Here is a 111,134-nt window from a genome sequence, read left to right as displayed (position 1 = left end):
AAGGGACTGGCGCCGGAGCTGGTGCGCGGACAGGTGCGCGAGCGCCTGGTCGACGGTTCGCAGCGGCGCTACCAGTCCGGGCTGCGCCGTTCGCTGACGGCCATGCGGTCGGAGCGGTACTTCCGGCTGCTCGACGCGCTCGACGCCATCGTCGTGGACAACACCCAGCCGGCCACGGCCGACGAGGACGCCCAGCCGGTGACGGTCGGCGGCGCCTACCGCCGCGTCCGCAAATCGGTGCGGCGGGCAGAGGCCGCGGAGGCCGCCGGCGCCGAGGACAGCGAGGAGGCCCTGCACCGAATCCGCAAGGGCGCCAAGCGGCTTCGCTACACCGCGGCCGCCATGGGCGAGTCGAAGGTGGCCGACTGCGCCAAGGACATCCAGACGCTGCTGGGCGACCACCAGGACAGCTACGTCAGCCGCGGACATCTGGTCCAGCAGGCCGAGGCCGCCCACGCCGCGGGCGAGGACACCTTCACCTACGGCATCCTGTACCAGCAGGAGGCCGAGGTCGCCGAGTACGCCCGGCTGCAATTGGACGCTTCGCTCAAGGCGCTGGCCCGCGCGATGCGCAAGGTGAAGAAGTAGCGGGGCGGACGAGCTGGCCTGTAAGCCGGATTCTGTTCCCCGCCACCATCGCTGGTGACGGGGCGGCGACCATCCATCTGGGCACACCGTCGCCGGGTGCCTCAAGCGGCCTACCCGCAGGCTCGGGCGAGCAGCCCTCGGGCACCTGCGCAACCGCAACCAGGTTGCGGCCTTCTTGGCCTTGCTTCGGGTGGGGTTTACCTAGCCACTCCGGTCACCCGGAATGCTGGTGCGCTCTTACCGCACCGTTTCACCCTTACCGTCTTCGCACCAGGCTCAGACGGCGGTCTGTTTTCTGTGGCACTGTCCCGCGAGTCACCTCGGATTGCCGTTAGCAATCACCCTGCTCTGTGAAGTCCGGACTTTCCTCGAAACCTTCCGGTCCCGCGGCCGCCCGGCCAACTCGTCCGCGCCGATACCATATCAGCTGGTCAGAGCGCCGCGACCAGCGAGTCCAGCACGACGACCGCGCCGTACACCAGGAGCACCTGCTTCAGCCAGCGCGGCCCGTCCCGATGGGTGCGGGCGACGGCCAGGGCCAGGCCGAACACCACGATCACCGGCACCGTGATCGCCCAGGCCGACCACACCTTCTGCGGTCCGTACACCAGCAGCGCGGCGGCCGGCCCCAGCGACCAGTCACCGGAGGTGGCCAGTGAGTTGCCCATGGCGTCGGTCAGGAGCTGAACCGCCTCGACGCTGCCCCACAGCAGGCACAGGCAGGCGGTCACCAACAGCATCGACTCCGCAGCCAGCCGGAAGTCGAGCCGATGTTTGACCACCTGGTTACCTCCGATCAGTGCGCGCGGCGCAGGACAATCAGATTGTCCCGCAAAACGGCGGGTTCGCCGGTAGGGCCGATTGCCTCGCGTTCCACAGTACCGACGTGCTGCGCCTGCCAGCCTTCGTCAGGCAGATCGAGCTCGGCGACGACCTCGTCCGCGGACTGAAAGTGGTGGTCATGGATGTGTTGGGAGGCCCACGGCGGCGCCTCGCCATGATCGACGATCAGCAGCGTGCCGCCCGGCGCCACGGCCGCTGACGCCTGTTGCAGTATTTGCCGGCGCTCCAGATGGACCGTGGAGTGCAGGAACTGCGCCGACACCAGATCGAAGGTGCCCGCCGGGAAAGTGTGCGACAGGTCGTGGTGCTGAAAGTCGATGCGCTCGGCCACTCCCCTGGCCTCGGCCGCGCTGCGGGCCCGGTCGAGGGCGATGGTGGCGATGTCGACCGCCATGACATGCCAGCCCGCGGTGGCGAGCCAGATCGCGTCGGCGCCCTCGCCGCACCCCAGATCCAGTGCGCGGCCCGGCGTCAGCTGGCCGGCGATCTTCGCGAGGTGGGCGTTGACCCGGCCGCTCCACATCTGCGGTTTCTCGGCGTACCGGCTTTCCCAGTGCTCCTGGGGCGTTTCCGTCGTGGACATCAATCCTCCTGCGTGTCGAAGTGGGGCCAGGGCATGACGGGTAGGCCGAACTGGTCGTGCAGCAGACTCTGCACGATCGCGGCGGCCGCGGCGGAACCGGCGGCGATCGCCGCCGCCACCTGGGGCATCTGCGCGCAGACGTCGCCCGCGGCGAAGACGCCGGGCACCGACGTGCGCTGCATCGGGTCGACCATCACGGCGTCGACGACGACCGGACCGGGCGGGGCGATCCGTACGCCGAGTTGTGTCGCCAGGTCAGTGCGCTGCCGCAACGCGCTGGCCACCAGCACGCCCTCGCGCTTGAGCTCGTCGCCATCGGCGAACATCACGGCGGTCAATGCGCCGTCGCGCGAGGCGAATTCGACGATCTTGCGCACGTCGACCCGCACCCCGGCGTCGGCCAGCGCGCGGTTCTGGTTGTCATCCAGTCCGGAGGGACCGTTCGACACGACGACGATGTCGTCGGTCCAGCCGCGCAGCATCAGCGCCATGTGCACGGCCCGGTCGCCGTCGGCGAGGACGGCCAGCGCCTGGTCGCGCGCTTCCCAGCCGTGGCAGAACGGGCAGTGGAACACCGACCCGCCCCAGTGCTCGTCCAACCCAGGGATGTCGGGCGCGTCGTACTGCATGCCGCCGGCCAGCAGTATCCGCCGGGCGTGGTGCACCGATCCGTCGGCGAGTTCAAGTCGGAACGCGGGGCCGTCCTGTGCCGTAGCACTGGTGACCTGCCCGTCGATGACCTGCACCGACGGGTACTCGGTCAGCTCACGGCGCCCGTCGGCGTACAGGTCGGCCGGCGGCCGTCCATCCTGACCCAGCAGTCCCCCGATGCCGTGCGCCGCGCGGTTGCTCTGCTCACCGGCGTCGATGACCAGGGTGCGTCGTCGTGCGCGTCCCAGCACCAATGCGGCGCTCAGCCCCGCCGCGCCGCCACCGACGATGGCGCATTCCCATTCGTTGTTCATGACACCGACCTTGCCGGGCGATGGCGAAAATGCCAAGCTAATTTGCCATGCAGGCAAACCCTGAGGACGACGACATCGAAGCGCGGGTCCGGCGGCGGCTGCGGGAACTGCGCACGCAACGCGGCATGACGCTGGAAGACGTTGCGCGCGCGGCCGATATCGACGTCTCGACGTTGAGCCGCCTGGAATCCGGCAAGCGCCGATTCGCACTCGACCACCTGCCCCGGCTCGCCGCGGCGCTGTCGATCAGCACCGACGAACTCATGCGCGCACCCGAGGCCGAGGACCCGCGGGTCCGCGGGGCGTCACACAGCCGCGACGGCATCACCTACTGGCCGCTCACCCGGGGCGGACCGGCCGGCGGGCTGCACACCTTCAAGATCCGCGTGAGTACCCGGCGCCGGACGCCACCCGCCGAGCTGCCGGTGCACGACGGCCAGGAGTGGCTCTACGTGTTGTCGGGGAACCTCCGGCTGCTGCTGGGAGATCGCGACTTCACCATCAAACCCGGTGAGGCCGTGGAGTTCTCGACCTGGACGCCGCACTGGTTCGGCACCGTCGACGGTCCGGTCGAGGCGATCGCCATCTTCGGGCCGCACGGCGAGAAGTTGCACGTGCGGAACTGAGCGCACATCCGTGCCCCCTAGTTGGGCGGATACGCCGGCGGCGGGTGCACGCCGCGCAGGATCCACGGGAACCAGTCGAGGCCGTGCTCCAGCTCGTCGCTGCCGTCGTAGTCGGGTCTGGGGTCGAAGCCGTTGTTGGTGCCGCCCTCTTTGTCGTCGCGGCGCGGCGGTTCGGGCAGCTGGCCGTAGACGGCGACGACGACGGTACGGTCCAGACTGTTCTCGGACCACACGCCCATCTGGTTGTTGGCGCAGTTGGCCATGATCTGTTTGATGACGGGGTCGTAGTACCACTGGTTGATCAGCTCGACGCCGCTGATCGCCAGCGCCGGATTGATGGCCACCGTCTGCGCCACCGGGCCGCCACGGTAGCCGGCGTCCGCGGCCCGCGTCTGGGGTGTGGATCCGTCAGAACCGATGTCGCCGTCCAAGTTCCGGTTGGCCATCATGTCTCTGGCCTGGCGTGCGGCGGCCTCCTGCAGCTGCGGGTTGACGGCAATATCGTTGGTGCACCCCGCCTGATGCTGCACGGTGTAGACGTTGGATACGACGGAGTCGTTGAGCCGCTTGTTGTTCGGGATGAGGGTGTTGCCGTTGTCAGCGTGTGCGAACGGCGTGCAGAGCACAGCACTGACGGGCACGACAGCCAACGCGGACAGCACCAGTGGCCGACGTCTCATGTTGGATTCCTTTGCATCAGGGATGAACACCGGGCGGCGACTGGTAGTGCGCCGCGGAGTTTCGCAGCTGCCAGATCTGCGCGGGGCACAGTTCGTTGACGGCCTGCGATATCAGATAGGACGCCTGGTAGTCGTCGTCGGTACCGAAATCGCCTCGTACGTCGCCCATCACCTGAGCGAAGGGCTGACCGGCCGCCACCTTGTCACAGATGCCGTAGCCATAACCCAGCGCCGCATCGGCATTGGGAAAGTTGTAGCCGGGCCGCACGGTCACGCCGATCAGATACGCCGTCGCATCGGCGCGGGCAGTGGGTGCCGACAGCACCGGGAGCACCGCCGCGGCGAGCAACGTGCAAGTCCACCGTCTGGTCACGGGGCTCACATCGGATCGAATTGCGAGATGAGCCAACGACCCTCGACCTTGTCGAGAGTCACGCGGACGCTCGACGCGGTGCTGGTCGGGGCGCTGTCACCGATGATCATCGTCTGATCCACGAACAACATCACCACCGCATGGTTCGGCGATGCCTTGGTCCAGGCCGCCGCCGGCACCGTGGCGACCGCCGAGATCTTCTTCTGCTTGGACCCGGGGATCACCACATCGCGAGTGAGCTTGGTGTAGGAGTCCAGGAAGTTGCCGGTCATGTACTTCTTGGCGGCTTCCAGATCCTTGTCGACGGTCTCGGGCTTGTACGACAGCAAAGCGATGGTGCCGTCGCTGGCGGCTTTGGTGGATTCGGTTTTGGCCGTGTCGGTCTCATGCAGGGACACGTCCTTCCACTGCAGATACCCCGCGGCCCCACCGAGCACGAGGACGAACGCGGGCAACAGGCCGTACACGGCGACGTTGGCCCACGCGACGCGGCGCCGCCCAGGTGCAGGCGCCGCGTCGGTGGTCTCTGCGAGCGACCCGGGCACCGAGTCGTCGATCTCGATGTCGTCGTCGAGCTCGCCAGCCGAAGCTGTTGCTTCAACGGGCTTTTCTGCGGCCTTGTTCTCACCGCGGGACTTGATCAGTTTCACGGCACAAACTCCACGTTCGAGACCTTCATGACATCACCGACTTTCTGCACCGCAAGGCGCATCCGCCACTCGCGTGGTTGTTGATCCGGCGCACCGACATTCGAGGTCTTAACGGCCACCGCCACCAGCACCTGCGCCGAGTCACCCGACTCCGATTCCAGGCCCGCCTCGGTGATCGACCCTGTGGACGTCGACTTCGCTTCCTTGACGACCTTGATGAAAGGTGCTGAGCGCTTGGCGAAGTCGTCGTAGAACTCCCCCGTCGCGCTGTCGAGGATGCGCTGCACGTCGGCGTCGGCGCGCTGCCAGTCGATGGTCGTCAGGTTCAGTGCGCCCTGCCGCGCGGCCTGGACGATCTGACTCTGCCGCTCGTCGACCGCAGTGGCCCGGTGCGTCCGCACCACCAGCCAACCGACCAGGGCACTGAGTGCGACAACCAGGATCAGCCCGAGCACCGCCGCCAGCCGGCGCACCGACTTCGGCTTCGTCGGCTCCTCGACCAACTCGTCGGCGTCGGTGTCATCGGCCTCATCGATGTCCTTGATGTCATCGACGTCGGGATCGAGGACAGCGACCCCGCCGCCCTCGGTCAGCTCCCGGGCTGCGGCGTCATCATGCTCTGCCATGTCTTCTCCTTCGGCGCCGTGTGTGCCAAATCGGCTTGGGTATAGGTCTTTCCGTCAGGGCCGATATACGACCCACTGGCCGGGTCGTACTCGGCCACGGCGACCGGTGGCGGTGGCGGCGCACCGGCAGGCGGGGCCGAGCCCGGCCGCAGCTGCGGCACGTCCTGCCCGGTCCACGTGGCGTTGGGATCGCCCTTCCAGTTGTAGCCGTCGTTGAGCGGCACATACGGTTCGTCGCTCTCGCACTGCTTGACGGTCGCGGCGCGCTTACCGGGCACCGTCTCGCACGGCAGGTTCTTGGCGCCGCGCACGTTGAACATGCCGTCCTGCGGAGTCCGGCAATACAAATCACCCGCCGGAAGTTCGGGGTAGTCCTCCAACGCGGGATTGCGCATCTGCTGCGCCGGCAGGTACCCGGTGGTGCACGGCGGCGGCAGGTTGATGTTCAGGTTGAAGCTCAGGTACGCGCCCTTGTACGCCTGCTTGGTGTCGCGGTTCGCCAACGTAACGCCTTGCGCCGCTTCCGTTGTGCGCGGCAGCAGCACCAGGAGCTGCTCGAGGTTCGGTTGATACGTCACGGCGACCTTGTTGATGGACACCAGGTTCTGCAACAGGATCGGCAGTGTCGGACGCAGCCGGTTGAACAACTGCCCCATCTCCCCGAACGCCGGACCACCCTTGTCCAGCAGGGTGCCCACGGCCTTGTCCTGGGCCTGCAACTCCCCGGTCACCGTGGCGAGGTTCGCCGCCCACGCCTGGATGGCACCCGAGGTGTTGTTCTGCGAGTCGAGCACGGGTTTGACCTGATCGATCAGACTCAGCAGCGGGTCGAGGTTCGCGCGCGCGTCGATGGCCAGCTGGCTACCGCCCTTGACGATGTGTGAGAGCTCGGGCCCCAAACCGCCGACAGCCGTGGCGGATTCGTCGATGACCGTCTTGAGGTTCTCCTTGGGCACGGCCTGCAGGCCCTTGGTCAGCGAGTCGATCACGGTGTTGATGTCCGGCGGCACCGAGGTGTGTGCCAGCGGGATGACGTCACCGTCCCTCAGCGGCCGCGAACCGGTACCACGCGGCGTCAGGGACACGAACTGCTCACCGATCGCCATCTGGCTGTGCACGTCGGCCTGCACGTCGGACGGGATGTCGGTACCCGAATTCAGCGACAGCTCGGCCTGGACCCCGGTCGGGGTCAACCCGACCGACTGCACCCGGCCCACCACGGTGCCGCGGTACGTGACGTTGCCGGTGGCATACAGGCCGCCGGTCTCGGGCAGCTCCATCTTCACCACGTAGCGGCCGATGCCGAACAGCTTGGCGGGCAACTGCATATAGATCAGGCCCATCATCGTGACCGCGATCAGCGCGATGACGGCGAAGATCGCGAGCTGGATTCTCACGCGTCTGTCGAGATGCATTTACGGCCCCTGATCCCAGCGGTACGGAATGGTCAGCGGATTACCCGGGTTGTTCGGGCCGCCCGCGGTGCACGGACTAGGGAACTGGCCGATGGTGCGTCCCCACTGCAGTTCCAGCTCCGTCAGGTCACACTCCCAGCGGGTGCCCGTGAAGAACGCCTGATCGATGCGGCTGAGGGTGAGGTCGACGATCGCGGTGAGGTTCGCGTAGTCACCGCGCTGCCACTTCTCGATGGTGTCACTCGGGAACGGCACCGTCGGGATGAAACTCAGCGCCCGGGTCATCGCGGGCCCGGCATTGGCAAGCTGTTCGAGCGTCGGTCCCAGGGCACGTAATTCCTTGATCACGTTCTCTTTTGACCGGTCCACGGTGTCGGTGGCGAGCGCGGCGAACTTGCTCAACTTGTCGGCCGCCGTGACGAGGTTTTCGCGCTCACCGTTGAGAACGGCCAGCGCTTGCGGGACGGTGTCGATGGCACGGTCGAGGACGGGCTGGCTCGCGGCGAGCTTGCCGACGACGGTGTTGAGGCTCTCCGACGCCGCGATGATGTCGGGCGTCTGGTCCTTGACGTTGGCGGTGAACGTGTCGAGCTGCTTGATGAGGCTGCGCAGGTCCTCCGCGCGCCCGTGGAACGCCGTGCTGAAGGCCTCGGTGATGTCCTGGACGTTGCCGATGCCACCGCCGTTGAGCACCATCGACACCGCGGACAGTGTCTGCTCTACCGAGGGGAAGCTGCCGCTGCTGGCCAGCGGTATGACCGAGCCCTGGTGCAGTTTGCCTTGCGGGCGACCATCTTTGGGCGGTCCGAGCTCGACGTGCAGCGTGCCCAGCAGGCTGGTCAGGCCCAGCTTGATGGTCGAGTTGGCGGGTACGTCCACGTCGCCGTTGAGACGCATGGTGACCAGCGCGTGCCAGCCTTGTCGCTCGATCTTGGTGACTGTGCCGACCGTGACGTCGGAAACTCGGACCCGCGAATTCTCCTGCAGGTTGGTTACATCCGGCATCTGCGCCTGGATTTCGAACGCGCCGGGTCCCCCGCCCTCGGTGCCGGGCAGCGGCAGGCTGTTGGCGCCGCGCCAGTCCGAGCAGCCGGCCGAGGCCAGCAGCGTCAGGGTGGCCACGACGTATCCCACGGCCGAACGCAACCGGGTCATGACCCACCTCCGGCCGGTGGCGTCATCATTCCGGCCAGGCCGGCGTTGGCGTCGGTGGTCACGGTCTGCGCGGCCGCTTGCTGTGCGACCGGAGCTGCCGGCCGCAACGGCGGTACGTAGTCGGGCCGCATCCAATCCTCGCTGTAGGTCACCTCATTGGGCCGCGCCTGGGTACCGACCATCAGGTTCACGCCCAGCGGCAGGAAGTTGTATTGCCGGTTCTTGACGATGGGCGCCAGGTACTGCGCGCACAACTTCGACGACTGATCCGCGCCCAGGCGCGACGCGGCCTGGATCGCACCGCAGATGAAGCTCACCGGATTGGCGAAGTTGTTGGCCGCCAGGATGCCGGTCAGTGAACCGACCGCCGGCTCGTAGATATTGTTGAGATCGGCCAAAGCTGTTGGTGTGACGTGCAATACCTGCTTGATGTCGTCGAGGCTGCCCACGATCGCGGTGCTGACCGACGCCAGCTTGTCCGATGCCGTGCCGACGGCCTCCTTGTTGTCGGCGACGAAGGATCGCGCGTCGTCGGCGACGGCACTCATGTCGTGCAGTGCCTGACCGACCTTGTTGGGGTCGTCGGCGACCAGACCGGTCACCTCGGCCAGGTTGGTGTTCAACCGTTCCAGCAAGCCGGTGCTGTCCTGCAGCGCCGACACCAGGATCGACAGGTTCTTGAACGTCGAGAACAGGTCATTGCTGTGGTCACCGAGGATCGACACCGCTTGCGACAGTCGAATCACCGATTCCCTGATGCTGGCGCCCTGCCCGCGCAGATTGTCGGCCGCGGTGTTGATGAAGCCGCCGAGGGTACTGACCCCGCCCGGCTGGTCGGGTTTGAGCAGATCGGCCACTCGCTGCAGTTGGGTGCGGACCTGGTCCCACTCCACGGGCACCGCCGTGCGATCGAGCGGGATGACGGCGCCGCCGCGCAACGTCGCCCCGCCGCGGTAGGGCGGGATCAGCTGAATTGCCCTGCCGGTCACCAGCTGTGGCGACAGGATGACGGCCTTGGCATCGGCCGGCACCTTGTACTTGTCATCGATCCAGAAGGTGACCTTGACCTTTTCGGGCCCGGGTTCGATCTTCTCGACCTTGCCGACCGGTACCCCCTGGATCAGCACATCGTCGCCGCTGAACAGCTGATTGGTGTTCTGGAAGTAGCCCACCACCTCGTTGCGCGATGCACGCTGGAATGCCTGCACGGCGAAGTAGCCGCCGCCCACGACGAGGGCCAAGACGGCTGCCACGACGAGCAGACGTGTGGACAGCTTGCTCATCACTGTCCTCCTGGCGACGGTGCTTCAACGGGATCCGACACGTGCAGTGGCGGGGTCTTCGGTGGTTCCGGCATGGCGGTCTGTCCGGGTGCGAGCGGCGGTGGTCCGGGTGGCGGCCCGCCCGGCGGCGGGGCCGGTTGCGGTTCGCGAACGGGGTAGCAGCCGGGGCCGGGCAATGGGATTCCCGGTGGGCCGCATGCGGTATCGCCGGGCTTGCCGGTGATGGCGTCCGGAATGGTCATCCGTGGGTCGCCGGCCTGGCCGGTGCGCGGGAACGGCACCGGCAGCGGCGGGGTGCCGGGCTGCCCGGTCTGTGGATCCTGAAGCTGCGACGGCAGTTTCGTGTTCGGGTCGACGCCGAGGTCCGAGAACGCGGCGTCGACGAACGGCTGCACGAACTGACCCGGCAACAGGTTGACGATGTACGCCTTGAAGAACGGGCCCGAACTGACCGCATCACCCAGTGCAAGGGCGTACTGGCTCAGTCCCTTGACGGCCTGCTGCAGCCGCTCCTTGCGATTGTCGAGCATCGCCACGACGCCGTTGAGTTTGTCCAGTGCCGGCCGGAGTTGCGAGCGGTTCTCGGCAATCAGACCCTCAAGTTGCTGCGCGACCGCCGACAGGTTGTGCCACAGCCGGCTCACCGCGGCACTCTGCGAACGCAGTTGCACCAGAAGCGCATTGGTGTTCTTGACCAGGCTCACCACCTGGTCGCTGCGCTTGGCCAGCACCGTCGTCGCCTTGGCGGCGTTGTCCAGCAGGCCGCGCAGTTGCGCGTCGCGATCGTTCAGCGTCTTGGAGAACCGCGCGATGCCGTTCACCGCGTCCCGCAGATCGGGGGCGGTGTTCGCGAATGCCTCCGAGACGGTGGCCAGCGAGTCCGACAGCTGATGGGTGTCCAGGCCGCTGATCGCGTTGGTGACGTCACCGAGGGCGTCCGGCAGCTGGTATGCCGATACGGTCCGCTCGAGCGGGATGGTGCCCTTGAGGTCGCCGTCACCCTTGGGGACGACTTCCAGCATCTTGCTGCCCAAAAGACCCTTGGTCTTGATGGCGGCCTCGGTGCGCTCGCCGAGGTGCACGTCGTCGTCGACGGTGAATTTGATCAGCACGCGCGGGCCGTCGAGGTCGATGCTGGCGACCCGGCCCGCCGGAAACCCCGAGATGTCCACGGGCGCACCGGTATGCAGGCCGCTGGCGTCTTCGAAGTATCCGGAGTACGTGGTGGTTCCACTGACGAACGGAATCTTCTGGAACAGCAGCGCGACAGTGGCGACGATCACCACGGCGCTGACGCCTATCGCGCCCAGGGCGAAATGGCTTCGCTCGGCAAAAGGTTTCATTTCGGCGTGCACCGTCCCGTGGTCTGGCTGGCCACCTTGACGTAAACCGGTTGTCCGCCTTTACCGTTGAGTTTGAGCACCGCGTCGCACAGGTAGAAGCTGAAGAAGTCGCCGTAGATGCCCTGCCGCGACAGCGCTTTGTACTTGTCGGGCAGGGTGTTGAGGAAGTTGTCGAAGTAGTCGTGGTCGGCGAGCACGATTCCGGCGGTCCGGTCCACCTCGTGCACGGTCTTGGCCAGCGGCGGCCGGGCCTCGGTGAGCAGGCCGGCGATCGAGTTGGCCGCCGCATCGGTGTACGCCACCGCGTTCGAGACGTCGGTCTTGCGTTGTTCCAGGCGGTCAACCAGCTCCGACAGTGAGACCACGGCCTTGTCGAGCTTGTCGCTCTTGCCGCCGAAGGTACCGAGAACGGTGTTGAGGTTGGTGACGACCTGCCCGATCAGCTGATCGCGGTCGGCCAGGGTATTGGTGACCACCGCGGCCTGCGCCAGGAACGACCCGATCGACGGGCCCTGCCCTTGCAGCGCCTGCATCAACTGCCCGCTGAGATCGTTGATCTTGTCGGGGCTCAGGGCCGAGAACAGCGGGCGAAAGCCGCCGATGACGGCATCGAGGTCCAGCGCGGGCTGGGTTCGGTCGACGGGGATGGTGTCGCCCGCATTGAGCTTCTTGGTGCCGCCGGCGCCTTCCTCGAGGGCCAGGAACCGGTCGCCGACAACGTTGTCGTACCGGATCACCGCACGGCTGCCTTCGGTCAGTACGACGGAACTGTCTGCGGTGAATTCGACGGTCACCGTCGAATCGCGGTTGATCGACACGTTCTTGACCTGGCCCACCTCCACGCCCGCGATGCGAACGTGGCTGTCCTTCTTCATGTTCGAGACGTTGACGAAGCGGGCGAAATAGGTGTGCCCCTCGTCGAACCGCAGGTCCGCGAACACCGCCCAGAGGGCCACGGTGCCAAGCAGACAGACCGTCAGGAACGCCGACAGGCGCACCAACGTGCCCCTAAGGTTCTCCACGACTGCCCTCCTGTCTCGGTCGTTGGTTGGTCATCACGGTCAGTTCCCGCCTGCCTCGGCCGGCAGCGGCGGTGCCTCGGCCGGCGCCGGTATCGGCTCCGACTGTGGTTGTGCGTCAGCGGGATTGGGCGGCGCCGGTGGCACGCCGGGCCACAGCGGCACCCCGCCGGGGCCGTACAGCGGTGCGCCATAGGGCGGCGCACCGGGGTACGGGATCGGACCGGGAGCCGGCCCGGGCAGGCACTGCCGGATGCTCGGGGCCTGCGGTACCGCGCGGGTGCTCTGGAACCACTGACCCCAGCAGGGGCTGCCGATGCCCGGGTTCGGTCGGATGTCCAGCCCGGTGCCCCAACCGGTGTTGGTGATCAGTTGCCGCACCGGGAAGTTCTTGGCGACGTCGGGCAGCGAGCCACAGCCCGGCTGTCCGCCCGGTCCGCCCTTCGCCCCGTTGATCGGCAGGTTGTCGGGGAACACGTACGGGTTCTTGCCCGGCAGCAGCGTCGCGTCGAGGATCAGTGAGCGACCATCGGCGCCGCCGAACACGCCCCAGGCGCCGGTATCGAGGAACTTCTTGGTGCCCTCCAGCCAGCACGTGTATCCCGGGCTGTACTTGAGCAGCAGACTCGTCGTGGGCTCCAGCCCGTTGATCGCATCGACGAGGTTGTCCCGGTTCGGGCCCAGCAGATCCGTTCCGGCCTCGGAGAATCCGATGACATTCATCAGCAGACTGTCGAGCGCCTTGGCCTTGCCCGTCACGGTGCTGCTCGTGGTGCTGGCGGCGTTGAGGATCTTCACGATGTTGTCCGCGGCCGCCCCGTAGGTGTCGCTGAACTGCTTGAACGACCGCCAGTCGTCACGAATCTTGTCCGAGCGCGAGTTGAGCGCCGTCAGCACCTCGTTGAGATCCGTTGTGGCCTGGCCCATTCGCTCACCCTGGCCGCGGACGCCTTCGGCGACGGCGCTGAGCACCGAGTTCAGTTTCGCGGGATCCACCATGTCGAGCAGGTTGACGATGTTCTCGAAGACGGTGTCGACCTCGGTTGTGGTGTGCAGGGATTTCAGCACCGCACCGGCGGCCAGCCGGGTGCTGCTGGGCGCCTGCGGATACACCAGGTCGACGAACTTGGCGCCGAATGCCGTCGTAACACTCACCTGCGCGGCGACATTGGCGGGGATGTACTTCACCTGGTCCGGGTCGAGCTTGAGTTGCAGGGTCGCCCCCGAGTTGCTCACGTCGATCTGGCTGACGCGGCCCACCAGCACGCCGCGCATCTTGACCTTGGCGTTGTTCTCCAGCACCAGACCCGCACGGTCGGCCATGACCGTCACCGGCACATAGGATTTGGCCGCACCGGTGAAGATGACCACGGTCACCACCATGAACAGCACAACGGCGGCGATCAGGATGAGGGCCCACCACGAGTTCGAGATCCGGCGATCTCCCTTGCGCGCTTCCACTGGCTAACCCGCCATGTTGAAGTTGCCGGACTGGCCGTAGATGGCCAGGGAGATGAACACAATTTCCACGGCGGCGATCACCATGGACAGGCGCACCGCGCGCCCCACCGCCTCGCCGACACCGGCCGGACCGCCGGAGGCGGCGAACCCGAAGTACGTGTGCACCAACATGATCACGACGGTGATGGCAACGCACTGAACGAACGACCAGATCAGATCGGTCGGGTTGAGGAACGTGTTGAAGTAGTGGTCGTACACGCCGGCGCCCTGTCCGTAGACGGTGGTGGTACCCATGCGCGCGGCGAAGAACGCCATCATGACCGCGACGCAGTACAGCGGGATCACCACGACCACGGCCGCCAGCACCCGGGTGGACGCGAGGTAGGTGATGCTGCGGATGCCGATCACTTCGAGGGCGTCGATCTCCTCGTTGATCCGCATGGCGCCGATCTGCGCGGTGGCGCCGGCGCCGATCGTGGCCGACAGCGCCACCGCGGTGGTCGCCGGCACGATCATCCGGACATTGAGAAACGCCGACGCGAACCCGGTGAGGGCCTCGAATCCGACGGACGAGAACTGGTTGTAGCCCTGGATTGCCACGAGGGCACCCGTCGTCATGGTCAGGAAGCCGACGATCGCGACAGTACCGCCGACAACGACGAGCGCACCCGTGCCCAAACCCGTTGCGGCAATGAGCCGAAGCAGCTCCGCACGATAGTTGACGACGGCATCGGGAATCGATCCGATGGCGTGCGAATAGAAGGCGCCCTGCTCACCGATGCGGTTCCAGCGGGCGACCGAACTCTTGGTCAGCTTGTCGAGCCGCGGGAACCTGCGGCTGGGAACGTCGACAGTCATCTCTCCCTCACGACACCGTGTACTGGATCGCGACGGCGGTCACGATGACGTTGATGGCGAACAGCACCATGAAGGTGAAGACCACGGTCTCGTTGACGGCGTTGCCCACCCCCGCGGGGCCGCCGCGCACGGATGTGCCCTTGTAGCAGGCGATCAGGCCGGCAGCCATGCCGAACAACGTCGCCTTGATGAGCGCGACGATGATGTCCCCCGGTCCGGTCAACAGGTTCAGGCCGCCGACGAAGGCGCCCGGTGAGACGTGCTGCACCGTGGTGCAGAACAGGAAGGCGCCAGTCAGACCGACGAGGATCACCGTGGCCGACAATGCCAGCGCCACCGTGGTGGCCGCCAGCACGCGCGGCACCACAAGCGAACGGATGGGGTTGATGCCCATCACGCGCAGCGCGTCGAGTTCCTCGCGGATGGTCCGCGCCCCGAGGTCGGCGCACATCGCCGTTGCGCCGGCCCCGGAAACCACCAGCACCGTGACGATGGGGCCGATCTGGTTCACCGTGCCGATCGCTGCACCGGTGCCGGAGAAGTCGGCGGCGCCGAATTCGGTCAGCAGGATATTGAAGGTGAATGTCAGCAGCACTGCGAAAGGCATGGTGAGCAGCAGCGCCGGCAGGACCGACACGCGCGCGACGAACCATGTTTGCATGACGTATTCGTGCCACGCGAACGGCGGCTGGAACATTTGCACGAAAGTGTCGAACGTCATGGCGAAGAAGCCGCCCAATGAGGTGACGGGCTTGGCCGCCGCGCGCGTAATCGCTACCATTCGTCGCCCGCGCTTTCCAACGCCGAATCCACTGCGCATCGTCGATACAAGATCGCTGCGGCCAACATGGGTGAAGACGCTATCAATGCAGTTCAGACGCCAACCATCTCCAGATGGAGGGATTCGGTCTTGTGATGTGTCCCCCATCGGAGTGATGCATGTGTCTTGCATCACATGTCAGCGTGGCGGAATGCGAAATCCGCCAAAACGCACAAATAAGCCATATCACGTAATTCCAGAAATCGCATCAGAATGGAAAATTCTGAGCACTTGTTAATTCACCACAGCGGCAATTATGGAATAGCCCTGCGGACACTGAAACAATGGCGACTATCGCGCCTGCTCACCGAATCCGGCTTGCGCGTCCATGTAGAGAGTGATGGCTTCCAACCGATTGGCGGCGCCGATCTTGCGCAGGATGCGTTTCACGTGCGTCTTGACGGTTTCCACCGATACGACGAGTTCGTCGGCGATCTCGGCATTCGAGTCGCCGCGCACCATCCTGGCGAACACGTCGCGTTCGCGGTTGGACAACGCCGCCGTGACGGCATCGACCGCCGCGTCCGTCTCGAACACGTCCTCGTCATCGGCGGCATCCAGGCTGACGGCCGTTCTGGCAATGCGGTCGGCTTCCTGCGCCAAGCGGGCCGCGGCTCCGATGATCGATACCCGAAGTTGTTCCACCCGCTCAGAATTCAGCAGCCGCTCGTAGGCGAACGAGTACACCGCGAGCAGCAGTCCCAGCGTGTCGACGTCGCCATCGGCGATGGCGCCCCGCGCACGCGACAGGTGGACCAGCGCCACCACCTTCGACTCGACCACGATGGGCGCGACCAGATAGTCCGCGGCACCCAGAACTTCACGGAAACCTTCGGTGGCCGGCACCTCACCGTCGCCGGCGTGGACGATCCGCCGGAACCTGATGCAGTCCTGCTCGGCGAGAGCGGCGTTGCGCGGCACCGGTTTTCCGGTGCCGTGTGTGCCGTGCGATGTCGTGGGGATGAACTTGTCGGGCGCTATCGACGACAGCACTGCGCTGCTGAACCCGATGGTATGGCACAGTTCGGCGCACACCTGGCGCTCGAGCGCCTGCAACGACGGGGCGGCTTTCAACCGCCGGATGCTGTCGATCACCGACCGCGCTGTGGCACCGGAGTCGTCACCGCTGATCAGTCTCGCTTCGACCTGCGCCTGCAACGACGCCATCAGCAGCCGCTGCGCCACGGCGGGCATGAGCGCGATGCCCTCGCCGTCATCGCCGAACAGCACTTCCTCGGTCGTGGCCGCCGAGTTGGCGATGGCCTGCTCAAGAGTGGTGGCCTTGGCCGATGTCGGCAGGTTGAGCACGCTGCGCAGGTGTCCGTCGATCTGATTGAGCCTGGTCACCATCGCACGCCGCGTCATCGCGACCGTCCGCTCCCCACGCCGGCGTCCATGGCCAGATACATCGCGAGGGCGGCCGCGCGGTTGGTGGTGCCGAACTTCTCGGCGATGCGCTTGAGATGCGACTTGACGGTGCCTTCCGAAATCTGCAGGCACCGCGCGATGTCGCGGTTGGTGGCACCGGTCGCCACGTAGGACATGACTTCCCGCTCCCGCGGGGTCAGCTCGAGTGGTGCGGCGGGAACGCCGGCCGGCTCGGCCACCGCGGCAGAGCCCGCGTCCGAGGCCGGGGCGCCGGCCGGCCCGCGCTGCGTCATGAGTTGATCCATTGTGGCGCAGAGCTTGTCGACCTCGACGCGCTGCTGCGACACCTTCTCTTCGAGAACCGCCCGCTCGTACACCACGGCCAGGCATTCGGCGAACGCCTCGAGCAGATCGAACTGATCCATGACCGTGGTGTCGGGAGCGTCGGGGAAGTCGGCGTGCAGCATCCCGATCACGGCGCCGCCGACCGTGATGGGCGCCGCGAGGTAGTCCTGCCGGGCCGATGCGGTCGGACGGGATACGACGACGCCGTGTCGCCCACGGACCAGGGCGGTCTCCGCCTCGGAGTCCGCGAACCGGACGGGCAGGCCCACCGAAAAGCCGTGGAAGGAAGACGATGTCGCACCACGGCCATGCAGATACCGCGGCAGCCAGTCATCCTCACGGACCGTGGAGACCATGACCCGACTGAATCCGAAGTCCCGGCACAACAGCGTCATCGCGGCCTTGATGGTGTCGCGCGACGAGGTGCCACGCAGCGAATCGACAGCATGGCGAATGGCGGTCAGGCGTCCGGCACCACGGGACACCGCGCGACCGCTCAGCTCACGCCGGAGCCGCTGGACGCCGGCCAGCAGGTCCTCGGTCGCGGTGCCGGCCGCACGCTGACGTTCGAGGCGGCGCCGGAAGCGGTCCAGGTGCCGGTCCAGCTCGCGGTGGGCTCCGGGATCACGATGATTGCGGCCCAGCGAGTGCAGCGGGTCCGCGTCTGTCGTCATCTCGGTGCGCCCGGCGATGAGCGTGGCCATTCACTCCCCTGCCTTGAGGTCAAATCAGGACTGGTCCCAAAATGTTCCGCGGGTGCGCGGCCAGACGGGTCGACACGCGGCAGCTCTGCCCAGCTGCGATCGATGCGCGTTCAACAACCGTTCGGAATGTTGCTACGCAGATTCTGCGCGGGCGACAGCTGTCTAACTATGTCCGCAACCGACGAAAAAACCCGAACCAACCGCCCGGCTATGTCCTGACGCAACAAACCTGGGAACAAGCTGACGGTTCCCCAGCAAACAGCGCCGACTACAGGTATGCGGTCTGATTGACCAGTCGCACGGCGGAACCGCCGTCACCGAAGAACTCGGCGATGCTCAGTGACGCCAGATCCAGGTGCAGGCGGTACAGAATGCCGGGCCCGGCATCGAGCGCCTGGCGCAGGATGGTCTTGATCGGAGTCACGTGCGAGACCACGAGTACCGTTGTCGCGCCGTGCTCGGCGATGATCCGGTTGCGGGCCCGCCGAATCCGGTGGGTCACCGAATCGAAGCTCTCGCCACCGGGTGGCGCCACGCTGGTGTCCCCCAGCCAGCGGCCGTGCAACTCCGGATCCCGTTCGGCCGCTTCGCGGAAGGTCAGCCCTTCCCAGGCACCGAAGTCGGTCTCGATGAGGTCGTCGTCCACGGTGACGTCAAGGCCGAGCGCATTCGCCGCCGCCTTCGCGGTGTCCAGTGCGCGCTGCAGCGGAGAGCTGATGACGGCCGAAATGCCGTCGATACCAGCGACATACGCCGCGGCCGCCGCGGCCTGCTCACGCCCCAATTCGGTGAGCGGAGGGTTGCCCCGGCCCGAGTAACGGCGGTGCACTGATAGCTCGGTCTGCCCGTGGCGCAGCAGCAGGAACCGGGTCGGCGCACCCACGGCGCCGGTCCATCCGGGCGCGGCTGGTTGTGCCGCAGCAGCTTTCGGCGCCGGCTGAGCCACCGACACCGGAGCCGCCACCGGAGCCGCCACCGATGCCGACGCAGCGTCCATGGCCTCGTTGGCCAACCGGTCGGCGTGCGAGTTCTGCGCCCGCGGAATCCACGTGTAGCTCACCCGCCCGAACCGCCGGGCCAGCGCCACCGCCTCGCGGTTCAGCGCGATCAGGTCGGGGTGCTTGACCTGCCAGCGGCCCGACATCTGCTCGACCACCAGCTTCGAATCCATCGACACCGCAACGTCATCGGCGTCGAGAGCGGCCGCGGCCTCCAGCCCCGCGATCAGACCCCGGTACTCGGCGACGTTGTTGGTCGCCACGCCGATGGACGCGCTGCTCTCGGCCAGCACCTCGGCCCGGTCATCCGAAAACACCACGGCGCCATAGCCCGCGGGTCCCGGATTGCCGCGCGACCCACCATCGGCCTCGACCAGAACTCTCACAGACCGGTTTCTCCCGCACGGAAGTCCTTGACCCGCACCAGAATCGCCCCGCACTCGGGGCAACGCAGCACATCGTCGGGCGCGGCCGCCGAAACCCGGGACAGCTCACCACGATCCAGGTCGATGCGGCAGGCGCCACAGCGGCTGCCCTGCAGCAGGCCCGCGCCGGCACCGCCCTGCTTGCGCTGCTTCTCGTACATCTCGGCCAGTTCCGGGGCCACCGAACCCAGCAGCGCCGCGCGGCGGTCGGTCGCCACCTTCCGCGATTCGTCGATGGACACCAGCGCCTGGTCGCGCTCGACCTGCGCCGAGGTCAGATCACCTTGCAGCGCGTCGATGAGAGCCAGTTCCTCGTTCCGCTCGCCCTGCAGCTCTTCGCGACGCTCCATGATCTCCAGCTGCTGCTCCTCGAGAGCGGCCTGCCGGCGCTGCAGCGTCTCGAGCTCGTGCTGCAGTTCGGCCACCTGCTTGGCGCCGACCGAACCACTGTCCATCAGCTTCTGGTCACGGGCCTCACGCTGACGCACGGCGTCGATCTCGGACTCGAACTTGGCGATCTGCGCGTCCAAATCCTCGACAGCGATGCTCAGCGCCGCCAACCGATCGTTGGCCTCGCGGTGCTCTGCCTGCACGGCGTCGAAGCGCTGCTGCTCGACCAGGTGCGTCGACCGGTGCGTCAGGCGGGTCAGCGCGGCGTCCACTTCGGCCACCTCGAGCAACAAACGTTGTTGCGACACTTCAGCTTTCATCTTCACGTCTCTCAGCAGGTTATCTCGACGTTCCAGGGGTCGGTACGGATCTGGCTGACCCGCACCGGCAACGCATCACCGAATTGTGCACGCAAGACCCCGGCGGCCTGCTCGCACCACGGAAATTCACTCGCCCAATGCGCTACATCGACCAGCGCCACGTCCGATGCGCGGCGGTGCTCGTCGGCGGGATGATGGCGCAGATCGGACGTCACGTAGACATCGACTCCCGACCTCGTCACCGCGCCCAGCAGCGAGTCGCCGGCGCCCCCGCAGACCGCGACGCGTGACACCAGGGCGTCCGGATCGCCCGCTGCCCGTACCCCCCACGATGTGGTGGGCAGGCCGCGCGCGACGCGGGACGCGAAGGCCGACAACGGTTCCGGCTCCGGCAACGAGCAGATGCGCCCGATCCCGACGTCCGACGGCAGCGGCGCCAGCGTGAGCACGTCGAACGCCGGTTCCTCATAGGGGTGCGCCGCGCGCATCGCCGTCAGCACCGCCCGCCGCAGCCGGGACGGCGCGATCACCTCGACGCGGTCCTCGGCGACCTGCTCGATGGCGCCGACCATGCCGATGGTCGGTGTCGCGCCCTCGTGCGGCAGGAACTGGCCTACGCCCATGGTCGCCCAGCTGCAGTGCGAGTAGTCGCCGATCTGGCCGCCACCGGCGGCGAACATCGCGTCCCGCACCGCGTCGGCGTTCACGTGCGGCACGAACACGACCCATTTGTCCAGGTCAGCGCGCGCCTCGGCGGGGTCGAGCACACCCTCGACCTGCAGGCCCAGTGCCTCGGCGAGGGCGTCCGACACCCCGGGCGCGGCCGCATCGGCATTGGTGTGCGCGCTGAACAGCGCCGCGCCGCGGCGGATCAGCGAGTGGATCAGGGCGCCCTTGCCGGTGTCGGCGGCCACGGTGTCGACGCCGCGCAGCAGCAGCGGATGGTGCGCCAGCAGCAGTCCGCCCTCGGGCACCGACGCGGCGACGGCCGCGGTGGCGTCGACCGCGACGGTCACCGACTCCACGGCCTCGGACGGGTCACCGCACACCAGGCCCACGGAGTCCCAGCTGTGCGCGAGCGCCGGCGGGTAGGCGCGGTCCAGCGCGGCGATGACGTCACGCAGCGGCACACTCACCAGGGCACCTCCTGTAGGGCTTCGACGAGGACCGGCCATTCCGGGCGGACCGCGGCGCGCAGGTAGCCGCCGGGCAGGCCGACGAACGTGTCGCAGCGGCGCACCGCAATCCCCTTCTCCGCCAGGTGCTTCCGGGCCAGCTCGGCGTCCGGCACCGAGAACAACACGAAGGGTGCGGCACCGTCGGCCACCGCGAAACCCGCCGCCGTCAGACCCGCCGCCATCTCGGCCCGCAGGTCGGCCAACCGGCGCGCCCCGGCCTCGGCCTCGGCGACCGCGGCCGGCGTGCTGCACCCCGTCAACGCCTCCAACTGCAGCGTGCCCAGCGGCCAGTGCGGCCGCTGCGCCGTCAGCCGCGCCAGCACCTCGGGCGCGCCCAGCGCGTAGCCGACCCGCAGCCCGGCCAGCGACCACGTCTTGGTCAGGCTGCGCAGCACCACGACGTCGGGCAGCGACCGCCCGGCCAGCGACTCCGGTTCACCGGGCACCGCGTCGGCGAAGGCCTCGTCGACGACGACGATGCGACCGGGTGCCCGCAGCGCCAGAATCTCGTCGCGGCGGTGCAGGACGCCGGTCGGATTGGTGGGATTGCCCACAACCACGAGGTCCGCGTCCGCCGGCACCGCCGCGCCGGACAGCCGGAACGGCGCGTCCAGCACCACGTGCGCGACGGGCACGCCGGCGGCGTCGAAGACGGCTTGCGGCTCGGTGAACGACGGCGCGATGAGCGCCGCCAGGCTGGGCTGCAGCAACGGGAGCAGCGCAAAACCCTCGGCGCCGCCCGCCAGCAGCGCCACTTCGTCGAGGTCACGGCCGTGCCGGGCCGCCACGGCCGCTTGGGCTGCAGCCACGTCGGCGGAGGCCGGATAACTGCCCAGTTCGGCCAGCCGGGCCGCGAGGCGGTCGGCCAGCCACTGCGGCGGACCGGCGCCGCGGACGTTCACCGCGAAGTCGAGCATGCCGGGCGCCACCGCCTGATCGCCGTGATAGCGCGCCCCGAGTTCCACAGGTAGACCCTAATGCGCGGCGCAGGCGGCCAGACACATCAGGGACAATGACACCGTGACCCCGCAGTTGGTGCTATTCGACCTCGACGGGACGCTGACCGACTCCGCCGAGGGCATCGTCGCCAGCTTCCGTCATGCGCTCGGCGCTGTCGGCGCCGACATCCCCGACGGTGACCTCGTGGAACGGATCGTCGGCCCGCCGATGCACGTGACGCTGGGCTCGCTGGGCCTCGGCGAGAAGGCCGCCGACGCCATCGCCGCCTACCGCGCCGACTACACCACCCGCGGCTGGTCCATGAACCGCATGTTCGACGGCATCGAGGATCTCCTGGCGGACCTGCGGGCCGCGGGAGTGCGCCTGGCCGTCGCGACGTCGAAGGCCGAACCGACCGCCCGGCGCATCGTCGAGCACTTCGGTATCCACGAGCACTTCGAGGTCGTCGCCGGCGCCAGCGTGGACGGCACCCGGTCAGCCAAGGCCGATGTCGTCGCCCATGCCCTCGCCCAGCTGGCCCCGGTACCCGAACAGGTGCTGATGGTCGGCGACCGGTCGCACGACGTGCATGGCGCCGCGCACCACGGCATCGACACCGTCGTCGTCGACTGGGGTTACGGCGCAACCGATTTCGCCGACGATTCGACGGTCCGGCGGGTCGCCACCGTCGCCGAGCTACGGGAGGTGCTGGGTGTCTGACCCCGTGCACGTGACGTTCATCTGTTCGGGCAACATCTGCCGGTCGCCGATGGCCGAGAAGATGTTCGCCCACCAGATCAACGAGCGCGGGCTGGCCGACCTGGTCCGGGTGACCAGCGCCGGCACCGGCGGCTGGCACGCGGGTGACCCGGCCGACAGCCGCGCCGAGCGGGTGCTGCGCGCGCACGGCTACCCCACCGCGCACGCCGCCGCGGCGATCGACGACGACCATCTCGCCGCCGACATGATCGTTCCCATGGGCCGCAACCACACCCGCATCCTGAGCGACCTGGGCGCCGACCCGGACCGGGTCCGGATGATGCGCTCGTTCGACCCGCGTTCGGGCGCCCACGCCCTGGACGTCGAAGACCCGTACTACGGCGGCATCGACGATTTCGAGGAGACCTTCGCGGTCATCGAGGCCGCGCTGCCGGGCCTGCACGACTGGGTCGACAAGCAGCTGGCGGAGCGAGGCGACTGATGCGCCGGCTCGGGTTCCTGCTCCGGCCGCAGTGGCTGGCGCTGTTCGTCGTGGTGATCGCGTTCGCCTACCTGTGCTTCACGGTTCTCGCGCCGTGGCAGCTGGGCAAGAACACCCGCACCTCGCGGGAGAACAACCAGATCGCGTCGTCGCTGAACACCGAACCCGCGCCCCTGATCTCGGTCCTGCCGCACCAGGATTCGTCAGACCCGGACGCGCAGTGGCGGCGGCTGACGGCGACGGGCCACTACCGCCCCGAGGCGCAGGTGCTGGTCCGGCTGCGGACCGATGACGGCGACCCGTCCTATGAGGTGCTCACCCCGTTCGCGGTCGACGGCGGCCCGACGGTGCTGGTCAACCGCGGCTACGTGAAGCAGGGCGACGGTCCGGGCGTGCCACCCTTCGCCGCGCCGCCGCCGGGGACGGTCACGATCACCGGGCGGCTGCGGGACGCCGAGCCGATCATGTCGGGCAAGGAACCGTTCAAGCAGGACGGCATCCAGCAGGTGTACTCGATCAGCCCGACCCAGATTTCGCAGCTGACCGGCGTGCCGCTGACCGCGGAGTACCTACAGCTCGTCGACGGCCAACCGGGCGGTCTCGGGGTCATCGCGCTTCCCCACCTGGATGCCGGCCCGTTCCTGTCGTACGGCATCCAGTGGATCGCGTTCGGCATCGTCGCGCCGATCGGGCTGGGCTACTTCGTGATGGCCGAAATCCGGCAGCGCCGGCTGGAGAAGGCCCAATCCGGCTCGGGCACCGACACTTCCGGCGGGCCCGACCCCGAGGAACCGGCCACGCCACTCACCGCCGAGGAGAAGACCGAGCAGAAGCTCGCCGACCGCTACGGCCGGCGCCGCTGAGCCCGACGGCCACCACCGTCGCCAGCGCCTGCACCCGGCGGGTCAGTCGCACCGCGTGACGCAGATCGGCGGGCACCGGCGCGGGCCCGACGCCCAGGGTCGGCCGCATCTCCAGCCGGTGCGCGTACTGCGTCGCTCCCCCGAGGCGCACGCCCAGCGCCCCGGCGAAGGACGCTTCGGCGACACCGGCATTGGGGCTCGGGTGCTTGTGCGCGTCGGCGCGCCACGCCCGCCACGCCGCGGCGTGCCGGCGCGATGCCGCCATGACGCACAGCCCCGTCACGCGGGCCGGCACGTAGTTGAGGACGTCGTCGAATCGGGCTGCCGCCCAACCGAACCGGGTGTAACGCGGGTTGAGGTGACCGATCATCGCGTCGAGGGTGTTGGCACCGCGGTACACCAGCAGGCCCGGCACCCCGGCGACCGCGCCCCACAGGATCGGTGCCACCTGTGCGTCGGAGGTGTTCTCCGCGACCGATTCCAGCGCGGCCCGGGCCAGCCCGTCGGCGTCCAGCGCCGACGGATCCCGCCCGCACAGAGACGGCAGCAGCTCGCGGGCCGCACCCACATCGTCGCGCTCGAGCCGCGCCGCCATGTCCGCACCGGTCCGGGCCAGCGACGTCCCGCCGAGCACGGTGTAGGTCGCCGCGGCGGTCACCAGCATCTTCGCCACCGGACCCCGCGCGACACGTTCCAGCCCGACGCCCAGCGCGCTCAGCCCGAGCAGCAACGCCGCGGTGTGGCCGGCCCCAGCCAGCCGATTGTCGCTGTACGTACGCCGTTCCAGGACGGCGGCCGCCGTGCCGAACAGCGCTACCGGATGGCCGCGGCGAGGGTCGGCCCAGCACACATCGGCCAGGTAGCCGAGCGCCAGACCGGCCGCCCGCGGGGCGCTTCTGTCAAACACGCCGGGCAGCGTCTCACAGAGGGTTTACTCTCCCATCATGCGGCTGGGTCCACCTCGGCATCCGAAGCGGGTTGTCGACCTCATCAACCCCGCGGCGGCGCTGGCGCCCGCGGCCAACGTGATCATGCAACTGGCCCTGCCCGGGGTGGGTTACGGCGTGCTGGAGAGCCCCGTCGACAGCGGCAACGTCTACAAGCACCCGTTCAAACGCGCCCGCACCACCGGCACCTATCTCGCGGCCGCGGTGTACGGCACCGACGACGACCGTGCCCTGATCCGCCGCGAAGTGGACCGGGTGCACGCGCTGGTGCGGTCGACGGCGTCGAGCCCGGTGAAATACACCGCGTTCGACCCGAAGCTGCAGCTGTGGGTGGCGTCGTGTCTGTACCGCTACTACGTCGATCAGCACGAGTTCCTGTACGGCCCGCTCAGCCCCGCGGCCGCGGACGCCATCTATCAGGACGCCCGCACCCTCGGCACCACGCTGCAGGTGCGCGAGGGGATGTGGCCGGCCGACCGCGTCGCCTTCGACGAGTACTGGAAACGCACGCTCGACGAGCTGCGGATCGACGAGCCCGTCCGCCAACACCTGCACGGCGTGGCGGCGCTGGCGTTCCTGCCCATCCCGCTGCAGCAGCTGGCCGGTCCGTTCAACCTGTTCGCGACGACGGGCTTCCTGCCCGCCGAGTTCCGCACCCACATGAAACTGGCGTGGACACCCACCCAGGAGCGCTGGTTCGACCGGCTGCTGACGGCGCTGCGGCTGGCCGACCGGGTGATCCCGCGCGACGTGTGGCTGCTGGGCTACCAGCTGTACCTGTGGGACATGCGGTCCCGCGCCCGGCGCGGAAAAGCAGTGGTATGAAACAACATTCACGATCAGGAGGCATCCCATGGCGTTCGCAGCTCTGAACCATGTCGCGGTCACCGTCAGCGATATGACGGTCAGCGGCCCCTGGTACCGCAACCTGATCGGCGAGGACCCGGTGCTCGACGAACACACCGACGCCGGCTACCGGCATCTGGTGTGGGCACTGCCCGGCGGCACTCTGTTCGGCATCCACCAGCATGACCGCGCCATCGAACCGGGCCAGTTCAGCGAGTTCCGGGCCGGCCTCGACCACGTCGGCTTCGGCTGCGCCTCCCGGGCCGAGCTCGTCGACTGGGCCGCCAAACTCGAGGCGCTGGGCATCACCCATGGCGGCGTCGTCGACGCGCCCTACGGCTCCGGTCTGAGCTTCCGCGACCCCGACGGCATCGCCTTGGAGTTCTTCGCGCCGCCGGAGTGACTCAGCGGTGCTGGTGCTCGCCACCCCCGCCGCCACACGCCCCGTTCACGGCCGGCCGCACCATGGCGAATGTGGCCTGGAGGGCGCCGTTACCGTCCTTGGTGCCGCGCGCACCCAGACACATCCCGGCGGCGATCGCCTTCGCGTCGGCACTGGAGCTCTTGGTGTAGCGGGTATCGGGCGTCACCGTCACGGTGATCTGCGCGTTGTCGGCGTCGGTGACCACGATCGTGCTGCCGTTCACCGAGGCGACTGTGCCGTTGATGCCGTGTTCGCGCTTTCCGCCCTTCTGACCGCATTGCGCGTTGCCCGCTTGCCCGACGAGGACGTTGGCGGCAGTCACCGCGTTCCCGGTGTCGTTGCCCTTGACCGGGCGGACCGCGACGCACTCGCCGGCCGTGACGTCGGTCAGCTGGCCGGCGGCGAGCTGGGTGATGCGCGTCGAGGACGTGATGTCCACGGTCCCCGGCCCGTCTTTCCCGGTGATCGATACCGTGCCGCCTGAAACTGAGTTGACCAGCCCGGACAGCCGGTCTTTACCGCCCGGACCGCCGGGAGCCGCAGGTGCCGGGCTCGCGGACGACGGCGCTGAACTGGCGGCGGCACTGGAACCGGCCGACGGTGTGTTCGATGATCCGCAGGCCGCCAGGGACAGCGCGGCGAATCCGGCGAGGGTGACGACGCCGTAGCGCCGGGTACGGGATGTAGTGGACATGAGCCCACAGTGAACGGCCCAGCCATGAATCAGCCCAGATCTTGATATGAAGACGCTGGGCGCGACGGTCAGCCGAGGAATGCAGCCAACGCCGCGAGTGTGTCGTCGGGGCGCTCTTCCGCCAGGAAGTGGCCGGCGTCGATGCCGTGACCCCGAACGTCGCCGGCGTACTGCCGCCACACCTCGAGCGGCTCATAGAGCTGGCCGACGACGCCACGCGTACCCCACAGGACCAGCAGCGGGCACTGGACCTTTCGACCCTCGTCGACGGCGTCGTGCACCAGATCGATGCTCGCCGCGGCGCGGTAGTCCTCGCACATGGCATGGATGGCCTCGGGCGTGGCAAAACAGCGCTCGTACTCGGCCATGGCCGCGGGGTCGTAACAGTCCGTGCCGCCGAAGGCGCCGAGAAACGCCTTGAGCAACAGTGCGGCGCTCGGCTCCATCATGAGTTCGGGCAGCGGCGCCGGCTGGATGAAGAAGAACCAGTGGAAGTACGCGGTGGCCAGGGCCCGGTCGGCATGGTCATAGACGTACTTGGTGGGGACGATGTCGAGCAGCGCGGCCCGGGTGACTGCCGCGGGATGGTCGAGCAGCATCCGGTGCGTCACGCGCGCACCGCGATCGTGGGCGACCACGTCGAAGGTGTTGTGCCCCAACTGGTTCATGACCGCGACCTGGTCGGCCGCCATCGTCCGGAAGCTGTAGTCGGCGTGGTCACCGCCGCCGGGTGGTTTCGAGCTGTCGCCGTACCCGCGCAGGTCCGTCGCGACGACGGTGAAGCGCTCGGCCAATCGGGGCGCGAGGTGGTGCCACATCACGTGGGACTGCGGTGCGCCGTGGAGCAGCAACAGCGGCGGGCCCGAGCCGCCGATGACGGCCTGGATTTCGACGCCGTTGACGGCCAACCGCTCGTCGGTGAACCCCGGGAAGAATCCCATCAGTCGAAGACGTCCGGCTGGCTCGCGACGATCTGCTCCCACAGCGGCCGGAACTGGAACCAGGCGACCATGTCGCTGCCGATCTGGCTGTGCACCAGTTTGGCGGTGTCGTGGTCGATGACGGTCGGCGTCCCGGCAGCCATGGCCAGCAGTTGTGCCTGACACGATCGCTCCATCGTGACGAACCACCAGGCGGCCGCCGAGACCGAGGTGCCGACGGTGATCAGTCCGTGGTTGCGCAGGATGGCGGCCTTGTTGCTGCCGATTGCCGCGGCGATGTTCTTGCCCTCTTCTTCCGCGAGAACCACGCCGCGGTAATCGAGATACAGACCGTGGTCTTCGTAGAAGGGGCAGGCGTCCTGAGTGAGGGGCTCGAGCGGGATGCCGAGGGCCGAGAACGACTTGCCGTACAGCGAGTGCGTGTGGGCGGCGGCGACCGCGTCAGGCCGGGCGTTGTGCACCTGCGCGTGGATCGTGAACGCGGCTGCATTGACCGGCCGCGTGCCGTGCACGACGTGGCCCTGATGGTCGACGCAGATGAGGTCGCTGACGCGAATATGGTTGAAACTCATGCCAAACGGGTTGACCCAGAACAGATCCGGGTTTTCCGGGTCGCGGGCGGTCATGTGCCCTGCGACGCCCTCGGAGAATCCCAACTTGCCGAACACCCGGAACGCGATGGCGAGGTCGCGCTTACGCTGCTCGCGTTCCTCCTCGACCGACAGGCCCATGGGCGGCAGGGGTAGATCGCACGGATCAGGCAATGGGCCCAGCGCGCGCTCCAACAGTTCCCGCATCTCGTCGCTGATCGTGCTGACGTCCATCTCCCGGCCTTCCTCTGCGGCTGCCGAGCACAGCATCACACGTCAGGCCGGTTGGGGAAAGAGATGATTTGCTGGCATTCATCTCGGTGAACTCGGCCGGCCGGTGCCGGCCGGCGCCGGGGACACCGACCGACGGACCGGCCGTCGCCAGCGCCGCCTGCACACGCCCGCGAAGGTGTGCGAATCGGTTTATGCGGCAATGCGTTTGGCGAATGCGCGCAAACCGGCACGCAACTGCCGACGCGGGGATATGGTCGAAACGTAGTCATGTGAGCCAGGACGCGGGGGTGCGTTCGTTCCTCAGTACGTGTTGGATGCCGGACCGGCCCTCGCGTCAGTTTGTGGCGTATGCACAACCTGAGGAGCTGTCATGAGCACAGCGGCCGAGCGCGCAGCCCAACTGGGCTTGGTGTCCCGCCTGAAATCGTCCTATCCGGAGCTGCCCGACGCTCCCTACCCCGACATGCTGGACCCCGCCCGCATCCAGGCGTACCTGAAGCCCGTGCACGACGTCGGCGGTGAGCCCGATGCGCCCATGGAGTACGTCAACAAGCAGTACGAACTGTGGGAACACATGACGTACGTCATCTGCGAGGTGCTGGCCTGGCGCGGCATCTGGCTGTCGGAGGAACGCCGCCGCATCGGCAACGTCGACGTCGGCCGCGCAGAGTACCTGGGTCTCCCCTATTACGGCCGCTGGCTGCTGTCGGTCGCCCGGGTCCTGATCGAGAAGCACCACATCAGCCTCGGCGAACTCATGGAGCGGATGGCCGAGGTCAAGGCGCGCTACGAGGGCGGACTCGACGGCAAGACCCTCGAAGCCACGCCCAGATCCGAGGGCGACGGCGCGAACATCAAGCGCAACAAGCACCACATCGAGGCCGTGGGCATCGGGGATCCGCAGATTTACGCCGGCAAGGCCGGGACACCGAAGTTCAAGGTCGGTGACGCTGTGCGAGTGCGCGAACTGCCGGTGATCTTCTACACCCGCACGCCGGAATACGTGCGCGGCGCGACCGGCAAGATCGCCGTACTCGCCTACGAGAGCCCGGCACCGGAGGACGAAACCTGGGACATCCCCGAAGCGCCGCCCGAGTGGTTCTACGTCGTCGAGTTCAACCAGTCCGAGCTGTGGCACGACTACACCGGCACCAAGCAGGACACCTTGCGCACCGAAATCCCCGAACGCTGGCTGGAAGCGGCCACCTAGCTCGAATCACCCTTGCCAGAAAGGATTTGCATGTCTGATCCAGGCTCCGATCACCACCATGATCATGACCACGATCACGCCCGCACCGTGAAACCCATGGTCGACGAGATCACCGACTTCGAGGTCCTCGAGATCGCACTGCGCGAATTGTGCATCGAGAAAGGCATTTTCACCGCCGAGGAGCATCGGCGGTTCACCGAGTTCGCCGAGCAGATCGGCCCGACCCCGGCGGCCCGGCTCGTCGCACGGGCGTGGCTCGATCCCGAGTTCGCCGAACTCGCCGTCAACGATTCACTGGCCGCCAGCAAGGCCGTCGGCGTCGACTGGCTGGAGCCGACCGGCTTCGGCACACCGAGCGATTTCGTGGCGTTCCAGATCCTCGCCGATACCCCGACGGTGCATCACGTCATCGTCTGCGCGCTGTGCTCGTGCTACCCCCGGCCGATTCTGGGGAACTCACCGGAGTGGTACCGCACGCCCAATTACCGGCGGCGCCTGGTGCGTTGGCCCCGTCAGGTGCTGGCCGAGTTCGGGCTCTACCTCCCCGACGACATCGAGGTCCGCGTCGAGGACTCGAACCAGAAGCACCGGTTCATGGTGATGCCGATGCGCCCCGAAGGCACCGATGGGTGGACCGAAGATCAACTGGCCGAGATCATCACGCGTGACTGCCTGATCGGCGTGGCGCTGCCCAAGCCGGGCGTCACCACCAACGCAATCGTGACGACGCGGCCGGCCATGCACCCGGGGACGGCCGGATGAGCGACATCGCCCCGCTGCGGGACATTGTGGAGCGCGACCAGGTCTGGGCACGCATGGCCGCCAAGTGGGGCGTCGAAAACCCCGTTCCCCCATGGAAAACCAGCCTCGACGGTCTATGCGACGCACTCGACCATTCGGCGTGCGATACCGAGGTGCTCAGCTTCAAAGAACGTCGCGACGAGGAGGACGCCCTCTCCGCCACGGTGTATGCGGGCCTGCCGTACCCCGAGAGCCAGTTGGTCTCGCTCGCCCACTCGCTCGTCGCCCGCGGCGTCATCAGTGAAGCCGAGTTGCAGGAGCGGCTCGAGACCGTCCGCGCGCGGCTGGAGGCCGGCTGATCACGACACTTTGATCCGGATGTTCTTGGTCTGACGGAACTCTCGGAGGCCTTCGATTCCGCCCGACCGGCCGATGCCACTGTGTTTGTATCCGCCGTAGGGGCTTTGGGGCTGGATGTCGCTGCGGCTGTTCACCCAGATCGAGCCGGCCTGAAGCTGCCGTGACACGGTGTGGGCGCGCTGCAGATTCGTGGTGTGGACGAAAGCGTTGAGCCCGTACCGGGTGTCGTTGGCCAGAGCCACCGCCTCGGCGTCGTCGCGGAACCGGAGCACCGACACGACAGGCCCGAACGTCTCCTGCTGGGCCAGTGGTGAACGGTTGTCGACGTCCGCGAACACCGTCGGCTCGACGTAGAACCCCGAGGCCAGCTCGCCGCCGATGCGCTTGCCACCCAGCACCAGATCGCCGGACCCTGCGGTGACCGCCGACTCGATGGCCGTGAGGATGCGGTCGACGGCGGCCTGGTTGATCACCGGGCCGAAGAGCACGTCGGAGCGCAGCGGGTCGCCGATCGGTGCCCGCCTGACGGCGGCGAGGAACTTGTCCAGGAAGGCGTCATAGACGTTGTCGTGAACCAGGATTCGGCTGCTACAGGCACAACTCTGACCGGCCTGCATGATCGGCCCCTGATGCGCGGACAGGCTCGCTGCGGCATCCAGATCGGCGTCGTCGAAGATGATGGCGGCAGCGGTGCCCCCGAGTTCGGCGACCACCGGCGTGATGTTCGCCGCGGCAGCGGTCAGCACTCTCCGGGCAGTGGCAGTGCCTCCCGTGAAATGAATCTTGCCCACTCCGGGGTGCCGCACCAGCGCCTCGCCGCCGTCCGCGCCCGCCGGCAGCACATTCACGAGCCCGGCCGGCAAGCCGGCTTCGAGGCACAGCTCGCCGAACCGGAGAGCCGCCAGCGGCGCGAGTTCCGACGGCTTCACGACGACGGCGTTGCCCGCCGCGAGGGCAGGCGCGACCGCCATCCCGATCACCACGAGGGCACCGTTCCACGGCGCGATGACGCCCACGACACCGTACGGTTCGTGCTCCACCAGGTTGAGGTCGAAGCTGCCCGTCACGGGAGTGCTTGCGCCATCGGCTTTGTCGATGTACCCGGCGTAGTACCGGAAGAACCGCTCGGTCAGCACGGACGTAGCGGCCAACGACGTCGGCACACCGTAGTCGTGGGTGTTGATCCGGGCGAACTCGCCGTGGTGCTCGCCGATCAGATCGGCCAGGTCGAACAAGATATCGCGGCGCCGTTCAGGCGGGTACGACATCCACGTCCGCTGAGCCCGCGTGGCCGTCTCCACCGCTCTGTCGACTTCCGCGGCACCAGCGATCTCGACGACGGCGTTCACGCGACCGGTGCCGGGATAGACATGACGGTGCGTCCCGCCGGAGGAGCCTGTGACACGGTCTGCACCGAGAAGCAGGGCACCGCTGGGTAATTCGATGTCGATTCCGATCATGCGGTCCATTCCCAGTCCAGAAGGCGGCTAGGCGTCCTGCTGTGCCTGATGCGCCGCATCCGGGTCCGGCAGTGACTGCACGTCACCGTCGACGCTCGAGGTGATGGTGCCGGTCAGCGACTGCTGGAACGCGTTGATGTTCGCGTCCGCCGTCAGATAGCCGGTGTGGGCCCCGGTGACGGTGATATCGGCCAGGTAGTGGACCGTCGTCTGGCTGGCGTTGTAGTCGGCCGATTCGGTGCCGTTGAGAATCTCACCCAGCTCGTTCACGTAATTGGTGTAGGTGACGGTGCGGACGGTCCGCGTGGCGTCGTTTGCGTCCGGCGCCTCGGTCACCACCGCGGTGCCACCACCGACGCCCGCATAGGTTCCGGTGGCCGGCAGCGGTGTCGTGGCGGCGACGTAACCACTGAGGGCCGGGGCCCACGAATCCGAGCTCGGGGTCGACCGGTCCGCCGCCACCGGGCCGACGCTGGTGGTGTACTTCAGGTTCGCGATGACCAGGCGGGATACCGTCGGATCGGTGACGCTGGACTCCCAGAACGTGACGGCGGTGCCATCGGGATTCCAGCTCGGCATGCTGCGGGCGGTGTATCCGTCGCCGGTGTCGAACAGCGGAATACCGTTCTCCCGGTTGAGCTCATCGCCGACGGCGACGATCCATTCCTGGTTGGAGACGTTGATCGGGTCGGCCCACTCCAGGTACACGGGTGCACCGACGTACACCGGCAGGAAGTTCTGCCGGATGATCCGCGTCATCGGCGTCAGCGCATTCAGCCCGCGCGTGCTGCCGATGGCGATCCACTGCATATTGGGCGAGTAGTCCATGTCCTCGTCGTAGTCGAGATTGGCCGTCACCCTGGTCACCTTGCCGGTGGCGAGGTCGACCTCGATGTCGTCCACATTGCCGGCGTCGAACTGCCCGCCGAGGATCACCACGCCCTTGCCGTCCGGCGTCCACTGTTTGCCTTCACCGGTGGGATAGACCACGCGGGCATCGGTGACCGTGTAGCCGCTATCGGTCCGGGTGAGCGTGCCGACGATCGGCAGGGCCTGCAGCAGGTTGTTGGGCCCGATCACGATGCGCGTGTACAGCACGTGGGTGCCGTCGGGCGACACCCGCATCTCCCGTTGTGGGTCGATGGCGTATCCACCGCCGGCCGGCGTGGTGATCGGAACCAGCTGGGCCCCAGTGATTCCGGTTTCGAGCATGGAGTACCGCGGCGTCTGCCCGGCGACGTTCACCAGCACCAGCACCCGGCCCGAACCGTCGTCGACGGGAACGGGTTTGGCCAGATTGCCGGTCTCACCGACGCTGACGCCGCAGGTGACACATTGCAGCGCGGTCCCGTCGGTCTTGATCTGGTAGATCTCCGAGCGGCCCCCGGACGTCGGCTGGCCCGCGAAGAAGATGGACGTGCCGTCCGCCGAGTACCGCGGATTGGCCGGGCTGGCAATGGTGTTGGGGAGGTTCAGGATCACCCGCTCGACCTCGGGGTTGAGCACCGACACGTCGATACCCGCCTTGGCGCTGTGCGGGCTGAACAGCTTCAGCAGGTTGAACTTTCCGTCGGTCACCGACACCGAGAACGAATCGGTCTGCACCGCCGTGTAATTGATGTCGTTCGGGGTGTAGGTGAAGTTGCCGGTGGCCTGGTCGATGGTCAGGGTGCCGTACTTCGGCCCCTGCGTGACCTTGTAGGTCAGGGCGTCACCCTCTGGGTCGGTGGCGCCGAGATTGCCGGTCACGGTCTGCCCGGTCTGGACCGTGGTGGTCGGGTTGTACGCGATGGTCGGAGCCTGGTTGAACACGTTGCGCCGCACCCACGCCAGCACCGCCCACACCGCGGGGGCGAACGGCTCGGGCGTGTGGGGCACCGGCTTGAGGAACGGATTGAGCAGGTTGGTCACGACACCGTTGAGGAAGCCAACGAAACCTGTTGCCGGAGAAGCCACCTGAGCGGCCACGGCGGCCGGTACCGCGGCGGTGGCCGAAGCGACCGTCGTCGCGGCGACGGACACCGTCTGGTTCGTGGGCGCCGCGGCCGCCGCTGTCACTGCAGTGGTCTTGGCGGTGACATTCATACTGACTGCGGCGGCACTCACTGCCGGCTGCGCGGCGGGCTTCGGGTCGGCGCTGGTGGTCGCGGTGCGTGTCGGCTTGGGCGAGGCCTTGGTGCTCGCACTCGCCTTGGACGCGGACTTACTGCTCGTGCTGGGCTTGGCCGGTCTGGGTTTCTCACTCCTGCCGGTGTGGGCACCGCCGCTGTTGCTGACGACCACGCCCGAGCCCACCTCGGCACTCGACGAAGTCGAGCCCGGTGTCGCGGATGGCCCGGATGCGGACGACGAAACGGTTGATCCCGCGGTCCCCGCCGTGCCGGTGCCGGTGGTTCCCGTCGTCCCCGACGTCGTACCACCGGCGGTACCCGGTGTCCCGCCGGGCGAACTCGAGGACGTCGACGCACCCGATGCGCTCGACGAACTCGACGTGGCGGAACTCGCCGATCCGCCGGCGGTGTCCGCCACGGCCACGCCATGTCCGGTCGCCACCGCGGTGACCAGCCAGGCCGCGACGGCCAGGCCGCCGTAACCGCCGATCTTCGCGCCTCTCTGACACGGATGGCACGCTCGCACCTCGGGTGCGACTGAGGCGAACAGGGGGTTGACACGAGAACTGTTACTGGCCATGGGCTTTGGCTCCGTTGCCGTTGGGTTGATGACTATTCGGTTGTTGGCGATTCTGTTGGTGGCGAAACGGTTTACTTGAGCATGCTTCCGGCGTCGACGGTCATGGGAAGACCTGTCACATAACGGGATTCATCCGACGCCAGGAACAGCACGGCGTTGCTGATGTCGACCGGTTCGACCCAACCCACCGGGAGCACGTGCATCATCTGCGCGACGACCCTCATGTCGTCCGGACCCGGGTTCTCCAGGTCGGGCCGGAACAGCTTCATCGTGCCCTCGTTCATGAACAGCGGGGTGTTCACGTTCGTCGGGTGTACCGAGTTCACGCGGATCGAGTGGTGCCCAAGTTCCACGGCGAAGGTCCGCATCAGCCCGACCACGCCGTGCTTGGCGGCGATGTAGTGGCCCGTGTGCGGATAGGCCTTGAGGCCGCCCACCGAGCTCGTCAGGATGATCGAGCCACCGCCCTGCGAGATCAGATGCGGCACTGCGGCTTTCACCGACTTCCAGACGCCCGACAGGTTGACGTCGATCATGTCGTTCCAGTCTTCTTCGCTGGTGTGGTCCAGCGTCTGGCCGCCATTGCCGATGCCGGCATTGGCGCAGATGATGTCCAGCCGGCCGAGCTGTTCGACGCCGTTGTCGACGGCGGCCTTCACCGCGGCGTAGTCGCGCACGTCGACCTCGGCGGTGACGACGCGCCGGTTCAGCTGCTTGACCAGGTCCGCCGTCTCGGCGAGATCGTCGCGGGTCGCCGGGGCGATCTGCGGGTTGCTGCTGACCGGGCCGCAGATGTCAATGGCGATGATGTCGGCGCCTTCTTCGGCGAGCCGCACGGCGTGACTACGGCCCTGGCCGCGGGCCGCTCCGGTGATGAATGCGACCTTGCCCTCTACCCGTCCCGCCATGAGTCCACCTCGCTGTCTGATTGTCGCCGCCGCCGCAGAACGGGCGGTTCGGCTCATCGACTCAGAAATTTGTCGATCGATCAGGAACCATGGCACGGCCGCACCGCGCTGTCAATGACGAGTTGGGAAGACGCCGGCGACCGTCGCCGAAGTCAGCGAAAGACTGGGCGCGCCGGCCCACCCGACCGAAGGTCAGTCGCGCACGACTTCCGCGGACTTCGTCAGCAGCTCGATCTGCCGGTCGATGAAGTCGCGCAGCTCCTCGTGGCCGCGCGTCACACCCACTGCGGCCTCGTTGCCGACACTGCGCGCGATCTGGGCGACGATCATCGAGATCACCACCGGCGGGTACGCGTTGAGATCCACGCCGCCGGCCCGCAGGACCAGGGTCACCGCCGCGGTTTCGATATCGCGCACCCGCTCCGAGTACGCCTTCAATTCGGCGCCAACGGCCTTGCGGTGGTTGGCCAATGCCATGAATTCGGTGCTGAGAACCGTCTGCCGGGGATCGCTGTTGATGCGCCACAACGCCCGCAGCGGGTCCTCGTCGAGCAGCACCTCGCGCAGCCGTTCCAGTGCCACTTCCCCGCCGGCGCGCAAGGCCTCGACGAACAGGTCGTCCATGGTCGGAAAGTAGTAATAGACCAGCGCCTGCTTGACGCCGGCCAGCGCGGCGACCCGCCGCGAGGTCGCCGCGGCGTACCCCTCGTCGTGCATGATCTGCACCGTCGCCTCGATCAGACGCTGCCGGGCACCGCCGTCATCAGCCTTCGCTTTGCGCCCCTGAGTCATCGACGAGTCCGCCCCGAAATGCTTGACCGGCCGTCGCGGCGCGTGATAGGCATACGGCAGTCTAACATTTTGATCGATCGATCAGGAGTTGCTGTCATGCAGCCCAAGTCCACCGTGACCGACATCGCCGACGTCGACTACTTCACGAACCCCGAGATCGCCCAGGACCCGTACGCCTACTGGGAGCAGCTGCGCCAGCAGGGACCCGTCGTGCGCGAACCGCACTACGGCGTGCTCGCGGTGACGGGGTATCAGGAAGTCCAGGCGGCGTTCAAAGATGTCGATTCGTTCTCGGCGGTCAACGCCATCGGCGGTCCATTCCCGCCGCTGCCGTTCACGCCGGACGGCGACGACATCAGCGAGCTCATCGAGGCACACCGGCACGAGTTCCCGATCTTCGAACACATGGTGGTGATGGACCCGCCCCAGCACGAGAACGCCCGGTCCCTGCTGAGCCGGCTGCTGACACCGCGCCGTCTGCAGGAGAACTCGGACTACCTCTGGAGCCTCGCCGACCGGCAAATGGATGAATTCATCGTCCCCGGCTCCCCAGAAGGCCGGTGCGAGTTCCTCGGTGAGTACGGCAAGCCCTTCGCGACGCTGGCGATAGCGGATCTGCTCGGCGTGCCCGAGGAAGACCGCCCCGAGATCCGGCGCAACCTGGGGGCCGGCAACGCCCCGGGCTCGCGCGTCGGCGCGCTGGACCACGAACCCGTCGGCTCCAATCCCCTTCAGTACCTTGACGATCTGTTCAGTGGGTACATCGCCGACCGGCGCGAGAACCCCCGCGAGGACGTGCTGACCGGGCTGGCCACCGCCACCTACCCCGACGGCTCCGTCCCGCCGCTGCTGGAGGTGGTGCGCCCGGCGACGTTCCTGTTCGCCGCCGGACAGGAGACCGTCACGAAGCTGCTCAGCTCCGCGGTCAAGGTGCTCGGCGACCGGCCGGAGCTCCAGCACCACCTGCGGGAGAACCGCGACCTGATCTCCCCTTTCATCGAGGAAGCACTACGCATCGAGAGCCCCACCAAGGTGGACTTCCGCCTCTGCCGCAAGTCCACCACCCTGGGCGGCGTGCCGATCAAGGCCGGCACGGTGCTGATGCTGTGTCTCGGTGCGGCCAATCGGGATCCCCGAAAATTCGAGAATCCCAACGAGTTCCGCCTCGATCGCAAGAACGTCCGCGAGCACATTGCCTTCGGCCGCGGTATCCACACGTGCGCCGGCGCTCCGCTGGCCCGGGTCGAGGGCCGCGTCACCATCAACCGCCTGCTCGACCGGACACGCGACATCCGGATCAGCGAGGCCAAGCACGGCGCCCCGGGCCACCGCGCCTACGGCTACGAGCCGACGTTCCTGCTGCGCGGCCTCACCGAGTTGCACATCGAGTTCACCGAGGTGCGGCAGTGACGGTGCAGTCGGTCCTGGACGACATCGCGAATCGGCCGGGCAACGGAGACACCATCGCGATCATCAACCCCGCCACCGAGGAGGTGATCGCCGAGTTCCGGGACGGCGGCGCCGAGGCCGTCGACGCCGCCGTGACCCGTGCGCGAGAGAGTTTCACGTCCGGGGTGTGGAGCGGACTGCCGGGCAGCGAGCGGGCCAAAGTGCTGTGGCGGGTGGCCGATCTGATCGACCAGCACGCCGGCGAACTGGCCCAGATCGATTCCCTGAACACCGGAATGCCCTATTTCCAGGCGCACATGATCATGTCGACGTGCGCCGAATCGTTCCGCTACTACGGGGGCTGGTGCACGAAGGTCAACGGCATCGCCCACGACGTGCAGCAGACCGGCGGCATCACCGGCGCGTTCACCACGATGCACGCCTACACGCTCAAGGAGCCATACGGCGTCGTCGGACTGATCTTCCCGTGGAACGGGCCGGTGTTCAACGCGTGCACCAAGCTCGCGCCCGCATTGGCCGCCGGATGCAGCTGTATCGTCAAACCTGCTGAGGAGACCCCGCTTTCGGCCCTGCTGCTGGAGCGGATCCTGGCCGAGGCCGGTGTGCCGGACGGCGTCGTCAACCTCGTCACCGGATACGGCCACACGGTCGGTGCGGCGATCACCGCGCATCCCGGCGTCGACAAGGTGGCCTTCACCGGCTCCACCGAAGTAGGCAAGCAGATCGTGCAGGCCGCCGGCAGCGGCAACCTCAAGCGGGTGGCGCTCGAATTGGGCGGCAAGTCACCGGTTTTGATCTACGACGACGCCGACCTGGATACCGCGATCACGATGGCGGCGATGGGCATCTTCATCCATTCCGGGCAGGGCTGCATCAGCGGATCGCGAATCTTCGCCCAGCGCAGCGTGTACGAGAAGGTGGTCGAGGGCGTCGCCACCATCGCGAACTCGGTCAAGCTTGGCGCCCCGACCGAGGACGACGTCCTGATCGGCCCGATCATCAGCGCCAAACAACTCGACCAGGTGCTGGGCTTCATCGAAGGCGGCCGCCGCGACGGGGTCGAGGTGGTCACCGGAGGAAACCGGCTCGAGCGCAGTGGATTCTTCGTACATCCAACGGTTCTCACCGATGTCGCTCCCACCATCCGGCTGTACCAGCAGGAGATCTTCGGGCCGGTCGTCGCGGTCCTGCCGTTCGATGACGACGACGAGGTCGTGGCCCTCGCCAACAATTCCGAGTACGGACTGGCGGCGACCGCCTGGACCAAGGACATCGGCCGCGCACACCGGCTCGCCAAACGTCTCGACGCCGGCACCGTCACGCTGAACTGCCAGATGGTGTTCGACCATTCGATGCCCTTCGGCGGCTACAAGCAGTCCGGCTGGGGCCACGAATGGGGACGCGACGGGATCGAGAGCTTCCTGAAGACCAAGACGGTTTACGCCCAACTTTGAGTACACGGCAAGGAGTTCAGATGGGATCGTTGGACGGGAAGGTCGCTTTCATCACCGGAGCGGCCCGCGGACAAGGGCGTAGCCACGCCGTACATCTCGCCAGAGAAGGTGCGGGCATCATCGCCGTGGACATCTGCGCCGACATCGCATCGAACGGCTACCCCATGGCCAGCCGTGCCGAACTCGACGAAACCGCGGAACTCGTCGAATCGGTGGGCGGCAAGATCGTCGCCGCGGTCGCCGACGTCCGTGATTTCGCCGGACTCAAGTCAGCGCTGGACACCGGCGTCGAGCAATTCGGCCGCCTCGACATCGTCTGCGCGAACGCCGGTATCGCCACGATGGCGTTCCGTGAACTGACCATCGAAGAAGAACTCGAGATGTGGACCGACGTCATCGACGTCAATCTGACGGGCGCCCTGCACACCGCCAAGGCGGCGATCCCGCACATCGTCGCCGGCGGGCGCGGCGGGTCCATCATCTTCACGAGCTCCACTGCCGGGTTGAAGGGCTTCGGCGGTGCGCAGGCCGGCGGTCTGGGCTATGCGGCATCCAAGCACGGCATCGTCGGGCTGATGCGGACACTGGCCAATGCGCTTGCCCCACAGAGCATCCGGGTGAACAGCGTGCACCCGACGGCCGTCAACACCATGATGGCGGTCAATCCGGCCATGACGGCGTTCCTCGAGAACTATCCCGGTGGCGGCCCGCACCTGCAGAACCCCATGCCGGTCGGGTTGCTCGAACCAGAAGACATCAGCCATGCCGTCGCCTTCCTGGCCTCCGATGCCGCGCAGTACATCACCGGAGTCACGCTTCCGGTCGACGCCGGCTTCTGCAACAAGCTATGAACACTGTCACCGGACGAGTCGCCGGCAAGAAGATCCTGATCACGGGCGCGGCCCGCGGGATGGGCCGAAGCCACGCCGTGCGCCTGGCCGAGGAGGGTGCCGACCTGATCCTCGTGGACATCTGTGAGTCCCTCTCGGTCCTCGAGTATCCGCTGGCCACTCGCGAGGACCTCGAGGAAACCGCCGGCCTCGTCCGGGAATACGGGGGCCGCGCCGCGACGTACGTCGTCGACGTTCGCGATGCCGACGCGTTGCGGGCCGCAGTCGACGACGGCGTCCGACAGCTCGGCGGTCTCGACGGCGCCGTCGCCAATGCCGGTGTGCTCACCGCGGGAACCTGGGACACCACCACGACCGAACAATGGCACGCCGTGGTCGATGTGAACCTGTTCGGCACCTGGAACACGTGCAGAGCCGCGCTGCCCCACCTGATCGACCACGGCGGCAGCCTCGTCAACATCAGCTCTGCTGCCGGCACCAAGGGCACCCCGCTGCACCTGCCCTACACGGCGTCCAAACACGGGATCGTGGGTCTCAGCAAGAGCCTGGCCAATGAGCTTGCCGCGCAGGGTGTTCGCGTGAACACGGTGCATCCCACCGGGGTGCCGACCGGAATGCAGCCGGCCTCCCTGCACGGCCTGATCCGGGAGACGCGGCCTGACCTGGCGCCCCTTTTCGCCAATGCCCTGCCGGTCGTCATGGCCGAGGCCATCGATATCAGCAACGCCGTGCTGTACCTGATGTCCGACGAATCCCGATACGTCACCGGCCTGGAACTCAAAGTCGATGCCGGCGTCACGCTGCGGTGAGCCAGAAGGGACGACCATGACAGGACTCGGTACCGAACGCACCGAACGCGGCAGGTCGGCGTACGCCGATGTCATGACGGTCGCCGCGCCGCCCGGATCCACACCGGTGGACGACCACCTGCTGGATGTCGTCTTCGGCGACGTGTGGCAGCGCCCGGGGCTCACCCGGCGCGAGCGCCGCTTCATCACCCTCCCCTGCGTCGCGGACGCCGATGCCGAGGACCCGTTACGCGCCCATGTGTACGCCGCCCTGAACAGTGGTGACATCACGATCGTCGAGATCCGGGAAACCGTCTTGCATTTCGCCGTGTACGCGGGCTGGCCGAAGGCTTCGCGCTTCAACATGATCGTCGACCAGGAGTGGAATCGAATCCATCAGGAGCGCGGCCTACCGGTCCCCGATCCCGAACCGCTGTTGCCCCTCTCCACGCCCAGCGACCCCGACGAACGGCTGGCCGTCGGCGCGGCGTGCTTCAAGGACATCAACTGCCTGCCGTTCGCGCCCGACCAGGACAACCCGTTCCAAGGCGCCGGCATCCTCAACTTCGTGTTCGGCGAAATGTGGCTGCGACCCGGGTTGGCGAGAAAGGAACGGCGGCTGATCACCGTGGCCTGTGTGGCGTTCCAGGACGCACCGTTCCCGATCGTCAGCCACGTCTACGCCGCCTTGAAGAGCCGCGACGTGTCGTTCGATGAGATGGACGAACTGATAATGCACTTCGCCGCGCACTGCGGATGGCCCAAAGCCGCGCATCTGAGCCAGGTTGTCGCCGAGCAGAAACAGCGCGTCACCCAGGAATGGGCTGCTGAGGCCGGCGCAGCCGGATGATCACACAGCCTGCCGCGGGCCGGAGTCCGCCCAGACTTGATGGCGCTTTCGGCCCACAGCCGGCGCATAGGTGCCACACTGGCGACGTGACGACCAACGATGTCTACGAGCGGCTCGGCGCGCTGGAGCAATTGGTACGACATCTCTATGCGCAGACCGGGATCCCGCTGCCCGATGTGCGGTCGATGGCGCAAACCCAGGTGTCGAACCGCGTGCTCGAACTACTGGCGTCAGGCAACAAGATCGCGGCCGTCAAGGCCTACCGCGATGAGGCCGGGGTCGACCTGCCCACCGCGACGCGGGTCATCGAATCCCTTTAATCCAAGAGAGCTTTCGCCATGCTCGCAGTCATCGCCACGATCCCGGAGAGTGGCGGGCCGACGGCGGCGGTGGCGAGTCCGGGCGGCGACCGGATCTACGTCGGGAACAGCAGTAGTCCGACGGTCTCCGTGATCGCCACCGCGACCAACACCGTGGTCGATGCCATCGGACCCGGCGTCGGCTTGCCGGGCGCGCAGCAATTGGTCGTGCACCCGGACGGCACGCGGCTGTACTGCAACAACTTCGGCGGGCTGTCCGTGATGGACATCAACACCAAATCGGTTGTGGCCGTGGTTCCATCCGGCTGGGCCGGCAACGTGGCCATTCACCCCGACGGCTCGACGATCTACCTCGCGTCGGGCGGGGACATCAACGGCACTGCCGACCCGAAGATCATGTTGATCGACGCCACCACCAATTCTGTGGCCGGAACCATCAAGGTCGATGACGCCTACTATGTGGCCGTCAGCCCCAATGGCGCCCGACTCTATGTGGCGGGCTACGGCGCGGACACGCTAGCTGTCCTCGACACCACCAGCCACAGCGTCGTCAGCACCATCTCCGTCGGCAAGCCGGTCTCCGGACTCGTCGTCAGCCCCGACAACAGTCGCATCTACGTGATGGGCGCGGTTGAGTTCGGCGTCACCACCTGCTCGGTGACCGCGGTGGACGCCGCCACCGGTGCGATCATCGGCGGCGTCACCTTCCCGCTCGGCAAGGAACTCAGCGACATCGCCGTCGCGCCCGACGGCTCGGCGGTCTACGCCACCCAGCAGACGGGCGACGTCAACCGGATCGACACCACCACCATGACCGTGACCGACACGGTCAGCATCGGGAGTTACGCAGGGGCCGTTGCTGTTTCGCCCGACGGATCACGGATCTACGTCACCAACCGACATGCCAACACGGTGTCGGTGATCGCCCAGTTGCACGTCACGCCCGCGGACCTCCACCTGCCGGATCTGGTCGGCAAGCTGATTGGTGGCGCCGCCTCCGGCGGCAACGGCTGGCTGGTCATCGGCGACCACTTCTATCCCATCCCGCCCCGCGAGCCCGCACTACAGGCCGTTGCCCGCGCGCTCGCTCCGCACGTCGGCAAGCCCGTGCAGAACCACGAACTGGGCCAGCGCCTGCGCCGCACCCTGTCGGCCGAACCCGAGGCCCCGAAAATGGCACCCGGCAGCTTCCACCCCGACGAGCACCGCCCGCAGCACTGAGCGCGGCCGGATCCCGGCACGAACATTGCGATTGCCCAGCACCGAGACAATTTTGTCGATACCGTCAATATTGCTTGAGTTCCACTCTCGGTCAGGAGCTTTCACATGCATACACTCACCGCCCGTCTGAGCCTGCCCACCGCCGCCGCTGTCATGGCCGCGGGCGTCATCGTCTCCGCTCCCCCGCCACCAGCATTGAGGGCCCTGCCGGCACCGATCGTCCACAGCGTCCAGGTGCCGCACATCCAGGTACCCGACATCCAGCTGACCGCCACCATCGCCGACATCCTGGAATTCCCCGCGTTCAAGCAGTGGGTCGCCAACCAGATCACCGACTTCGTGACAATCAGCGCGGGCCTGGTCAAAGCAGGCCAGGGCGTCGGGCAGACCATCGCCGCCATCCCGGGACTCGTGACCACCGTCGCGCAGCAGGTTCTGGCCCGCGACTTCGTCGGCGCGCTCGGCACCGTCGAAGCCGGCGTCATCGGCGCGGTGACCGTCATCGGCGGACCGATTCTGGTGTCCATGATCGCGCGCGACCAACGCGTGCTGGCCGTGGACCAGGCGTTGGTGCAAGCAGTCCCGGTAGCGCTGATTGGTCTCGGCACCGGTCTGCTCGGCGGATTCAACGCTTTCGCGACCTCGGCCATCATCGCCACTCAGAACGTCGTGGCGGCGCTACTGCCCATCAACATCGGCAATCTCGTCACAGCCGTCGTCGACGGCGCCAAACTCGTCGTCCAGGGCCTCAAGACCGGCGCCGCCAACGTCATCGACGGAATCGCCTTCGCGCAGAACACCATCGCCAACGCGCTCGCGACCAAGCCCGCGGCAATCGCGGCGGTCGACACGACCACGCCCACGGCGGCAGCCGGCGTCGAGGCCACCGCAATACCGAAGATCACCACCACCAAGGTCAAGCCCACGATCAAGCTTGCGCCGACAGCGGCCAAGCCAACGGTGACCGACCCCAAGGACACCAAAGACCCGACGGATCCCAAGGATTCAACGACACCCGACACCGTCTCGACGACGAAGCACGACACCGACTCCGGTACCAAACCCGACACCAAACCCGACACCACCGGAGCGGCAACCGACACGAACGCCGGCGCTGGAACGTCGGACACCGGCAGTAAGGCCGAGAAGCAGACCGCCCCGAAGAAGCCGAAGTCCAAGTTCGGCAAGAAGACCCAGGGCAAGAAGGCCGCGGCGACGTCGCAGGCCGCCGCCTGACGCCCAGCACATCGGGAGGTAACTCACAGCGGACCTCAGCAACGCGAAATCCGCACTGGTTCAACGATATCCGCGCCTCAAGGTGAACGGCGGGTCGGCCGCCGTTCACCTTGAGTTCGCACACCGTCCCTATCATCCGCCCCTACTGCCGTCGCAGCCGTGGACGCGCCGAGAGCGCGCCCCGGCGCACGAAAGCAACAGGAGCACAAGGTGATCGACACACTGGATATCGCGCTGCGGATCGGCGCCGGCCTGGGCCTCGGCGCAGCGATCGGGCTGGAACGCCAGTGGCGGTCCCGCAACGCCGGGTTGCGCACCACCGCGCTGGTGAGCCTCGGCTCCGCGCTGTTCGTGATCATGGGCGGCTACACCTTCGCAGGCGAACACGCCGACCCAACCCGTGTTGCCGCCCAGGTGGCGTCCGGCATCGGCTTCCTCGGTGCCGGCGTGATCATGCAGCAGGGCGCCACGATCTCGGGGCTCAACACCGCGGCCACCCTGTGGGCCTCCGCCGCCATCGGCGCCCTGGCCGGCGGTGGACTGATGCTGCCCGCGGTGATCGGCAGCTGCGCGGTCATCGCCGCCAACATCTTCCTGCGGCCGGTCGGGCGCACGCTGGACCGTCACCGCCGCCCGGGCGCCGAAGAGTCCTCCGCCGAATACCGGTTCGAGGTGCGGTGCGCGACGAGCGCCGAACTCCACATCCGGAGCCTCATCTTCGACGCCATCTCGCACCCCAACCTGACGGTGCGCTCCATCTCTGCCGTCGACTTACCCGATGACGAAGGAGTCCGCATCACGGCCACCGTCATCGCCGACGAGCGAGACGACCACCGCATCGAAGCGGCCCTCGCCGATGTCATCAAGGCACCTGCCGTCACCGCGGTGCGGTGGAGTGCCGACGACATGAGCCCGGTCGACTAGTAAGCCGCTACCTGGGGAAAGTTGGTGGGCGCGGACGGTATCGAACCGCCGACCGCTGGTGTGTAAAACCAGAGCTCTACCACTGAGCTACGCGCCCCGCCCCGGGCACGCTACACGCCGATGGCGGGTCAGGGAAAATCAGTCCAAGGCCGCCAGGGCGTCGACCCAGACCTGCTGGTCCCGCGCCTCGCCGGGCGATGTGCACTCCGCGAACCGCACGATGCCCTCCCGGTCGACCAGGAATGTGCCCCGGTCCGGGTAGCCCGAAACCTCGTTGAAAACCCCGTACAGCTGGGACACCGCGCCGTGCGGCCAGAAGTCGCACAGGATCGGGAACTCGAAGCCCGATTCCCGCGCCCACACCTTGTGAGTGGCCGGCGGCCCGACCGAGATGGTCAGCGTTTCCACCGAATCATTGCGGTACCGGGCCAGGTTTTCCTGAATCTCGCCGAGCTCCCCCGCACACACCGGGGTGAACGCCAGTGGGAAGAACACCAGCAGCACATTCCGGCCGCGCAGCGCCGACAGCGTCACGGCGCGACCGTGCTGGTCTTTGAGAGTGAAGTCCGGCGCGACGGACCCGACCTCGATCATGACTCAACCCGCGAATGCAACGTGGTGGCGGAAATCAGGCCGCTTTTCCGCCGTGTGGTTGCACTCGCGGCGACAGTGGCCCACAAACAGACAGCGGCCCACAAACAGACGGTGGCCCACGAACATCGCACAGAGCCGGGCACGTCAGACCTACGAGACCGCGGCGCCAGGGCACCGACCACCACTAGTGCCGGCCCGCGGCCTTCGACTTGGGCTGCACCAGGCGGCTGGCGATCCAGTCCCCGAGGTTGGCCGACGAGGTGACGACGAGCCCTGCGGTAGGCGCCGACTCGGCGATCTCGGCAGGCTGGACGTGGCCGTTCTTGCCGGTCTTCGGGGTGGCCACCCAGATCACGCCGTCGTCGGCCAGCGGGGTGATGGCGTCCATCAGACGGTCCACCAGGTCGCCGTCGTCATCGCGCCACCACAGCAGCACGACGTCCACGACTTCGTCCGAATCCTCGTCGAGAAGCTCTCCGCCGCACGCATCTTCGATGTCAGCGCGGATGTCGTCGTCGGTGTCCTCGTCCCAACCCAGCTCCTGGACGATCTGATCTTTGTGAATGCCCAGTCTCTGGGCGTAGTTCGGCGCGTCCGCCGCGGCCACCGGTGTCCTCCTCTAACCTGCTTGTTTGCAGCCCGTGTGTGTGGAACCCAATAGTCGCACGCGACGACGATTCATTCGACGCAAGACACATCTTTGATCGACAAGATCAGCGCACGTGTTACCCGCATGCGGTCTCGGTGGCCGACTTGGCGTTGTTGAACGAGTCGACCGCCGCATTGAAATCGGAGGTCGACGCGTTCGTGCTGATCGCCGTCGCCAGCGCCTGGGCCGCCGCCGACCAGCCGGCGAGCGCCGCCTTGAGGGTGTCGGACTGCACCGTCGTGGCGCTCTTGGTCACCGCGTCCGCGGCGTGGTGCAGTGCGTCGACCGCGGCCTGCAGCTTGGCGGCGTCGGTGCCACCGGCGTTCTCGGCGTCGACGTAGGCGTTGACCGCCTGCATCGCCGGTTTGCCGGTGTCGACGAACGTCTGGCACGCGGCCTCGGTCGCCGCTGCGGAAGCGCTCGACGAACTGGAACTGGCCGACGCTGCCGCGGACAGCGACACCGAGGTGCGGTACGCCGCCGCGCCGGGCTGGTCGACCGTGGAGCTGCCTTCGACGGACTTGCTGCAGCCGACGATCATCATCCCGACCATCGCCAGGGCCCCGGATACCAAAGCGGCTGCGCGAAGCCGCGACACACTAGCCGCGCTGGTCATCATCAGCTGACCGTACAGGGTCGATGCGGCAATCACAGGCATCCGAACGCGTACTCGCCGGTAGCCCACCCCAACGCCTAATCTGCGGAACGATGGGGGGACCATGGGCAGTGCCAAAAGCATCCCCAAAATCGCATACCAAGGAGTGGCAGTTGACCACTGAGTTCGTGCGCCAAGACCTGGCTCAAAACTCCAGTACCTCAGCCGAACCGGACCGGGTTCGGGTGATCCGTGATGGCGTCGCGTCGTATCTTCCCGACATCGACCCGGACGAGACCGCCGAATGGCTGGAATCGTTCGACGACCTGTTGGCTCGGTCCGGGCCCGCACGTGCCCGGTATCTGATGCTTCGGCTGTTGGAGCGCTCGCGGGAGATGCGCGTGTCCATCCCCGCGCTGACGTCCACCGACTACGTCAACACCATCCCCACCGATCTGGAGCCGTGGTTCCCCGGTGACGAAGAGGTCGAGCGCCGCTTCCGCCGCTGGATCCGCTGGAACGCCGCCATCATGGTGCACCGCGCACAGCGGCCGGGAGTCGGTGTGGGCGGCCACATTTCGACGTATGCGTCGTCGGCTTCGCTGTACGAGGTCGGCTTCAACCACTTCTTCCGCGGCAAGAACCACCCGGGCGGTGGCGACCAGATCTTCATCCAGGGCCACGCCTCCCCCGGCATCTACGCCCGCGCCTTCCTCGAGGGCCGCATCGACGAACACCGGCTGGACGGCTTCCGCCAGGAGCACTCGCATGCCGGCCTCGGCGGCGGCCTGCCGTCGTACCCGCACCCCCGCCTGATGCCCGATTTCTGGGAATTCCCCACGGTGTCAATGGGTTTGGGCCCGATGAACGCCATCTACCAGGCCCGCTTCAACCACTACCTGCACGACCGCGGGCTCAAGGACACCAGCGATCAGCACGTGTGGGCCTTCCTCGGCGACGGCGAGATGGACGAGCCCGAGAGCCGCGGCCTGATCCAGGTCGCAGCCAACGAGGCGCTCGACAACCTGACGTTCGTCGTCAACTGCAACCTGCAGCGCCTCGACGGCCCGGTCCGCGGCAACGGCAAGATCATCCAGGAGCTGGAGTCGTTCTTCCGCGGCGCCGGCTGGAACGTCATCAAGGTGGTGTGGGGCCGCGAGTGGGACGCCCTGCTGCACGCCGACAAGGACGGCGCGCTGGTGAACCTGATGAACGTCACGCCCGACGGTGACTACCAGACCTACAAGGCCAACGACGGCGCGTACGTCCGCGACCACTTCTTCGGCCGCGACCCCCGCACCAAGGCGCTGGTCGACCCGATGACCGACCAGGAGATCTGGAACCTCAAGCGCGGCGGCCACGACTACCGCAAGCTGTACGCCGCCTACCGCGCGGCCATGGAGCACAAGGGCCAGCCGACCGTCATCCTCGCCAAGACCATCAAGGGCTACACGCTGGGCAGCCACTTCGAGGGCCGCAACGCGACGCACCAGATGAAGAAGCTGGCGCTCGACGACCTCAAGAAGTTCCGCGACGCGACGCGGGTGCCGATCACCGACGCCCAGCTCGAGGAGAACCCGTACCTGCCGCCCTACTACCACCCGGGCTCCGAGTCGCCGGAAATCCGGTACATGCTCGACCGGCGCCGGGCGCTCGGCGGCTTCCTGCCGGAGCGGCGCACCAAGTCCAAGCCGCTGCAGTTGCCGGGCCGCGACGTCTACAAGTCGCTCAAGAAGGGCTCGGGCAACCAGGCCGTCGCCACCACGATGGCGACGGTGCGAACCTTCAAAGAACTGTTGCGGGACAAGAACATCGGGCCGCGCATCGTCCCGATTATCCCCGACGAGGCCCGCACGTTCGGTATGGACTCGTGGTTCCCGAGCCTGAAGATCTACAACCGCAACGGCCAGCTCTACACCGCCGTGGATGCGGATCTGATGTTGGCGTACAAGGAATCCGAAGTCGGCCAGATTCTGCACGAGGGCATCAACGAGGCCGGGTCGACGGCGTCGTTCACCGCGGTGTCGACGTCGTACGCCACGCACGACCTGCCGATGATCCCCATCTACATCTTCTATTCGATGTTCGGGTTCCAGCGCACCGGCGACGGCTTCTGGGCGGCCGCCGACCAGATGGGCCGCGGCTTCGTGCTGGGCGCGACAGCCGGGCGCACCACGCTCACCGGTGAGGGCCTGCAGCACGCGGACGGTCACTCGCTGCTGCTGGCCTCGACCAACCCCGCGGTGGTGGCCTACGACCCGGCGTTCGCCTACGAGATCGCGTACATCATCGAGAGCGGCCTCGAGCGCATGTACGGCGACAACCCCGAGAACGTCTACTTCTACATCACCATCTACAACGAGCCGTACGTCCAGCCGGCCGAGCCCGAGAACTTCGACCCCGAGGGCGTACTGCGCGGCATGTACCGGTTCCGCGCCGCGACGGAGAAGCGCTCCAGCACGGCGCAGATCCTGGCGTCGGGCGTCTCGATGCCCGACGCGCTGCGGGCGGCCGACATCCTGGCCGCCGACTGGGATGTGGCGGCCGACGTGTGGTCGGTGACGAGCTGGGGTGAGCTGAACCGCGACGGCGTGGCCATCGACCGGCAGGCGCTGCGCCACCCCGACCAGCAGGCCGGCGTCCCGTACGTGACCGCCCAGCTCGCGAAGACCGCGGGCCCCGTGGTCGCGGTGTCCGACTGGATGCGCGCGGTGCCCGAGCAGATCCGGCCGTGGGTGCCGAACACCTACGTCACGCTCGGCACCGACGGGTTCGGCTTCTCCGACACCCGCCCGGCGGCCCGGCGTTACTTCAACACCGACGCCGAGTCGGTGGTGGTGGCGGTGCTGGAGGCCCTGGCCCGCGACGGCGAGATCGACCCGTCGGTGGCCGTCGCGGCGGCCAAGCAGTACCGGATCGACGACGTCTCGGCCGCCGAGGTGTCGTACGCCGACACCGGCAGCGCGTAGTCCGCAGACGCTGAGATGACGGTTTCCGACAGGAACCGTCATCTCGGCGCGACCGGATTGGCAGAAGTCTCCAGAAATCAGGCGTAGCTTTTAGTCATGCCTGACAACACGAACGGCGGTAAGCGGTTCGTTCCGCCCAAGTCGACGCTCGAAGTCCTCGAGAACGTCCCGGACACGGTGCTGCGTCGCCTCAAGCAGTACTCCGGCACCTTGGCGACGCAGGCCGTGCACGCCCTCGAGGAGCGCCTGCCGTTCTTCGCCGAGTTGGAGGCCTCGCAGCGCGCCAGCGTTCACCTGGTGGTGCAGACCGCCGTCGTCAACTTCGTCGAGTGGATGCGCGACCCGAACAGCGACGTCAGCTACACCGCGGAGGCCTTCGAGGTCGTGCCCCAGGATCTGCGGCGCCGCATCGCGCTGCGGCAGTCGGTGGAGATGGTGCGGACCACCATGGAGTTCTTCGAGGAAGTGGTGCCGCTACTGGCCCGCACCGAGGAACAGCTGACGGCGCTGACCGCGGGCATCCTGCGGTACAGCCGCGACCTGGCGTTCGCTGCCGCCAGCGCGTACGCCGATCAGGCCGAGGCCCGCGGCGCCTGGGACACCCGGATGGAGGCCAACGTCGTCGACGCCGTGGTGCGTGGCGACGTCGGCACCAGCCTGCAGTCGCAGGCGGCGGCACTGAACTGGGACGCCACCGCGCCCGCCACCGTCGTGGTGGGCTACCCGCAACCCGACCGCGCCGATCTGGCCAGCGAGGACGTCCACGACGTCGCCAGCCGCAACGGTCGCGTCGCCCTGTCCGACGTCCACGGCACCTGGCTGGTGGCCATCATCTCCGGACAGATCTCGCCCACCGATCGGTTCCTGGGCGAACTGATGGGCGTGTTCGCCGACGCCCCGGTGGTCATCGGCCCGACCGCCGCCACGCTGGCAGCCGCCCATTACAGCGCCACCGAAGCCATCTCCGGAATGAATGCGGTGAGCGGCTGGACGGGTGCACCGCGCCCCGTCGCCGCGCGCGAACTGCTGCCCGAACGCGCCCTGCTCGGGGACCGCACGGCCATCGCGGCCCTGGAACTCGAGGTCGTCCGGCCGCTGGCAGACGCGGGTCCGGCGCTGACAGAGACGCTCGACGCCTACCTCGACGCCGGCGGCGCCATAGAAGCGTGCGCCCGTAAATTGTTCGTTCATCCAAACACCGTCCGGTACCGGCTGCGCCGGATCGCGGACTTCACCGGCCGCGATCCGATGGTGCCCAGGGACGCCTATGTGCTCCGAGTGGCCTCGACAGTGGGTCGATTGAGCCGTACCCCCGCTCAAGCCAACCAGCAAACGGCCTGATCAGCACAGTTACAGCAAACCTACCCGCCGGTAGCTATCGACCCCCGACTGTGATCCACATCGCAGCCAGGTCTCGCCAACGTTGCATAACGTGCGTTTTTGTAGACATTCCACAAAACTTTAAGACCAGGTTCATAATCTCTTACACGACATAAATCCCGCTTCACAGTGTTTTCTTAATCCGTGCCTCAAACACCTGTGCTTGCGCTGCTTGCCCCCGGGCAGGGATCTCAGACGCCCGGCATGCTCACCCCATGGTTGGAGCTGGCCGGTGCGGCTGACCGTCTGGCCACCTGGTCGGAGATCAGCGGTCTCGATCTCGCCCAGCTGGGCACCACGGCGACCGCCGAGGAGATCACCGACACCGCGGTGACCCAGCCGCTGGTCGTCGCGGCCACGCTGCTCGCACACGAAGAGCTGACCAAGCGCGGCCTCCTGGCCGGTGCCACCACGATCGTGGCCGGCCACTCGGTCGGCGAGATCGCCGCCTACGCCATCGCGGGCGTCATCTCCGCCGACGAGGCCATCAAGCTCGCCGCCACCCGCGGCGCCGAGATGGCCAAGGCCTGCGCCCTGGAGCCCACCGGCATGGCCGCGGTGCTCGGTGGCGACGAGGCCGAGGTGCTCGCACGTCTGGAAGCCCTGGAACTGGTCCCGGCCAACCGCAACGCGGCGGGTCAGATCGTCGCGGCCGGTGCCGTCTCGGCGCTGGAGAAGCTGGCCGAGGATCCGCCGGCCAAGGCCCGCGTCCGTGTCCTGGCCACCGCCGGCGCCTTCCACACGCACTTCATGGGCTCGGCGCAGGAGCCGTACGCGGCTGCCGCGGCGACCGTCACCCCCAGCGAGCCGACCACCACGCTGCTGTCCAACGCCGACGGCCAGCCGGTCGCCGACGCCGCGGACGCCATGGCCAAGCTGGTCGCCCAGATGACCCGCCCGGTCCGCTGGGACCTGTGCTCGGAAACGATGCGGAAGCGCTTCAGTGCCGCACAGGAAGGCCAGGAAGTGACCGGCATCATCGAGTTCCCCCCGGCGGGCACCCTCACCGGTATCGCCAAGCGCGAAGTCAAGGGCGTGCCCACCTTCGCCATCAAGACCCCCGCAGATTTGGACGGACTCACCGAGTTCTGACAGGGCTGTAGGCCTGAAAAGCAACCAACCCGAATCAACCGACCCGGCACACCAAATCCGGTGTGCCGACACAACAAAAAGAAGGAGCCATCGTGGCTGCCAGTCAAGAAGAAATCATCGCCGGCCTCGCCGAGATCATCGAAGAGGTCACCGGCATCGAGCCGTCTGAGGTGACCCCCGAGAAGTCCTTCGTCGACGACCTGGACATCGACTCGCTGTCGATGGTCGAGATCGCCGTCCAGACCGAGGACAAGTACGGCGTGAAGATCCCGGACGAGGACCTGGCCGGCCTGCGCACCGTTGGTGACGTCGTCGCCTACATCCAGAAGCTCGAGGAAGAGAACCCCGAGGCTGCTGCCGCGCTGCGCGATAAGTTCAGCAAGTGACCAGGCCTTCCACGGCTAACGGAGGCTTCCCGAACGTCGTGGTGACCGCCGTGGAGGCAACCACGGCGCTCGCTGCTGACATCGAGAGCACGTGGAAGGGCCTCCTGGCAGGCGAAAGCGGCATCCGTGAGTTGACCGACGATTTCGTCACCAAGTGGGACCTTCCGGTGCGTATCGGTGGCCACCTGGTCGACGATCTCGAGGCCGAGCTCACCCGCGTCGAACTGCGCCGTAACTCGTACGTGCAGCGCATGTCGCTCGTGCTGGCGCGACGGTTGTGGAAGAACGCGGGTGCGCCCGAGGTCGATCCCGACCGTTTCGCCGTCGTGATCGGCACGGGTCTCGGTGGCGGCGAGAAGATCGTCGAAACCTACGACGCCATGAACGAGGGCGGCATCCGCAAGGTCAGCCCGCTCGCCGTTCAGATGATCATGCCCAACGGCGCGGCTGCGGTCGCCGGCTTGGAGCTGGGCGCCCGCGCCGGGGTCATCACCCCGGTGTCGGCGTGCTCGTCGGGTTCTGAGGCCATCGCCCACGGCTGGCGTCAGATCGTCATGGGCGACGCGGACTTCGCCGTCGTCGGTGGCGTGGAAGGCGGCATCGAGGCACTGCCCATCGCGGCGTTCTCGATGATGCGCGCCATGTCGACCCGCAACGACGATCCCGCGGGTGCGTCGCGGCCGTTCGACAAGGATCGTGACGGCTTCGTGTTCGGTGAAGCCGGCGCGATGATGATCATCGAGACCGAAGAGCACGCGCTGGCGCGTGGCGCCAAGCCGATCGCCCGCCTGCTGGGTGCCGGTATCACCTCGGACGCGTTCCACATGGTGGCCCCGGCAGACGGCGGCGTGCGCGCCGGTGCCGCGATGAAGCGTGCACTGGAGACCGCGGGGCTGGACGCCAAGGACATCGACCACGTCAATGCCCACGGCACTGCCACCCCGATCGGTGACACCGCCGAGGCCAATGCCATCCGCGTCGCCGGATGTCAGAACGCCGCGGTGTACGCGCCGAAGTCGGCGCTCGGCCACTCCATCGGTGCGGTCGGTGCGCTGGAGTCCGTGTTGACGGTGCTCGCGTTGCGCGACGGGGTCATCCCCCCGACGCTCAACTACGAGACGCCGGATCCCGCCATCGATCTCGATGTTGTTGCGGGCGAGCCTCGTTATGGCGACTACAAGTACGCCATCAACAACTCGTTCGGGTTCGGTGGACACAATGTCGCCCTGGCCTTTGGGCGTTATTAAGTCGAAGGGACATTGAGCAGTAATGGCAGGGGTAACCGCACAGAGGTTGTCAACGGGGAATGGTCTCCCCAATGTGGTCGTCACTGGTGTAGCCATGACGACTGCCCTGGCGACCGATGCCGAAACCACGTGGCAGAAGCTCCTTGACGGGCAGAGCGGGATCCGTCTTCTCGAAGATGACTTCATCGAGAAGTACGACCTTCCCGTCCGTATCGGTGGGCATCTGCACGAGGATTTCGACAGTGAACTGACGCGCGTCGAACTGCGTCGGCTGTCATATCTGCAGAAAATGTCGACGGTCATCGGCCGGCGAGTCTGGGAAAACGCAGGCTCGCCGGACGTTGACCCCCGACGACTGATGGTGTCGATCGGCACCGGCCTCGGCTCGACCGAGGAACTGGTCTTCGCCTACGACGGCATGCGCGAGCGCGGCCTGCGAGCGGTTTCGCCGCTGGTCGTGCAGATGTACATGCCCAACGGGGCGGCGGCCGCTGTCGGACTGGAGCGCAAGGCCAAGGCCGGGGTGTCCACCCTGATCTCGGCCTGCGCGTCCGGGTCCGAAGCCATCGCCAACGCCTGGCGCCAGCTGGTGCTGGGCGAGGCCGACGTCGCCATCACCGGCGGTGTCGAAACCAAGATCGAGGCAGTGCCGATCGCCGGGTTCGCCCAGATGCGCATCGTGCTGTCCAACACCAACGACAACCCGGCCGGTGCCTGCCGCCCGTTCGACCGCGACCGCAACGGCTTCGTGTTCGGCGAGGGTGGCGCCATGCTGGTGCTCGAGACCGAGGAACACGCCAAGGCCCGCGGCGCCAACATTCTGGCCCGCCTGATGGGCGCGAGCGTCACCTCGGACGGCTACCACATCGTGGCGCCGGACCCCAACGGTGAGCAGGCCGGCTACGCCATGACCCGGGCCATCGAACTGGCCGGGCTCGTGCCGTCCGACATCGACCACGTCAACGCGCACGCGACCGGCACCAGCGTCGGTGACGTCGCCGAGGGCGTGGCCATCAACAACGCCATGAAGGGCCACCGGCCGGCGGTGTACGCCCCCAAGTCGGCGCTGGGCCACTCGGTGGGTGCAGTTGGTGCGGTGGAGTCCATCCTCACCGTGCTCGCGCTGCGCGACGGCGTAATTCCGCCCACACTGAACCTGGACAACCTGGATCCGGAGATCGATCTGGATGTGGTCTCCAAGGCTCCGCGGCAGGGCGACTACAAGTACGCGATCAACAACTCGTTCGGGTTCGGCGGACACAACGTCGCACTCGCATTCGGCCGGTACTGAGCGACGAAGCGCATACCGCGAGATCAAGGAGATTAGAGAATGACGACCCTGGCACCTGAGGCGACGGCCGCCGAATCACTTGATCCTCGCGACCCGCTGCTGCGGCTCTCGACCTTCTTCGACCCGGGCAGCGTCAAGCCGCTGCACGAGCGCGACAAGTCGGGCGTCCTGGCCGCCTCCGGCACCGTCAACGGCGTGCACACCATCGCGTTCGCCACCGACGGCACCGTCATGGGTGGTGCCATGGGCGTTGACGGCTGCGCGCACATCGTCCGCGCCTACGACACCGCCATCGACGAGCAGGCCCCCATCGTGGGCATCTGGCACTCCGGTGGCGCCCGCCTCGCCGAGGGTGTGCGCGCGCTGCACGCGGTCGGCCAGGTCTTCGAGGCCATGATCCGGGCCTCGGGCTACATCCCGCAGATTTCGCTGGTAGTCGGCTTCGCCGCCGGTGGTGCCGCCTACGGCCCCGCCCTGACCGACGTCATCGTCATGGCCCCCGAGGGCCGCGTCTTCGTCACCGGCCCGGACGTCGTCCGCAGCGTCACCGGTGAGGACGTCGACATGGTCTCGCTCGGTGGCCCCGACACCCACCACAAGAAGTCCGGCGTGTGCCACATCGTCGCCGACGACGAACTCGACTGCTACGAGCGCGGCCGTCGCCTGGTCGGCCTGTTCAGCCAGCAGGGCCACTTCGACCGCACCAAGGCCGAGGCCGGCGACACCGACATCAAGGCCCTCATGCCCGAGTCGGCGCGTCGCGCGTACGACGTGCACCCGATCGTCGAGGCCCTGCTCGACGAGGGCGTGCCGTTCGAAGAGTTCCAGTCCAAGTGGGCGCCGTCCATCGTGGTCGGCCTGGGCCGCCTCGCCGGTCGCTCCGTCGGCGTCATCGCCAACAACCCGCTGCGTCTGGGCGGCTGCCTGAACTCCGAAAGCGCCGAGAAGGCAGCACGTTTCGTGCGGCTGTGCGACGCCTTCGGCATCCCGCTGATCGTTCTGGTCGACGTCCCCGGCTACCTGCCCGGTGTCGACCAGGAGTGGGGCGGCGTCGTGCGCCGTGGCGCCAAGCTGCTGCACGCGTTCGGTGAGGCCGTCGTCCCCCGCGTCACGCTGGTGACCCGCAAGATCTACGGCGGCGCGTACATCGCCATGAACTCGCGGTCGCTGGGCGCGACGAAGGTGTTCGCCTGGCCGGACGCCGAGGTCGCCGTCATGGGCGCCAAGGCCGCCGTCGGCATCCTGCACAAGCGCAAGCTGGCCGCCGTCGAGGACGCCGCCGAGCGTGAGGCCCTGCACGAGGAACTGGCCCTCGAGCACGAGAAGATCGCCGGTGGCGTCGACTCGGCCATCGAGATCGGCGTCGTCGACGAGAAGATCGACCCGGCCCACACCCGGTCCAAGATCACCCAGGCCCTCGCCGAGGCCCCGGCCCGCCGCGGTCGCCACAAGAACATCGCGCTGTAATCACGCGACAAACCACAAAACTGCCCCTCTCCTTAGGACGAGGGGCAGTTTTGTTTGTCCGCGATGAATTTCGCCAACCCCGGAGGTCAACACGCACATGACGCAACTGGTGAAAGTGCAGAACTTCAACGTCTCGGCGGACGGCTTCGGTGCCGGTGTCGGGCAGAGTTTCGAGCGGCCCTTCGGCCACGCCGACCCGGGCACCATGTTCGCCTGGGCCGGCGCCACCGCCAGCTGGCCCAACCGCACCGATCCGGGCGGCACCCGCGGCCTTGACGACCACCTCGTGCGCGACTTCCACCACAACATCGGCGCCGAGATCATGGGCGCGGGCAAGTTCAGCCCCTACCGCGGGCCGGCGCGGCTCGACTGGCAGGGCTGGTGGGGCGACGAACCGCCGTTCCACACCCCGGTTTTCGTGATGACGCACCACCTGCGGCCGTCGTTCACGTTGTCGGACACCACATTCCACTTCGTCGACGCGACCCCCGCCGAGGTGCTGGAACTGGCCCGAGAGGCCGCGCAGGGCAAGGACATTCGCATCGGCGGCGGGGCCACGACGGTCCGGGAGTTCCTCGACGCCGACCTGATCGACACCCTGCACATCGTGGTGTCCCCCACCGTGACGCTCGGCGAGGGCTCACGACTCTGGGAGTCCCCCGACGAGCTGCTCGACCGGTACCACTGCGACGTGGTGCCCAGCTCCAGCGGCGTCATCCACCACTTGTTCTGGCGCCGCTGAGCTTTCGGCCACTACCGCGTGGTGTAGCCGCCGTTGGCGAAGATGGTCTGGCCGGTGATCCAGTGGCCCTCGTCGGTGAGGAACACGACCAGCGGGGCGATGTCCTCGATGAGGGTCAGCCGGCCGCCCATCGCCTGCGACTTGTGGAACGCCACGCGCTCCGGGGTCTCCTGGCCGTAGAAGAACGGCGTGTCCATGGGCCCCGGACCCACGTTGTTGACGTTGATCCCGCGCGCCGCGAACTCTTTCGCGGCGGCGCGGGTGAAGTGCTCGACGGGGCTCTTGGCGCCGGCGTAGGTGCTGTAACCGTCGGTGAACGCCGCCAGCAGCGCCGTCACGATGGTGATCACCGATCCGCCGTCGTTGAGCCGGCGGCCCGCCTGCTGCAGGAAGAAGTACGCGGCCTTGGCGTTGATGTCGAACATCGAATCGTATTCGGCCTCAGTGGTTTCCACGATCGGCTTCCGCAGCACCTTGCCGACGGTGTTGATCGCGATGTCGACACCGCCGAACGCCTCGACAGCCGCGTCGAACAGCTTCTCCACGTTGCCGGGAACGGTCAGGTCGCCCTGAACCTTGATGGCCTTGGCGCCGGCGGACTCGATGGCGGCAACGGTCTGATCGGCGTCGGCCTCGGTGGCCGCGCTGTTGTAGTGCACCGCGACGTTGACGCCGCGGGCACCGAGGGTGGTGCTGATCAGGCCGCCCAGGTTCTTGGCTCCGGCGGCGACGACTGCTGTTTTACCTTCGAGATTGCTCATGTGGCCCACGCTAGCCACGGCGGACCACAATTAGAAACGAAACTTTTCTACCTATCCACAAGCAATGGTTGTAGTTAGGGTGGTCGGCATGACCAGGCCGTATCCCGATCTGCGCCGGCTGCAGCACTTCCTCGCGGTCGCCGACGCGGGCGGCTTCACCCGCGCCGCCGACCAGCTGCACCTGAGCCAGCAGGCGCTCAGCAGCTCGATCCGCCAGCTCGAAAAAGAGCTGGGCGCAACGCTTTTCGACCGGGACGGCCGCCGGGTCACCTTGACGCCGGCAGGCCGGCAGCTGCACAGCGATGCGCGCACCCTCCTGGCCGCCGCCCACACCGTCACCGACCACGTGCAGCGCGCGGCCAGCGCCGCACGGGAGAACTACGTCGTCGGCCACACGCCGGCGCTCGAGAGCGTCGAGGTGTACGCACTGCTGGAGCCGGTGATCGACGCCTACCACGACGTGTCCTTCACGTTCCGCCAGATGTTTCCGGATCAGCTGTCCCCCGCGCTGCTCGACGGCTCGATCCAGCTCGCCCTGCGCCGCGGCGTGGTGCCGGACCGCGACCTCGCCACCGCGGTGCTGGGCTATCACGCGGTGCGCGTGGCGGTGCTGAGTTCGCACCCCTTGGCGGGGCGCGACGCCGTCGACCTCACCGACCTGACCGACGAACGCATCGCACTCTGGGCACCGCCCGGCGCGTCGTACTACAGCGACCTGCTGCTCGGCGCCTGCCGCCGCGCCGGATTCGAGCCGGACTATGTCGTGAGTCGCGTACAGGGCGCGGCCACCGTGGCCGCGCCGTTGACGACGGGCGCGGTGGCGTTCGTCACGCATCCGGTGGGGCCGGTGCTGGACGGGCGGGTCACGGTCGTCGACCTCCAGCCGCCGCTGCTGCTGCCGGTGCAGGCCATGTGGCAGCGGCACACGCGCTCGCCGATCCGTGACCTGCTGCTCGCCCAGCAGGCGTAGTCAGGCGCGCGCCAGCAGCGCCTCGTCGGCAAGGTCGTCCAACTCCTTGCCCTTGGTCTCTGGCCCGAACAGATAACCGATCACGGTCAGGAGCCAGATGGCGGACAGCGCCAGATAGGGCGTCTGCACGCCGTAATGACCGATGGCCCAGCCGACGACGGTCGGCGCGGCGATCGACACGATGCGGCCGCCACCGACGGCGACACCAAAGCCGGTGCCGCGCAGCACGGTTGGGAACAGCTCGGAGATGTACGCGTCCCCGACGCCCCAGAGCCAGCCGAGGGTGGCGATGGAGATGGCACCGTAGACCTGGTATTCGGCAAGCGAATCCGACGTGGCCGCCAAGATCGCCGAACCGGCCTCGATGACGGCGCCCAGGATCGCCGAGGGCCGGCGGCCGAAGCGGTCGGCCAACGCGGTGCCGATGAAGACGAAGACGACCTGCAGCAGGAAGAACACCAGGGCGTAGCGAATCGCATCGGTGGTGGACGCGTGGAATCTCTTGACGATGTAGGTGGTCAGGAACAGCGTCGAGCCCCAGTAGCCGACCGCATTGGCGGTGTAGATCAGCCAGCCCACGACCAGCCGCCGCCGTACGCCAGGTAGCTGCCACAGCTTCGCTCGCGGAATGCCGTCGCGCTTCCGTGTCTCGTTGACCTCGGTGTAGCGCGGTGATTCCGTGATGCCCTGGCGGACAAGGAACAGGATGATGGCCGGGACGATCGCCACGATGAACGACGCCTGCCAGCCGAACCGCGGCACCAGCACCAGCGCGACGGCGGCCGCGAGGACGTAACCGAGCGAGAACAACGAGAAGATCACGCCGCCCACCCCGATCGCGCGGGTCTTGGTCGGCCACACCTCGGCGGTATAGGGGGCGCCCACCGCCAGCTCGCCGGCACCGCCCACACCGGTGAGGAAGCGCAGGCCGGTGAACGCGGCCAGATTGGTGGTGATGCCCGCCAGTGCCGTGGTGATGCCGTAGAGCAGGATCGACGCACCGAGCGTGGTCTTGCGGCCCCACCGGTCGGCGGCGATACCGAAACCGATGGTGCCGATGGTGTAGCCGACCAGGAAGATCGACCCGATGTACCCGGCCTGGGCCTCGGTGATCTGCAGGGTCTTCTTGATCTCGGGCAGGACCAGGCCGTAGATGTTCACGGCGTAGGAGTCGAAGCCGTACCCCAGCCCCGCCGTCACCGCCACAAACAACGCCGGTTTGAACGGCTGCGACTTCCGCGGGGGCGAATCGACCTGTGTCTCTTCCAGATTCGCGGACATCTGTCGACGGTATCGGGCACCGGACGGCGTCCGAAGATTCAGAATCGCCCGGATCGCAAGTGGTTCAGATCTGCCCGTGATTGGGCGGCGCGACACCGGAGAGCTCCCACGCGCCGATGTGGTGGTACTTCCAGTCGACGGGGTCGTGCACGCTGTGGGTCCGCGCATTGCGCCAGTGCCGGTCGAGGTCGTGGCGGCGGTCGGTGCCGCTCGCGCCGGTCAACGCGAACAGCTGACTGGCGACGTCGACGGCCACGTCACTGGCGAAGGCCTTGGCCTGCGCAACCGCAATCGAGCCGTGCGCGGCGGCGTCGGGATCGGCGACATCGAGCCCGATGTCTTCGAGTTCGCCTGCGGCCCAACGTAACAGCTGGGTCGACGCGCGCGTCCGGGTGGCGAGCTGACCGAACCGCAGCAGGATGTGCGGATCGTCGCTCGCGGCCTTGGCGCCGCCGTAGCGCACCGCCTCGAAGAACGGCCGGCTGCGGGTGCGGACGAACTCGGCGGCATCGGCCAGGGCACCCTCGGCGATGCCGGCTTCGATGGCGGTGTGCACCAGCTGCGCGCGGGCACCGAGCAGTTGCGGCTTCTCGAATGCCGACCAGTAGGGCACCACCAGATCGCTGTCGACGGCGACGCCGTCGAGCGTGGTGGTGCCACTCACGGTCGAGCGCTGCCCCATGGCGGCCCAGTCCTCGTCGATCGACACCCCGGGGGCGTCACGTTCGACGAAGGCCAGCACGAGACGGTCGGCGGGATCGAGCGCGCTGACCGCCAGCCACCGCGACGTGATGGCACCGGTGCAGTAGTACTTGGTGCCGTCGAGTCGCCACCGCGCACCGTCCTTGACCAGGCGCGTCTTGAGGTCCTGGGCATGGTGACCGCCGCGCTCGGCGAGCACCGGGGCGATGCGCGCGCCGTCGACGACAGCCGGCAGGATTCGGGCCCGCTGCAGTGGTGTGCCGAGCAGGCGCAGGATGTCCACCGCCAGGTAGTGACCCTGCGGCGTCTGCGCCAGCGCGGGATCCGCGGCCGCGACGATCCTGATGACCTCGGCCAGCGTACGCGGCCCGAGCCCGTCTCCCCCGTCGTCGATCGGCACCGTGACGGCCGGCAGGCCCAGCTTGTCGAACTCGGCCACTTCGGCGCGGGGTACCGCACCGGCCCGATCACGTTCTGCCGCACCGGGCTTCACCGATGCCGCGAACTCTTCCGCGACGGCGACGACTTCGGCGTGGCTCCGGGGAGCCCGGGTGCGGGCCATGTCTCAGGAGTGCCGATCAGCGAGCAGGCCGCGCTCCGCCAGGATCGGGATGACGCCCTCGCCGAAGCTGAAGGCCTCTTCCAGATGCGGATACCCGGACAGGATGAACTCGTCGAGGCCCAGCTCGTGGTACTCGGCGATGCGGTCGGCGACCTGCTCATGACTGCCGACCAGTGCGGTGCCGGCGCCACCACGGACCAGACCGATACCGGCCCACAGGTTGGGCGAGACCTCCAGGTTGTCGGTCCGACCGCCGTGGAGGGCCGACATCCGGCGTTGCCCCTCGGACTGCGAGCTGCGCTGCACCTGCTGGGCGCGCTTGATGCTCTCGGGATCGAGGCCCGCGAGCAGTTTGTCGGCCTGCGCCCACGCCTCCTCTTCCGTGGGGCGGCTGATGACGTGCAGCCGAATCCCGAACCGCAGTTCCCCGGCAGCGCGCCGCGCTCGGCCCAGGTTCTTGACCTGGTGACGCACGGCGTCGAGCTTCTCGGCGACCTGAGCGGGCGGCTCACCCCAGGTCAGATACACGTCGGCGTGTTCGGCGGCCACTTCCAGCGCTTCGGCCGACGAGCCGCCCAGGTAGATGTCCGGCCAGGTCTCGGCCGGGATGATCGTCGCGTTCTCCACGGACAGGTGCTTGCCGGTGAAGGTGACCGGCTCGCCGGACCACAGCTGCCGGAAGATCGTGAGGAACTCGGCGGCCCGCTCGTAGCGCTCCGACTTGCCGAGGTAGTCGCCGAAGCGGCGCTGCTCGATGTCATCACCACCGGTGACGACGTTGAGCAGCAATCGGTTTCGCGAGATGCGCTGGTAGGTGGCGGCGGCCTGGGCGACCAGGGTCGGCGCCTGCAGCCCCGGCCGGAAGGCCACGAGGTACTTGAAGTGTTCGGTCCGCTGGGTCAGCGCTGCCGTGAACACCCAGGCGTCCTCACACCAGCTGCTGGTGGGGGTCAGCGCGCCGGTGAACCCGAGTTTCTCCGCGGCGCCGGCCACCAGGCTGAGGTAGTCGAGGTCGGGAGCCCGATCCGCGCCGAAGGCGTCGGCCCGGCTGCCTGCGCCACCGACCGCGTTGCCGAGACTCAGGTCGGTGCGCGAGTCACCGTTGGTCGGCAGGAACCAGTGCAATGTGATTGCCATCGGTCTACCGCGAGAACTCGACGCGACTGCCGTTGCGAGTGGTCGTGGTCAGAACAGGCATTTCTCAACTCCCGGGAACGTGATGCCACCACAAGAGAAGAGCAGTGGCGAATGCAGACTTCTCTCCGGAATCTAGAGCCAAGCGCCGTCACCGGGAACTGCCGTTGACTCCGATCCCGGTGCCGCGACAGGCGTGACCACCGGACGTGGCTGCGATTCCGTCAGAATCATGCTGATTCCAACACGGGTCTTGGAGCTAGATGAACTCCTGTGCCACCTCGGCGACGCGGTCGCGGTCGGCGTCGACGAGCCCGATCCGGGTCCGGCGGTCCAGGATGTCGTCGGCGGTCAGCGCGCCTTCGTGCGTGACGGCGTATTCGAATTCGGCGCGGGTGACGTCGATGCCGTCGGCCACCGGCTCGGTGGGACGCTCACACGTGGCGGCGGCGAACACGTTCGGCGCCTCGGCGCCGTAGCGCGCCACGAGCGACTCCGGCAGCGCCGCAAGACGATCCACTGACACCGGGTTCTCCGGAGCGCCGACCAGCGGCAGATTCCGGGTCCGGCACTCCCCCGCGCCGAGCCCGCGCAGCGACATCGCCCGATTCAGCACATCCTCGGCCATGTACCGGTATTCGGTGAGCTTGCCACCGATGACGCTGAGCACACCGCTGCCGGACACGACGACGGCGTGATCGCGCGACACGTCGGCGGTGTTGCCCTCGCCGGTATCGATCAATGGCCGCAGCCCCGCGTAGGCACCCAGGACGTCGTCCGGCCCCAGGCTCGTCGCCAGCGCGGTGTTGACGGTGTCGAGCAGGAACGTGATCTCGGCCGGAGTCGGTTGCGGCACATCCGGAATGGGGCCGGGCGCGTCCTCGTCGGTGAGGCCGAGGTAGACGCGGCCGAGCTGTTCGGGCATGGCGAAGACGAACCGGTTGAGCTCGCCCGGGATCGGAACCGTCAGCGCCGCAGTCGGATTGCCGAACGCCGCGGCGTCGAACACCAGGTGGGTGCCGCGGCTGGGCCGCAGCTTGATCGCGCCGTCGAGCTCACCGGCCCACACGCCGGCGGCGTTGATCACCGCGCGCGCCGTCAGATCGAAAGTTTCCCCGGTGAGTTGGTCGGTCAGCCGCACCGAGGTGCCGGTGGCGTCGGACGCCGCCACCCGGGTCAGGATGCGGGCGCCATGCTGGGCGGCGGTGCGCGCCACCGCGGTGACCAGACGGGCGTCGTCGATCAGTTGGCCATCGTAGGCGAGCAACGCGCCGTCGAGTCCGTCGCGGCGCACCGCGGGCACCAACTCCGCCGCGCGGGCCGCGTCGACCCGTCCCGACCGCGGCAGGATCGACGCCGATGTGCCGGCCAGCCGGCGCAGGCCGTCGCCGGCGATGAATCCGGTACGCACCAAAGCCCTTGAGGCCCGGTTAATCTCGGACAGCAGCGGCACGAGTTGCGGCATGGCGTGCACGAGGTGCGGGGCGTTGCGGCTCATCAGGATGCCGCGCTCGATGGCGCTGCGCCGGGCGATGCCCACGTTTCCGGTGGCCAGGTAGCGCAGGCCGCCGTGCACGAGTTTGGAACTCCACCGGCTGGTGCCGAACGCCAGGTCGTGCTTCTCGACGAGCACCGTCGACAGTCCGCGGGTCGCGGCGTCCAGCGCGATGCCCACGCCGGTGATGCCGCCGCCGATGACGACGACGTCGACGGTCTCGCCGTCCGCCAGCGCCGTCAGCTCGGCTGTGCGGCGGGCGGCGTTGAGGGCACTGCTGCTCATGGTTTCAGGTATCCGTTCAGGGAGTGCGCGAGTTCGATGTCCAGCGCGGCAACGTCGAGGACAGGCGCGACCATCTGCGCCGACTGGATGGCGGACTGGACGATCAGCAGGCACATGGCGGCGAGTTGCCTGGGGTCGCCGGGGCGGACGCTGCCGTCGGCCTGCGCCGTGGCGAGCGCGCCGGCCAGCACTTCCAGCAGGATCTGCTGGCTGGTGCCCATGCGCTGCGAGATGTAGACCATCGCCAGCGCGGGTGCGCTGCTCAGGACGGACATGATGACTTCGTCGGCGCGCAGCCGCTCCGCCATGCCGACCATGCGTTTGACGATCGCCTCGCGGTCGTCGCCAGTGACGGCAACCTCATTGAGCGCGTTGGTGATTCGTGCCGTCAGCAGCGCCGCGAGGATCGCCTGCGTGTCCGGCCAGCGCCGGTACACCGTCGGCCGGCTGACGCCGGCACGACGTGCGATCTCGGCCAACGTCACGCGATCCACGCCGAAGGCGATCACGCAATCAGCCGCAGCGTCGATGATTCGGGCATCCAGAGAATCCCGAGCTTCATCGTTACTGATTGACATCATGTGTAATACTGTAACGCATGACCGCGACACGTGACCACCTCGAACCGCCGATGAAGTGGAACGCCTGGGGTGACCCCGCTGCAGCCAAGCCCCTGTCCGACGGCATCCGCGGCCTGCTCACCGCGGCCCTCGGCATCGACGCGACCCCGGCCGACGAACTGGAAGCCGACCAGGTCACGTTGCGGCCCTCCGCTCTGGCCGATGCCGACCGCGTCGCGCTGGCGGGCATCGTCGGCGACGAGTTCTGCCGCACCGACGATCACGACCGCCTGCTGCGGGCCGGCGGCAAGTCGACGCTGGACCTGTTGCGCCGCAAGGACACCGGCGAGCAGGATGCGCCGGACGCGATCCTGTTGCCGGGCAACGAAGAACAGATCGCGGCCATCCTGAGCTACTGCACCGACCACCGCATCGCGGTCGTCCCATTCGGCGGCGGCACCAGCGTCGTCGGCGGACTCGACCCGATCCGGGGCGGTTTCAGCGCTGTCGTGTCGCTCGATCTGCGCCGCCTGGACCGCCTGGTGTCCATCGACAAGGAATCCGGCGAGGCCGAGCTGGAAGCCGGCGTCACCGGCCCGCGGGCCGAGGAACTGCTTGGCGCGGAAGGATTTTCGCTGGGCCACTTCCCCCAGAGCTTCGAGTTCGCCACCATCGGCGGGTTCGCCGCGACGCGCTCGTCAGGCCAGAACTCGGCGGGCTACAGCCGGTTCGACGACATGGTGCGCGGCCTGACCGTCGTCACCCCGGCCGGTGTGCTGGACCTCGGCAGGGCCCCGGCCTCGGCGGCCGGCCCCGACCTGCGTCAGCTGATCGTCGGCTCCGAGGGCACGTTCGGCGTCATCACCCGCGTCCGGGTCCGCGTGCACCCGGTGCCCGAGACCACCCGCTACGAGGCCTGGTCGTTCCCCGACTTCGCCACCGGCGCAGCGGCTTTGCGCGCCGTGGTCCAGAACGGCACCGGCCCGACGGTCATCCGCCTGTCCGACGAGGTCGAGACCGGCATCAACCTGGCCACCACCGAGAGCATCGGCGAGCAGACCATCACCGGCGGTTGCCTGGCCATCACCTTGTTCGAAGGCACTGCAGCACACACCGAAAGTCGCCACGAGGAAACCCGCGCGCTATTGGCCGCCCAGGGCGGCACCTCGCTCGGTGAGGCCCCGGCCCGCGCCTGGCAGCACGGGCGGTTCGGTGCGCCGTACCTGCGTGACTCGCTGCTGTCGGCCGGCGCCCTGTGCGAGACCCTGGAGACCGCGACGACGTGGTCCAACGTGCCGGCGCTGAAGGCCGCGGTCACCGAGGCACTGACGACGTCGCTGCAGGAAAGCGGCACACCGGCTTTGGTGATGTGCCACATCTCGCACGTCTACCCCACCGGCGCCTCGTTGTACTTCACGGTGGTCGCCGGCCAGCGCGGCAACCCCATCGAGCAGTGGCGCGCGGCGAAAACCGCTGCGTCCGAGGCGATGGTGCGCTGCGGTGCCACCATCACCCACCACCACGCCGTCGGTGCCGACCACAAGCCGTGGATGACCGCCGAGGTCGGTGACCTGGGTGTCGAGGTCCTGCGCGCGGTGAAGAATGTGCTCGACCCCGGTGGAATCCTCAACCCGGGCAAGCTGATCCCGTGACAGGCACGCTCCAGCGAGTCACTCTGCTGACCAACCCCGCCTCCGGCCAGGGGCGGGGATCCGCGGCGGCCCAGCGCGCTGTCGTGCGACTGCAACGTCGCGGCGTCGACGTGGTCGAGCTGATCGGATCCGACGCTGCCCATGCTCGGCAGCTGCTCGACGAAGCACTCGACCACGGCACCGACGCGGTGGTGGTGGCCGGTGGCGACGGCATCATTTCCCTTGCACTGCAAGCACTTGCGCAGGGCGATGTGCCGCTGGGCATCATTCCCGCCGGCACTGGCAACGACCACGCGCGCGAATTCGGGATTCCGCGTGAGGACCCGGAAGCCGCCGCGGACATCATCGCGACAGGCCGTACCCGCACCATCGACCTGGGGCGGATCGATGGAGCCGACGGCACCGTCCGCTGGTTCGGCACGGTGATGTCGGCGGGATTCGACTCGCTGGTCACCGATCGCGCCAACCGGATGACGTGGCCGCGCGGCCGGATGCGCTACAACGCCGCGATGCTGGTGGAATTGTCACAGCTGCGGATGCATACGGCCCGGGTCAGTTTCGACGGCGGTCCCGAGCAGGAAATTCCCGTGACGCTGGCAACTTTCGGCAACGGCAAGAGCTACGGCGGCGGCATGCTGATCTGCCCGGGCGCCGACCTGAGCGACGGTCTGCTCGACGTCACGATGGCGGCTTCGGCTTCACGGACCAAGTTGATCCGGCTGTTCCCGACAGTGTTCAAGGGCACCCATGTCCACCTTGACGAGGTGACCACGCGGCGGGCCCGCACCGTGACCATCGACGTGCCGGGCATCAACGCCTATGCCGACGGCGAATACGTGTGCCCGCTGCCGGTGACGGTGTCCGCGGTGCCGAACGCGTTGCGGGTCCTGGTTCCGTAGCCTGACGGCGAGTCAGTCCTGCGTAGCCGCAAGCAGCGCAAGCAGATTCATCACCCGGGTGAGTGATCCGGTGACCGGACGGGCCGGCAGCGACGGATCGATTGCACGCTGAATTCCGAGCCCGATGCCGGCGCTGAGGAAAAAGTTGCCGATGTCGTCGAAGCTGTCGATCACCCCGGCGGCGACGAGTTGCTCCTCGGTCAATCCCAAGTCGGCCGCGAGCGACCGCAGTACCTCGACGACCTTCTGAGCGATGTCATTGCGCAGCGTTGCGATTATCTCGCTCAACTCGGCATCGTTGCGCGACAGCACCACGAATTCGAGTTCGAGCATGGTCCAGCCCACGTCGCCGGCCGTGCGTTCCAGCCAGCCGTTCACCGCTTCGACGCGACTCGGGATATCGGCATCCGACATCGCCAACTCGGACATCTCGGCGAACTTCTCGCGGTGGATGGCCTCCAGCACCTCCCGGCACAGCATCGGCTTGCTGCCGAAGTTCGAATACACCGCGCCCTTGCTGTAGCCGGCGTCGTCGGCGATGTCCTCGAGGCTCGTGGACGCGTAGCCGTGCTTGAGAAACCGGGCCTTCGCCGCGTCGAGCAGCTCGGCACGCGTCTGTTCCTGACGCTGCACCCTGGTCAATCGCGGCATGCGTTGATATTAATCGTTTGCGATACCGGGAGTACTAGCTTTACCGGAAGAATTCGGATACCGTGGGTATTCGAACGGGCCAGGAAGGCCCCTACCAGCAGATTCGAGGCTATCGATGCAGCTAGCACGACGCGCAATGTCACTCGACGGCGCCACAGTCATCATCACCGGCGGCGCCAGGGGCATCGGCGCCAAGACCGCCGAACTGTTCTCACAGCACGGCGCAAACGTGTGGATCGGCGACGTCGACGCCGACATCGCCGAGCAGACGGCCCGCAAAATCCCCCGCTGTCGCAGCGGACATCTCGACGTCACCCGGCGCGACTCCTGGGTCAAATTCGTCGGCCAGGTGCTCAAAGAGTCCGGTCGCATCGACGTCCTCATCAACAACGCCGGCGTCATGCCCCTCGGTGCCTTCGAGACCGAGGCCGAGGCCACGACCGACCTGATCCTCGACGTCAACGTCCGGGGCGTCCTGAACGGCATGCGAGCCGTCATCCCACTGATGATCACGCGTGGTAGCGGCCACGTCGTGAACGTGGCCTCGATGGCCGGCATGATCCCCGTCCCGGGCATGGTCACCTACAACGCCAGCAAGTTCGCCGCGGTTGGCGCATCACTGGCGGCGCGCACCGAATACGCCGGCACGGGCGTCACGGTGTGCGCGGTGCTTCCCTCGGCAGTACGCACCGAACTCTCCTCCGGCGTCCAACTCGGCGGCGGCATGCCGACAGTCGACCCCGAAGATGTCGCACAAGCCATCCTGAAGACATTGCGCACCAAGGCCGCCCGCACCTCGGTACCCGAATGGGTGGCGCCCGGCTGGGCACTGATCGACGCACTGGTCCCCGAGTTCATCCAGCGCGCGGGACGCTCGCTCATCGACGACCGCCGCGCCCTGACCGCCCTGGACCCGGTCGGCCGTTCGGCCTACCTGGACCGGATCGAGCGGCAGTCGAAAGACCATGACGCCGAGTCGAACTCGGAACCGCGACGATGAAGCGAGCACTGACCCTCGGCTGCGGCGGCACCATCGGCGGCGCGTGGATCGTCGCGGCCCTGCACGCCCTCCAGGAGCAGACCGGTTGGGACCCGCGCGAAGCCTCGGTGTTGCAGGGCACCTCGGCGGGCGCCGAAATCGTCACGATGCTCGGCGGCGGCGCTTCCGTCGACGACCTGGTGGCGATGCACCGCGGCACCAGCACCGACGAACGTCTGCGCCGGCATATCGAGGCGACGCCGCCGAGCCTGCCGCCGCTGCCGGCACCCCGCCTGCTCAACCCCCGTCTGCTGTGGACACAGCAGGGTCTTGCCGCGGCAACCGGTATCGCACCGACCGGCCGCGGCGACACGTCGTGGTTGCAACAGTTGGCGTCCGGTTTCGCCAACCAGTCCGGCTGGGTTGACCATCCGGGCACCCGCATGGTGGCATTCGACTACCAGCGCGGCGAACGGGTGGCGTTCGGATCCCCCGGCGCACCGAAAGCCACGGCAGGCGAAGCACTCCGTGCCTCGTGGGCCGTTCCTGGCTGGATGCCGCCGGTGCGCATCGGCAACCGCCAGTTCGTCGACGGCGGCGCCGCGTCCACCGCGTCGGTCGACCTCATCAGCCCTGACGACGCCGACCTCATCTACGTCATCACCCCGATGGCCTCCGAAAGCGGCGTGCGCGCACCGGGTTTGGGCGGCATCCTCGAACACCGATTGCTCCGCCGCCCGATGTCCACGGTGCTGGATGCCGAGATCGCCACCGCGCGCGACCGCGGCATCGAGGTCGTCGTGATCCAACCGGACGCCGACGATCTGGCCGGCCTGGGTGCCAACTTCATGCTGCGCGGCAAGCGGCGCGCGGCGTTCGAATCCGCCATGACCACCGCACCGAACACGGTGCGTCGAGCCTGGGAGTCCTGATGAGCACACGTGATCCGCGCATCGTCATCATCGGCGCCGGCGTCGCCGGGATCGCCTCCGCATACACCTTCCAGCAGGCCGGTTTCACCAACTTCACCATCCTGGAGAAGGGTTCGGACGTCGGCGGGGTGTGGCACTGGAACCGCTACCCCGGGCTGACGTGTGATGTGCCGTCGCACATCTACCAGTTCGCCTTCGCCCCCAAGCCCGACTGGAGCCATATCTGGGCCGGTGGCCAGGAGATTCAGGAGTATCACCGCGACGTCGTCGAGCGCTTCGGGCTCGACAAGCACCTGCGCCTCAACACCGAGGTCACGGCGCTGCACTACAACCAGGACGAACACACCTGGACCGTCACGACCCAGAACGAGACGCTGACAGCCGATTTCGTCATCTGTGCCACGGGCGTGCTGCACCACCCCTTCACGCCGGACATCCCCGGCATGGACGCCTTCGAAGGCACCGTCGTGCACACCGCCCGGTGGGATCCCGAACTCGAGACCGCGGGCAAGCGCATCGCCGTGATCGGCACCGGGTCGACCGGCGTGCAGGTGGTTTCGGCGTTGCAGCCCACCGCCGGCAGGCTGCTGCACTTCGCGCGGTCGCCGCAGTGGATGCTGTGGGCACCGATGAAGTTGCCGCAGCTGGGTGCCGTCACCGCGCTGCTGCGCGCCATGCCGCAGCTGTATCAGGCTGTCGCCGAACGCATTCCACTGTGGGGTTCGAGCGTTCTCGTCGACATCGTGACCAAGCCGACGTGGCGTCGCAAGCTGGTGCAGCAGTACGCCCGACTGAGCCTGCGGGCCCAGGTCCGCGACCCGAAGTTGCGTGCCGAGCTGACGCCCGACTACCAGCCGCTGTGCAAACGGCAGGTGTTGTCGGGCACGTACTACCAGGCGATCAAGGCCCCCAACGCCCAACTGATCACCGATCGCATCGCGGAGTTCACGCCCACCGGCATCCGCACCACGGAGGGCGAGCACCACAGGATCGATATCGCCGTGCTGGCCACCGGTTTTCAGGCGCACAACTACATGCGTCCGATGCAGGTGGTGGGGCGCGACGGCGTCACCCTGGACGACGCCTGGGTCAAAGGCCCGCGCGCCTACCGGATGACCGCGATCCCCGGCTTTCCGAATCTGTTCACCGTGCTGGGCCCGAACTCACCCACGGGGTCCATCTCGCTGCAGTACACTGCGGAACTCACCGCGCGGTACATCGTGAAGTGGCTCAAGCGTTTCGAGCGTGGCGAGATCAACGAGGTCGAGGTGACCGAGGCGGCCACCGACGAATTCAACGCCGCCGCCGTCGAGGCCATGGAGCCGACGGTGTGGAACACCGGCTGCAACTCCTGGTACTTCAGCGAAGGCGGCACCATCGATCTGTGGCCGTTCGACGTCGGCACCATCACCCGCATGCTGAGCGAGCCGGAACCGGAGCACTACCGGGTCAGCTAGCCGCGAATGGATCCGGCGCGTAGAACTCAATCGACCGCGAAGGTGCACGTGGATCGCGAATCTCGCCGGTTCGGCGAGCTGTGTGCACGCTCGCGTCGATGCGACAGCCGCGTGGACCGGTCGAACTAGCCGACGCCCCGGTTCAGCCAGCTGACTTCGCCGACCTCGGCGCCGCCGCCGCGATACGGCTCGAGAGCCTCGTCCCAGGCGGTGCCGAGCACGGTGTCGAGTTCAGCGGCGAGCATGTCGGCGCCGCCCTCCATCAGCGCGCGCAGCCGCTGCTCGCCTACCATGGTGTCGCCGTTGGCGCTCATCGATCCGCTCCACAGGCCCAGCGTCGGGGTGTGGCACCAGCGGTGGCCGTCGACGCCGGTGCTCGGATCCTCGGTCACTTCGAAGCGAAGCACCGACCACGAGCGCAAAGCGCTGGCGAGTTGAGCTCCGGTGCCGACGGGCCCCATCCAGTTGGTGATGGCGCGCAGCTGACCGGGCATGGCGGGTTGGGGCGTCCACTTGAGGTTCGCCCGCGCCGACAGAGTCGACGAAAGTGCCCACTCCACATGCGGGCATACCGCCGCGGGAGAGGCATGGATATACACCACGCCCGTCGTCGCGTCGGCGAGTTGGTTCGACGCACGCATCATCTGCTCCTTCAGCTACACGAGGGACGTCTTCCCCAACGACCTGGTGTTGCTGAAATGTTGCAGTTGTTTAGTGCGTGTCTATTGTGCCGCCTGAGACCCCTGTTGCGCTAGTCTGTCGCGCAATCTCTCAGGACGGCCACAGAATCGCACCGCGATCAGGGGCGTTGCCGACTCGGTGTCGACGATCCCGGCAATTGCCGAACAGACGCCAACACCCGCGCGGCGCACCAGCGCGCCATCTATCTTCTAAGCCGTGACTGCCCTGGACCGGTTCTTCGAGATCTCCGCACGCGGCTCGACCGTCGCTGCTGAACTGCGCGGCGGCGCGGTGACCTTCATCGCGATGGCGTACATCATCGTGCTGAACCCCATCATCCTGTCGAGCACGGCAGACATCGCCGGGCACAAGCTCCCGTTCGGCCAGGTTTCGGCGGTGACATCACTGGCGGCCGGCGCCATGACGATCCTGTTCGGCGTCGTCGCGCGCCTGCCCTTCGCGTTCGCCGCCGGCCTCGGCATCAACTCGTTCCTGGCCAGCTCCGTGGTCGGCGTCCTGACGTGGCCGGAAGCCATGGGGCTGGTGGTCATCGAAGGCCTCATCATCGTCGCGATGGCCGTCACCGGCCTGCGGCGCATGATCTTCGATGCCGTGCCCATGCCGCTGAAACTGGCCATCACCGCCGGCATCGGGCTGTTCATCATGTTCATCGGCCTGGTCAACGCCGGCTTCGTCGCGTCGACCGGGCATCCGTCGCCGCCGCTGGGCCTGGGCGCCGGCGGCACCGGCTCGGTCCGCGCCATCCCGACGCTGGTCTTCGTGTTCACCCTGCTGACCTCAGGTGTGCTGGTGGCCCGCAAGGTGCGCGGCGGCATCCTCATCGGCCTCATCTCGGGCACCGTGCTGGCCGCCATCATCGAGGCGATCTGGCACCTCGGCTCGGCGACGGAAAAGCCCGGCGGCTGGAGCCTGTCCGTCCCGACGCTGTCCGGTTCGCCGTTCGCGGTGCCCAACCTGTCCCTGATCGGTCACGTGGACTTCGGCAGCTTCGGCCGGATCGGCGCCATCGCCGCGCTCATGCTGGTGTTCACGCTGCTGTTCACCAACTTCTTCGACGCCATGGGCACCATGACGGGCCTGTCCCGGCAGGCCGGTCTGTCCGACGAACACGGCAACTTCCCGCGCCTGCAGTCCGCGCTGGTGATCGAGGGCACCGGCGCCGTGGTCGGCGGCGCGGTGTCGGCATCGTCGAACACGGTGTTCGTCGAATCGGGCACCGGCATCGGCGAAGGTGCCCGCACCGGTCTGGCCAGCCTGGTGACCGGTGGATTGTTCCTGGCCGCAATGTTCTTGACGCCGCTGACGGAGATCGTGCCCACCGAGGTCGCGGCCGCCGCACTGGTCATCGTCGGCACCCTGATGGTCTCGGTGCTCCGCGAGATCGACTTCTCCGACTTCTCGGTGGCCCTGCCGGTCGTGCTGACCGTGGCCGTCATGCCGCTGTCCTACTCGATCGCCAACGGCATCGGCGTCGGCTTCATCGCGTGGGCGGTGCTGCGTGCGGCGTCGGGCCGCATCAGGGAGATCAGCCCGCTGCTGTGGGTCGTCGCCGCCGGGTTCCTGCTGTTCTTCGCGCGCGGCTGGATCGACAGCATGATCGGGGTCGTCCGCTAGGCGAACTCGCGCAGAACCGCGGCGGACACGTCCGGCCAGACGGCGTGCGTCCAGTCGCCGAAATCGCGGTCCGTCAGCACGACGAGCGCCAGGTCCACTTCGGGATCCACCCAGAGGAACGTCCCCGACTGACCGAAGTGGCCGAACGTCCGGCCCGAGTTGCCCGCCGCCGTCCAGTGCGGATGCTTGCCGTCCCGAATCTCGAAACCCAGACCCCAGTCGTTCGGGCGCTGCGATCCGAATCCCGGCAGCACCCCGTCGAGACCCGGGAAATGTACCGAGATCGCGTCGGCATGCATGGGCGTCGACACCAGGGCGGGACGCAGCAGGTCACCGGCGAATGCCGCCAGGTCGGCCACCGTGGACCAGGCGCCGTAGCCGGCGGTTTCGGCCGCGCCCGGCAGGTCGGAATCGCTCATCCCCAGCGGCTCGAAAACCGCTTCCCGCAGGTACTGCGCGAACTCGATGCCGGACTCGTGCTGCAGCACCTGGGCCAGCACGGCGAACCCGACATTCGAGTAGATGCGGCGCGTGCCGGGCGCGGCGATGGCGTCGGGTGTCTGCATCGCGAGACCCGAGGTGTGTGCCAGCAGGTGGCGCACCGTGGACCCGGGCGGGCCGGCCGGGGTGTCCAACTCGACGACGCCCTCTTCGATCGCGATCTGCGCGGCGCGGGCCACCAGAGGCTTGGTCACCGACGCCAGCCGGAACGCGCGGTCGACGGGTCCGTGCGTGGCGAGCACACCGGCGGGCGACACCACCGCCGCCGCGGCGTTCGGTACCGGCCAGGAATCCAGCAGCTCGAGAGCGGTCACGTCATCGACCCTGTCACACATCGCAGCGCCGATGGGCGGGGGCCGAGCCGCCGTTGACCAGACATTTGTATGGACACCATTCCAACACTTCCCGGAGGCATTAGGTTATAGCCATGAGTCAGACAGTGCGTGGTGTGATTTCCCGGGCCAAGAAGCAGCCCATCGAGCTCGTCGACATCGTCATCCCCGATCCCGGACCCGGTGAGGTCGTCGTCGACATCATCGCCTGCGGGGTGTGCCACACCGACCTCACCTACCGCGAGGGCGGCATCAACGACGAATATCCCTTCCTGCTCGGCCACGAGGCCGCCGGCACCGTCGAGTCGGTCGGAGAGGGCGTCACCCACGTCGCCCCCGGCGACTTCGTCATCCTCAACTGGCGCGCCGTGTGCGGCGAGTGCCGCGCCTGCAAGCGCGGCCGCCCGCATCTGTGCTTCGACACCTTCAACGCCACCCAGAAGATGACGCTGACCGACGGCACCGAGCTGACCCCCGCCCTGGGCATCGGCGCCTTCGCCGACAAGACCCTCGTGCACGAACGCCAGTGCACCAAGGTCGATTCCGAGGCCGACCCCGCCGTCGCCGGACTGCTGGGCTGCGGCGTGATGGCCGGCATCGGCGCCGCCATCAACACCGGCGGCGTCACGCGTGACGACACCGTCGCGGTCATCGGCTGCGGCGGCGTGGGCGACGCCGCCATCGCCGGCGCCGCCCTGGTCGGCGCCAAGCGCATCATCGCCGTCGACACCGACAACAAGAAGTTGCACTGGGCCCGCGAGTTCGGCGCCACCCACACCATCAACGCCCGCGACCTCGACGCCGTCGAGACCATCCAGGACCTGACCGACGGCTTCGGCGCCGACGTCGTGATCGACGCCGTCGGCCGGCCCGAGACCTGGAAGCAGGCGTTCTACGCCCGCGACCTCGCCGGAACCGTTGTCCTGGTGGGTGTTCCGACACCCGACATGACCCTCGAGATGCCGCTGATCGACTTCTTCTCCCATGGCGGGTCACTGAAGTCATCCTGGTACGGCGACTGCCTGCCCGAACGCGACTTCCCCACCCTCATCAGCCTGTACCTGCAGGGCCGGCTCCCGCTGGAGAAGTTCGTCACCGAGCGCATCGGGCTCGACCAGATCGAGGACGCCTTCCACAAGATGCACAGCGGCGAGGTGCTGCGCTCCGTGGTGGTCCTCAAGTGAGCGCCATCCAGCGCGTCGTCACCAGCGGCACCTTCAGCCTGGACGGCGGCACCTGGGACGTCGACAACAACATCTGGCTCGTCGGCGACGACACGGACGTCATCGTGTTCGACGCCGCCCACACCGCCGCACCCATCATCGAGGCGGTGAACGGCCGCAACGTCGTCGCCGTCGTCTGCACCCACGGCCACAACGACCACATCACCGTCGCCCCGGAACTGTCCGCGGCCCTCGACGCCCCGGTGCTGCTGCACCCGGCCGACGAGATGCTGTGGCGGGATGTCCACCCGGACAACCCTTTTCACACCGTGGACGACGACCAGGTGCTCAGCGTCGGCGGCCTGGACATCAAGGCCATCCACACCCCCGGGCACTCCCCCGGCTCGGTGTGCTGGCACATCCCCGAACTGGGCGCGGTGATCTCGGGCGACACCCTGTTCCACGGCGGCCCCGGCGCGACCGGCCGCTCGTACTCGGACTTCCCGACCATCCTGGCGTCGATCGCTGAAGGGTTGGGGAAGCTTCCTTCGGACACTGTCGTCTACACCGGCCACGGCGACACGACGACCATCGGCGGCGAGCTGGTCCACTACGACGAATGGGTGGCGCGCGGGCACTGAGCTGCCAATCAGGCACCGGCCACTGATTCAGAGCGCGCCACACAGCTCGCGGCGCTACCGTGAGACATGCCCGAGTCAAGCGTGGTGGTGCAGCCCGACCCGATCGGGAGCGCGCGCCTGCAGACCGTCGGACTCCGCACGGCCACAAAGCTTTTCGAACAGGCCGCCGCCGAGGTGCCGCTCCCGGCGGCGCCGCGGCCGGTGGTGATCGCCGAGTACGGCTCGGGCAATGCGCATAACGGACTGCTCCCCATCGGGGCGGGCATCGCCGCGCTCCGCAAACGCATCCGGCCCGAGCACCCCATCGCGGTGACGCACACCGACATCCCCGACAACGATTTCAGCGCCCTGTTCCGCACCTTGCGCGACGACGCGTTCAGCTATCTGCGAACCGATCGGGCGACTTTCGCCTCGGCGGTGGGCCGGTCGTATCTGAGCCAGATCCTGCCGTCGGAAGGCGTGCACCTGGGCTGGTCGGCGTGGGCCATCCACTGGCTCAGCCGCATGCCGTCCGACATCCCCGATCACATCCAGCCGTCCTACAGCGCCGATGCGCAGGTGCGCGCCGCGTACGCGCGGCAGGCGGCGCACGACTGGCATGAGTTCATCGCGTTCCGCGGCCGCGAGTTGAGTCCGGGCGGCCGCCTCGTGGTCATGACCATGGGCCAGCACGACGACGGACGGCTCGGACTCGAGCCGCTTTTCGACGGACTGATGCACGCGCTGTCCGACCTGCAGGACCGACGGCTCGTCACCGCCGAGGAGGTGCGGCGCATGCGGCTGCCGATCGTGGGCCGCAGTGAAGCCGACTTCCGCTCACCGTTCGCCCCTTCGGGTCGCTTCGAGCGCCTGCGGATCACCCATCTGGTGGTCGCCGACGAACCGGACCGCTTCTGGCAGCGATACCAGACCGACGGTGACGCAACGGCTTTCGCCAAGAGCTGGGTCGGTTTCACCAGGGCGGCGGTGTTCGACACCCTGCTGGAAGCGCTGGAGCCGGCCGACCCGGCGCGCCGATGTCAGCTCGCCGATGCCCTGGACGCCGCACTGGTGGAGCTACTGTCCGCCGCACCCCGCCCGATGCCGATTCCGGTGGCGCACATCGTCGTCGAGAAACAGCAGCGCGAAAGTTAGACGAACACGTCCAGGATCAGGACCATGGCCAGACCGGACACCGAGAGCACGGTCTCCATGATCGACCAGGTCTTGATGGTCTGGCCGACGCTGAGCTTGAAGTACTCCTTGACCAACCAGAAGCCGGCGTCGTTCACGTGCGAGAAGAACAGCGAGCCGGCGCCCACGGCGAGCACCACCAGAGACAGTTCGCCGGTGCCCATCCCATGCACCAGACCCAGCACCAGCGACGACGCCGTGATGGTGGCGACTGTGGCCGACCCGGTGGCCAGCCGGATCAGGACCGCGAGCACCCAGGCCAGCACGAGCACCGAGATGTGCACGCCTTCGGCCCAGCGCGCCAGCATGGTGCCGATGCCGGTGTCGACCAGCACCTGCTTGAAGCCACCGCCGGCGGCGACGATCAGGAAGATGCCCGCGACCGGGGGCAGGCTCGACTCGATGCACTTGGTGATCGCGGTGCGGTCCATGCCGGCGCCGCGACCGAGGGTGACGGTGCCGACCACGACGGCGATGAGCAGCGCGACCAGCGGAGTGCCCACGGCGTCGAAGATCCGGCGGAACCACTGCGTCTTGTCGTCGATGAAGATGTCGACGAGGGCCTTGCCCAGCATCAGCGCGACGGGCAGCAACACCGAGAACAGCGTGACGCCGAAGCGGGGCCGTTTTCCATGTGCCCGAAGGGCTTCCGGATCGGTGGTGAAGGTGTCCGGTGCCGCGACGACGACCCACTTGCCGGCCAGGCGGCCGAACAGCGGGCCCGCGACGACGATCGTCGGGACCGCGACGAGCACGCCGAGGCCGAGCGTGACCCCGAGGTCGGCATTGAGCAGTCCGACGGCGGTCAGCGGCCCGGGGTGCGGTGGCACGAAGCCGTGCATGGCCGACAGGCCGGCCAGTGCCGGGATGCCGATGGTGATGAGCGACTGCTGCGAGCGCCGGGCCACCAGATAGATGACGGGCATCAGCAGCACGAGCCCGATCTCGAAGAACATCGGCAGCCCGATGATCGCGCCGACCAGCGCCATCGCCCACGGCAGGGCTCGGGGCGAGGCGGCACCCACGATGGTGTCGACGATCTCGTCGGCGCCACCGGAGTCCGCGAGCAGCTTGGCGAACATCGCGCCGAGCGCGATCAGGATGCCCACGCCGGCCGCCGTCGCGCCGAACCCGTCGGAGAACGATTTGAGAACCGCGGCGAGGTTCTCTCCGGCCGTCAGCCCCACCGTCAGGCCACCGAAGATCAGCGACAGGAACGGGTGCAGCTTGAGCAGCGTGATGAGCACGACGATGACGCTGATGCCGGCCACGAAGGCCAGGATCAGCTGAGTGGCCGAGGAGACCGGTTCGATGAGTTTGGGTGCGTCGGCGAGGACGGTGACGGCGGTGCGCATCAGATCTTCTCCCCGTCGCTCCGCTCGCCCCGTCGGTTCTCCCCTTGGGTGCGCGAAATGTATTCGTCGACAATCGAATCGATGCTCTGCCCGACGTCGATCACGATGCCGGCCTCATCGGCTTGCAGGGGTTCGAGGGTCTCGAACTGTGAGGCGAGCAGCGACGCCGGCATGAAGTGGCCGGGGCGGCTGGCCTGCCGGGCGCCGATGACCTCGGGGGTGCCGAACAGGTGCAGAAACCGGGTCTCCGGGCAGTGGCTGCGCAGCTGCACGCGGTACTTGTATTTCAGCGCCGAACAGCTCATCACGCCGCCGGTGCCGCAGTGCTCCCCGAGCCATCGGCCGATGGTCTCGAGCCAGGGCCGGCGATCGTCGTCGTTCAGCGGGTGACCGGCCTTCATCTTGGCGATGTTGGCGGCGGGATGGAAGTCGTCCGCATCGGCGAACGGCACGCGGAGCCGCTGCGCGAGCGCCGCGCCGACGGTGGACTTACCGGATCCTGAAACGCCCATGACGACGATGGGTGATGGCATGTTCTGCACCCGCCCCTTGTTGTGGTTTGACTCACACAGCGTGACTCAAAAGTCATACTTTTTCAAGAGGCCACAGAAAAACATCGGTTCTAAGTCAGATCTCCGGAGTTATGACAGGATGTTATGCGTGTCCACCCCGTCAAACGTCGGCGCTCTCCACGACAACGTGCTGAGCGCGCTGGGGGCCGCGGTGGTCTCCGGTAGGTACGCCCCCGGCGAGGTGATCACGCTCGAAGGAGTGAGCGCGGAACACGGGGTCTCCCGCAGCGTCGTCCGGGAAGCGATCCGGGTCCTCGAATCGATGGGCATGGTCGCCTCCCGCCGCCGGGTCGGCATCACGATTCAGCCGGCGGCCAACTGGAATGTGTTCGACCCCAGGCTGATTCGCTGGCGACTCGAGTCCGGCGACCGGGCCGCCCAACTGGTGTCGTTGTCGGAGTTGCGGCGCGGATTCGAACCCGTCGCGGCCGCCCTGGCTGCCGAGCGTGCCGACCCGCACCAGTGCCGGATCATGGCCGCCGCCGTGTCGGACATGGCGGTACACGGGCGCGACGGCAATCTCGAGGCATACCTGCTGGCGGACAAGATCTTCCACCAGACGTTGCTGGAGGCCAGCGGCAACGAGATGTTCCGCGCGCTCACCGCGGTGGTGTCGGAGGTCCTGGCGGGGCGCACCCACCACGGCATGATGCCCGACTCCCCCAACCCGGCGGCCATCGCGCTGCACGACGAGGTGGCCCGCGCCGTGCGGATGCGCGATCAGGCCGGCGCCGAACGCGCGATGCGCGCCATCATCGACGAGGCCGCCGCCGCGGTCGCCGAGGAGCAGGGCTCGGCCTGACCGGCCCGGCCGTCAGCGGCAGCGCTTGAGGCCGTCGTTGGGGTCACAGAACAACGGGAACTGCTGCACCGGAATCGGCAGCGGCTTCTGGAATTCCAGCCGGAACGACTTCTTCGTCATGGCCGCCTGCACGCCGCACTGTTCGTTGTTGGTGGTGGTCCGGGTACCGGTCCAGTTGGTGTCCTCCCACTCGTAGGTCTCTACGAGCTTCGACTTGGTGCCGTCCGGGCACGTGAAACCCTGGAGGTCGGTCTGGGTGAACATCCAATGTCCCTCACCGCCGGTCTGGCGGGCATCGCCGCCCAGCGTGCCGCCGTACTGGTCGGAGCCGACGTGCACGAGGCAGCCCACCGGCAGTTCCAGGTTGTTGCGCAGATCGCCGACGGTCGGGGCGCAGACGGGCCAGATGGTCCACACGCTCATCGGCGTGCCCTCTTGGATGTAGGTGTAGATGCCTTCGGGCAGCCGGATGTTGTCGGCCTGCGCCGGCGCTGCCGTGCCGAAGAGTGCGCCCGCTGCGACGAAGCCAAAACTCGAAACCATAGCGAGAACACGTTTCATTTTCACCGCCCGAGTATCGCAAATGACTTGCCCACGGCGTGAGAAAGTCACCGTATGAGTTCACTCAGCGGGAAGGTCGCGTTGATCACCGGGGCCTCGGCCGGCCTGGGCGCGGCCACGGTCAAGGTTTTCGCAGAACGCGGCGCATCGGTCTTCGGTATCGCGCGGGACGCCGAGCGGATGGCGACGGTGTTCGCCGACGCCTACGGCGACGAGTCCGGCGGCGCGTTCGCCGCGGTGGACATCAGCACGGCCGACGCCTGCCGGCAGGCGGTCGAGGACTGCATCGCGAAATTCGGGCGGCTGGACGTGCTGGTGAACGTCGCGGGATTCCACGTCATGCGGCACACCCTGTCGATGACCGATGACGACTGGGACCGCGACCTCGCGGTGAACCTGAACGGCCCGTTCTACCTGACCCGGGCGGCGCTGCCGCAGTTGCTGGAAAACGGCGGCAACATCGTCAACGTCTCGTCGATCGCCGGCGTCGAGGGCGAGATCTACTCGGCGGGCTACTGCGCTGCCAAGCACGGGCTGATCGGTCTCACGCGGGCACTGGCCGTCGAGTACACGAAGGAAAAGCTCCGGGTCAACGCGGTGTGCCCGGGCGGCATGCTCACCGCACAGGTCACCGAGTTCGCGGCGCCCGAGAACGCCGACTGGGACCTGATCATGCGGATCGCCGCGCCGCGTGGCTTCATGGAGCCGCGTGACGTCGCGAACGTCATCGCGTTCCTGGCAAGCGACGACGCCGCCGCGATCCACGGCTCGGTGTACCGCGTCGACAACGGCAAGGGCCCGGCCTGACCGGCCGGGATCGAGTCCGGCGACTAGTGCGCGAGCGCGACCAGCAGGTCGTGCTTCTCGGGGCAGTACGTGTCGAAAGCCGCGTTGAGGAACTGGTACACCTGCTGCTCCGAGCTGCTGTTGCGGGGCAGGTTCTTCTTCAGGAACGCCGCCGAGTCGGTGGCGCTGTGGTCGACGTTGTTGTCGAGCCGCTGGCAGGTGATCTTGCCGATCCAGGCGTTGTAGTCCTTGGGGCCGTAGATCCCGTAGGTGTGCAGCTGGTTGGCGAAATCGGTGTCGGGGTCGGCCTGCGCGGGAGCCGCCATGGTGACGGCAGCCGCCACGGCACCCGCAACTGCGACCAGAGTGCGTGCCTTCATGTGACGGAGTCTATTCGTGCTGGTTGCCATGTGCCCCTGCTCCCTGAACAGTCGTCGCCGCCTGTTCAATCCCATTGAACTGCTGCGTATTTGGTTCGATCTGCTGCGCGTTACCGGCTACGGTGATACGAGCCACCCGCAGCGTAGGTTTCCCATGATTAACTTAACTGGTCTAATCTAACACTTAAATGACCTAATCTGTCGGGGTCAGGGTACGGGAAGCGGGGAACAGCGAGTGCAGTCGACCATGGTGTCCGCAGCGTGATCGGCAATGCGCTCAAGAAGGCGTGGATCCCGTTGCTCATCCTCGCCGTGGCCCTCGTCGCCGGCTTCACCGTGCAGCGCGTGCGCACCTACTTCGGCCAGAACCCCGTCATCGTCACCCCACGCAACTTCGCCGACGATGCCAAACCGTTCAAACCCAAGGTCGTCACCTACGAGATCACCGGCACCGGCAGCTACGCCGACATCAACTACCTCGACCTGGACGCCAAGCCCCAGCGCATCGACCACGCGCCCCTGCCCTGGAAGCTCACCCTGTCCACCACCGCACCGGCAGCATCGCCGAACATCGTCGCCCAGGGCGACGGTGACTCCATCACCTGCACCGTCCACGTCGACGACGAACTCAAAGACACCCGCACCTCCACCGGCGTGCACGCCCAGACCTTCTGCCTGGTGAAATCCGCATGACACAGCCAACCGACGAAGACACCGTCATCTTCCCGAAGGCCGAGCAGCCGCCGCACCGGCCGCTGATCGCCCGCCTGATCCGCACCTTCGCGATCCCGGTCATCCTCTTCTGGATCGGCGTCATCGTCTTCCTCGGCAGCGCGGTTCCGTCGCTCGACGAGGTCGGCAAGATGCGCTCGGTCTCCATGTCGCCGGACCAGGCCGCGTCGGTCATCGCGACGAAGCGCGTCGGCGAGGTGTTCCAGGAGTTCAAGTCGAACAGCTCGGTCATGGTCGTGCTGGAAGGCGATCAGCCGCTCGGCGCAGAGGCACATGCCTACTACGACGAGATGATCAAGAAGCTCCAGGCCGACACCACGCATGTCGAGCACATCCAGGACTTCTGGAGCGACCCGCTCACCGCCGCCGGCTCCCAGAGCAATGACGGCAAGGCCTCATACGTCCAGGTCTACCTGCGCGGTAACCAGGGCGAGGCGCTGGCCAACGAGTCCGTTCAGGCCGCGCAGGACATCATCAAGAGCATCAAGACGCCGCCCGGCCTGAAGGTCTACGTGACCGGACCCGCGGCACTGGCGGCGGACCAGCACATCGCCGGTGACCGCAGCGTCAAGATGATCGAGGGCGTCACGTTCCTCGTCATCATCGTCACCCTGCTGCTGGTGTACCGGTCGTTCATCACCGTGCTGCTGACGTTGCTGATGGTGGTCCTCGAGCTGTCCGCGGCACAGGGCGTCGTCGCGGCGCTGGGCTTCTACGACATCATCGGTCTGTCGACCTTCGCCACCAACCTGCTGGTCACACTGGCCATCGCGGCGGCCACCGACTACGCCATCTTCCTGATCGGCCGGTATCAGGAGGCGCGCGGCGCGGGCGAATCCCGCGAAGACGCCTACTACACGATGTTCGAGGGCACCGCCCACGTCGTGCTCGGCTCCGGCCTGACCGTCGCCGGCGCCACGTTCTGTCTTCACTTCACCCGCATGCCGTACTTCGTGTCGCTCGGCGTCCCGCTGGCCATCGGCATGATCACCGTGGTGTTCGCCGCCCTGACCCTGGGCCCGGCCGTGATCTCGCTCGCCAGCCGGTTCCGCAAGACTCTCGAGCCCAAGCGCGCCATGCGCGTGCGCGGCTGGCGCAAGCTCGGCGCCGTCGTGGTCCGGTGGCCGGCTCCCATCCTGGTCGGCACCATCGCGCTGTCCCTGGTCGGCCTTCTGACGCTGCCGGGTTACGAGCCCGCCTACAACGACCGCCTGTACCTGCCCGCCGACATCCCCGCCAACGAGGGCTATGCGGCGGCGGACCGGCACTTCTCGCCGGCCCGGATGAACCCCGAGTTGATGCTCATCGAGAGCGACCACGATCTGCGAAACTCCGCCGACTTCCTGGTGATCGACAAGATCGCCAAGGCCATCTTCAAGGTGCCCGGCGTCTCGCGCTCGCAGACGATCACGCGCCCCGAGGGCAAGCCGATCGAGCACACCTCGATCCCGTTCCTGATGAGCATGAGCGGCACCTCTCAGAAGATGAACGAGAAGTACGCGCAGGACTCGATGGCCAACATGCTCAAGCAGGCCAACGACATGCAGATCAACATCGACACGATGAAGAAGATGCAGGGCATCACCACCCAGATGGCGGCCACCACGCACAGCATGGTCGCCAAGATGGTGAACATGACCCTGGACGTGGCCGACCTGCGCGACCACATCTCGGACTTCGACGACTTCTTCCGGCCGATCCGCAACTATCTGTACTGGGAACCGCACTGCTACGACATCCCGGTCTGCTGGACCATGCGCTCGGTCTTCGACACCCTCGACGGCATCGACACCATGACCGACGACATCCAGAACCTGATGCCGGACATGCTGAAGCTCGACAAGCTGATGCCTCAGATGGTCGCGTTGATGCCCGAGATGATCTCGACGATGACCAACATGAAGCAGTACATGCTGACCATGTACCAGACCCAGAAGGGTCTGCAGGATCAGATGCAGGCGCAGCAGGACAACGCGAGCGCCATGGGCGAGGCGTTCGACAACTCCCGCAACGACGACTCGTTCTACCTGCCGCCCGAGGTCTTCGACAACGCCGAATTCAAGCGCGGCATGAAGAACTTCATCTCGCCCGACGGCAAAGCCGTGCGGCTGATCATCTCGCATGAGGGCGAACCGATGAGTGCCGAAGGCATCTCGCACATCGACGCGATCAAGAACGCCGCCAAGGAGGCCATCAAGGGCACTCCCCTGGAGGGCTCCAGGATCTATCTAGGCGGCACCGCGGCGACCTTCAAGGATCTGCAGGAGGGTGCCGACTACGACCTGCTGATCGCCGGAATCTCCGCGCTCGCACTGATTTTCGTCATCATGCTGATCATCACGCGATCCGTGGTGGCCGCGGCGGTCATCGTGGGCACCGTGGTGCTCTCACTCGGCGCATCATTCGGTCTGTCGGTTCTGCTGTGGCAGCACCTGATCGGGCTCAACCTGCACTGGATGGTCATCGCGATGGCGGTCATCATCCTGCTGGCCGTCGGCGCGGACTACAACCTGCTGCTCGTCGCCCGGTTCAAGGAAGAGATCCACGCCGGCCTCAACACCGGCATCATCCGGTCGATGGGCGGCACCGGTTCCGTGGTCACCTCGGCCGGCCTGGTCTTCGCCTTCACCATGATGTCCATGGCGGTCAGTGAGCTGCACGTGGTCGGTCAGGTGGGAACAACCATCGGTCTGGGTCTGTTGTTCGACACGTTGATCATCCGATCTCTGATGACACCGGCCATCGCCGCCCTGATGGGCAAGTGGTTCTGGTGGCCGCAGCGGGTGCGTCAGCGTCCGGTGCCAGAGCCGTGGCCCCAGCCCAAGCCGACCGGCGAACTGCAATCAGCCTCCAGCAGCACAGGTATCTAGGAAACAGGAGTAATGACTATGGTCCAGATCAAGCGTGGCCTGAAGCGCGCCGGTACCGCGGTCGCAGCCCTGGGCGCGGTCGCGACGACGCTCGCCGGACCGGCAGCCGCCGATGCCACCGACGACTACCCGATCCCCCACCGCATCATCATCACGACCTGTGATGCCGAGCAGTACCTGGCCGCCGCCCGCGACACCAGCCCGGTCTACTACTCGCGGTACATGATCGACATGCACAACCGCCCGGCCGACATCCAGCAGATGGCCCAGGACCGCATCCACTGGTTCTTCTCGCTCGACCCGGTCGGCCGCCGCCAGTACTCCGAGGACACCGCCACCAACGTCTACTACGAGCAGGTGGCCACGCACTGGGGCAACTGGGCCAAGATCTTCTTCAACAACAAGGGCGTCGTCGCCAAGGCCACCGACGTCTGCCAGAACTACCCCAAGGGCGACCTGAGCGTCTGGAACTGGGTCCAGGCACCGTAGTCTCCTAGCGATTTGTGCACGATTTTCCGCGCGGACCGCGGATTTTCGTGCACAAATCACTGGGTGTGCAGGGCCGTGACCAGGTCCCGTACGTCCTCGGGCCGCTGTTCGTAACCCGGGAAATAGCAACAGATTTCGTCGACGTGTCCGCCGAAGCGGCGGCCGATCTCGGCGGCGCATTCCTCCGGGGTGCCGACGATGCCGATGGTGCGCACCATGTCGTCACTGATCAAGGCGCGCATGCCCGCGAAGTCACCGACCTTGGACATCGCGTTGAGTTGGGGCTGCAGGTCCGCCCACCCCTCGGTCTCGAGCACCGGCAGGTAGGCGGGCGTGGAGCCGTAGAACGCGATCAGCGTGGCGACGCCGTTGATCGCCGCGGTCAGATCTACCTCGGTCCGTGCCACCGCCACCATGGCCTGCGCGATGATCTGCAGATCGCCGGGCGCGCGCCCGGCGATCTGCAAGCCCTCCCCCACTGCCGTCAGGGTCCGGTCGGCGAAATGCCGCGCGCTGTGGAACGGCATCACCAGCAGCCCGTCGGCGACCTGCGCGGCGGTGCGGGTCATGATCGGCCCCAGCGCCCCCATGAGCACCGCCGGCGGACCGAAGGGGTTGGGCCCGGGGTTGAAGTTCGGCGGCATCAAGGTGTGGGTGAAGTGCTTGCCGCGAAAATTCAACGGCGCCTTGCCTTCCCAGCAGTCGAAGATCGCCTTGATCGCGGTGACGGTCTCGGCCATCTTCTCGGCGGGTTTGGCCCACTGTGCGCCGTAACGCTTTTCGATGTGCACCTTGATCTGTGAGCCCAGGCCCAGCCGGAACCTGCCACCGCTGTACACCTGCAGGTCGTAGGCGGCGTGCGCGAGATGCAGCGGGCTGCGCGGGCCGGCGATCGCGACGTTGGTCATCAGGTCCACGTTCGCCGCGCCGGCCGCCGCGACGAGCGGCAGGAAGACATCGTGCGGGCCTTCGAAGGTGAACACCCCGTCGGCACCGAGACCCGCCAGCTCGCGGGCGTGGTCGGCCGCCCGCTGCGGTGCTCCGTCGATCTGCAGTTGTACCCGCATGACTACCGCGGTCCGTATAACGCTGCCATCCAAATGTTGTACAGCACCTCGACGACGACATCGGGATCCGGGTGCGGCTCGGCCGAAAACGACTGTGTCAGATAGCGTTCGTCCATCCACACCAAGGCCCGCGCGGTTTCCACCGCATCGAGGCCGGCCTTGATCTTCCCGTCCGCCTGGTCGTCGGCGATGCGCTTGGCGGTGGCGTCGATGAACTGCTGAATCAGTTGTGCGTATGCGGCCTCGACCTTCTCGTCGGAGCCCGCCGCATCCGACAGCGCACGCAAGACGCGCCCGTGCTGCGAGTAGACCTCGGTCAGGCCCCGGAATGCCGACCGGGCATCGTTGACGAGATCGGTTCCCACGAGCCACCGGTCGACCATTTCTCCGATCTCCATCCCGAGATGCTCGACGACGCGCAGCGCCAGGTCGTGGCGGTCGCGGAAGTGCACGTAGAACGCCGGCCGCTTGAGCCCGGTCCGGCTCATCACGGCGTCGACCGTCATCTCGCGAAAGGGCCGCTCCCGCAAGAACTCCTCCGCGGCGACGAGGATCTCGCGTTCAGACTCTTTGGGGTCGTGCTTCGGACGTCTGCTCATCGTGTCCCTAGTTCATCACAACCGCTCGATTGTGTTTGTCCAGTGCGCGGTAGGCGTAGTAGTAGACGATCAACTGCAGCCCCCACGTCGTCAACGCCGCGGTGTAGAAGATCGTCCGGTTCGGATCATCACCGGGGACGTCATAGAAGTCGTACGTCGCGGCGATGACGGCTCCCATCGCCGTGACGGCGCCGACGAGAACCGCATGTTTGCGCTCCCCCACGCGCCACAGCCGGGCCGCGAAATAGACGAGGAAGATGCTCGTGAGGACGTTGACCGTGACCAGGAACACCGCGCCGGCCAACCCGATGTGGTGGGTGACGGGCGACGCCGTCCGCAGCGCGTAGAACGTCAGGCCGAGACCGACCGCACCGGCGAGCGCGAAGACACCGATGTCGACGGCGCGCGACGGCTTGTAGCCGTGGGTCACCGCCATCAACCCCAACACGAGGATCAAGGTGATGCCGACCGACCGGGAGAACGCGTCGAAGAAGATCGCGACGTGGAAACTCGGGCTGTCCTGGCTCAGCCGCAGCACCGCGTAGAGCAGGAAGTTGACCCCGGAGGTCGCGACGATGATCCATTCGAGGCCGAGCAGGTAGTTCCCATGGCGCCGGATGAACTTCCACCCGTAAGTGAACCCGGCGAAGATCATGAGCAGGTCCGCGAGGACGAACAGCGCGCCGATGACGTCCATGGCTACACCCGGGCCAGACGGTCGAGAACCCGGTCGCCGAACCAGCCGAGGGTCAGCGCCGGCTGGCTGACGAAGCTGGGCCAGAATCGGCCCTCGTGCCAGATGGCCGCGAGGTCGTCCGGCACGGGTGCGCCGGACAGCCTGTCGGCGAGCATGCTGCCGACATACTGTGCCTGGGCGAAGCCATGTCCGTTGCACGCCAACGAATACAGGACATTGGGCGCCGCTTCTCCGGCGACCGGCAGCCACGTGGAGCTCATGCCGATCCAGCCACCCCACGCCCGCCCAGGCGCAACATCACTCAGTCCGGGGAAGCGTTCCCGGAAGCCGCGCACGAGGTCGTCGACGACGGGCGCCGACGGCGTCCGTGCGCGCAGCGGGCCGTTGGTGGTCTCCAGCCGGCGCGTGCCGAAAACGATGGTTTTCCTGGGGGTTACGCGGTAGCTCTCCAGGATCATGTGGGCGGTCACCAGGGGTGCACGACTCGTCCAGCCGATCGCATCCAGCCGTTCCGGTGCGACCGGCTCGGTCTCCACCAGCGAGGTCCACACCGGCGACACCAGCCGCCGCGGCGTGACGGCGAGGTCCTTGCCGTAGGCGTTGGCGGTGAGCAGCGCCTGCTTGGCGCGGACGCGACCACCTGCGGTCCGGACCGTCACCCCGGCCGGACCCGCATCGACGTCCTGCACGGCCGTATGCTCGAAAACCCTTGCCCCCGAGCGCAAGACGGCGTCACGGAGACCGAGCACGTACTTGCCCGGGTTCAGGGTGCCGCCGATGCCCTCGCGCATGCCGCCGAGGAACCCGTCCGGCAACCCCGCCGCGGGTCCTTCGACGAATTCGGCCGACGATCCGGCCTCCGCCATGATCTTCGCGTTGCGGCGGGCCTTGCGCAATTGCCCCTTCGACACGGCGGCCTGCACGATGCCGACCTTCTCGAAGTCGCAGTCGATGCCCCGGCGCGCAATGGCTTCCTCGGTGAATTCGACTGCGCATTCGGCGAATTGGAACAGCGCGCGGACCTTTTCCCGCCGGAACAGCAGCGCCAGGAGCGCCGGGTCAGCGGCGATCGAGTTGGTGACATAGCCGGCGTTGCGCGAACTGGCGCCCCAGCCGCAGGTCTGTGCCTCGATCAGCACGACGTCGGCACCGGACTCGGCGAGCCGCAGGGCTGCCGTCATCCCGCCGACGCCGCCCCCGACGACCGCGACATCACATGTCACCTCGCCGGCGAGCGCGGGTTCGCCGACCGGTACCTCGGCCCAACCGGTTTCCGTCAACAGGTTCATGCCGAGACCGCCTTCCGGGAGGTCACCGCGGTGCTCGGCGTGACCACTGCCTCGACCACCTGGTGCAGCGGCGCCCGGCCGGTCGCCGCCAGCGCGCGGTAGAACGTCTCCGGGTCCGCCCAGTCCTCTGGCGCCAGGACACCCGACCGTTCACCCAACCGATCGAGTGCCAACAGCATGAACGCCGCGGTGGCCGATCCGGTGAGCGACGCCATGGTGGTCCACGGCGTGCCCGGCCCACTCACGGGCGCCCGCCGCACGGAAACCACCGGCTGCCCATCGCGGGTGCCGGTCACCCGCACGTAGTTGGTGCCCCGGAACGGCGGGTGCTTCTTGGCCGCCGATGTCGCCATGAACTTCAGCACCTCGACGGCCCCGATCTCGCCGCGACGGATGGTGCCCCAGAGCCCGGACAGCGCGTGCCGCCACACCTTGACCGAGCCGGTCTTGTCGGTCAGCAGGTCGTTGACGAAGTCGATGGCCTCGTCCATGGTGATCTTGTTGTCCTGTACGGCAACTGCGACGCCGCGCATGATGCCGTTCGTGGGTGGCGGGTCGAGCGCGCCCAGCACGCGAACCCGGTCGGCGCCCGGCCAGCGCCGCGGCAACGTCACCGCTTCCGGATGCGCGCACTCGTAGAACCGGTAGGCATCGCCGAGTGAGTTGCCGACGTCGAAGACGTCGTTCTCGATGAACGTCTGATGCTGCACGGCGCGGCCGCCTTCCCAGGTCCAGCACGGCCCGGCGAAGCCCCGGATCGCGTGGTCGAGCACCGCGCGGCCATACGGCACCGGTCCTTCGTCGCCGGTGACCCAGCAGATGTCAATGCGCTCAACAACATCCATGTCGCGAGCGGCGTCCGCCGTCATCACGTTGGTGTATCCGGGTGAGGCCCCGCAACAGATCAGGATCGGCACGCCCGCGGCCTTCGCCTTGGCGTCGAGTGCCAGCGCCGCGCGGGTGCTCGCCTCGTCGTCGTCGAGATCCAGGTAGGGCACCTTCTTCTCGATGCAGGCGGCCATCACCGGCTCGGCGGTGCGGTTGTACGGCCCCGCGCCGAGGACGACGAGGTCGGCACCCTCGATGGCCCGGCGCAACGCGCCGCCGTCGAAGAGGTCGAACGAGCCGACCGTCGCGGTGCCGGGCAGCTTCGCCGCGAAGTCGTGCAGGAGTTCGGGCCGGATGTCGTAGAGCTCGAGCGCCCAGCCGCCGTCGCCGGCCGCCGTGGCGAAACGTTCGATGGCGACGCGGCACATCTCGCCGGCTGCACCGATGAAGACAATTCGCTTTGTCGTGGTCATGGCACCAGCTTGCGCCCATAATTACGCGTTGTCAATGACACGATGTAATTGAAGGGGGCACATGCCGGCCGCCGGTTCCGCGGCCCTGACCAGGTGGCGGAACCGGCGTCGAAAATCACCCTGTTGTCAGGGTCGCGAGCACCGCAACGGCGCCGCCTAGCTGCGCCCGACGTAGCTCAGGATCGCCGCGGCCACGTCGGCCGGACGGTCGACCTGCAGGAAATGCCCTGCCCCGTCGATGGTTCGGACCACCGAACCGGCCGGCAGCGCGGTCAGCAGCTGCTCGGTGTAGCCCACCTGCATGGCGCCGTCGTCCGTACCGTGCAGGTACAGGATCGGCGCGCACGGCAGCTCCCGCAGATAGCGTTCGAACTCGGCGTACGGCCCACCGACACTGCCCGGCCGCACCAGCGCCCGGTAGTAGCCGACGGCGGCCGCACGGTGCTCGGGTGTCGGCAGCGCCGCGAGCGTCGTCGCGACATCCGCGGCGACGTCGGTGCCGGCCGGCGACCAGTCGCGCCAGAGTCGCGGGATGACCCGGTGCAGCGTGCGTTCCGGCAGGCAGGGGAGCTGAAAGTACATGATGTACCAACTCATTCGGAGTTGGACCAGGCCCATCCGGGCGGTGCGGGCCGGGCTGAACTTGGCCTGGCTCATTGCCGCCAGCGGCGGGACGGACATCGAGACCACCGCAGCGAACGGCGAATCCTGATACGCGGCAACGGCATTGGCGGCGAAGGCGCCCCAGTCATGCCCCACCAGCACCGCGTCGGGCCCGCCGCCCAACGCGTCGTAGAGGTCGAGCACGTCGGACACCAGCGCGCCGACGTGGTAGTTGCCGTCGGCGGGCACGCCACTCGGGGCGTAGCCGCGCATGAAGGGTGCCACAACCCGGTAGCCCGCCTCGGCGAGCAGCGGGGCGACCCGGCGCCAGCCATGTGCGCTGTCCGGAAAACCGTGCAGGCACAACATCAATCGTCCGTCAGCCGGCCCCCACGCCAGCGCCCGCATGCGCAGTCGCGGCAGCGTGAGGTCCAGGGTCTCCTGATTGGCCATCATCACTACGGGGTCAGCGTGACCTTGATGCAATCCGCGGTCCGGGCCGCAACCGCGGCATAGGCCTTCGGCGCGTCATCGAGCGACATGGCGTGAGTGAAGATGCCGTCGACGTCGAGCCGGCCCGACTGCAGCAGCGGGATCAACGCCGGCCAGGTCTGCTGGACCGGCGCAGTGGTCATGCGCAGCGTGATGCTGCGGATGAGTGACAGGGTCGCGGGGAACGGGAACGGGTTGAGGTCGTGCACGCCGACGACGGACACCGTGCCGCCGGCGCGCACGGTGGCCAGCGCCGCGTTCATGGTGGTGTCGTTGCCGACAGCGTCGATGACCGCGGCTGCTCCCCTGCCGCCCGTCGCTTCGTGGACGGCGCCGATCTGCTCCGGCGTGATCGCGGTGGCGCCACTGAGCGCGGCCATCTCGCGGCGCCCCTCGACCGGGTCGACGGCGAACACCTGACCCGCACCCTGCGCGATGGCGCAGCGCACCGCACACAGGCCGACCGCACCCAGACCGAAGACAACAACGGTGCCGCCGGGCGGGATGTCGGCGCGCTGCGCCGCGGCCCAGCCGGTGGCCAGGTTGTCGGTCAGCAGCAGCGCGGCCTCGGTGCTGAGATCGCTTGGCAGCCGGTGTAACTGGAAGTCGGCGGACGGCACCGCGAGCAGTTCTGCCTGCGCGCCACCGAGCACCCCGGAGCCGAAGATCAGCGGGCCCGATACACAGGTGATCGGGTCTTTGGTGTCGCAGCCGACGCAGTGGCCGCAACCCGCCACCGACGAGATCAGCACCGGGTCACCGACTTTGACGGTGCGCACCTCCGGACCCACCTCGACGACCGTGCCGATGGCCTCGTGACCGAGCGCCAGCGGCGTGGCCAACGGGTAGTCGCCTTCGTAGAAATGCAGGTCCGATCCGCAGATGGCCGCCGTGGTGATCTGGACGACGGCGCCGTCGGGCCCAGGCAGCGCCGGGTCGGGCACGGTGTCGACGTAGACATTCCCGGGGGCGTCGATCGATACGGTTCTCAACTGTCCACCTCTGCTGATCCGGCGTTCCGTAACGCTGTTACAGAGTCACCTTACGGAGTCCGGACTCGGCTGTGTCGAGAACCCTCGGCAAGCCCGCGCCACGCCTACCATCGAGACATGGAAGCGAGCACGCGGCGGCTGAGTGCCGCCGTGTGGGACCTCGCGATTCCGGCGCATCGGCAGCCGGGGCTGGCCATGGCCGGTTTCCGCGGCCGGGCACCGTCGCAACTCGCGCTGCAGCTCGTGCCCTACCCCGCGGTGACGGTGTTCATCGAGTTCGGCGACGGTGTACTCGTCGACGCCACAGGCGCACGCCGGACCGGCGGCGGGGTCGTCGGCCTGACGCCCGGCACCGTGGTCGCTGTCGGCCACAACGTCGACTGCCTCCAGATCCGGCTGTCGCCGACACTCGCCCACACGGTGTTCGGCGACTGCGACCCCACCGGGGTGCTGCCCCTCGACGCGGTCTGGGGCCGTGCCGCCGAGCGCCTGTGCGAGCGGCTGCACACGGCATCGTCGTGGGACGAGCGGTTCGCCATCGCCACAACGGAATTGGCGCACCGGCGCGAAACCGGGCCCGCCGCGGACCCCGAGGTCGCCGCGGCGTGGCACGCGATGGTGCGCAGCCGTGGACAAGTCCGGATCGAGCACGTCGCCGACGAGATCGGCTGGAGTCGCAAGCGACTGTGGCATCGGTTCGGCACGCAGATCGGCCTGCCACCCAAGCGGGCCGCACAACTGATCCGGTTCGACGACGCCGCGCACCGCCTTGCGACCGGCGCCGCGCCCGCCGAGGTGGCCGGTGCCTGCGGCTATGCCGACCAATCGCATCTGCACCGCGACGCCCGGTTGTTCGCGGGGTTGACGCCGGCGGGTGTCGCCGAGGCGCCGTGGCTCGACGTCGATCCCGTGGCGTGGCGGTAGTCCGCGGGAACATTCCTCCAAGACACCGCCCCACCGGGCCGCCATCGTGGTGGCATGGACCCCGAGCTGCAGCCCTTCCTGTCGCTGTTCCCGAAAGCCGAGTTGGACGACCCGGTGGCCGCCCGCCGGCGGCTCGCCGAACTGTCCGCCGCCGTGCCCGCTCCCGACACCGCCGGCCTGCAGATCAGCGACCGTAGCGTTCCCGGCCGCCCCGACGTTCCGGTACGGCTGTACCAACCCGCGGAACCGGTCGGCGCGATCCTGTGGCTGCGGGGCGGCGGATTCGTCATGGGTGATCTCGACACCGAGCACCCCTGGGCCGCGCGCATCGCCCAGGCCACCAACGTCGTCGTGGTGTCCGTCGGCTACCGCTGCGCACCCGAAAACCCTTATCCCGCAGCGCTGGACGACGTCTACGAGGCACTGACCTGGCTGGCGGCGAATGCGTCACAGCTCGGTGTCGAGCCGGGCCGCATCGCCGTCGGTGGTCATGCGGCGGGCGCCAACCTGGCCGCCGCGGCCGCGCTGCGGGCACGTGACGAGGGTGGCCCCCGGATCGCTTTTCAACTGCTGAACCAGCCACCGCTCGACGACCGTCAGCGCAGCTGGTCGGCCCGCACCTTCACCGACACCGTCTTCATGACGCGCGCCAAGGTCGCCGCCAGCTGGCGGCACTATCTCGGCGGCCGACCCGCGACGGCCTACGCGGCACCGGCCCGGGCCGAGGATCTGTCCGGGCTGCCGCCCACGTACCTCGCCACCGCGGAGTTCGACCCCAACCGCGACGAAGCGCTCGAATTCGGGATCCGGCTGCTGCAGGCCGGCGTGTCCGTCGAACTGCACCAGTGGCCCGGCACGTTCCACGGATCTCAGGTGATCCTCGGTGCCGACGTCTCGGTTCGTCTGCTCGCCGAGATCAGCGGTGCGTTGCGCCGCGGGTTGACCGCCGGCTCGGCGGACCTGCGGGCGGTGCCGGCATGACCACCGCCGTCGATCTGTTCGCCTCGTTCGTCCATCTCTACGACGACGGCCGCATCGAACCGGCCGAGCGCACGTTCGGCTCCGGCGAGCCAGGGTGGCACGTCATGACATTCCACGCGGAGACCGACGCCGAGGTGCATGCGGACTATTGGGAAATCCACACGGAGGCAGACGAACTCGTCGTCTGCCTCGCCGGGGAGATTCGGCTGTTCCTAAGGGCTGCCGACGACGGTCCAGGTGTCACCCTGACGACGGGACACGCGCTGGTCGTGCCGAGTGGGACGTGGCACCGCATCGCGTTGTCACGTCCCAGCGACATCATGTCGATCACGTTTCCCCGCGGCAGCCGGCTCGAGCAGCGCGACTGACCGCGGGGACAACGTCAGACCACCTCGCGGCGACGGCGCCCGATGTAGACGGCCAGGCCGACCGCACCGAGGCTCAGCACGCCGCAGGTCACCGCGGCGATGGTCAGCGCCTTGTTCGGGTTCTCCAGCCCCTTCTGGTCGTTGACCAGTTGCAGGTTGTAGTCACCGGGCAGCGGCGCCTCACGCGGCTCGTCGAGGCCCGGGAACTGCTGCGTCCGGTGCACCTCGAATTGCCGTTCGCCACTGGGGCTCTGGGTCCACTGACCCCAGGCCGGGGTGACACCGTCGAGCAGCACGCGGCGTTCGCCGTACTGCACGTCGTCACCGGCGTCGACGATGCGCTGCACCCGGAACGGCTGGTAGACCGCATCCGAATAGCGAACCTGGACAGGCACATTCGCGTAGCTCAGCACCGGCGGAGGCGGCGGGGGCAGCGGCACGCCGACACCCGGGTAGTAGCCGCCACCGAAGAAGCTGCCGACTGCCACGTTGACGGCGGTGTTGACGGCGTTCACCACGACTGCGGTGAAGCTGTACGCCGCGAGGTCGGCGACCTCCATGACGATGCGCTGTAGCGGCGGGATGTACACGATGCGCGGCGCGTTCCGGTAGACGTACACCACCCGCACGGGGTCGCGGTACGGGTTGAACAGCACCGGACGGTAGTAGTCGTCGTACTGCACCCAGTCCGGCCGCCACTGCCGCACGCGGTTGTCCCAGTCCCGGCCCATGGGCCGGTCGTCGCGACGGTCCCAGTCCCGCCGGTTGTCACGAAGGTTCCAGTCGGCGCGGCTGTCGAACTGGAAGTTGGCGACGTTGACGACCTTGGCGAGATCGGCCACGTCGTGCACCGGGGCCGGCGCAGGCAGTTTCACGTCGACTGCTGCGGCGGCCTTTGCGGTGGCGATGTCCTCGACCGGAGCGGTCAGCGTCTCGGGCTTGAGCAGCTCGATCGGCTTCACGTCGCGGACTTCGCGGGCCGCGGCGGTCGACGGCGACGCCGACTTCGACGAACCTGCCGTCACCGTGGCCGACGCGGAGGCCGAGGCTTCGACCCGTCCCGGCCCGGCCTCGACGCGCTCACCGAGCTGGCCCTCCACACCGGCGACCGGCTTGCCTTCTGCCACAGTGCGATCCGTGGGCGCCGTCGACTTGTCCGGATCGACAGCACCGGCCGGCGCCGGACGCTCGGCGAGCGCGGTGGTCGGGCCCTGCGTCACCGAGGTGGCGGACGGCGCCGACTTGTCGGGCTCGGCGACGGCGGTCGATGGCCGCGCCGGCGTGGTCGGGTCGACAGGCGCTTCCTGCGCCTTGGTGACCTTGGTGGTCGGCGCGGGAGCCTCGGTGTGCGACGGCGGGGCCGCGACGACAGGCGTCTCGACCGGCGGGGTCGTGGTCGCCGGAGCCTGTGGCGTCTTCTCCGGTGCCTTCTCGGGAGCCTTGTTCTCCGGGACCTTGTTCTCCGGAGCGGCGATCACCGGCGCCACCGGGGTGACGGGCGCCGCGGGCGGATCGGCCGGCGGCTTGGCCTGAACGGCGGGAACGTCGGCAGGAACAGGCCGGCTCGGCGCCTCTGCCTCTACCGGCTGCTCGCGCTGCTTGCGTCCCCGCTGGCCGCCGTCCTGCCCGTAGCCGCCACCGGAACCGGAGCCGTCCTGCGCAGCGGACGAATCCTGCCGCGGCGGCTTCGGCACCAGCGTGGTGGTGCTCGAGCTGTCTGAATCACTGCTCGGTTTGGCGGACACCGGCGCCGCGCCCACGGTGAGCGCGGTCAACGTCGTCACCACACCAGTGGCGACGACTCCCACGAGCCGGCTCTGCCGGCGTGCCTGGCCAAAATTTTTGTTATCGGTTTTATCGGTTCGAGTACCCATCGCGCATCGACTCCCTGCTGTGTCGCAACGTCTCACCGAGTCCATCTACTTAGACGGGCTCGGCGTTACATTCGACGTCTACTTGCCCGGGTTTGTTCCGGCCGCGATCGTCGCGGCCGGGCCGGCGGGCGGTGCGGGGGTCGTCGATCCCGCCGGGAACCCGGTCACCGGCACACCGGGAGTGCCGACGCGTCCCGCCAGCCACGGCAGGCTGGTCTGGAACGCCGTCACCGCGAACGGCCAGTCGTGCTTGCCCGGCTGCGCCACGACGGCGCAGTCGATGCCCAGCTGACGCCCCTGGGCACACAGCGTCTTCCCGGCCTCGGTCTGGTCGCCCGGGTTGCCGGCGCCGTCGCGGCCGCCGAGGCCGATGGCATCGGGGTGTGCCTTGGCGCCCTTCCACTGCGTCGGGGCATCCGACGAGATGGCGAACCAGCCCGAAACACCTTGATAAGGACCGTGTTTGGCCATCACCGTGCGCGGATCGAACGCCGCCCACTGAGCTTCACTGCCGCCGTAGAGCCGGGCGATGGTCTGCTCCTTGGTACCCGCGTTGGGTCCCATGTCCCCGGCGATGTCCACGAACGTGCCGAACTGCTCGGGGTGCATCACCGAGAGGTCCACCGCGCAGGTGCCGCCCATGGACCAGCCCACGACGCCCCAGTTGGCGGGTGTGGCGCTGACGCCGAACGTCGATTCCATATAGGGCGGGACGTCCTTGGTGAGGTGGTCGGCGACGTTGCCGCGCGGGCCGTTGACGCACTCGGTGTCGTTGTTGAACGAACCGCCCGCGTCCACGAAGACGAACACCGGCGCGTTGCCGCCGTGGGTCGCGGCGAAGTTGTCGAAGAGGCTGGCGACGTTGCCGATGCGCAGCCAGTCCGCCGGGGTGTTGAACTCGCCGGCGACCATCATCACAGCCGGCAGCGGCGGGGTGTTGCGCGCGAACCATGCCGGCGGCAGGTAGACGATCTCGGTGCGGTGTTTGAAGCCCGATGCGGTGTCCGGGATGTCCACCTCGACCACCGCGCCGTGCGACGGGACGACACCGGCGGCCTTCATCGAGGTGACGCTGGACATCTCGGTCTCGTCGGTCAACGGGCCGGCGGTGAGCTCGCCCCACGCGGTCTGCACCGTCGGGAAGTAGCCGACCCAGTCGTTGAGGGCAACGCCGGTACTGAGCACACACAGCGGCACGGCGAGGACCGCGACGCCGCGGCGCCACCACGGGGTGCCGCGCCAGCCGAGTATCAGCACGCCCAGCGCCAGGCCCGACAGGCCCACCCAGATCCACAGGGCCGGCGGCGCCGGGTTCCCCGCCAGGCCTTGCGATGTGGTGAACCAGTTCGCCCATGCGGCGGCCGCGATGCCGAGAATGGCGCAGACCGGCAGCCACAGGTAGCGCCACCGCCGGCCCCGCCAGCCGATGGCGACGAGCAGCACGATCGCGGCGATCACCTGGATGGTCACCGGCAGCCAGCCGTAGAGCAGGGACAGTCCGTGGTGATTGGGGGCGACAACGGGCGGAAGAGTCGGGGCGGCGGGGCCGCCGGAGGCGTCGGCAAGGAGCGTCGTCGTCACAGAATTCGATGATGGTGGCGGTAGCTGTGCGCCGGCTGTGCTGACCGCATGAGGCTCGTGAGCTTCGGGCTAGCCGATCCCCACGCCGAAATACAGCTCGGGCACGACGCCCGGAAAGAGGTCGCGCGGGTTGGCGCCGCCGGCCTGTCCCGGAATGCCGACGCAGACGTCCTCCTCGACGCCGTCGACGTGCCGGCTCTGGCAGGTGGCCGGCTGGTCGGCGGTCGCGGTCGGCGCCGTGAGGAATCCGGCACAGAGAGCCGCCGACAGTCCGGCGGCCAGCCGCGCTGTCTTGTTCATCGCGTTCATTGCACTCGTCATTGCTCGGGCATTCGTCGCCATGCCGGTTTCCGCCTTGTGACCAGTTTGCGCCCGGCCGATTCGGGACGCCAGGACCATTCCGAACGAATGCCAGACGGTCCAATTCACTCTAGTAACAGCAGTCACAGCTGTCACATAGGAAACTCTAATGTGGATTAGTAACTCAGATCACTTCAATAACAATTGCATCACTGAGCGCGATTGAATCACTAATAACAAAAGAATCACAGGCCCCAGTAGTGCCTATAACCACACGGTAAACACTACTCACGTAACAACTCACTGACCTGCAGCGACACGCCCAGTAACAACAGTCAGCGCCGTCGCTTCTGCATCAGAAATATGCAGAAACACTAAAATTACTCGAAGAATAACAATTACCCCATTAGCACAGCTGATTATCAGGTTTAACGTCTGTATAGACAGCACCATGCGTCAATTGCGAACCATTTTTGCGAGCGGAATCAGGCCGTTCGCACAACAGGATCGAGGTGGGTATGAGCGGGCACCTATTTGTTCGTGCGGTCGCCATCTCCGGCGTCCTCGCGATCTCCCAACTGTCGTTGGCGATCTCCGAGGCAAACGCCGAACCCAACTGGGACGCCATCGCCCAGTGCGAATCGGGGGGCAACTGGTCGGCCAATACCGGCAACGGCTACTACGGCGGGCTCCAATTCAGCCCCGGCACCTGGACCGCCAACGGCGGCACCGGCTCACCGGCGGCGGCCAGCCGCGGAGAACAGATCCGCGTGGCCCGAAATGTCATGAAGACACAGGGAATCGGCGCATGGCCGGTATGCGGTAGCGCGGCTGGACAGGCTCAAGCGCCCAACGTGTGCCGCACTCTCGTGCAGTTCATCCCGCTGTCGAACCTGCCGTTCCTGTGCCGGACGCTGCTCAGCGTCTTCCGCTGACGGCCAGGAGAACTACCTGCTGGTCAGCATCGCGAGTTCCTGCTCGGTGACCAAGCGCTCCATCTCGGCCCGGTAGGCCTGGTCGTCGGACGGACGACGGGTGACGGCGGCGGTGACCTGCGCGACGATGCGTTCCACCTTGCGAGCTGTAGACATCATTGGACGCTCCCAACCACGAACTGAATGGCCTGACTGCCCTCCGGCCACTCTGATCACACTGGTCTACACGCGTCACATTTTGGATACGGCTGCATCACATGTCGCGCACGTTGGCGTGCCGTGCGCGTGTCGCGCGCAATCGTCGTGAGACCGTGCCGCGCTCCGCGACACGACGCCCGTCAGGCGGCGTCGGCGCGCAGTGCCGCCAACAGCGCCGGGGCCGCCTCATCGAAGAAGCTGTCCTGGGAATCTCCGCCGATCTGCACGAGTGCGATATCGGTGAAGCCGGCGTCCCGGTAGGCGCTGACGGCCTCAACGACGGCGTCGATGTCCGGGCCACAGGGAATCTGCTCTGCCACGTCCTCCGGTCGCACGAACCGCGTCGCGGCATCAAAAGCCTTGGGGTTGGGCAATTCCGCGTTCGTCGGCCAGCCACCGCCGAACCACCGGAACTGTTCGTGCGCACGCGCCACTGCCTTGTCGCGATCGCGGTCCCAGCAGATCGGCAACTGCGCCACCGCGCGTCCCGTCGTCTCCAGGCCCTGCACCCGACGCTCATGGATCCACTGGTCGACGATCGGTTTGTCAGGTGACACGTCGATCATGAAGTCGGCGAAGTCAGCCAGCCGCCCGACCGCCTTCTCCCCTGTCATCGAGATGCCGATCGGGACGGGATCGGCAGGCAGATCCCACAGTCGCGCGGAGTCGACCTGGAAGTACTCACCCTTGTGGTTGACGACCGCGCCGTCGAGGAGCTGGCGGATGATCTTGGTCGCCTCGCACAGCATGTCGAGGCGGCGCTCGTAGGCCGGCCAGCCCTGACCCGCCACGTGTTCGTTGAGGTTCTCGCCGGTGCCCAGCCCGAGGAGGAACCGGCCGTCCGCCAGAATCTGTGCCGTCGCCGCCTGTTGTGCGACGACAGTCGGGTGGTACCGCATCGTCGGACACGTGACGTAGGAACAGAGCTCCACCCGGCTGGTCGCATGCGCAACGGCACCGAGCACCACCCAGGCGTTCGGCGCATGCCCCTGCGAGACCAACCACGGCGAGTAGTGGTCACTGCAAACTTCGAAGTCGAAGCCCACTTCCTCGGCCCGAACAGCATGTCTGACAAGCTCTTTCGGGCCGCATTGTTCAGTCATCAAGGTGTAGCCGAATGAAGTCATACGCGCGCCCCTCCGATGTAGCGCCAACTACTGATCCTGCTGGTTCGCGCGCTCCCGCGCCTCTGCCGCCTTTGCGGCCGCCCGGGCGGATTCCGCCTCGGCTTCCCGCTTCGCCGCGTCGCGCTGCGCCTCGCCCTTGTCCTGCTGCGCCTGGCCCTCACGGAACAGGTCGTCGCGGCCGATCAGCGCACCGAGCAACGTCTTCACCTTGCCTTTGATGCCTTCGACGAGACCTTTGGCAGCTTCTTCCGGACCGCTCTTACCCATGAGCTCCTCTTTCCGGTCGTGGTTTCGCGACGGCCGAGCCATCCAGCCGCCACTGGATGGGTTCCCCGACCGTCGGATGCGAAACATGGGCTCGCGTGGCTGCACAACATGGCCCACGCCGGGCCGTGGAGAAGTCTCAGTCCCCCAGCGACGCCAGATAACGGATGCCGCCGATACCCGGCAGGAAGAAATAACCGCCGCCCTTCAACGTGGTGAAGGCCGGAAGTCCCTTGTGCACCTTGCGAATCGGCCGTTTCGGGACCGTGAAGTCGAGCGTGCCGTCCTGCGTACCGCAGATCGGGTCATGCTCGTTGCCGAGTTCGTGGAACGCCTTGTCGTTGATCCAGACGTTCTGCGCAAACTCGAACTGGCGCACCAGATCCGCGCAGATGATGAAGGCCGCGATACCGCGGTCGACACCGTCGTCCGGTGCTCCGTCGGGCAGTGCCGGGCCGTACGTCGCGCCGCGCCGGATCATCCGGCGGCGATTCATGTAGTGCGCGGTATCGCGCGGATTGAGCCGCCGTGCGTGCGCCCCCAACGGACACGCGTAACCGAACGGATCCTCTTCCTTGTAGTTGAAGTCGTTGTTGCGCATCGGATCCGCGCCCAACTCGGGGTCGTCCTTGTCCGGAGCCAGCACCAGCGGGGCGCCGCTGCGCCACCGGCCCATGAACTTGGCGGCCAGCAGCTCTTCACCTTCCGGGCTGTCCGCGTTCTGGCGCAGGTACTCGCGAAAGACGGCGACGTGCTCCTCGAGCCTGCGGTACGCCATGTAGCTGCCGTTGCGCGAAAGCACCTCGGGCTGAGGCAGATCCACCACCGGCCCGTTCTCGTCGTCGTACCCGAGAATGAACTCCCCGGGCGCCAACGGGTCGCCCGAGCCTGGCGTCGGCTCCTCCCCCGACCCCTTCATGACCGGTTGCGACAACCGGTCCCGGAATCCGAAGTGGTCGTGGGCGTAGTTGAACGGCGGCGTGGCATTGAGATCCAGATACGACAGGCTGCGCACGCCGTCGGTCCGCGCGAGTAGGTCGTCATGCGCCGCGATGGACTTCGCATTCTGTTCGTCCGTGCGGGAGAACAGGATTGCGATGGCGTGCAGGTCATCACCGGCCAACCCGCCGACCCAGTGCTCCGGTGCCGCGGGCCCGACGTCACCCAGGATGGCGGCCCGCGATGCCATACCCTCCCGAAACGCATCGGGGAACGTCGCCAATAACTCCTCGGGCACGCCCAACGCGCGCAGGCCATTCCAGGTGAACGCCAACGTGACCCAACGATCGGACTCGTCCATCGTCGCCTTGGCGTCGGTCGCGGACTGCACCTTGTCCTGCATCTCTGCCAGCCATGCCCGGCCACCTTCAGGGGTGTCGAACGTCAGGAACTCGTAGCGCCCGGTGAGCGCAGGGGTCCGGGTCAGCAGGATGTGCTGAATGTCGTCGAATTCCAGGTTGGGAGTGTCCGTCACGGTGTGCGCTGCCCCTTCGCCCAAGCCCATGCCGCGACTCGCCAGCCGTCCGGAAGCCGGCGCAGCGCCACGGTGAACACCGCTCCCGTCTGGGTCACGGGGACGCCGTTGAGGTCGAACGTCATGGTCGCCGGGGCCACCACGTACGCACTGTCGCCGGAAGTCTCGTCGTGCAGCGGGTCGCCGAGGGTGACCCGGTAGTTCGCGGCTCCGAGATGAGCCCCTTCGGCGACGACATCGCGATACCAGTCCGTCGCCGCGGCCGGACCCACCCACAGGTGCGGAGCCATGCCATCGAGGATTGCCCCATCGGGAGCGAAGGCAGCCGACATCGCATCCGGATCGTTTGCGTTGAACGCATCGATATACGCATGGACCGCACCCAACGGGGTGTCGCTCATTGCATCTGGTCGAGCATCGTCGAGAACGCCGCCTTGAGGCGCAACGCCTTCTTGATCTCGTCTGCCGTCACGTAGGGATACTCGCCGTACTCCAGGAAGCTCGGCTGCTGGTGGTCCCGGACGAATTTGATGAACGCCTCGGTGTTGGTCTTCCAATCCTCGGGGAAGCCTTCGAGATTGGTGAACACCGTCGTGATGCCGGTCGCGCTGAACAATGCCACCGCGTCCTCGGTGTACTTGTCGAAATCGGTGTCGAAGATGCCCATGTACTGAAAGTGCAGACCCGAGCCCACGTCGAAGAGGTTCCAGCGCAGGTAGTGCAAGCGCAGCGGCGCCAACGCGTCCGGGCTCGCCTTGATGGTCTCCTCGATGGTCTTGCCGTACGCCCTGACCGTTTCCTCGCGGCCCTCTTTCACCTTCGCGATGATTGAGAAGCCGTAGCAGGCCGGCGTCTTCGGGAACACCGGGCCGTAGCGGCCCCGCACCTCCTCGAAGTAGCCCTCCTTGGGGATCGCCATGGCCGCCGGTTTGGTCCAATCCTGGCTGTTCTCGCTCATATTGACCCCTTCGTCACGCATACTCGACGGGACGGACGGTACCACCGCCGCCATGCTTCGCGCGGCGATTGTGGCCCGGTCGCTCAGCAAACCGCACCAAGGATTAACACAGCCTAAACAACGCAATAATCGCGCAACCGCTTCTTGAGCGGCAACGCCCAATTATGCTCAGCCGACACCGGTTCCGCGCACCGGCACCGTGCCGACCACCGCGAGCCAGCCGTTCGAAGGAAGAAGACCATGCGACTGAAGCAGCGCTCCCTGAGTCTGGGTCTGGCGCTCACGTTTGTGCCCATCGGCCTCAGTGCGGCAGCGCCGGCCTCGGCCGACTGCACCGGCGCCGGATACGCCACCGTGTGCGCACAGGGTGACGTTCGTGGCGGCGGCCCCACGCCGCCCAGCGCGGCCTACCCGTCGTACTGCGCTGATCCCTGGTATTGCGACGACGGCTGGGGCGTGGACGTCATCGTGCCCCTGCCCCCGCGCCCGCCGCTGCGCCCCGGCGGCGGTGGCGGTATCGGTCCGCGTCGCTGATCCCTTTATTTCGACAACCTCGAGGAGCAACCAAACATGAGAATCCGCAACATCATCGGTGCCGGCCTGATCGCCGGTGCGACGTTCATCGGCACAGCCACGACCGCCATTGCCGACCCGCCGGACTGCACTGCCGGCGACCTCGCGAACGTGATGTCCGGCGTGAACGCCGCAACCGCGTCGTACCTGTTCACGCACCCCGATGTGAATGCGTTCTTCACGGGTCTCAAGGGCAAGACTCGGGATCAGATGCGGACCGATATCACCGCGTACATGGATGCGAACCCGCAGGTGAAGACCGACATCGAGGGTATCCGCCAGCCTGCGGCCGACTTCCGCGCGCGCTGCAACGCCCCGATGCCGGACGGTCCGCTGAACTGACGGCGGGGGCCGGAGAGGAGTGAAACCGATGAGCTCTCGCATGAGGGTGGCCGGCGGCGCGGTTGCGGTCAGCGCGGCGGTGATCGTGACGATCACCGGATGCAGCAAGGATTCTGCGCCACCCGCCGCGTCGAAGTCGGCGACGTCGTCGAGCGCCGCCACGTCGACGACCGCCTCCACTCCGGCCCAGCCCGTCGACTACTCGGCGCTGCTGATCAAGGCGACCGACCTCGTCGCACCCGAGGAATTCATCGCAACCCCGCCCGTACCGGACCCGGGCGGTAAACCCGGTGTCGCAACGTCGTTCGGCAACGCCGACCGCACCCACGTCGTCGGCGACACCATCCTGATCCTGCCGGACCCCGCCGCCGCCACCGCGGCGCTCGAGGCAGCCAAAGCCACGCTCGGGGGCAGCGTGGTCGGCGGTACCCCCACGCCGATCGAGGTTGGTAGCGGCGGCATTTCGGTGTCGGGGAACTCGCCAGACGACTCCAAATCGGTGACCGTCGTGCTGTTCACCGAAGGCCGCGCGTTCGTTACCCTCGAATTCGACGGACCCAAGGACGCCACCCCGCCGTCCGACTTCGTGCTCGACGTCGGCCAGAAACAGGCCCTGGCCATCAAGAACGGACTGCACGGCTGACGGTCGCCCGCTCCCGCCCGTAGGCGCGGCATCGACCTCACGCTGAGGCAAGCGGTTCAGAGCCCACTCGGATACGTCTCCGGAGTTTCCCCTTCGTGCCAGACGCTGGTCGGCTCGAGCGGTTCCAGCGCCCGGGTCCGGTCGATATGGATCATCGCGTCGTACTGATCGGCGGCACGCACGTGGTAGTAGTGGCTCTGCCGTTCCGTCTCGGGGCGGTAGATGACGCCGATGGCGCGGCTCAGGCGCGCCACCGAAAGCGGTTCGGCGGCTTGGCGAGTGAGCAGGGGCGATACGAAGAATGACATGCCACCCACTGCATGCAAGAGCTCCTCGACACTGCCGCTGAGTGCAGGCCGGACCGCCTTGCGTTGGGCGACGCCACCCCACTTGCTCGCCGCGGTCACGGTGCCCGCATAGGTGCTGAAGCCGATCAACCGGCATTCACGGCCATACCGTTCCCGGACCAACTGGCCGAGCGTGAGCTGTCCATCACGACCCACCTCCGTCGCGCGCGCATCACCCACGTGCGAATTATGCGCCCAGACAACGATTTTTGAGTCTTTGGCGCCGTCGCGGTCCAGGTGGTCCAGCAACGCGCTCAACGTGCGGGCCATGTGTTCGTCGCGCAGATTCCATGACGAAACCCGGCCACCGAACATCGTGCGGTAATACTCTTCGGCGTCACGAACGGCCTGCGCGTTCTGTTCGGCGTAGAACGCCTCGTCCTCACCGAGCAGGCCGTCCTGATTGGCGATATCCGCCGCGTTGCGCTGCATATCCAAGAGCTGTTCGATCGCCTGGCGTTCACACGTCCTCCCCGCGCCGAAGGCCGCGGCATAGCCGTATTCCTGACCGTCTTCGGCCGACGCGACATGGTCGAAGCAGGCGTAGCGCTCGCGGGCCCTCCCCGCGGCTCGCGGATCAACCTTGTCGAGGTACGCGATGACCTCACTCATGGAGCGGTGCATGCTGTAGAGGTCCAAGCCGTAGAAACCGGCCGGCCTGCCGCTGCGATCGGCGAATTCGGTATTGCAGCGGCGCAGCCAGTCGACGAAATCCCGGACCACGACGTTGCGCCACATCCAGGCCGGAAATCGTTCGAACCCACTCAGCGCCTGATCCGCGGACCGATCATCACCGAGTCCACGAACGAACCTGTTCACCCGGTAGGAGTCCGGCCAATCCGCCTCGGCCGCAACGGCGCAGAACCCCTTCTGCCGGATGAGCCACCGCGTGATCGCGGCACGTGCGGCGTAGAACTCATGCGTTCCGTGTGACGCCTCCCCGATGAGGACGATTCGTGCATCACCGATCAGCTGTTCCAGCGCGTCCACCGGCGGTACCCCGTCGGGCGCCTCGATCGCGACGGAGCGGATGACGTGCGCTGAGGCGTGCCTGCCCAGGGTTCGCAGTGACATCGATCGACTCCTCTCATCGACCGGCATTCCCCGCTTTCAGATGCGTAAACGGCAGCCCCGATTCTCGGAGGCCCGACGCATGACTCAGACCCTGCTGGTGACCTCGGTCAGGGCCCGATCCAGCATGTTGAGCGCCCGCACCGACGCCCGCACCGGGCCTGGCCGCATCTCCGGTAGACCGACATCGAATACGGCTGCGTCGCTTCGCTTCTCAGCTCCGACGTCCTCGCCGGCGATCAGTCTCCGCACCCGCGCTATCGCTTCATCGGCGCGTGCGGCGGCCTGATGCAACGCGTCGTCGGCGCCATCGGGAGGCAGCCCGGCATGCGACGCGGTCACCCCGGCACGCGCCAGGGCATGCGCCGAACGGTTCGCGACCTGCAACCCGCGCATCAGGCGCCGCACCCCGTGCCGCAGTTCCGATACCGGGCCCATCTGAAGCGGTTTGCCGGCAGTGATGGCTGCCTTCAACGAGTTGTCCATCCGGCGGGTGTCGACAACCAGATCGCCGGCATCGCCGGCGGTCAGTACCGCCGTCACCGCGGTGTCGATCACCCGCTCCATCTGATCGAGGTAATCGGTGACCTTTTCGGCGAACGTGGCGCGGGTCTTGGTGGAGAAGACGAAGTACGCGGACGCGATACCCACCAGGCTTCCCACTGCCGTTTCCGCGATGCGCACCTCGAGCACCTGGGCACTGAAATTGCCGAGGAGGCCATACAACATCGCCAGCAGGACCGTCACGAAGAAGGTCAGCCAGAAGTAGGCGACGGTTGCCAGGTAGAACGCGAAGAACACGCAGACCACGAGGACGACGATCTGCAGCGCCGGATTCCGCCCGATCTCCGCGGCGAGCAGCACGCCCGCCACCACCCCAGCGATGGTGCCGACGATGCGATGACCGGCACGCGAAAGGATCTCGCCGCGCGTCGAGACGCCCGTGAACACCAAGAAGGCAGTCAGCACCGCCCAATATCCGCGATCGGGCGAGATCAGATTGCCCAGAACCGTTGCGGCACTGGTCGCCACCGCGACCTGAATCGCGGCCTTGGTGCTGGGATTCAGTCCCTGCGGCGTGTCATGGTCGTCGTCGCCGTCGGTTTCGGCGGCGGCGATATCTTCATCGCTGATGCCGCGGGCGTTGGTGGTGATGTGGTGAATTGCCAAGTGCGCCTGCATCGCCCGGTACGCCGTGACGGTCGCGACGCCCGCCGAGGTCGAAAGGTCGGCATTGTCCGCCGCTGCGGCACCCGTCCGCCGGGCCTGCCGCAATTGTTCGTCGGTGGGGTTGTTGTCCAGGCAGATTCGCAGCGCCGCGACCGCATCAACCAGGCCGTCGGGCCACGGCTCGTCCTGGTCCAGCCACCACAGGAACGACGCCGCCTGCTCCAGCATGATCTGCGCCTCGAAAACCCGCAGCGCCAGGTCCTTACTGGTGACGCTCAGTGATTTGGCGGCCTCATGCCGATCGAGCCAGTCGTCGATGAGCAGCGCCGTCTCACCGAGCTGGTCGAGTTGGTGCCGGGCGACCTCGACGCTCACCTCGCCGCGCCGGGTGGCGACATCCAGTGTCGAGAGCGACGCGGCGCGCAGCGCAGACAGGAGGCGACGTGCCTCGACACGTGGCCGTTCGGGAAACAGCAGCACGTGCACCAACAGTGACGACACGATGCCCACCGCAACGGCCACTGCCAACACCGGAATCTGATGCACCGGGGTCCGCAGGAACATGACGAAGAAGTACGAGATGAAGGCGACCATCCCGAGCGCGTTTCCGCGCGGCCCGTACCGCCGCACCCACACCGCGGCGAAGAGCACAGCGATGAAGCCGACGTCGACGATCTTCCCGTGGGGCACCAGGAATGCGGCCAAGGCCATGGCGCCGATCGCCGGGAAGAACAGCAGCAGCGTCGTGATGTTGCGGCTGCGCTGGTCTCGGTCCTTCACGGCGGCCGAGGCCTGCATCGCCACCACCGCGCCCAGCATCGCGACCGTCACCGGCTGGCCGGCCGCACGGGTGAACACCAGCATCGCGCCGATCGCTAGCAGCAGCGAGAAGGTGGTCGCCGCCGCGCTGCGCAACCGGATGCGTCCGGGGTCGGCAGCGCTGAGGACACTCGCTCTCCGCACCACCGCCGCCACCCGCACAGGCCAATTCTGCGGCATCAGCCTGTGTGGCATGTCCAGCTCGGTGGACGTCGCGGTTCTGGCTTCGCAGCGTTGCCAACCGGCGTAAGTTACCGTCGTGGCACGTCGCAAAGGTGGGCTGACCAGCAGGTTGATCAGCGCTGCCATCGCATCGCGGCTAAGTCGCGATGAAGAAGTCGGCGGGATGACGCTGCCGAACGTGCGGCTGTGGCTCGGCGGCGAACGCAATCAGCCACTTGGCGATTCGGTGGTTCTGCAAGTGCGCTCGGCCGGCCTGCCCTGCGACGTCATCGCCACCGGCGAGATCGACGTCCCCCGCCGGATGCGCCAACCCCGGACACTGCATCTGCGGCCCGCCATGCTGAACCTGCCGCCCTTGCGCAAAGCCACGCTTGCTGTCGAGATTCCTCCGGTCGCGCAGCGCAAGGCCGCTCGCGCACTGAAACGAGGCGAACCCATCATCGCCGTGATCGAAGTCGAAGCGACGGACAGTAGGGGCAGTTCGGCGCGGGTCACGCGGCGGGTGTCGTTGAGTCCACCGGCGCAGCGGCTTTGAGTAGGGGCTGTCGGACTTCGGTTGATGGGTGACGGATCTGTTTCGGTTGATCCTTGACACTCGTGTTGGTGGTCAGGCCTGTTCGCGGGTGCGGCAGGCCTTCTTGTTTCG

At 67.5% G+C, this 111,134-nt stretch carries 113 protein-coding genes, 1 tRNA gene, 1 other RNA gene and 1 pseudogene (1 of these 116 running past the window's edge); 51 read left to right on the top strand and 65 right to left on the bottom strand.

Annotated elements, in window-relative coordinates; genetic code table 11:
* On the top strand, positions 1 to 588 hold the final stretch of the coding sequence (locus tag ACJH6H_RS13000) for a CHAD domain-containing protein (RefSeq protein WP_406775011.1). Its footprint begins 918 nt before the window's first position; the window shows 588 of its 1,506 coding nt (coding positions 919-1,506); its start codon lies off the left edge, out of view; it ends in the stop codon at positions 586 to 588.
* A 5-nt stretch (positions 589 to 593) separates the two neighbouring features.
* Here the strand turns inward: ACJH6H_RS13000 and rnpB are convergent.
* The 4 genes from rnpB to ACJH6H_RS12980 form a co-directional block, all read right to left on the bottom strand.
* An RNA gene (gene rnpB / locus ACJH6H_RS12995) (RNase P RNA component class A) lies at positions 594 to 994 on the bottom strand.
* A gap of 25 nt (positions 995 to 1,019) precedes the next feature.
* Positions 1,020 to 1,370 (bottom strand): hypothetical protein, encoded by a 351-nt coding sequence (locus ACJH6H_RS12990; protein WP_406775010.1) that lies wholly within the window; start codon positions 1,368 to 1,370, stop codon positions 1,020 to 1,022.
* A 14-nt stretch (positions 1,371 to 1,384) separates the two neighbouring features.
* On the bottom strand, positions 1,385 to 2,014 hold the full coding sequence (locus ACJH6H_RS12985) for a class I SAM-dependent methyltransferase (protein ID WP_406775009.1): 630 nt from the start codon (positions 2,012 to 2,014) through the stop codon (positions 1,385 to 1,387).
* Positions 2,014 to 2,979, bottom strand: a complete 966-nt coding sequence (locus ACJH6H_RS12980) for an NAD(P)/FAD-dependent oxidoreductase (protein ID WP_406775008.1) — start codon at positions 2,977 to 2,979, stop codon at positions 2,014 to 2,016. Before ACJH6H_RS12980 ends, ACJH6H_RS12985 begins: the two co-directional genes overlap by 1 nt.
* A gap of 47 nt (positions 2,980 to 3,026) precedes the next feature.
* Between ACJH6H_RS12980 and ACJH6H_RS12975 the strand changes: the two genes are divergently transcribed.
* Positions 3,027 to 3,605, top strand: a complete 579-nt coding sequence (locus tag ACJH6H_RS12975; protein ID WP_406775007.1) for a helix-turn-helix domain-containing protein — start codon at positions 3,027 to 3,029, stop codon at positions 3,603 to 3,605.
* A 17-nt stretch (positions 3,606 to 3,622) separates the two neighbouring features.
* Here the strand turns inward: ACJH6H_RS12975 and ACJH6H_RS12970 are convergent, their stop codons facing one another.
* The 18 genes from ACJH6H_RS12970 to cobC form a co-directional block, all read right to left on the bottom strand.
* Positions 3,623 to 4,285 (bottom strand): CAP domain-containing protein, encoded by a 663-nt coding sequence (locus ACJH6H_RS12970; protein ID WP_406775006.1) that lies wholly within the window; start codon positions 4,283 to 4,285, stop codon positions 3,623 to 3,625.
* Between the two features lie 16 nt (positions 4,286 to 4,301).
* Positions 4,302 to 4,667 carry a DUF732 domain-containing protein gene (locus tag ACJH6H_RS12965; protein WP_406775005.1) on the bottom strand — a complete coding sequence of 122 codons (366 nt, stop codon included), beginning with the start codon at positions 4,665 to 4,667 and terminating at the stop codon, positions 4,302 to 4,304.
* Positions 4,664 to 5,308 (bottom strand): hypothetical protein, encoded by a 645-nt coding sequence (locus tag ACJH6H_RS12960; protein ID WP_406775004.1) that lies wholly within the window; start codon positions 5,306 to 5,308, stop codon positions 4,664 to 4,666. Before ACJH6H_RS12960 ends, ACJH6H_RS12965 begins: the two co-directional genes overlap by 4 nt.
* Positions 5,305 to 5,934, bottom strand: a complete 630-nt coding sequence (locus ACJH6H_RS12955) for a mammalian cell entry protein (RefSeq protein WP_406775003.1) — start codon at positions 5,932 to 5,934, stop codon at positions 5,305 to 5,307. Before ACJH6H_RS12955 ends, ACJH6H_RS12960 begins: the two co-directional genes overlap by 4 nt.
* On the bottom strand, positions 5,898 to 7,349 hold the full coding sequence (locus ACJH6H_RS12950) for an MCE family protein (RefSeq protein WP_406775002.1): 1,452 nt from the start codon (positions 7,347 to 7,349) through the stop codon (positions 5,898 to 5,900). The genes ACJH6H_RS12955 and ACJH6H_RS12950 overlap by 37 nt, the downstream gene beginning before the upstream one ends.
* Positions 7,350 to 8,504 carry an MCE family protein gene (locus ACJH6H_RS12945; protein ID WP_406775001.1) on the bottom strand — a complete coding sequence of 385 codons (1,155 nt, stop codon included), beginning with the start codon at positions 8,502 to 8,504 and terminating at the stop codon, positions 7,350 to 7,352. It lies immediately after the preceding gene.
* Positions 8,501 to 9,787: an MCE family protein gene (locus tag ACJH6H_RS12940; RefSeq protein ID WP_406775000.1), complete on the bottom strand. Its 1,287-nt coding sequence runs from the start codon at positions 9,785 to 9,787 to the stop codon at positions 8,501 to 8,503. The genes ACJH6H_RS12945 and ACJH6H_RS12940 overlap by 4 nt, the downstream gene beginning before the upstream one ends.
* Positions 9,787 to 11,130, bottom strand: a complete 1,344-nt coding sequence (locus tag ACJH6H_RS12935; protein WP_406774999.1) for an MCE family protein — start codon at positions 11,128 to 11,130, stop codon at positions 9,787 to 9,789. Before ACJH6H_RS12935 ends, ACJH6H_RS12940 begins: the two co-directional genes overlap by 1 nt.
* Positions 11,127 to 12,152, bottom strand: coding sequence for an MCE family protein (locus tag ACJH6H_RS12930; protein ID WP_406774998.1), 1,026 nt, complete (start codon positions 12,150 to 12,152; stop codon positions 11,127 to 11,129). Before ACJH6H_RS12930 ends, ACJH6H_RS12935 begins: the two co-directional genes overlap by 4 nt.
* Positions 12,153 to 12,191: 39 nt before the next feature.
* The gene (locus tag ACJH6H_RS12925) at positions 12,192 to 13,610 is read right to left on the bottom strand and encodes an MCE family protein (RefSeq protein WP_406774997.1); all 1,419 of its coding nucleotides are present in this window, start codon (positions 13,608 to 13,610) and stop codon (positions 12,192 to 12,194) included.
* A 3-nt stretch (positions 13,611 to 13,613) separates the two neighbouring features.
* A complete protein-coding gene (locus ACJH6H_RS12920) occupies positions 13,614 to 14,468 on the bottom strand; it encodes an ABC transporter permease (protein WP_406774996.1) in 855 nt (284 codons plus the stop codon).
* 7 nt (positions 14,469 to 14,475) lie between these two features.
* On the bottom strand, positions 14,476 to 15,249 hold the full coding sequence (locus ACJH6H_RS12915) for an MlaE family ABC transporter permease (protein WP_406774995.1): 774 nt from the start codon (positions 15,247 to 15,249) through the stop codon (positions 14,476 to 14,478).
* Positions 15,250 to 15,579: 330 nt separating this feature from the next.
* Positions 15,580 to 16,653 (bottom strand): response regulator transcription factor, encoded by a 1,074-nt coding sequence (locus ACJH6H_RS12910; protein WP_406774994.1) that lies wholly within the window; start codon positions 16,651 to 16,653, stop codon positions 15,580 to 15,582.
* A complete protein-coding gene (locus ACJH6H_RS12905) occupies positions 16,650 to 17,705 on the bottom strand; it encodes a LuxR C-terminal-related transcriptional regulator (RefSeq protein WP_406774993.1) in 1,056 nt (351 codons plus the stop codon). Before ACJH6H_RS12905 ends, ACJH6H_RS12910 begins: the two co-directional genes overlap by 4 nt.
* Before the next feature lie 268 nt (positions 17,706 to 17,973).
* A complete protein-coding gene (locus tag ACJH6H_RS12900; protein ID WP_406774992.1) occupies positions 17,974 to 19,089 on the bottom strand; it encodes a bifunctional RNase H/acid phosphatase in 1,116 nt (371 codons plus the stop codon).
* Complete coding sequence (locus ACJH6H_RS12895) at positions 19,086 to 19,838, bottom strand: zinc ribbon domain-containing protein (RefSeq protein WP_406775020.1); 753 nt, start codon at positions 19,836 to 19,838, stop codon at positions 19,086 to 19,088. Before ACJH6H_RS12895 ends, ACJH6H_RS12900 begins: the two co-directional genes overlap by 4 nt.
* A gap of 11 nt (positions 19,839 to 19,849) precedes the next feature.
* Positions 19,850 to 20,974, bottom strand: coding sequence for a Nif3-like dinuclear metal center hexameric protein (locus ACJH6H_RS12890; RefSeq protein ID WP_212812136.1), 1,125 nt, complete (start codon positions 20,972 to 20,974; stop codon positions 19,850 to 19,852).
* Complete coding sequence (gene cobC, locus ACJH6H_RS12885) at positions 20,971 to 21,981, bottom strand: Rv2231c family pyridoxal phosphate-dependent protein CobC (RefSeq protein ID WP_212812137.1); 1,011 nt, start codon at positions 21,979 to 21,981, stop codon at positions 20,971 to 20,973. Before cobC ends, ACJH6H_RS12890 begins: the two co-directional genes overlap by 4 nt.
* Before the next feature lie 55 nt (positions 21,982 to 22,036).
* Between cobC and ACJH6H_RS12880 the strand changes: the two genes are divergently transcribed.
* The 3 genes from ACJH6H_RS12880 to ACJH6H_RS12870 are packed head-to-tail and all read left to right on the top strand — an operon-like array spanning position 22,037 to position 24,019.
* A complete protein-coding gene (locus ACJH6H_RS12880; protein WP_212812138.1) occupies positions 22,037 to 22,675 on the top strand; it encodes an HAD-IA family hydrolase in 639 nt (212 codons plus the stop codon).
* Positions 22,668 to 23,156: a low molecular weight protein-tyrosine-phosphatase gene (locus ACJH6H_RS12875; protein WP_212812139.1), complete on the top strand. Its 489-nt coding sequence runs from the start codon at positions 22,668 to 22,670 to the stop codon at positions 23,154 to 23,156. The genes ACJH6H_RS12880 and ACJH6H_RS12875 overlap by 8 nt, the downstream gene beginning before the upstream one ends.
* Positions 23,156 to 24,019: an SURF1 family protein gene (locus tag ACJH6H_RS12870; RefSeq protein ID WP_406774991.1), complete on the top strand. Its 864-nt coding sequence runs from the start codon at positions 23,156 to 23,158 to the stop codon at positions 24,017 to 24,019. The genes ACJH6H_RS12875 and ACJH6H_RS12870 overlap by 1 nt, the downstream gene beginning before the upstream one ends.
* On the opposite strand, the gene ACJH6H_RS12865 is transcribed toward ACJH6H_RS12870, so the two are convergent.
* Positions 23,961 to 24,926: a cobalamin biosynthesis protein gene (locus ACJH6H_RS12865; RefSeq protein WP_406774990.1), complete on the bottom strand. Its 966-nt coding sequence runs from the start codon at positions 24,924 to 24,926 to the stop codon at positions 23,961 to 23,963. The two genes, ACJH6H_RS12870 and ACJH6H_RS12865, sit on opposite strands and share 59 nt — an antisense overlap.
* A 37-nt stretch (positions 24,927 to 24,963) precedes the next feature.
* On the opposite strand from ACJH6H_RS12865, the gene ACJH6H_RS12860 reads away from it, so the two are divergent.
* Positions 24,964 to 25,791 (top strand): oxygenase MpaB family protein, encoded by an 828-nt coding sequence (locus ACJH6H_RS12860; protein ID WP_406774989.1) that lies wholly within the window; start codon positions 24,964 to 24,966, stop codon positions 25,789 to 25,791.
* A gap of 28 nt (positions 25,792 to 25,819) precedes the next feature.
* Positions 25,820 to 26,215 (top strand): VOC family protein, encoded by a 396-nt coding sequence (locus tag ACJH6H_RS12855; RefSeq protein WP_138248555.1) that lies wholly within the window; start codon positions 25,820 to 25,822, stop codon positions 26,213 to 26,215.
* Between the two features lies 1 nt (position 26,216).
* Here ACJH6H_RS12855 and ACJH6H_RS12850 read toward each other — a convergent pair whose 3' ends face one another.
* From ACJH6H_RS12850 to ACJH6H_RS12840, 3 genes are all read right to left on the bottom strand, one after another.
* Positions 26,217 to 26,930, bottom strand: a complete 714-nt coding sequence (locus ACJH6H_RS12850; protein WP_212812144.1) for a DUF5666 domain-containing protein — start codon at positions 26,928 to 26,930, stop codon at positions 26,217 to 26,219.
* A gap of 68 nt (positions 26,931 to 26,998) precedes the next feature.
* Entirely contained in the window at positions 26,999 to 27,871 is an 873-nt protein-coding gene (locus ACJH6H_RS12845; RefSeq protein ID WP_212812145.1) for an alpha/beta fold hydrolase, read from the bottom strand.
* Complete coding sequence (locus tag ACJH6H_RS12840; RefSeq protein WP_371824563.1) at positions 27,871 to 28,668, bottom strand: class II aldolase/adducin family protein; 798 nt, start codon at positions 28,666 to 28,668, stop codon at positions 27,871 to 27,873. The genes ACJH6H_RS12845 and ACJH6H_RS12840 overlap by 1 nt, the downstream gene beginning before the upstream one ends.
* A 397-nt stretch (positions 28,669 to 29,065) precedes the next feature.
* Here ACJH6H_RS12840 and ACJH6H_RS12835 point away from each other — a divergent pair, with 397 nt between their 5' ends.
* From ACJH6H_RS12835 to ACJH6H_RS12825, 3 genes are read left to right on the top strand one after another with little or no spacing between them, the layout of a single operon-like run.
* On the top strand, positions 29,066 to 29,905 hold the full coding sequence (locus ACJH6H_RS12835; RefSeq protein WP_406774988.1) for an SH3-like domain-containing protein: 840 nt from the start codon (positions 29,066 to 29,068) through the stop codon (positions 29,903 to 29,905).
* Between the two features lie 30 nt (positions 29,906 to 29,935).
* Positions 29,936 to 30,667 carry a thiocyanate hydrolase subunit gamma gene (gene scnC, locus ACJH6H_RS12830; protein WP_406774987.1) on the top strand — a complete coding sequence of 244 codons (732 nt, stop codon included), beginning with the start codon at positions 29,936 to 29,938 and terminating at the stop codon, positions 30,665 to 30,667.
* The gene (locus tag ACJH6H_RS12825; protein WP_406774986.1) at positions 30,664 to 31,005 is read left to right on the top strand and encodes a thiocyanate hydrolase; all 342 of its coding nucleotides are present in this window, start codon (positions 30,664 to 30,666) and stop codon (positions 31,003 to 31,005) included. The genes scnC and ACJH6H_RS12825 overlap by 4 nt, the downstream gene beginning before the upstream one ends.
* Here ACJH6H_RS12825 and ACJH6H_RS12820 read toward each other — a convergent pair whose 3' ends face one another.
* Both ACJH6H_RS12820 and ACJH6H_RS12815 read right to left on the bottom strand, forming a co-directional pair.
* Positions 31,006 to 32,466, bottom strand: coding sequence for an aldehyde dehydrogenase family protein (locus ACJH6H_RS12820; protein ID WP_406774985.1), 1,461 nt, complete (start codon positions 32,464 to 32,466; stop codon positions 31,006 to 31,008). It lies immediately after the preceding gene.
* 27 nt (positions 32,467 to 32,493) lie between these two features.
* Positions 32,494 to 34,551: an Ig-like domain-containing protein gene (locus tag ACJH6H_RS12815; protein ID WP_406774984.1), complete on the bottom strand. Its 2,058-nt coding sequence runs from the start codon at positions 34,549 to 34,551 to the stop codon at positions 32,494 to 32,496.
* On the opposite strand from ACJH6H_RS12815, the gene ACJH6H_RS12810 reads away from it, so the two are divergent.
* Positions 34,541 to 35,059, top strand: coding sequence for a hypothetical protein (locus ACJH6H_RS12810; protein ID WP_212812151.1), 519 nt, complete (start codon positions 34,541 to 34,543; stop codon positions 35,057 to 35,059). The genes ACJH6H_RS12815 and ACJH6H_RS12810 overlap by 11 nt on opposite strands.
* Positions 35,060 to 35,228: 169 nt before the next feature.
* On the opposite strand, the gene ACJH6H_RS12805 is transcribed toward ACJH6H_RS12810, so the two are convergent.
* A complete protein-coding gene (locus ACJH6H_RS12805; protein ID WP_212812152.1) occupies positions 35,229 to 36,065 on the bottom strand; it encodes a mycofactocin-coupled SDR family oxidoreductase in 837 nt (278 codons plus the stop codon).
* Positions 36,066 to 36,257: 192 nt separating this feature from the next.
* Positions 36,258 to 36,857, bottom strand: a complete 600-nt coding sequence (locus ACJH6H_RS12800; RefSeq protein WP_244872607.1) for a TetR/AcrR family transcriptional regulator — start codon at positions 36,855 to 36,857, stop codon at positions 36,258 to 36,260.
* Positions 36,858 to 36,971: 114 nt separating this feature from the next.
* Here ACJH6H_RS12800 and ACJH6H_RS12795 point away from each other — a divergent pair, with 114 nt between their 5' ends.
* From ACJH6H_RS12795 to ACJH6H_RS12755, 9 genes are all read left to right on the top strand, one after another.
* The gene (locus ACJH6H_RS12795; RefSeq protein WP_212814882.1) at positions 36,972 to 38,267 is read left to right on the top strand and encodes a cytochrome P450; all 1,296 of its coding nucleotides are present in this window, start codon (positions 36,972 to 36,974) and stop codon (positions 38,265 to 38,267) included.
* A complete protein-coding gene (locus ACJH6H_RS12790) occupies positions 38,264 to 39,721 on the top strand; it encodes an aldehyde dehydrogenase (RefSeq protein ID WP_212812153.1) in 1,458 nt (485 codons plus the stop codon). The genes ACJH6H_RS12795 and ACJH6H_RS12790 overlap by 4 nt, the downstream gene beginning before the upstream one ends.
* 20 nt (positions 39,722 to 39,741) lie before the next feature.
* Positions 39,742 to 40,572: a mycofactocin-coupled SDR family oxidoreductase gene (locus tag ACJH6H_RS12785; protein ID WP_406774983.1), complete on the top strand. Its 831-nt coding sequence runs from the start codon at positions 39,742 to 39,744 to the stop codon at positions 40,570 to 40,572.
* Complete coding sequence (locus ACJH6H_RS12780; RefSeq protein ID WP_212812155.1) at positions 40,569 to 41,381, top strand: mycofactocin-coupled SDR family oxidoreductase; 813 nt, start codon at positions 40,569 to 40,571, stop codon at positions 41,379 to 41,381. The genes ACJH6H_RS12785 and ACJH6H_RS12780 overlap by 4 nt, the downstream gene beginning before the upstream one ends.
* A 16-nt stretch (positions 41,382 to 41,397) precedes the next feature.
* Entirely contained in the window at positions 41,398 to 42,210 is an 813-nt protein-coding gene (locus ACJH6H_RS12775; protein WP_406774982.1) for a carboxymuconolactone decarboxylase family protein, read from the top strand.
* A gap of 86 nt (positions 42,211 to 42,296) precedes the next feature.
* Positions 42,297 to 42,530 (top strand): hypothetical protein, encoded by a 234-nt coding sequence (locus tag ACJH6H_RS12770; protein WP_406774981.1) that lies wholly within the window; start codon positions 42,297 to 42,299, stop codon positions 42,528 to 42,530.
* 18 nt (positions 42,531 to 42,548) lie between these two features.
* Positions 42,549 to 43,751, top strand: a complete 1,203-nt coding sequence (locus ACJH6H_RS12765) for a YncE family protein (RefSeq protein WP_406774980.1) — start codon at positions 42,549 to 42,551, stop codon at positions 43,749 to 43,751.
* 105 nt (positions 43,752 to 43,856) lie between these two features.
* A complete protein-coding gene (locus ACJH6H_RS12760) occupies positions 43,857 to 44,987 on the top strand; it encodes a hypothetical protein (RefSeq protein ID WP_406774979.1) in 1,131 nt (376 codons plus the stop codon).
* A 213-nt stretch (positions 44,988 to 45,200) separates the two neighbouring features.
* A complete protein-coding gene (locus ACJH6H_RS12755) occupies positions 45,201 to 45,911 on the top strand; it encodes an MgtC/SapB family protein (RefSeq protein ID WP_029105869.1) in 711 nt (236 codons plus the stop codon).
* 22 nt (positions 45,912 to 45,933) lie between these two features.
* On the opposite strand, the gene ACJH6H_RS12750 is transcribed toward ACJH6H_RS12755, so the two are convergent.
* The 4 genes from ACJH6H_RS12750 to ACJH6H_RS12735 form a co-directional block, all read right to left on the bottom strand.
* Positions 45,934 to 46,008: transfer RNA gene (locus tag ACJH6H_RS12750), tRNA-Val, on the bottom strand.
* 41 nt (positions 46,009 to 46,049) lie between these two features.
* Positions 46,050 to 46,505 (bottom strand): peroxiredoxin, encoded by a 456-nt coding sequence (locus ACJH6H_RS12745; protein WP_212812160.1) that lies wholly within the window; start codon positions 46,503 to 46,505, stop codon positions 46,050 to 46,052.
* A 184-nt stretch (positions 46,506 to 46,689) separates the two neighbouring features.
* Positions 46,690 to 47,112 (bottom strand): DUF3052 domain-containing protein, encoded by a 423-nt coding sequence (locus tag ACJH6H_RS12740; protein WP_064979978.1) that lies wholly within the window; start codon positions 47,110 to 47,112, stop codon positions 46,690 to 46,692.
* 118 nt (positions 47,113 to 47,230) lie between these two features.
* A complete protein-coding gene (locus ACJH6H_RS12735; RefSeq protein ID WP_212812161.1) occupies positions 47,231 to 47,770 on the bottom strand; it encodes a hypothetical protein in 540 nt (179 codons plus the stop codon).
* A gap of 152 nt (positions 47,771 to 47,922) precedes the next feature.
* Here ACJH6H_RS12735 and aceE point away from each other — a divergent pair, with 152 nt between their 5' ends.
* The 8 genes from aceE (at position 47,923) to ACJH6H_RS12695 (ending at position 58,323) form a co-directional block, all read left to right on the top strand.
* Positions 47,923 to 50,718 carry a pyruvate dehydrogenase (acetyl-transferring), homodimeric type gene (gene aceE / locus ACJH6H_RS12730; protein WP_212812162.1) on the top strand — a complete coding sequence of 932 codons (2,796 nt, stop codon included), beginning with the start codon at positions 47,923 to 47,925 and terminating at the stop codon, positions 50,716 to 50,718.
* Between the two features lie 96 nt (positions 50,719 to 50,814).
* The gene (locus ACJH6H_RS12725) at positions 50,815 to 52,059 is read left to right on the top strand and encodes a CdaR family transcriptional regulator (RefSeq protein ID WP_212812163.1); all 1,245 of its coding nucleotides are present in this window, start codon (positions 50,815 to 50,817) and stop codon (positions 52,057 to 52,059) included.
* Positions 52,060 to 52,257: 198 nt separating this feature from the next.
* Complete coding sequence (locus tag ACJH6H_RS12720) at positions 52,258 to 53,190, top strand: ACP S-malonyltransferase (protein ID WP_212814883.1); 933 nt, start codon at positions 52,258 to 52,260, stop codon at positions 53,188 to 53,190.
* 92 nt (positions 53,191 to 53,282) lie between these two features.
* On the top strand, positions 53,283 to 53,576 hold the full coding sequence (gene acpM, locus ACJH6H_RS12715) for a meromycolate extension acyl carrier protein AcpM (protein ID WP_061006272.1): 294 nt from the start codon (positions 53,283 to 53,285) through the stop codon (positions 53,574 to 53,576).
* A complete protein-coding gene (kasA, locus tag ACJH6H_RS12710; RefSeq protein WP_212812164.1) occupies positions 53,573 to 54,823 on the top strand; it encodes a 3-oxoacyl-ACP synthase KasA in 1,251 nt (416 codons plus the stop codon). The genes acpM and kasA overlap by 4 nt, the downstream gene beginning before the upstream one ends.
* Positions 54,824 to 54,845: 22 nt before the next feature.
* Complete coding sequence (kasB, locus tag ACJH6H_RS12705; protein WP_212812165.1) at positions 54,846 to 56,114, top strand: 3-oxoacyl-ACP synthase KasB; 1,269 nt, start codon at positions 54,846 to 54,848, stop codon at positions 56,112 to 56,114.
* A gap of 39 nt (positions 56,115 to 56,153) precedes the next feature.
* The gene (locus tag ACJH6H_RS12700) at positions 56,154 to 57,581 is read left to right on the top strand and encodes an acyl-CoA carboxylase subunit beta (RefSeq protein WP_212812166.1); all 1,428 of its coding nucleotides are present in this window, start codon (positions 56,154 to 56,156) and stop codon (positions 57,579 to 57,581) included.
* Positions 57,582 to 57,678: 97 nt separating this feature from the next.
* Positions 57,679 to 58,323, top strand: coding sequence for a dihydrofolate reductase family protein (locus ACJH6H_RS12695; RefSeq protein WP_212812167.1), 645 nt, complete (start codon positions 57,679 to 57,681; stop codon positions 58,321 to 58,323).
* An 11-nt stretch (positions 58,324 to 58,334) separates the two neighbouring features.
* Here ACJH6H_RS12695 and ACJH6H_RS12690 read toward each other — a convergent pair whose 3' ends face one another.
* Positions 58,335 to 59,084, bottom strand: a complete 750-nt coding sequence (locus tag ACJH6H_RS12690; RefSeq protein ID WP_212812168.1) for an SDR family oxidoreductase — start codon at positions 59,082 to 59,084, stop codon at positions 58,335 to 58,337.
* Positions 59,085 to 59,172: 88 nt separating this feature from the next.
* Between ACJH6H_RS12690 and ACJH6H_RS12685 the strand changes: the two genes are divergently transcribed.
* Positions 59,173 to 60,054 (top strand): LysR family transcriptional regulator, encoded by an 882-nt coding sequence (locus ACJH6H_RS12685; protein WP_212812169.1) that lies wholly within the window; start codon positions 59,173 to 59,175, stop codon positions 60,052 to 60,054.
* Here ACJH6H_RS12685 and ACJH6H_RS12680 read toward each other — a convergent pair whose 3' ends face one another.
* The 5 genes from ACJH6H_RS12680 to ACJH6H_RS12660 all read right to left on the bottom strand — a co-directional run bounded on the left by ACJH6H_RS12680 (position 60,055) and on the right by ACJH6H_RS12660 (position 66,094).
* Positions 60,055 to 61,335, bottom strand: coding sequence for an MFS transporter (locus ACJH6H_RS12680; protein WP_212812170.1), 1,281 nt, complete (start codon positions 61,333 to 61,335; stop codon positions 60,055 to 60,057).
* A 64-nt stretch (positions 61,336 to 61,399) separates the two neighbouring features.
* Positions 61,400 to 62,599, bottom strand: coding sequence for an acyl-CoA dehydrogenase family protein (locus ACJH6H_RS12675; RefSeq protein WP_212812171.1), 1,200 nt, complete (start codon positions 62,597 to 62,599; stop codon positions 61,400 to 61,402).
* 3 nt (positions 62,600 to 62,602) lie between these two features.
* Positions 62,603 to 63,736: an LLM class flavin-dependent oxidoreductase gene (locus ACJH6H_RS12670; protein WP_212812172.1), complete on the bottom strand. Its 1,134-nt coding sequence runs from the start codon at positions 63,734 to 63,736 to the stop codon at positions 62,603 to 62,605.
* Between the two features lie 256 nt (positions 63,737 to 63,992).
* Positions 63,993 to 65,513, bottom strand: a complete 1,521-nt coding sequence (locus tag ACJH6H_RS12665) for a glycerol-3-phosphate dehydrogenase/oxidase (protein ID WP_212812173.1) — start codon at positions 65,511 to 65,513, stop codon at positions 63,993 to 63,995.
* Positions 65,510 to 66,094 (bottom strand): TetR/AcrR family transcriptional regulator, encoded by a 585-nt coding sequence (locus ACJH6H_RS12660; protein WP_212812174.1) that lies wholly within the window; start codon positions 66,092 to 66,094, stop codon positions 65,510 to 65,512. Before ACJH6H_RS12660 ends, ACJH6H_RS12665 begins: the two co-directional genes overlap by 4 nt.
* A 50-nt stretch (positions 66,095 to 66,144) precedes the next feature.
* Here ACJH6H_RS12660 and ACJH6H_RS12655 point away from each other — a divergent pair, with 50 nt between their 5' ends.
* The gene (locus tag ACJH6H_RS12655; protein ID WP_406775019.1) at positions 66,145 to 67,725 is read left to right on the top strand and encodes an FAD-binding oxidoreductase; all 1,581 of its coding nucleotides are present in this window, start codon (positions 66,145 to 66,147) and stop codon (positions 67,723 to 67,725) included.
* A complete protein-coding gene (locus ACJH6H_RS12650) occupies positions 67,722 to 68,624 on the top strand; it encodes a diacylglycerol kinase (RefSeq protein ID WP_406774978.1) in 903 nt (300 codons plus the stop codon). The genes ACJH6H_RS12655 and ACJH6H_RS12650 overlap by 4 nt, the downstream gene beginning before the upstream one ends.
* 12 nt (positions 68,625 to 68,636) lie before the next feature.
* On the opposite strand, the gene ACJH6H_RS12645 is transcribed toward ACJH6H_RS12650, so the two are convergent.
* On the bottom strand, positions 68,637 to 69,275 hold the full coding sequence (locus ACJH6H_RS12645; protein WP_406774977.1) for a TetR/AcrR family transcriptional regulator: 639 nt from the start codon (positions 69,273 to 69,275) through the stop codon (positions 68,637 to 68,639).
* Positions 69,276 to 69,411: 136 nt separating this feature from the next.
* On the opposite strand from ACJH6H_RS12645, the gene ACJH6H_RS12640 reads away from it, so the two are divergent.
* The 3 genes from ACJH6H_RS12640 to ACJH6H_RS12630 are packed head-to-tail and all read left to right on the top strand — an operon-like array spanning position 69,412 to position 72,643.
* Positions 69,412 to 70,275, top strand: coding sequence for an SDR family oxidoreductase (locus ACJH6H_RS12640; protein ID WP_406774976.1), 864 nt, complete (start codon positions 69,412 to 69,414; stop codon positions 70,273 to 70,275).
* Entirely contained in the window at positions 70,272 to 71,186 is a 915-nt protein-coding gene (locus ACJH6H_RS12635) for a patatin-like phospholipase family protein (protein ID WP_406774975.1), read from the top strand. The genes ACJH6H_RS12640 and ACJH6H_RS12635 overlap by 4 nt, the downstream gene beginning before the upstream one ends.
* Positions 71,186 to 72,643, top strand: a complete 1,458-nt coding sequence (locus ACJH6H_RS12630) for a flavin-containing monooxygenase (RefSeq protein WP_406774974.1) — start codon at positions 71,186 to 71,188, stop codon at positions 72,641 to 72,643. Before ACJH6H_RS12635 ends, ACJH6H_RS12630 begins: the two co-directional genes overlap by 1 nt.
* A 125-nt stretch (positions 72,644 to 72,768) precedes the next feature.
* On the opposite strand, the gene ACJH6H_RS12625 is transcribed toward ACJH6H_RS12630, so the two are convergent.
* Entirely contained in the window at positions 72,769 to 73,284 is a 516-nt protein-coding gene (locus tag ACJH6H_RS12625) for a DUF3145 domain-containing protein (protein WP_318985257.1), read from the bottom strand.
* 256 nt (positions 73,285 to 73,540) lie between these two features.
* Between ACJH6H_RS12625 and ACJH6H_RS12620 the strand changes: the two genes are divergently transcribed.
* On the top strand, positions 73,541 to 74,959 hold the full coding sequence (locus tag ACJH6H_RS12620) for an NCS2 family permease (RefSeq protein WP_406774973.1): 1,419 nt from the start codon (positions 73,541 to 73,543) through the stop codon (positions 74,957 to 74,959).
* Here the strand turns inward: ACJH6H_RS12620 and ACJH6H_RS12615 are convergent.
* A complete protein-coding gene (locus ACJH6H_RS12615) occupies positions 74,956 to 75,774 on the bottom strand; it encodes a serine hydrolase domain-containing protein (protein WP_406774972.1) in 819 nt (272 codons plus the stop codon). The genes ACJH6H_RS12620 and ACJH6H_RS12615 overlap by 4 nt on opposite strands.
* A 113-nt stretch (positions 75,775 to 75,887) precedes the next feature.
* On the opposite strand from ACJH6H_RS12615, the gene ACJH6H_RS12610 reads away from it, so the two are divergent.
* The 3 genes from ACJH6H_RS12610 to ACJH6H_RS12600 all read left to right on the top strand — a co-directional run bounded on the left by ACJH6H_RS12610 (position 75,888) and on the right by ACJH6H_RS12600 (position 78,730).
* On the top strand, positions 75,888 to 76,976 hold the full coding sequence (locus ACJH6H_RS12610; RefSeq protein WP_053853984.1) for an S-(hydroxymethyl)mycothiol dehydrogenase: 1,089 nt from the start codon (positions 75,888 to 75,890) through the stop codon (positions 76,974 to 76,976).
* Positions 76,973 to 77,596, top strand: a complete 624-nt coding sequence (locus ACJH6H_RS12605; RefSeq protein ID WP_406774971.1) for an MBL fold metallo-hydrolase — start codon at positions 76,973 to 76,975, stop codon at positions 77,594 to 77,596. Before ACJH6H_RS12610 ends, ACJH6H_RS12605 begins: the two co-directional genes overlap by 4 nt.
* A 66-nt stretch (positions 77,597 to 77,662) precedes the next feature.
* A complete protein-coding gene (locus tag ACJH6H_RS12600) occupies positions 77,663 to 78,730 on the top strand; it encodes an SAM-dependent methyltransferase (RefSeq protein ID WP_406774970.1) in 1,068 nt (355 codons plus the stop codon).
* Here ACJH6H_RS12600 and ACJH6H_RS12595 read toward each other — a convergent pair.
* Together ACJH6H_RS12595 and ACJH6H_RS12590 are read right to left on the bottom strand one after the other, a co-directional pair.
* Positions 78,727 to 80,124 carry a GntP family permease gene (locus ACJH6H_RS12595; protein WP_406774969.1) on the bottom strand — a complete coding sequence of 466 codons (1,398 nt, stop codon included), beginning with the start codon at positions 80,122 to 80,124 and terminating at the stop codon, positions 78,727 to 78,729. The two genes, ACJH6H_RS12600 and ACJH6H_RS12595, sit on opposite strands and share 4 nt — an antisense overlap.
* Entirely contained in the window at positions 80,124 to 80,657 is a 534-nt protein-coding gene (locus tag ACJH6H_RS12590; RefSeq protein ID WP_212812187.1) for a gluconokinase, read from the bottom strand. The genes ACJH6H_RS12595 and ACJH6H_RS12590 overlap by 1 nt, the downstream gene beginning before the upstream one ends.
* Positions 80,658 to 80,784: 127 nt before the next feature.
* On the opposite strand from ACJH6H_RS12590, the gene ACJH6H_RS12585 reads away from it, so the two are divergent.
* A complete protein-coding gene (locus tag ACJH6H_RS12585) occupies positions 80,785 to 81,498 on the top strand; it encodes a FadR/GntR family transcriptional regulator (protein ID WP_371824531.1) in 714 nt (237 codons plus the stop codon).
* Positions 81,499 to 81,510: 12 nt separating this feature from the next.
* Here ACJH6H_RS12585 and ACJH6H_RS12580 read toward each other — a convergent pair whose 3' ends face one another.
* Positions 81,511 to 82,041, bottom strand: coding sequence for a hypothetical protein (locus ACJH6H_RS12580; protein WP_212812189.1), 531 nt, complete (start codon positions 82,039 to 82,041; stop codon positions 81,511 to 81,513).
* Positions 82,042 to 82,113: 72 nt separating this feature from the next.
* Between ACJH6H_RS12580 and ACJH6H_RS12575 the strand changes: the two genes are divergently transcribed.
* Positions 82,114 to 82,866: an SDR family NAD(P)-dependent oxidoreductase gene (locus ACJH6H_RS12575; RefSeq protein ID WP_406774968.1), complete on the top strand. Its 753-nt coding sequence runs from the start codon at positions 82,114 to 82,116 to the stop codon at positions 82,864 to 82,866.
* 23 nt (positions 82,867 to 82,889) lie between these two features.
* Here ACJH6H_RS12575 and ACJH6H_RS12570 read toward each other — a convergent pair whose 3' ends face one another.
* Complete coding sequence (locus tag ACJH6H_RS12570; protein WP_053853988.1) at positions 82,890 to 83,225, bottom strand: DUF732 domain-containing protein; 336 nt, start codon at positions 83,223 to 83,225, stop codon at positions 82,890 to 82,892.
* 261 nt (positions 83,226 to 83,486) lie between these two features.
* Here ACJH6H_RS12570 and ACJH6H_RS12565 point away from each other — a divergent pair, with 261 nt between their 5' ends.
* The 3 genes from ACJH6H_RS12565 to ACJH6H_RS12555 are packed head-to-tail and all read left to right on the top strand — an operon-like array spanning position 83,487 to position 87,316.
* Positions 83,487 to 83,918, top strand: coding sequence for an MmpS family transport accessory protein (locus tag ACJH6H_RS12565; protein WP_133425868.1), 432 nt, complete (start codon positions 83,487 to 83,489; stop codon positions 83,916 to 83,918).
* The gene (locus ACJH6H_RS12560) at positions 83,915 to 86,827 is read left to right on the top strand and encodes an RND family transporter (protein WP_212812190.1); all 2,913 of its coding nucleotides are present in this window, start codon (positions 83,915 to 83,917) and stop codon (positions 86,825 to 86,827) included. The genes ACJH6H_RS12565 and ACJH6H_RS12560 overlap by 4 nt, the downstream gene beginning before the upstream one ends.
* An 18-nt stretch (positions 86,828 to 86,845) precedes the next feature.
* Positions 86,846 to 87,316: a DUF5078 domain-containing protein gene (locus ACJH6H_RS12555; RefSeq protein WP_020104387.1), complete on the top strand. Its 471-nt coding sequence runs from the start codon at positions 86,846 to 86,848 to the stop codon at positions 87,314 to 87,316.
* A 56-nt stretch (positions 87,317 to 87,372) separates the two neighbouring features.
* Here the strand turns inward: ACJH6H_RS12555 and ACJH6H_RS12550 are convergent, their stop codons facing one another.
* The 7 genes from ACJH6H_RS12550 to ACJH6H_RS12520 all read right to left on the bottom strand — a co-directional run bounded on the left by ACJH6H_RS12550 (position 87,373) and on the right by ACJH6H_RS12520 (position 94,356).
* Positions 87,373 to 88,383: a TIGR03617 family F420-dependent LLM class oxidoreductase gene (locus ACJH6H_RS12550; RefSeq protein WP_212812191.1), complete on the bottom strand. Its 1,011-nt coding sequence runs from the start codon at positions 88,381 to 88,383 to the stop codon at positions 87,373 to 87,375.
* Positions 88,384 to 88,385: 2 nt separating this feature from the next.
* Positions 88,386 to 88,982 (bottom strand): TetR/AcrR family transcriptional regulator, encoded by a 597-nt coding sequence (locus ACJH6H_RS12545; RefSeq protein ID WP_212812192.1) that lies wholly within the window; start codon positions 88,980 to 88,982, stop codon positions 88,386 to 88,388.
* A 7-nt stretch (positions 88,983 to 88,989) separates the two neighbouring features.
* Positions 88,990 to 89,679 (bottom strand): transporter, encoded by a 690-nt coding sequence (locus ACJH6H_RS12540; protein WP_212812193.1) that lies wholly within the window; start codon positions 89,677 to 89,679, stop codon positions 88,990 to 88,992.
* A 2-nt stretch (positions 89,680 to 89,681) separates the two neighbouring features.
* Positions 89,682 to 90,968, bottom strand: coding sequence for an FAD-binding oxidoreductase (locus ACJH6H_RS12535; RefSeq protein WP_212812194.1), 1,287 nt, complete (start codon positions 90,966 to 90,968; stop codon positions 89,682 to 89,684).
* Complete coding sequence (locus ACJH6H_RS12530) at positions 90,965 to 92,269, bottom strand: saccharopine dehydrogenase family protein (protein ID WP_212812195.1); 1,305 nt, start codon at positions 92,267 to 92,269, stop codon at positions 90,965 to 90,967. Before ACJH6H_RS12530 ends, ACJH6H_RS12535 begins: the two co-directional genes overlap by 4 nt.
* Positions 92,270 to 92,425: 156 nt before the next feature.
* Positions 92,426 to 93,325: an alpha/beta fold hydrolase gene (locus ACJH6H_RS12525; protein ID WP_212814884.1), complete on the bottom strand. Its 900-nt coding sequence runs from the start codon at positions 93,323 to 93,325 to the stop codon at positions 92,426 to 92,428.
* Positions 93,326 to 93,330: 5 nt separating this feature from the next.
* A complete protein-coding gene (locus ACJH6H_RS12520) occupies positions 93,331 to 94,356 on the bottom strand; it encodes a zinc-binding dehydrogenase (protein WP_212812196.1) in 1,026 nt (341 codons plus the stop codon).
* A 117-nt stretch (positions 94,357 to 94,473) separates the two neighbouring features.
* Here ACJH6H_RS12520 and ACJH6H_RS12515 point away from each other — a divergent pair, with 117 nt between their 5' ends.
* The 3 genes from ACJH6H_RS12515 to ACJH6H_RS12505 are packed head-to-tail and all read left to right on the top strand — an operon-like array spanning position 94,474 to position 96,629.
* Positions 94,474 to 95,280: an AraC family transcriptional regulator gene (locus tag ACJH6H_RS12515; protein ID WP_212812197.1), complete on the top strand. Its 807-nt coding sequence runs from the start codon at positions 94,474 to 94,476 to the stop codon at positions 95,278 to 95,280.
* Positions 95,281 to 95,334: 54 nt separating this feature from the next.
* Complete coding sequence (locus tag ACJH6H_RS12510; RefSeq protein ID WP_212812198.1) at positions 95,335 to 96,261, top strand: alpha/beta hydrolase; 927 nt, start codon at positions 95,335 to 95,337, stop codon at positions 96,259 to 96,261.
* On the top strand, positions 96,258 to 96,629 hold the full coding sequence (locus ACJH6H_RS12505) for a cupin domain-containing protein (protein ID WP_212812199.1): 372 nt from the start codon (positions 96,258 to 96,260) through the stop codon (positions 96,627 to 96,629). Before ACJH6H_RS12510 ends, ACJH6H_RS12505 begins: the two co-directional genes overlap by 4 nt.
* A gap of 14 nt (positions 96,630 to 96,643) precedes the next feature.
* Here the strand turns inward: ACJH6H_RS12505 and ACJH6H_RS12500 are convergent, their stop codons facing one another.
* The 3 genes from ACJH6H_RS12500 to ACJH6H_RS12490 form a co-directional block, all read right to left on the bottom strand.
* A complete protein-coding gene (locus ACJH6H_RS12500) occupies positions 96,644 to 98,437 on the bottom strand; it encodes a hypothetical protein (RefSeq protein WP_212812200.1) in 1,794 nt (597 codons plus the stop codon).
* Between the two features lie 144 nt (positions 98,438 to 98,581).
* Positions 98,582 to 100,084, bottom strand: coding sequence for an alpha/beta hydrolase family protein (locus tag ACJH6H_RS12495; RefSeq protein WP_212812201.1), 1,503 nt, complete (start codon positions 100,082 to 100,084; stop codon positions 98,582 to 98,584).
* A 69-nt stretch (positions 100,085 to 100,153) separates the two neighbouring features.
* A complete protein-coding gene (locus ACJH6H_RS12490; RefSeq protein ID WP_212812202.1) occupies positions 100,154 to 100,384 on the bottom strand; it encodes a hypothetical protein in 231 nt (76 codons plus the stop codon).
* 518 nt (positions 100,385 to 100,902) lie between these two features.
* Here ACJH6H_RS12490 and ACJH6H_RS12485 point away from each other — a divergent pair.
* Positions 100,903 to 101,319 (top strand): transglycosylase family protein, encoded by a 417-nt coding sequence (locus ACJH6H_RS12485; RefSeq protein WP_020104397.1) that lies wholly within the window; start codon positions 100,903 to 100,905, stop codon positions 101,317 to 101,319.
* 12 nt (positions 101,320 to 101,331) lie between these two features.
* Here ACJH6H_RS12485 and ACJH6H_RS12480 read toward each other — a convergent pair whose 3' ends face one another.
* The 6 genes from ACJH6H_RS12480 to ACJH6H_RS12455 form a co-directional block, all read right to left on the bottom strand.
* A complete protein-coding gene (locus ACJH6H_RS12480; protein WP_212812203.1) occupies positions 101,332 to 101,478 on the bottom strand; it encodes a hypothetical protein in 147 nt (48 codons plus the stop codon).
* Between the two features lie 179 nt (positions 101,479 to 101,657).
* Positions 101,658 to 102,644, bottom strand: coding sequence for a TIGR03557 family F420-dependent LLM class oxidoreductase (locus ACJH6H_RS12475; protein WP_212812204.1), 987 nt, complete (start codon positions 102,642 to 102,644; stop codon positions 101,658 to 101,660).
* A 27-nt stretch (positions 102,645 to 102,671) separates the two neighbouring features.
* Entirely contained in the window at positions 102,672 to 102,911 is a 240-nt protein-coding gene (locus tag ACJH6H_RS12470) for a CsbD family protein (RefSeq protein ID WP_318985278.1), read from the bottom strand.
* Between the two features lie 136 nt (positions 102,912 to 103,047).
* Positions 103,048 to 104,412, bottom strand: a complete 1,365-nt coding sequence (locus tag ACJH6H_RS12465) for a Dyp-type peroxidase (RefSeq protein WP_406774967.1) — start codon at positions 104,410 to 104,412, stop codon at positions 103,048 to 103,050.
* Positions 104,379 to 104,783 carry a YybH family protein gene (locus tag ACJH6H_RS12460; RefSeq protein WP_406774966.1) on the bottom strand — a complete coding sequence of 135 codons (405 nt, stop codon included), beginning with the start codon at positions 104,781 to 104,783 and terminating at the stop codon, positions 104,379 to 104,381. The genes ACJH6H_RS12465 and ACJH6H_RS12460 overlap by 34 nt, the downstream gene beginning before the upstream one ends.
* Positions 104,780 to 105,340 (bottom strand): hypothetical protein, encoded by a 561-nt coding sequence (locus ACJH6H_RS12455; protein WP_212812208.1) that lies wholly within the window; start codon positions 105,338 to 105,340, stop codon positions 104,780 to 104,782. The genes ACJH6H_RS12460 and ACJH6H_RS12455 overlap by 4 nt, the downstream gene beginning before the upstream one ends.
* Before the next feature lie 240 nt (positions 105,341 to 105,580).
* On the opposite strand from ACJH6H_RS12455, the gene ACJH6H_RS12450 reads away from it, so the two are divergent.
* The 3 genes from ACJH6H_RS12450 to ACJH6H_RS12440 are packed head-to-tail and all read left to right on the top strand — an operon-like array spanning position 105,581 to position 106,898.
* Positions 105,581 to 105,874 carry a hypothetical protein gene (locus ACJH6H_RS12450; RefSeq protein ID WP_064860199.1) on the top strand — a complete coding sequence of 98 codons (294 nt, stop codon included), beginning with the start codon at positions 105,581 to 105,583 and terminating at the stop codon, positions 105,872 to 105,874.
* A 36-nt stretch (positions 105,875 to 105,910) separates the two neighbouring features.
* Positions 105,911 to 106,255, top strand: a complete 345-nt coding sequence (locus tag ACJH6H_RS12445) for a heme-binding protein (protein WP_212812209.1) — start codon at positions 105,911 to 105,913, stop codon at positions 106,253 to 106,255.
* Positions 106,256 to 106,283: 28 nt separating this feature from the next.
* Positions 106,284 to 106,898, top strand: coding sequence for a hypothetical protein (locus ACJH6H_RS12440; RefSeq protein ID WP_244872610.1), 615 nt, complete (start codon positions 106,284 to 106,286; stop codon positions 106,896 to 106,898).
* Between the two features lie 56 nt (positions 106,899 to 106,954).
* Here the strand turns inward: ACJH6H_RS12440 and ACJH6H_RS12435 are convergent.
* Together ACJH6H_RS12435 and ACJH6H_RS12430 are read right to left on the bottom strand one after the other, a co-directional pair.
* Positions 106,955 to 108,286: pseudogene (locus ACJH6H_RS12435) on the bottom strand (erythromycin esterase family protein); the annotation flags it as partial.
* A gap of 117 nt (positions 108,287 to 108,403) precedes the next feature.
* Positions 108,404 to 110,485: an FUSC family protein gene (locus tag ACJH6H_RS12430; RefSeq protein WP_406775018.1), complete on the bottom strand. Its 2,082-nt coding sequence runs from the start codon at positions 110,483 to 110,485 to the stop codon at positions 108,404 to 108,406.
* A 166-nt stretch (positions 110,486 to 110,651) separates the two neighbouring features.
* Here ACJH6H_RS12430 and ACJH6H_RS12425 point away from each other — a divergent pair, with 166 nt between their 5' ends.
* Positions 110,652 to 111,023 carry a hypothetical protein gene (locus ACJH6H_RS12425; RefSeq protein WP_406774965.1) on the top strand — a complete coding sequence of 124 codons (372 nt, stop codon included), beginning with the start codon at positions 110,652 to 110,654 and terminating at the stop codon, positions 111,021 to 111,023.
* The last annotated feature ends 111 nt before the right edge of the window (positions 111,024 to 111,134 follow it).

Origin of the sequence: Mycobacterium sp. SMC-21, assembly GCF_045310825.1 — a bacterium.
Classification (GTDB): Bacteria; Actinomycetota; Actinomycetes; order Mycobacteriales; family Mycobacteriaceae; genus Mycobacterium.
The sequence above is the reverse complement of the archived record's forward strand: the minus strand, read 5'-3'. Positions and strand labels throughout refer to the sequence as shown.

What these genes read in the sequence shown, in the direction of transcription:
- ACJH6H_RS12745 (WP_212812160.1), bottom strand. Translation starts at nt 46,505, where the DNA reads ATGATCGAGGTCGGGTCCGTCGCGCCGGACTTCACTCTCAAAGACCAG.
- ACJH6H_RS12775 (WP_406774982.1), top strand. Translation starts at nt 41,398, where the DNA reads ATGACAGGACTCGGTACCGAACGCACCGAACGCGGCAGGTCGGCGTAC.
- ACJH6H_RS12680 (WP_212812170.1), bottom strand. Translation starts at nt 61,335, where the DNA reads ATGTCCGCGAATCTGGAAGAGACACAGGTCGATTCGCCCCCGCGGAAG.
- ACJH6H_RS12845 (WP_212812145.1), bottom strand. Translation starts at nt 27,871, where the DNA reads ATGGGATTCTTCCCGGGGTTCACCGACGAGCGGTTGGCCGTCAACGGC.
- ACJH6H_RS12590 (WP_212812187.1), bottom strand. Translation starts at nt 80,657, where the DNA reads ATGCCATCACCCATCGTCGTCATGGGCGTTTCAGGATCCGGTAAGTCC.
- ACJH6H_RS12700 (WP_212812166.1), top strand. Translation starts at nt 56,154, where the DNA reads ATGACGACCCTGGCACCTGAGGCGACGGCCGCCGAATCACTTGATCCT.
- ACJH6H_RS12670 (WP_212812172.1), bottom strand. Translation starts at nt 63,736, where the DNA reads ATGGCAATCACATTGCACTGGTTCCTGCCGACCAACGGTGACTCGCGC.
- ACJH6H_RS12970 (WP_406775006.1), bottom strand. Translation starts at nt 4,285, where the DNA reads ATGAGACGTCGGCCACTGGTGCTGTCCGCGTTGGCTGTCGTGCCCGTC.
- ACJH6H_RS12535 (WP_212812194.1), bottom strand. Translation starts at nt 90,968, where the DNA reads ATGAACCTGTTGACGGAAACCGGTTGGGCCGAGGTACCGGTCGGCGAA.
- ACJH6H_RS12840 (WP_371824563.1), bottom strand. Translation starts at nt 28,668, where the DNA reads ATGCGGGAACTGTTGGAGCGCGCGCTGGGCCCATTGCCTGATCCGTGC.
- ACJH6H_RS12805 (WP_212812152.1), bottom strand. Translation starts at nt 36,065, where the DNA reads ATGGCGGGACGGGTAGAGGGCAAGGTCGCATTCATCACCGGAGCGGCC.
- ACJH6H_RS12765 (WP_406774980.1), top strand. Translation starts at nt 42,549, where the DNA reads ATGCTCGCAGTCATCGCCACGATCCCGGAGAGTGGCGGGCCGACGGCG.
- ACJH6H_RS12695 (WP_212812167.1), top strand. Translation starts at nt 57,679, where the DNA reads ATGACGCAACTGGTGAAAGTGCAGAACTTCAACGTCTCGGCGGACGGC.
- ACJH6H_RS12430 (WP_406775018.1), bottom strand. Translation starts at nt 110,485, where the DNA reads ATGCCGCAGAATTGGCCTGTGCGGGTGGCGGCGGTGGTGCGGAGAGCG.
- ACJH6H_RS12935 (WP_406774999.1), bottom strand. Translation starts at nt 11,130, where the DNA reads ATGAAACCTTTTGCCGAGCGAAGCCATTTCGCCCTGGGCGCGATAGGC.
- ACJH6H_RS12980 (WP_406775008.1), bottom strand. Translation starts at nt 2,979, where the DNA reads ATGAACAACGAATGGGAATGCGCCATCGTCGGTGGCGGCGCGGCGGGG.
- ACJH6H_RS12480 (WP_212812203.1), bottom strand. Translation starts at nt 101,478, where the DNA reads ATGATGTCTACAGCTCGCAAGGTGGAACGCATCGTCGCGCAGGTCACC.
- ACJH6H_RS12560 (WP_212812190.1), top strand. Translation starts at nt 83,915, where the DNA reads ATGACACAGCCAACCGACGAAGACACCGTCATCTTCCCGAAGGCCGAG.
- ACJH6H_RS12920 (WP_406774996.1), bottom strand. Translation starts at nt 14,468, where the DNA reads ATGACTGTCGACGTTCCCAGCCGCAGGTTCCCGCGGCTCGACAAGCTG.
- ACJH6H_RS12595 (WP_406774969.1), bottom strand. Translation starts at nt 80,124, where the DNA reads ATGCGCACCGCCGTCACCGTCCTCGCCGACGCACCCAAACTCATCGAA.
- ACJH6H_RS12780 (WP_212812155.1), top strand. Translation starts at nt 40,569, where the DNA reads ATGAACACTGTCACCGGACGAGTCGCCGGCAAGAAGATCCTGATCACG.
- scnC (WP_406774987.1), top strand. Translation starts at nt 29,936, where the DNA reads ATGTCTGATCCAGGCTCCGATCACCACCATGATCATGACCACGATCAC.
- ACJH6H_RS12550 (WP_212812191.1), bottom strand. Translation starts at nt 88,383, where the DNA reads ATGCGGGTACAACTGCAGATCGACGGAGCACCGCAGCGGGCGGCCGAC.
- ACJH6H_RS12910 (WP_406774994.1), bottom strand. Translation starts at nt 16,653, where the DNA reads ATGACGCGGCGTGCGATGGTGACCAGGCTCAATCAGATCGACGGACAC.
- ACJH6H_RS12525 (WP_212814884.1), bottom strand. Translation starts at nt 93,325, where the DNA reads ATGGCCAATCAGGAGACCCTGGACCTCACGCTGCCGCGACTGCGCATG.
- ACJH6H_RS12950 (WP_406775002.1), bottom strand. Translation starts at nt 7,349, where the DNA reads ATGCATCTCGACAGACGCGTGAGAATCCAGCTCGCGATCTTCGCCGTC.
- ACJH6H_RS12945 (WP_406775001.1), bottom strand. Translation starts at nt 8,504, where the DNA reads ATGACCCGGTTGCGTTCGGCCGTGGGATACGTCGTGGCCACCCTGACG.
- ACJH6H_RS12470 (WP_318985278.1), bottom strand. Translation starts at nt 102,911, where the DNA reads ATGGGTAAGAGCGGTCCGGAAGAAGCTGCCAAAGGTCTCGTCGAAGGC.
- ACJH6H_RS12460 (WP_406774966.1), bottom strand. Translation starts at nt 104,783, where the DNA reads ATGAGCGACACCCCGTTGGGTGCGGTCCATGCGTATATCGATGCGTTC.
- ACJH6H_RS12665 (WP_212812173.1), bottom strand. Translation starts at nt 65,513, where the DNA reads ATGAGCAGCAGTGCCCTCAACGCCGCCCGCCGCACAGCCGAGCTGACG.
- ACJH6H_RS12915 (WP_406774995.1), bottom strand. Translation starts at nt 15,249, where the DNA reads ATGGTAGCGATTACGCGCGCGGCGGCCAAGCCCGTCACCTCATTGGGC.
- ACJH6H_RS12575 (WP_406774968.1), top strand. Translation starts at nt 82,114, where the DNA reads ATGAGTTCACTCAGCGGGAAGGTCGCGTTGATCACCGGGGCCTCGGCC.
- ACJH6H_RS12815 (WP_406774984.1), bottom strand. Translation starts at nt 34,551, where the DNA reads ATGAATGTCACCGCCAAGACCACTGCAGTGACAGCGGCGGCCGCGGCG.
- ACJH6H_RS12975 (WP_406775007.1), top strand. Translation starts at nt 3,027, where the DNA reads ATGCAGGCAAACCCTGAGGACGACGACATCGAAGCGCGGGTCCGGCGG.
- ACJH6H_RS12450 (WP_064860199.1), top strand. Translation starts at nt 105,581, where the DNA reads ATGCGACTGAAGCAGCGCTCCCTGAGTCTGGGTCTGGCGCTCACGTTT.
- ACJH6H_RS12985 (WP_406775009.1), bottom strand. Translation starts at nt 2,014, where the DNA reads ATGTCCACGACGGAAACGCCCCAGGAGCACTGGGAAAGCCGGTACGCC.
- ACJH6H_RS12440 (WP_244872610.1), top strand. Translation starts at nt 106,284, where the DNA reads ATGAGCTCTCGCATGAGGGTGGCCGGCGGCGCGGTTGCGGTCAGCGCG.
- ACJH6H_RS12800 (WP_244872607.1), bottom strand. Translation starts at nt 36,857, where the DNA reads ATGACTCAGGGGCGCAAAGCGAAGGCTGATGACGGCGGTGCCCGGCAG.
- ACJH6H_RS12610 (WP_053853984.1), top strand. Translation starts at nt 75,888, where the DNA reads ATGAGTCAGACAGTGCGTGGTGTGATTTCCCGGGCCAAGAAGCAGCCC.
- ACJH6H_RS12660 (WP_212812174.1), bottom strand. Translation starts at nt 66,094, where the DNA reads ATGATGTCAATCAGTAACGATGAAGCTCGGGATTCTCTGGATGCCCGA.
- ACJH6H_RS12735 (WP_212812161.1), bottom strand. Translation starts at nt 47,770, where the DNA reads ATGACCAGCGCGGCTAGTGTGTCGCGGCTTCGCGCAGCCGCTTTGGTA.
- ACJH6H_RS12490 (WP_212812202.1), bottom strand. Translation starts at nt 100,384, where the DNA reads ATGAACAAGACAGCGCGGCTGGCCGCCGGACTGTCGGCGGCTCTCTGT.
- ACJH6H_RS12685 (WP_212812169.1), top strand. Translation starts at nt 59,173, where the DNA reads ATGACCAGGCCGTATCCCGATCTGCGCCGGCTGCAGCACTTCCTCGCG.
- ACJH6H_RS12515 (WP_212812197.1), top strand. Translation starts at nt 94,474, where the DNA reads ATGGAAGCGAGCACGCGGCGGCTGAGTGCCGCCGTGTGGGACCTCGCG.
- ACJH6H_RS12510 (WP_212812198.1), top strand. Translation starts at nt 95,335, where the DNA reads ATGGACCCCGAGCTGCAGCCCTTCCTGTCGCTGTTCCCGAAAGCCGAG.
- ACJH6H_RS12445 (WP_212812209.1), top strand. Translation starts at nt 105,911, where the DNA reads ATGAGAATCCGCAACATCATCGGTGCCGGCCTGATCGCCGGTGCGACG.
- ACJH6H_RS12675 (WP_212812171.1), bottom strand. Translation starts at nt 62,599, where the DNA reads ATGGCCCGCACCCGGGCTCCCCGGAGCCACGCCGAAGTCGTCGCCGTC.
- ACJH6H_RS12540 (WP_212812193.1), bottom strand. Translation starts at nt 89,679, where the DNA reads ATGGACGTCATCGGCGCGCTGTTCGTCCTCGCGGACCTGCTCATGATC.
- ACJH6H_RS12850 (WP_212812144.1), bottom strand. Translation starts at nt 26,930, where the DNA reads ATGTCCACTACATCCCGTACCCGGCGCTACGGCGTCGTCACCCTCGCC.
- ACJH6H_RS12475 (WP_212812204.1), bottom strand. Translation starts at nt 102,644, where the DNA reads ATGACTTCATTCGGCTACACCTTGATGACTGAACAATGCGGCCCGAAA.
- ACJH6H_RS12955 (WP_406775003.1), bottom strand. Translation starts at nt 5,934, where the DNA reads ATGGCAGAGCATGATGACGCCGCAGCCCGGGAGCTGACCGAGGGCGGC.
- ACJH6H_RS12690 (WP_212812168.1), bottom strand. Translation starts at nt 59,084, where the DNA reads ATGAGCAATCTCGAAGGTAAAACAGCAGTCGTCGCCGCCGGAGCCAAG.
- ACJH6H_RS12635 (WP_406774975.1), top strand. Translation starts at nt 70,272, where the DNA reads ATGAAGCGAGCACTGACCCTCGGCTGCGGCGGCACCATCGGCGGCGCG.
- ACJH6H_RS12630 (WP_406774974.1), top strand. Translation starts at nt 71,186, where the DNA reads ATGAGCACACGTGATCCGCGCATCGTCATCATCGGCGCCGGCGTCGCC.
- ACJH6H_RS12455 (WP_212812208.1), bottom strand. Translation starts at nt 105,340, where the DNA reads ATGAGCGAGAACAGCCAGGATTGGACCAAACCGGCGGCCATGGCGATC.
- ACJH6H_RS12485 (WP_020104397.1), top strand. Translation starts at nt 100,903, where the DNA reads ATGAGCGGGCACCTATTTGTTCGTGCGGTCGCCATCTCCGGCGTCCTC.
- ACJH6H_RS12530 (WP_212812195.1), bottom strand. Translation starts at nt 92,269, where the DNA reads ATGACCACGACAAAGCGAATTGTCTTCATCGGTGCAGCCGGCGAGATG.
- ACJH6H_RS12785 (WP_406774983.1), top strand. Translation starts at nt 39,742, where the DNA reads ATGGGATCGTTGGACGGGAAGGTCGCTTTCATCACCGGAGCGGCCCGC.
- ACJH6H_RS12940 (WP_406775000.1), bottom strand. Translation starts at nt 9,787, where the DNA reads ATGAGCAAGCTGTCCACACGTCTGCTCGTCGTGGCAGCCGTCTTGGCC.
- ACJH6H_RS12870 (WP_406774991.1), top strand. Translation starts at nt 23,156, where the DNA reads ATGCGCCGGCTCGGGTTCCTGCTCCGGCCGCAGTGGCTGGCGCTGTTC.
- ACJH6H_RS12835 (WP_406774988.1), top strand. Translation starts at nt 29,066, where the DNA reads ATGAGCACAGCGGCCGAGCGCGCAGCCCAACTGGGCTTGGTGTCCCGC.
- ACJH6H_RS12600 (WP_406774970.1), top strand. Translation starts at nt 77,663, where the DNA reads ATGCCCGAGTCAAGCGTGGTGGTGCAGCCCGACCCGATCGGGAGCGCG.
- ACJH6H_RS12645 (WP_406774977.1), bottom strand. Translation starts at nt 69,275, where the DNA reads ATGCCGCGATTGACCAGGGTGCAGCGTCAGGAACAGACGCGTGCCGAG.
- ACJH6H_RS12860 (WP_406774989.1), top strand. Translation starts at nt 24,964, where the DNA reads ATGCGGCTGGGTCCACCTCGGCATCCGAAGCGGGTTGTCGACCTCATC.
- ACJH6H_RS12545 (WP_212812192.1), bottom strand. Translation starts at nt 88,982, where the DNA reads ATGAGCAGACGTCCGAAGCACGACCCCAAAGAGTCTGAACGCGAGATC.
- ACJH6H_RS12425 (WP_406774965.1), top strand. Translation starts at nt 110,652, where the DNA reads ATGACGCTGCCGAACGTGCGGCTGTGGCTCGGCGGCGAACGCAATCAG.
- ACJH6H_RS12640 (WP_406774976.1), top strand. Translation starts at nt 69,412, where the DNA reads ATGTCACTCGACGGCGCCACAGTCATCATCACCGGCGGCGCCAGGGGC.
- ACJH6H_RS12570 (WP_053853988.1), bottom strand. Translation starts at nt 83,225, where the DNA reads ATGAAGGCACGCACTCTGGTCGCAGTTGCGGGTGCCGTGGCGGCTGCC.
- ACJH6H_RS12760 (WP_406774979.1), top strand. Translation starts at nt 43,857, where the DNA reads ATGCATACACTCACCGCCCGTCTGAGCCTGCCCACCGCCGCCGCTGTC.
- ACJH6H_RS12725 (WP_212812163.1), top strand. Translation starts at nt 50,815, where the DNA reads ATGCCTGACAACACGAACGGCGGTAAGCGGTTCGTTCCGCCCAAGTCG.
- ACJH6H_RS12505 (WP_212812199.1), top strand. Translation starts at nt 96,258, where the DNA reads ATGACCACCGCCGTCGATCTGTTCGCCTCGTTCGTCCATCTCTACGAC.
- ACJH6H_RS12905 (WP_406774993.1), bottom strand. Translation starts at nt 17,705, where the DNA reads ATGGCCACGCTCATCGCCGGGCGCACCGAGATGACGACAGACGCGGAC.
- ACJH6H_RS12580 (WP_212812189.1), bottom strand. Translation starts at nt 82,041, where the DNA reads ATGGTTTCGAGTTTTGGCTTCGTCGCAGCGGGCGCACTCTTCGGCACG.
- ACJH6H_RS12820 (WP_406774985.1), bottom strand. Translation starts at nt 32,466, where the DNA reads ATGATCGGAATCGACATCGAATTACCCAGCGGTGCCCTGCTTCTCGGT.
- kasB (WP_212812165.1), top strand. Translation starts at nt 54,846, where the DNA reads ATGGCAGGGGTAACCGCACAGAGGTTGTCAACGGGGAATGGTCTCCCC.
- ACJH6H_RS12465 (WP_406774967.1), bottom strand. Translation starts at nt 104,412, where the DNA reads ATGGGCTTGGGCGAAGGGGCAGCGCACACCGTGACGGACACTCCCAAC.
- ACJH6H_RS12855 (WP_138248555.1), top strand. Translation starts at nt 25,820, where the DNA reads ATGGCGTTCGCAGCTCTGAACCATGTCGCGGTCACCGTCAGCGATATG.
- ACJH6H_RS12895 (WP_406775020.1), bottom strand. Translation starts at nt 19,838, where the DNA reads ATGAAAGCTGAAGTGTCGCAACAACGTTTGTTGCTCGAGGTGGCCGAA.
- ACJH6H_RS12825 (WP_406774986.1), top strand. Translation starts at nt 30,664, where the DNA reads ATGAGCGACATCGCCCCGCTGCGGGACATTGTGGAGCGCGACCAGGTC.
- ACJH6H_RS12625 (WP_318985257.1), bottom strand. Translation starts at nt 73,284, where the DNA reads ATGCGTGCGTCGAACCAACTCGCCGACGCGACGACGGGCGTGGTGTAT.
- ACJH6H_RS12555 (WP_020104387.1), top strand. Translation starts at nt 86,846, where the DNA reads ATGGTCCAGATCAAGCGTGGCCTGAAGCGCGCCGGTACCGCGGTCGCA.
- ACJH6H_RS12655 (WP_406775019.1), top strand. Translation starts at nt 66,145, where the DNA reads ATGAAGTGGAACGCCTGGGGTGACCCCGCTGCAGCCAAGCCCCTGTCC.